The 110,944-nt window shown below is 64.0% G+C and carries 113 protein-coding genes, 1 tRNA gene and 6 pseudogenes (1 of these 120 cut by a window edge); 28 read left to right on the top strand and 92 right to left on the bottom strand.

Annotated features, from left to right (window positions below; genetic code table 11):
- Positions 1-73: 73 nt before the first annotated feature.
- Positions 74-529: a hypothetical protein gene (locus tag AC5V87_RS24645; protein WP_456837952.1), complete on the bottom strand. Its 456-nt coding sequence runs from the start codon at positions 527-529 to the stop codon at positions 74-76.
- A 283-nt stretch (positions 530-812) separates the two neighbouring features.
- On the opposite strand from AC5V87_RS24645, the gene AC5V87_RS24650 reads away from it, so the two are divergent.
- The gene (locus tag AC5V87_RS24650) at positions 813-1,088 is read left to right on the top strand and encodes a hypothetical protein (protein WP_456837951.1); all 276 of its coding nucleotides are present in this window, start codon (positions 813-815) and stop codon (positions 1,086-1,088) included.
- A 55-nt stretch (positions 1,089-1,143) separates the two neighbouring features.
- Here AC5V87_RS24650 and AC5V87_RS24655 read toward each other — a convergent pair whose 3' ends face one another.
- The 6 genes from AC5V87_RS24655 to AC5V87_RS24680 form a co-directional block, all read right to left on the bottom strand.
- Positions 1,144-1,425, bottom strand: coding sequence for a hypothetical protein (locus tag AC5V87_RS24655; protein WP_456837950.1), 282 nt, complete (start codon positions 1,423-1,425; stop codon positions 1,144-1,146).
- A gap of 11 nt (positions 1,426-1,436) precedes the next feature.
- Positions 1,437-1,778: a curlin gene (locus tag AC5V87_RS24660; protein WP_456837949.1), complete on the bottom strand. Its 342-nt coding sequence runs from the start codon at positions 1,776-1,778 to the stop codon at positions 1,437-1,439.
- A 162-nt stretch (positions 1,779-1,940) separates the two neighbouring features.
- On the bottom strand, positions 1,941-2,351 hold the full coding sequence (locus AC5V87_RS24665) for a curlin (RefSeq protein WP_495368014.1): 411 nt from the start codon (positions 2,349-2,351) through the stop codon (positions 1,941-1,943).
- Positions 2,352-2,397: 46 nt separating this feature from the next.
- On the bottom strand, positions 2,398-2,787 hold the full coding sequence (locus AC5V87_RS24670) for a curlin (protein ID WP_456837947.1): 390 nt from the start codon (positions 2,785-2,787) through the stop codon (positions 2,398-2,400).
- Between the two features lie 142 nt (positions 2,788-2,929).
- The gene (locus tag AC5V87_RS24675; RefSeq protein ID WP_495368015.1) at positions 2,930-3,385 is read right to left on the bottom strand and encodes a curlin subunit CsgB; all 456 of its coding nucleotides are present in this window, start codon (positions 3,383-3,385) and stop codon (positions 2,930-2,932) included.
- Between the two features lie 118 nt (positions 3,386-3,503).
- Positions 3,504-4,136, bottom strand: a complete 633-nt coding sequence (locus AC5V87_RS24680; protein ID WP_456837945.1) for a response regulator transcription factor — start codon at positions 4,134-4,136, stop codon at positions 3,504-3,506.
- Positions 4,137-4,711: 575 nt separating this feature from the next.
- On the opposite strand from AC5V87_RS24680, the gene AC5V87_RS24685 reads away from it, so the two are divergent.
- The 5 genes and pseudogenes from AC5V87_RS24685 to AC5V87_RS24705 form a co-directional block, all read left to right on the top strand.
- A complete protein-coding gene (locus AC5V87_RS24685; RefSeq protein WP_495368016.1) occupies positions 4,712-6,136 on the top strand; it encodes an efflux RND transporter periplasmic adaptor subunit in 1,425 nt (474 codons plus the stop codon).
- Positions 6,133-6,858, top strand: coding sequence for an ABC transporter ATP-binding protein (locus tag AC5V87_RS24690; protein ID WP_495368017.1), 726 nt, complete (start codon positions 6,133-6,135; stop codon positions 6,856-6,858). Before AC5V87_RS24685 ends, AC5V87_RS24690 begins: the two co-directional genes overlap by 4 nt.
- Positions 6,855-8,135 carry an ABC transporter permease gene (locus AC5V87_RS24695; protein ID WP_495368018.1) on the top strand — a complete coding sequence of 427 codons (1,281 nt, stop codon included), beginning with the start codon at positions 6,855-6,857 and terminating at the stop codon, positions 8,133-8,135. The genes AC5V87_RS24690 and AC5V87_RS24695 overlap by 4 nt, the downstream gene beginning before the upstream one ends.
- On the top strand, positions 8,132-8,446 hold the full coding sequence (locus AC5V87_RS24700) for a response regulator transcription factor (RefSeq protein WP_495368019.1): 315 nt from the start codon (positions 8,132-8,134) through the stop codon (positions 8,444-8,446). Before AC5V87_RS24695 ends, AC5V87_RS24700 begins: the two co-directional genes overlap by 4 nt.
- Positions 8,447-9,422: 976 nt before the next feature.
- A pseudogene (locus AC5V87_RS24705) lies at positions 9,423-11,261 on the top strand (alkaline phosphatase family protein); the annotation flags it as partial.
- A 74-nt stretch (positions 11,262-11,335) separates the two neighbouring features.
- Here the strand turns inward: AC5V87_RS24705 and ltrA are convergent.
- A complete protein-coding gene (gene ltrA, locus AC5V87_RS24710; protein ID WP_456837647.1) occupies positions 11,336-12,715 on the bottom strand; it encodes a group II intron reverse transcriptase/maturase in 1,380 nt (459 codons plus the stop codon).
- Between the two features lie 480 nt (positions 12,716-13,195).
- Positions 13,196-13,777: a hypothetical protein gene (locus AC5V87_RS24715; RefSeq protein WP_495368020.1), complete on the bottom strand. Its 582-nt coding sequence runs from the start codon at positions 13,775-13,777 to the stop codon at positions 13,196-13,198.
- Positions 13,778-14,157: 380 nt separating this feature from the next.
- On the opposite strand from AC5V87_RS24715, the gene AC5V87_RS24720 reads away from it, so the two are divergent.
- Entirely contained in the window at positions 14,158-14,817 is a 660-nt protein-coding gene (locus AC5V87_RS24720) for a peroxiredoxin (protein ID WP_495368021.1), read from the top strand.
- Between the two features lie 143 nt (positions 14,818-14,960).
- On the opposite strand, the gene AC5V87_RS24725 is transcribed toward AC5V87_RS24720, so the two are convergent.
- Entirely contained in the window at positions 14,961-16,691 is a 1,731-nt protein-coding gene (locus tag AC5V87_RS24725; protein WP_495368022.1) for a methyl-accepting chemotaxis protein, read from the bottom strand.
- A gap of 212 nt (positions 16,692-16,903) precedes the next feature.
- Between AC5V87_RS24725 and AC5V87_RS24730 the strand changes: the two genes are divergently transcribed.
- A complete protein-coding gene (locus AC5V87_RS24730) occupies positions 16,904-17,155 on the top strand; it encodes a histone (protein WP_495368023.1) in 252 nt (83 codons plus the stop codon).
- A gap of 55 nt (positions 17,156-17,210) precedes the next feature.
- On the opposite strand, the gene AC5V87_RS24735 is transcribed toward AC5V87_RS24730, so the two are convergent.
- The 3 genes from AC5V87_RS24735 to AC5V87_RS24745 all read right to left on the bottom strand — a co-directional run bounded on the left by AC5V87_RS24735 (position 17,211) and on the right by AC5V87_RS24745 (position 19,452).
- Complete coding sequence (locus AC5V87_RS24735) at positions 17,211-17,954, bottom strand: hypothetical protein (protein ID WP_495368024.1); 744 nt, start codon at positions 17,952-17,954, stop codon at positions 17,211-17,213.
- 101 nt (positions 17,955-18,055) lie between these two features.
- The gene (locus AC5V87_RS24740) at positions 18,056-18,928 is read right to left on the bottom strand and encodes a DMT family transporter (protein ID WP_456837935.1); all 873 of its coding nucleotides are present in this window, start codon (positions 18,926-18,928) and stop codon (positions 18,056-18,058) included.
- Between the two features lie 77 nt (positions 18,929-19,005).
- Positions 19,006-19,452: a hypothetical protein gene (locus AC5V87_RS24745; protein WP_495368025.1), complete on the bottom strand. Its 447-nt coding sequence runs from the start codon at positions 19,450-19,452 to the stop codon at positions 19,006-19,008.
- Between the two features lie 281 nt (positions 19,453-19,733).
- Between AC5V87_RS24745 and AC5V87_RS24750 the strand changes: the two genes are divergently transcribed.
- A complete protein-coding gene (locus AC5V87_RS24750) occupies positions 19,734-19,997 on the top strand; it encodes a hypothetical protein (protein ID WP_495368026.1) in 264 nt (87 codons plus the stop codon).
- A gap of 22 nt (positions 19,998-20,019) precedes the next feature.
- Here the strand turns inward: AC5V87_RS24750 and AC5V87_RS24755 are convergent.
- A pseudogene (locus AC5V87_RS24755) lies at positions 20,020-20,480 on the bottom strand (host attachment protein).
- A 324-nt stretch (positions 20,481-20,804) separates the two neighbouring features.
- On the opposite strand from AC5V87_RS24755, the gene AC5V87_RS24760 reads away from it, so the two are divergent.
- From AC5V87_RS24760 to AC5V87_RS24775, 4 genes are all read left to right on the top strand, one after another.
- A complete protein-coding gene (locus AC5V87_RS24760) occupies positions 20,805-21,074 on the top strand; it encodes a hypothetical protein (protein ID WP_456837931.1) in 270 nt (89 codons plus the stop codon).
- A gap of 116 nt (positions 21,075-21,190) precedes the next feature.
- Positions 21,191-21,364, top strand: a complete 174-nt coding sequence (locus AC5V87_RS24765; protein WP_495368027.1) for a hypothetical protein — start codon at positions 21,191-21,193, stop codon at positions 21,362-21,364.
- A 90-nt stretch (positions 21,365-21,454) separates the two neighbouring features.
- A complete protein-coding gene (locus AC5V87_RS24770) occupies positions 21,455-22,003 on the top strand; it encodes a hypothetical protein (protein ID WP_456837930.1) in 549 nt (182 codons plus the stop codon).
- A gap of 128 nt (positions 22,004-22,131) precedes the next feature.
- Positions 22,132-22,695, top strand: coding sequence for a tyrosine-type recombinase/integrase (locus tag AC5V87_RS24775; RefSeq protein WP_495371938.1), 564 nt, complete (start codon positions 22,132-22,134; stop codon positions 22,693-22,695).
- Here the strand turns inward: AC5V87_RS24775 and AC5V87_RS24780 are convergent.
- From AC5V87_RS24780 to AC5V87_RS24790, 3 genes are read right to left on the bottom strand one after another with little or no spacing between them, the layout of a single operon-like run.
- The gene (locus AC5V87_RS24780; protein WP_456837929.1) at positions 22,631-22,837 is read right to left on the bottom strand and encodes a cold-shock protein; all 207 of its coding nucleotides are present in this window, start codon (positions 22,835-22,837) and stop codon (positions 22,631-22,633) included. The two genes, AC5V87_RS24775 and AC5V87_RS24780, sit on opposite strands and share 65 nt — an antisense overlap.
- Positions 22,838-22,856: 19 nt before the next feature.
- Positions 22,857-23,135: a DUF2934 domain-containing protein gene (locus AC5V87_RS24785; RefSeq protein WP_456837928.1), complete on the bottom strand. Its 279-nt coding sequence runs from the start codon at positions 23,133-23,135 to the stop codon at positions 22,857-22,859.
- Positions 23,136-23,153: 18 nt separating this feature from the next.
- Positions 23,154-23,315, bottom strand: coding sequence for a DUF2934 domain-containing protein (locus AC5V87_RS24790; RefSeq protein WP_495368028.1), 162 nt, complete (start codon positions 23,313-23,315; stop codon positions 23,154-23,156).
- A 173-nt stretch (positions 23,316-23,488) separates the two neighbouring features.
- Here AC5V87_RS24790 and AC5V87_RS24795 point away from each other — a divergent pair, with 173 nt between their 5' ends.
- Positions 23,489-23,671: a hypothetical protein gene (locus tag AC5V87_RS24795; RefSeq protein ID WP_456837926.1), complete on the top strand. Its 183-nt coding sequence runs from the start codon at positions 23,489-23,491 to the stop codon at positions 23,669-23,671.
- Positions 23,672-25,258: 1,587 nt separating this feature from the next.
- Here the strand turns inward: AC5V87_RS24795 and AC5V87_RS24800 are convergent.
- A complete protein-coding gene (locus AC5V87_RS24800; protein WP_495368029.1) occupies positions 25,259-25,558 on the bottom strand; it encodes a hypothetical protein in 300 nt (99 codons plus the stop codon).
- A 203-nt stretch (positions 25,559-25,761) separates the two neighbouring features.
- Here AC5V87_RS24800 and AC5V87_RS24805 point away from each other — a divergent pair, with 203 nt between their 5' ends.
- Entirely contained in the window at positions 25,762-26,094 is a 333-nt protein-coding gene (locus AC5V87_RS24805; protein ID WP_456837924.1) for a PilZ domain-containing protein, read from the top strand.
- 1,323 nt (positions 26,095-27,417) lie between these two features.
- On the opposite strand, the gene AC5V87_RS24810 is transcribed toward AC5V87_RS24805, so the two are convergent.
- The 9 genes and pseudogenes from AC5V87_RS24810 to AC5V87_RS24850 form a co-directional block, all read right to left on the bottom strand.
- Positions 27,418-27,660 carry an ATP-binding protein gene (locus AC5V87_RS24810; RefSeq protein ID WP_456837922.1) on the bottom strand — a complete coding sequence of 81 codons (243 nt, stop codon included), beginning with the start codon at positions 27,658-27,660 and terminating at the stop codon, positions 27,418-27,420.
- Positions 27,661-27,971: 311 nt separating this feature from the next.
- Positions 27,972-28,715 (bottom strand): IS21-like element helper ATPase IstB, encoded by a 744-nt coding sequence (gene istB, locus AC5V87_RS24815; protein WP_456837182.1) that lies wholly within the window; start codon positions 28,713-28,715, stop codon positions 27,972-27,974.
- 11 nt (positions 28,716-28,726) lie between these two features.
- A pseudogene (istA, locus tag AC5V87_RS24820) lies at positions 28,727-30,264 on the bottom strand (IS21 family transposase).
- A 117-nt stretch (positions 30,265-30,381) separates the two neighbouring features.
- Positions 30,382-31,029 (bottom strand): ATP-binding protein, encoded by a 648-nt coding sequence (locus AC5V87_RS24825; RefSeq protein ID WP_495368030.1) that lies wholly within the window; start codon positions 31,027-31,029, stop codon positions 30,382-30,384.
- Positions 31,026-32,577, bottom strand: a pseudogene (gene istA, locus AC5V87_RS24830) (IS21 family transposase). Before istA (AC5V87_RS24830) ends, AC5V87_RS24825 begins: the two are co-directional and overlap by 4 nt.
- Positions 32,578-32,704: 127 nt before the next feature.
- Positions 32,705-33,139, bottom strand: coding sequence for an AAA family ATPase (locus tag AC5V87_RS24835; RefSeq protein ID WP_456837921.1), 435 nt, complete (start codon positions 33,137-33,139; stop codon positions 32,705-32,707).
- Positions 33,140-34,612: 1,473 nt separating this feature from the next.
- Positions 34,613-34,689, bottom strand: a tRNA-Arg gene (locus tag AC5V87_RS24840).
- Between the two features lie 153 nt (positions 34,690-34,842).
- Positions 34,843-35,340 carry a hypothetical protein gene (locus tag AC5V87_RS24845; protein WP_456837920.1) on the bottom strand — a complete coding sequence of 166 codons (498 nt, stop codon included), beginning with the start codon at positions 35,338-35,340 and terminating at the stop codon, positions 34,843-34,845.
- A 161-nt stretch (positions 35,341-35,501) separates the two neighbouring features.
- A complete protein-coding gene (locus AC5V87_RS24850) occupies positions 35,502-36,074 on the bottom strand; it encodes a hypothetical protein (protein WP_495368031.1) in 573 nt (190 codons plus the stop codon).
- Between the two features lie 178 nt (positions 36,075-36,252).
- On the opposite strand from AC5V87_RS24850, the gene AC5V87_RS24855 reads away from it, so the two are divergent.
- Positions 36,253-36,639, top strand: coding sequence for a VOC family protein (locus AC5V87_RS24855; RefSeq protein ID WP_456837918.1), 387 nt, complete (start codon positions 36,253-36,255; stop codon positions 36,637-36,639).
- A gap of 49 nt (positions 36,640-36,688) precedes the next feature.
- Here the strand turns inward: AC5V87_RS24855 and AC5V87_RS24860 are convergent, their stop codons facing one another.
- Entirely contained in the window at positions 36,689-37,189 is a 501-nt protein-coding gene (locus AC5V87_RS24860; RefSeq protein WP_456837917.1) for a hypothetical protein, read from the bottom strand.
- Positions 37,190-37,448: 259 nt separating this feature from the next.
- On the opposite strand from AC5V87_RS24860, the gene AC5V87_RS24865 reads away from it, so the two are divergent.
- Positions 37,449-37,799, top strand: coding sequence for a GrlR family regulatory protein (locus tag AC5V87_RS24865; RefSeq protein WP_495368032.1), 351 nt, complete (start codon positions 37,449-37,451; stop codon positions 37,797-37,799).
- On the opposite strand, the gene AC5V87_RS24870 is transcribed toward AC5V87_RS24865, so the two are convergent.
- The 9 genes from AC5V87_RS24870 to AC5V87_RS24910 all read right to left on the bottom strand — a co-directional run bounded on the left by AC5V87_RS24870 (position 37,800) and on the right by AC5V87_RS24910 (position 51,641).
- Positions 37,800-40,487: a PAS domain S-box protein gene (locus AC5V87_RS24870; RefSeq protein WP_456837915.1), complete on the bottom strand. Its 2,688-nt coding sequence runs from the start codon at positions 40,485-40,487 to the stop codon at positions 37,800-37,802. It abuts the gene before it with no gap.
- Between the two features lie 125 nt (positions 40,488-40,612).
- Positions 40,613-41,524, bottom strand: coding sequence for a DMT family transporter (locus AC5V87_RS24875; RefSeq protein ID WP_495368033.1), 912 nt, complete (start codon positions 41,522-41,524; stop codon positions 40,613-40,615).
- A gap of 79 nt (positions 41,525-41,603) precedes the next feature.
- The gene (locus AC5V87_RS24880; RefSeq protein ID WP_495368034.1) at positions 41,604-42,419 is read right to left on the bottom strand and encodes an NUDIX hydrolase; all 816 of its coding nucleotides are present in this window, start codon (positions 42,417-42,419) and stop codon (positions 41,604-41,606) included.
- 4 nt (positions 42,420-42,423) lie between these two features.
- On the bottom strand, positions 42,424-43,377 hold the full coding sequence (locus AC5V87_RS24885) for a dihydrodipicolinate synthase family protein (protein WP_456837912.1): 954 nt from the start codon (positions 43,375-43,377) through the stop codon (positions 42,424-42,426).
- A gap of 105 nt (positions 43,378-43,482) precedes the next feature.
- Positions 43,483-44,364 (bottom strand): SDR family oxidoreductase, encoded by an 882-nt coding sequence (locus tag AC5V87_RS24890; RefSeq protein WP_495368035.1) that lies wholly within the window; start codon positions 44,362-44,364, stop codon positions 43,483-43,485.
- A 123-nt stretch (positions 44,365-44,487) separates the two neighbouring features.
- The gene (locus tag AC5V87_RS24895; protein WP_456837910.1) at positions 44,488-45,348 is read right to left on the bottom strand and encodes a MaoC family dehydratase; all 861 of its coding nucleotides are present in this window, start codon (positions 45,346-45,348) and stop codon (positions 44,488-44,490) included.
- A gap of 195 nt (positions 45,349-45,543) precedes the next feature.
- The gene (locus AC5V87_RS24900) at positions 45,544-45,933 is read right to left on the bottom strand and encodes a Zn-ribbon domain-containing OB-fold protein (protein ID WP_456837909.1); all 390 of its coding nucleotides are present in this window, start codon (positions 45,931-45,933) and stop codon (positions 45,544-45,546) included.
- Complete coding sequence (locus tag AC5V87_RS24905; protein WP_495368036.1) at positions 45,933-47,090, bottom strand: thiolase family protein; 1,158 nt, start codon at positions 47,088-47,090, stop codon at positions 45,933-45,935. The genes AC5V87_RS24900 and AC5V87_RS24905 overlap by 1 nt, the downstream gene beginning before the upstream one ends.
- Positions 47,091-48,149: 1,059 nt before the next feature.
- On the bottom strand, positions 48,150-51,641 hold the full coding sequence (locus AC5V87_RS24910) for an indolepyruvate ferredoxin oxidoreductase family protein (protein ID WP_456837907.1): 3,492 nt from the start codon (positions 51,639-51,641) through the stop codon (positions 48,150-48,152).
- A gap of 295 nt (positions 51,642-51,936) precedes the next feature.
- Here AC5V87_RS24910 and AC5V87_RS24915 point away from each other — a divergent pair, with 295 nt between their 5' ends.
- Positions 51,937-53,148 (top strand): c-type cytochrome, encoded by a 1,212-nt coding sequence (locus AC5V87_RS24915; protein ID WP_456837906.1) that lies wholly within the window; start codon positions 51,937-51,939, stop codon positions 53,146-53,148.
- Positions 53,149-53,235: 87 nt separating this feature from the next.
- Here the strand turns inward: AC5V87_RS24915 and AC5V87_RS24920 are convergent, their stop codons facing one another.
- Positions 53,236-53,880: a trimeric intracellular cation channel family protein gene (locus tag AC5V87_RS24920; RefSeq protein WP_027564362.1), complete on the bottom strand. Its 645-nt coding sequence runs from the start codon at positions 53,878-53,880 to the stop codon at positions 53,236-53,238.
- A 162-nt stretch (positions 53,881-54,042) separates the two neighbouring features.
- On the opposite strand from AC5V87_RS24920, the pseudogene AC5V87_RS24925 reads away from it, so the two are divergent.
- Positions 54,043-54,434: pseudogene (locus AC5V87_RS24925) on the top strand (hypothetical protein).
- Positions 54,435-54,711: 277 nt separating this feature from the next.
- On the opposite strand, the gene AC5V87_RS24930 reads toward AC5V87_RS24925, so the two are convergent.
- From AC5V87_RS24930 to AC5V87_RS24940, 3 genes are all read right to left on the bottom strand, one after another.
- Entirely contained in the window at positions 54,712-55,521 is an 810-nt protein-coding gene (locus AC5V87_RS24930; RefSeq protein WP_495368037.1) for an isocitrate lyase/PEP mutase family protein, read from the bottom strand.
- A 51-nt stretch (positions 55,522-55,572) separates the two neighbouring features.
- Positions 55,573-55,923 (bottom strand): antibiotic biosynthesis monooxygenase family protein, encoded by a 351-nt coding sequence (locus tag AC5V87_RS24935; RefSeq protein ID WP_456837903.1) that lies wholly within the window; start codon positions 55,921-55,923, stop codon positions 55,573-55,575.
- Between the two features lie 75 nt (positions 55,924-55,998).
- Positions 55,999-56,307: an NIPSNAP family protein gene (locus AC5V87_RS24940; protein ID WP_456837902.1), complete on the bottom strand. Its 309-nt coding sequence runs from the start codon at positions 56,305-56,307 to the stop codon at positions 55,999-56,001.
- A gap of 117 nt (positions 56,308-56,424) precedes the next feature.
- On the opposite strand from AC5V87_RS24940, the gene AC5V87_RS24945 reads away from it, so the two are divergent.
- From AC5V87_RS24945 to AC5V87_RS24955, 3 genes are all read left to right on the top strand, one after another.
- A complete protein-coding gene (locus AC5V87_RS24945) occupies positions 56,425-57,123 on the top strand; it encodes a metalloregulator ArsR/SmtB family transcription factor (protein WP_456837901.1) in 699 nt (232 codons plus the stop codon).
- Between the two features lie 195 nt (positions 57,124-57,318).
- Positions 57,319-58,332 carry an alpha/beta fold hydrolase gene (locus tag AC5V87_RS24950; protein WP_495368038.1) on the top strand — a complete coding sequence of 338 codons (1,014 nt, stop codon included), beginning with the start codon at positions 57,319-57,321 and terminating at the stop codon, positions 58,330-58,332.
- Positions 58,333-58,534: 202 nt separating this feature from the next.
- Positions 58,535-58,774, top strand: coding sequence for a GCG_CRPN prefix-to-repeats domain-containing protein (locus AC5V87_RS24955; protein WP_456837899.1), 240 nt, complete (start codon positions 58,535-58,537; stop codon positions 58,772-58,774).
- 151 nt (positions 58,775-58,925) lie between these two features.
- Here the strand turns inward: AC5V87_RS24955 and AC5V87_RS24960 are convergent, their stop codons facing one another.
- Complete coding sequence (locus AC5V87_RS24960) at positions 58,926-59,240, bottom strand: twin-arginine translocation signal domain-containing protein (RefSeq protein WP_456837898.1); 315 nt, start codon at positions 59,238-59,240, stop codon at positions 58,926-58,928.
- A 383-nt stretch (positions 59,241-59,623) separates the two neighbouring features.
- On the opposite strand from AC5V87_RS24960, the gene AC5V87_RS24965 reads away from it, so the two are divergent.
- Entirely contained in the window at positions 59,624-60,295 is a 672-nt protein-coding gene (locus AC5V87_RS24965; RefSeq protein ID WP_495368039.1) for a glutathione S-transferase family protein, read from the top strand.
- Positions 60,296-60,370: 75 nt separating this feature from the next.
- A complete protein-coding gene (locus tag AC5V87_RS24970; RefSeq protein ID WP_456837896.1) occupies positions 60,371-60,523 on the top strand; it encodes a hypothetical protein in 153 nt (50 codons plus the stop codon).
- Positions 60,524-60,532: 9 nt separating this feature from the next.
- Here the strand turns inward: AC5V87_RS24970 and AC5V87_RS24975 are convergent, their stop codons facing one another.
- Positions 60,533-60,880: a hypothetical protein gene (locus AC5V87_RS24975; protein WP_495368040.1), complete on the bottom strand. Its 348-nt coding sequence runs from the start codon at positions 60,878-60,880 to the stop codon at positions 60,533-60,535.
- Between the two features lie 112 nt (positions 60,881-60,992).
- Positions 60,993-62,525 (bottom strand): acyl-CoA carboxylase subunit beta, encoded by a 1,533-nt coding sequence (locus AC5V87_RS24980; RefSeq protein WP_456837894.1) that lies wholly within the window; start codon positions 62,523-62,525, stop codon positions 60,993-60,995.
- Between the two features lie 150 nt (positions 62,526-62,675).
- Here AC5V87_RS24980 and AC5V87_RS24985 point away from each other — a divergent pair, with 150 nt between their 5' ends.
- On the top strand, positions 62,676-63,080 hold the full coding sequence (locus AC5V87_RS24985) for a DUF4260 domain-containing protein (RefSeq protein ID WP_456837893.1): 405 nt from the start codon (positions 62,676-62,678) through the stop codon (positions 63,078-63,080).
- Positions 63,081-63,107: 27 nt separating this feature from the next.
- Here AC5V87_RS24985 and AC5V87_RS24990 read toward each other — a convergent pair whose 3' ends face one another.
- From AC5V87_RS24990 to AC5V87_RS25025, 8 genes are all read right to left on the bottom strand, one after another.
- Positions 63,108-63,266 carry a hypothetical protein gene (locus AC5V87_RS24990; RefSeq protein WP_456837892.1) on the bottom strand — a complete coding sequence of 53 codons (159 nt, stop codon included), beginning with the start codon at positions 63,264-63,266 and terminating at the stop codon, positions 63,108-63,110.
- A 51-nt stretch (positions 63,267-63,317) separates the two neighbouring features.
- Entirely contained in the window at positions 63,318-64,175 is an 858-nt protein-coding gene (blaOXA, locus tag AC5V87_RS24995) for a class D beta-lactamase (RefSeq protein WP_495371939.1), read from the bottom strand.
- An 87-nt stretch (positions 64,176-64,262) separates the two neighbouring features.
- Entirely contained in the window at positions 64,263-64,523 is a 261-nt protein-coding gene (locus AC5V87_RS25000) for an EscU/YscU/HrcU family type III secretion system export apparatus switch protein (protein WP_495368041.1), read from the bottom strand.
- The gene (fliK, locus tag AC5V87_RS25005; RefSeq protein ID WP_495368042.1) at positions 64,520-66,142 is read right to left on the bottom strand and encodes a flagellar hook-length control protein FliK; all 1,623 of its coding nucleotides are present in this window, start codon (positions 66,140-66,142) and stop codon (positions 64,520-64,522) included. The genes AC5V87_RS25000 and fliK overlap by 4 nt, the downstream gene beginning before the upstream one ends.
- Positions 66,143-66,199: 57 nt before the next feature.
- Complete coding sequence (locus AC5V87_RS25010) at positions 66,200-66,994, bottom strand: ATP12 family chaperone protein (RefSeq protein WP_495368043.1); 795 nt, start codon at positions 66,992-66,994, stop codon at positions 66,200-66,202.
- 161 nt (positions 66,995-67,155) lie between these two features.
- Complete coding sequence (locus AC5V87_RS25015; RefSeq protein WP_495368044.1) at positions 67,156-68,370, bottom strand: RluA family pseudouridine synthase; 1,215 nt, start codon at positions 68,368-68,370, stop codon at positions 67,156-67,158.
- Between the two features lie 52 nt (positions 68,371-68,422).
- Positions 68,423-69,760, bottom strand: a complete 1,338-nt coding sequence (locus AC5V87_RS25020) for a replication-associated recombination protein A (protein WP_456837887.1) — start codon at positions 69,758-69,760, stop codon at positions 68,423-68,425.
- The gene (locus tag AC5V87_RS25025; RefSeq protein ID WP_495368045.1) at positions 69,757-71,166 is read right to left on the bottom strand and encodes a DegQ family serine endoprotease; all 1,410 of its coding nucleotides are present in this window, start codon (positions 71,164-71,166) and stop codon (positions 69,757-69,759) included. The genes AC5V87_RS25020 and AC5V87_RS25025 overlap by 4 nt, the downstream gene beginning before the upstream one ends.
- Before the next feature lie 311 nt (positions 71,167-71,477).
- Between AC5V87_RS25025 and AC5V87_RS25030 the strand changes: the two genes are divergently transcribed.
- A complete protein-coding gene (locus AC5V87_RS25030; protein WP_456837885.1) occupies positions 71,478-73,088 on the top strand; it encodes an OprO/OprP family phosphate-selective porin in 1,611 nt (536 codons plus the stop codon).
- A gap of 173 nt (positions 73,089-73,261) precedes the next feature.
- Here the strand turns inward: AC5V87_RS25030 and AC5V87_RS25035 are convergent, their stop codons facing one another.
- Positions 73,262-73,639 carry a winged helix-turn-helix transcriptional regulator gene (locus tag AC5V87_RS25035; protein ID WP_456837884.1) on the bottom strand — a complete coding sequence of 126 codons (378 nt, stop codon included), beginning with the start codon at positions 73,637-73,639 and terminating at the stop codon, positions 73,262-73,264.
- A gap of 133 nt (positions 73,640-73,772) precedes the next feature.
- On the opposite strand from AC5V87_RS25035, the gene AC5V87_RS25040 reads away from it, so the two are divergent.
- Positions 73,773-74,786 carry a zinc-binding alcohol dehydrogenase family protein gene (locus AC5V87_RS25040; RefSeq protein ID WP_456837883.1) on the top strand — a complete coding sequence of 338 codons (1,014 nt, stop codon included), beginning with the start codon at positions 73,773-73,775 and terminating at the stop codon, positions 74,784-74,786.
- 179 nt (positions 74,787-74,965) lie between these two features.
- Here the strand turns inward: AC5V87_RS25040 and AC5V87_RS25045 are convergent, their stop codons facing one another.
- The 33 genes from AC5V87_RS25045 to rpsL all read right to left on the bottom strand — a co-directional run bounded on the left by AC5V87_RS25045 (position 74,966) and on the right by rpsL (position 95,734).
- Entirely contained in the window at positions 74,966-75,259 is a 294-nt protein-coding gene (locus AC5V87_RS25045) for a DUF1330 domain-containing protein (RefSeq protein WP_456837882.1), read from the bottom strand.
- Positions 75,260-75,327: 68 nt separating this feature from the next.
- Complete coding sequence (locus AC5V87_RS25050; RefSeq protein WP_456837881.1) at positions 75,328-76,116, bottom strand: SDR family NAD(P)-dependent oxidoreductase; 789 nt, start codon at positions 76,114-76,116, stop codon at positions 75,328-75,330.
- A 136-nt stretch (positions 76,117-76,252) separates the two neighbouring features.
- Positions 76,253-76,669 (bottom strand): 50S ribosomal protein L17, encoded by a 417-nt coding sequence (rplQ, locus tag AC5V87_RS25055; protein ID WP_025036979.1) that lies wholly within the window; start codon positions 76,667-76,669, stop codon positions 76,253-76,255.
- Between the two features lie 250 nt (positions 76,670-76,919).
- A complete protein-coding gene (locus tag AC5V87_RS25060; protein ID WP_035729592.1) occupies positions 76,920-77,951 on the bottom strand; it encodes a DNA-directed RNA polymerase subunit alpha in 1,032 nt (343 codons plus the stop codon).
- A gap of 110 nt (positions 77,952-78,061) precedes the next feature.
- A complete protein-coding gene (rpsK, locus tag AC5V87_RS25065) occupies positions 78,062-78,451 on the bottom strand; it encodes a 30S ribosomal protein S11 (protein WP_007603045.1) in 390 nt (129 codons plus the stop codon).
- Between the two features lie 121 nt (positions 78,452-78,572).
- The gene (gene rpsM / locus AC5V87_RS25070; RefSeq protein WP_456837879.1) at positions 78,573-78,941 is read right to left on the bottom strand and encodes a 30S ribosomal protein S13; all 369 of its coding nucleotides are present in this window, start codon (positions 78,939-78,941) and stop codon (positions 78,573-78,575) included.
- Positions 78,942-79,128: 187 nt separating this feature from the next.
- On the bottom strand, positions 79,129-79,971 hold the full coding sequence (locus AC5V87_RS25075) for an adenylate kinase (RefSeq protein ID WP_456837878.1): 843 nt from the start codon (positions 79,969-79,971) through the stop codon (positions 79,129-79,131).
- Between the two features lie 277 nt (positions 79,972-80,248).
- Positions 80,249-81,580 carry a preprotein translocase subunit SecY gene (gene secY, locus AC5V87_RS25080; protein ID WP_027564397.1) on the bottom strand — a complete coding sequence of 444 codons (1,332 nt, stop codon included), beginning with the start codon at positions 81,578-81,580 and terminating at the stop codon, positions 80,249-80,251.
- 248 nt (positions 81,581-81,828) lie between these two features.
- Complete coding sequence (rplO, locus tag AC5V87_RS25085; RefSeq protein WP_018322273.1) at positions 81,829-82,314, bottom strand: 50S ribosomal protein L15; 486 nt, start codon at positions 82,312-82,314, stop codon at positions 81,829-81,831.
- 74 nt (positions 82,315-82,388) lie between these two features.
- Positions 82,389-82,595 carry a 50S ribosomal protein L30 gene (gene rpmD / locus AC5V87_RS25090; RefSeq protein ID WP_456837877.1) on the bottom strand — a complete coding sequence of 69 codons (207 nt, stop codon included), beginning with the start codon at positions 82,593-82,595 and terminating at the stop codon, positions 82,389-82,391.
- 24 nt (positions 82,596-82,619) lie between these two features.
- Entirely contained in the window at positions 82,620-83,216 is a 597-nt protein-coding gene (gene rpsE, locus AC5V87_RS25095) for a 30S ribosomal protein S5 (RefSeq protein WP_495368046.1), read from the bottom strand.
- 47 nt (positions 83,217-83,263) lie between these two features.
- Positions 83,264-83,626 (bottom strand): 50S ribosomal protein L18, encoded by a 363-nt coding sequence (gene rplR, locus AC5V87_RS25100; RefSeq protein ID WP_080137236.1) that lies wholly within the window; start codon positions 83,624-83,626, stop codon positions 83,264-83,266.
- Positions 83,627-83,637: 11 nt separating this feature from the next.
- A complete protein-coding gene (gene rplF / locus AC5V87_RS25105) occupies positions 83,638-84,171 on the bottom strand; it encodes a 50S ribosomal protein L6 (protein ID WP_456837875.1) in 534 nt (177 codons plus the stop codon).
- Between the two features lie 16 nt (positions 84,172-84,187).
- Positions 84,188-84,586 carry a 30S ribosomal protein S8 gene (gene rpsH / locus AC5V87_RS25110; RefSeq protein ID WP_018647252.1) on the bottom strand — a complete coding sequence of 133 codons (399 nt, stop codon included), beginning with the start codon at positions 84,584-84,586 and terminating at the stop codon, positions 84,188-84,190.
- A gap of 14 nt (positions 84,587-84,600) precedes the next feature.
- A complete protein-coding gene (rpsN, locus tag AC5V87_RS25115) occupies positions 84,601-84,906 on the bottom strand; it encodes a 30S ribosomal protein S14 (RefSeq protein ID WP_018322268.1) in 306 nt (101 codons plus the stop codon).
- Positions 84,907-84,952: 46 nt separating this feature from the next.
- On the bottom strand, positions 84,953-85,510 hold the full coding sequence (gene rplE / locus AC5V87_RS25120; protein WP_370985639.1) for a 50S ribosomal protein L5: 558 nt from the start codon (positions 85,508-85,510) through the stop codon (positions 84,953-84,955).
- Positions 85,503-85,817, bottom strand: coding sequence for a 50S ribosomal protein L24 (rplX, locus tag AC5V87_RS25125; RefSeq protein WP_495368047.1), 315 nt, complete (start codon positions 85,815-85,817; stop codon positions 85,503-85,505). Before rplX ends, rplE begins: the two co-directional genes overlap by 8 nt.
- Positions 85,817-86,185, bottom strand: a complete 369-nt coding sequence (rplN, locus tag AC5V87_RS25130) for a 50S ribosomal protein L14 (RefSeq protein ID WP_007603030.1) — start codon at positions 86,183-86,185, stop codon at positions 85,817-85,819. The genes rplX and rplN overlap by 1 nt, the downstream gene beginning before the upstream one ends.
- Before the next feature lie 83 nt (positions 86,186-86,268).
- Positions 86,269-86,517 (bottom strand): 30S ribosomal protein S17, encoded by a 249-nt coding sequence (rpsQ, locus tag AC5V87_RS25135; RefSeq protein ID WP_007603028.1) that lies wholly within the window; start codon positions 86,515-86,517, stop codon positions 86,269-86,271.
- Positions 86,518-86,530: 13 nt separating this feature from the next.
- Positions 86,531-86,737 carry a 50S ribosomal protein L29 gene (gene rpmC / locus AC5V87_RS25140; protein WP_011088144.1) on the bottom strand — a complete coding sequence of 69 codons (207 nt, stop codon included), beginning with the start codon at positions 86,735-86,737 and terminating at the stop codon, positions 86,531-86,533.
- 5 nt (positions 86,738-86,742) lie between these two features.
- Entirely contained in the window at positions 86,743-87,156 is a 414-nt protein-coding gene (gene rplP, locus AC5V87_RS25145; protein WP_008136349.1) for a 50S ribosomal protein L16, read from the bottom strand.
- A gap of 30 nt (positions 87,157-87,186) precedes the next feature.
- The gene (rpsC, locus tag AC5V87_RS25150; protein ID WP_027564403.1) at positions 87,187-87,912 is read right to left on the bottom strand and encodes a 30S ribosomal protein S3; all 726 of its coding nucleotides are present in this window, start codon (positions 87,910-87,912) and stop codon (positions 87,187-87,189) included.
- Positions 87,913-87,929: 17 nt separating this feature from the next.
- Positions 87,930-88,316, bottom strand: a complete 387-nt coding sequence (rplV, locus tag AC5V87_RS25155; protein WP_008549264.1) for a 50S ribosomal protein L22 — start codon at positions 88,314-88,316, stop codon at positions 87,930-87,932.
- A 10-nt stretch (positions 88,317-88,326) separates the two neighbouring features.
- Entirely contained in the window at positions 88,327-88,605 is a 279-nt protein-coding gene (gene rpsS, locus AC5V87_RS25160) for a 30S ribosomal protein S19 (protein WP_008136357.1), read from the bottom strand.
- 12 nt (positions 88,606-88,617) lie between these two features.
- Entirely contained in the window at positions 88,618-89,451 is an 834-nt protein-coding gene (gene rplB, locus AC5V87_RS25165) for a 50S ribosomal protein L2 (RefSeq protein ID WP_060736369.1), read from the bottom strand.
- 12 nt (positions 89,452-89,463) lie between these two features.
- Positions 89,464-89,766, bottom strand: a complete 303-nt coding sequence (locus AC5V87_RS25170; protein WP_456837874.1) for a 50S ribosomal protein L23 — start codon at positions 89,764-89,766, stop codon at positions 89,464-89,466.
- A complete protein-coding gene (gene rplD, locus AC5V87_RS25175) occupies positions 89,763-90,383 on the bottom strand; it encodes a 50S ribosomal protein L4 (RefSeq protein WP_018647243.1) in 621 nt (206 codons plus the stop codon). The genes AC5V87_RS25170 and rplD overlap by 4 nt, the downstream gene beginning before the upstream one ends.
- Position 90,384: 1 nt before the next feature.
- The gene (gene rplC / locus AC5V87_RS25180) at positions 90,385-91,098 is read right to left on the bottom strand and encodes a 50S ribosomal protein L3 (RefSeq protein ID WP_008549275.1); all 714 of its coding nucleotides are present in this window, start codon (positions 91,096-91,098) and stop codon (positions 90,385-90,387) included.
- A gap of 51 nt (positions 91,099-91,149) precedes the next feature.
- Positions 91,150-91,458, bottom strand: coding sequence for a 30S ribosomal protein S10 (gene rpsJ / locus AC5V87_RS25185; protein WP_002712302.1), 309 nt, complete (start codon positions 91,456-91,458; stop codon positions 91,150-91,152).
- 81 nt (positions 91,459-91,539) lie between these two features.
- Positions 91,540-92,730, bottom strand: coding sequence for an elongation factor Tu (gene tuf, locus AC5V87_RS25190; RefSeq protein ID WP_235545631.1), 1,191 nt, complete (start codon positions 92,728-92,730; stop codon positions 91,540-91,542).
- A 40-nt stretch (positions 92,731-92,770) separates the two neighbouring features.
- Complete coding sequence (fusA, locus tag AC5V87_RS25195; protein WP_456837872.1) at positions 92,771-94,843, bottom strand: elongation factor G; 2,073 nt, start codon at positions 94,841-94,843, stop codon at positions 92,771-92,773.
- Between the two features lie 33 nt (positions 94,844-94,876).
- The gene (gene rpsG / locus AC5V87_RS25200; RefSeq protein WP_018647239.1) at positions 94,877-95,347 is read right to left on the bottom strand and encodes a 30S ribosomal protein S7; all 471 of its coding nucleotides are present in this window, start codon (positions 95,345-95,347) and stop codon (positions 94,877-94,879) included.
- Positions 95,348-95,362: 15 nt separating this feature from the next.
- A complete protein-coding gene (gene rpsL, locus AC5V87_RS25205) occupies positions 95,363-95,734 on the bottom strand; it encodes a 30S ribosomal protein S12 (RefSeq protein WP_007603006.1) in 372 nt (123 codons plus the stop codon).
- Positions 95,735-96,410: 676 nt separating this feature from the next.
- On the opposite strand from rpsL, the pseudogene AC5V87_RS25210 reads away from it, so the two are divergent.
- Positions 96,411-96,932: pseudogene (locus tag AC5V87_RS25210) on the top strand (FAD-dependent monooxygenase); the annotation flags it as partial.
- 68 nt (positions 96,933-97,000) lie between these two features.
- Here the strand turns inward: AC5V87_RS25210 and AC5V87_RS25215 are convergent.
- The 6 genes from AC5V87_RS25215 to rplJ all read right to left on the bottom strand — a co-directional run.
- On the bottom strand, positions 97,001-99,025 hold the full coding sequence (locus AC5V87_RS25215) for an ABC transporter ATP-binding protein (RefSeq protein ID WP_495368048.1): 2,025 nt from the start codon (positions 99,023-99,025) through the stop codon (positions 97,001-97,003).
- Positions 99,026-99,159: 134 nt separating this feature from the next.
- Positions 99,160-101,220 (bottom strand): FAD-dependent oxidoreductase, encoded by a 2,061-nt coding sequence (locus AC5V87_RS25220; RefSeq protein ID WP_456837870.1) that lies wholly within the window; start codon positions 101,218-101,220, stop codon positions 99,160-99,162.
- 193 nt (positions 101,221-101,413) lie between these two features.
- On the bottom strand, positions 101,414-105,610 hold the full coding sequence (gene rpoC / locus AC5V87_RS25225) for a DNA-directed RNA polymerase subunit beta' (RefSeq protein WP_456837869.1): 4,197 nt from the start codon (positions 105,608-105,610) through the stop codon (positions 101,414-101,416).
- Positions 105,611-105,740: 130 nt separating this feature from the next.
- Positions 105,741-109,859 carry a DNA-directed RNA polymerase subunit beta gene (gene rpoB, locus AC5V87_RS25230; RefSeq protein ID WP_456837868.1) on the bottom strand — a complete coding sequence of 1,373 codons (4,119 nt, stop codon included), beginning with the start codon at positions 109,857-109,859 and terminating at the stop codon, positions 105,741-105,743.
- A gap of 515 nt (positions 109,860-110,374) precedes the next feature.
- Complete coding sequence (gene rplL, locus AC5V87_RS25235) at positions 110,375-110,755, bottom strand: 50S ribosomal protein L7/L12 (protein WP_235545606.1); 381 nt, start codon at positions 110,753-110,755, stop codon at positions 110,375-110,377.
- 54 nt (positions 110,756-110,809) lie between these two features.
- Positions 110,810-110,944: the 3' end of a 50S ribosomal protein L10 gene (rplJ, locus tag AC5V87_RS25240; RefSeq protein ID WP_456837867.1), read on the bottom strand. Its footprint extends 384 nt past the window's final position; 135 of the gene's 519 nt are visible here — the last part of the coding sequence; the start codon falls outside the window, past its right edge; it ends in the stop codon at positions 110,810-110,812.

The raw sequence follows: 110,944 nt of genomic DNA on the forward strand, positions 1-110,944 counted from the left end.
ATGATCCGGACCCGAAGGCCCGCGTTAGCGCAAAGTGTGAAACGGTCTTCCGAAAAGATCATGCTCAAGATGCTCAGTAGCAGCGCATGATGTTGACGGTGTGCTCGCTGCCGCCGCGGCCTGGCACCGTCACCTGCTCGGTCGGGCAGCTCGGCACATAGGGCCGGTCCGACGGCACGACGTTCGGCGGGAAGCGATGCGTCCAGTCCCAGGGAACGTCATAAGTGTAGGTGTAGCGCACGTCCGTGGAGACCGGCTGCCCGAGGTCGGCAAAGGGCTGGCTGCTGTAGCCCGCACCGTCGTAGAAGAAGCCACCGCCGCCCGGCCAGTAGACCCAGGGCGTGTTGCGGCCGCGGAACCTGGCACCGGGTGCGATCGGCGGACGCGCCACCGCGGCCGGCCGCGCGGCAGCGCTCACCACGCCATGCGGCGCGGCGCCGCCGGGTCGTGCAAAAGTCTCGCTGGGGCTAAGGAGCAGCGCGGCTGCGCTGAGCGAGGCGAATAACGCCCCATATGATCTGGACATCATGATACGCACCAACTCGTTTGGCTTCGCGAAAAGCGGCTCCCCGCCGCACGCTAGGCCGGGCCGTCACCTGCCCGCAAACGTATAATTAATTGTTGGTTAAGGCGCGGAATGAACGGGGAACAGGGTGCGGCCAAACGCCCGAATTCCCCACGCGTTTCAGGCGCTTCGTTCCACGAGCGGCACTTCATAACCAGTTGATCGGAGTTGATCGGCCCCCTCAAAATACGTCCGGAACGCTCCCCCATCGCTGTCGTTGGCCCCGACAAGAAAAGGAGCATCCTCAATGCAGAACACGTCAAAACTCGTCTGCCTGATCACGGCATCGCTCATCGCGGGCACCACGGCCGCATCGGCCCAGGGCTATGGCTGGAACGGACCGCGCGCCGGCTGGGACGCTCCCGCCTATGAGACGGTTCAGCCGCGCGCGTACTATCCTGGGGTCACCGGGCCATACGGCGCGCTCAACGGCAGCAACCATCCGGCGCCGAGCTCGACACAGGGCGATGTCGGCCCCGACGGCAACAACAATGGCACGCTGACCGGCGTCTATCGCTGGTAGTGTGCGCTCACGGCCAAGGCCCATCGTTCCTTCGCGGACGGTGGGCCTTCGCGCGTCAGCGGCCCCGCTGCTTGCGCAGCCAGTCGAGCATGTCCTGCGCGTTGCCGGTACCCTGGGAGACAATGGCCGTGTTTCCGCCGCTGCGGCGGTAGACCGTGGTACGCCCGGGCTCCTTCTCGATCTTCACCTCGGCCTGCGCCGGATCGCCGCTCTGCGTGATCACGGAGGTGCCGTTCTCGTCCTGGACCACCGTGGTGTGACCGTCGGCAGCCCCGGCCGGCGCCGCCGCGATCACGCTCATGATCCCTATGCCGGATGCGAGCAGGAATAATCTCATGTCACACTCCTTCATCGGCTGAACTGGAAGATCGCCATCCAGTTGAAACGTCCGAACTGCCGTACCGCTCCCGTGTTCATGTCGCCGATCTGGAGCAGGAGCGCATTGGTGGAATTGCCGATCTGGGTGATGTCGGCAGTGTTGCTGAGGCCGGACTGGCCGACCGCCGCATTGGTGGTACCGCCTACCTGGATCACGTTGGCATAGTTGCGCTCCCCGTTCTGGATGATCGTCGCGTCCACCGTGCCGGTCCCGCCGATCTGGATCACCCGCGCGATGTTGATGCGGCTGTTCTCCTCGATCGTGACAGGCTCGACATTGTCGCCGAACTGCACGATCGTTTCGACGCTCACGTTCCGGTTCGTGAAGCTCCGCTGGACGGATCCCGCCGGCGCCTGCGTCGCCGTGCCGACGGCGACAAGCAACGCCGCCGCGGCCAACACGTGCCTCAACACAGCCCTGCCCCATTGCATCACGCGTCTCCGCTTCGTTGTCGATTCCCGCGAGCTCGCGTGCTACGGGCTGTGTTGAACAACCATCGACGAGTTGATCCTGCCGAACTGCGCGATCGCTCCCGTATTCATGCTGCCGAGTTGCGACACGACGCTCGTCGCCGACTGACCGGTCTGGCCGACGAAGGCGAAATTAGTCATGCCGGTCTGCCCGACCGAAGCCGATGTCGCCCCACCGAATTGCAGGATCCCGACAGCATTATTCGAGCCGTTCTGGGTGACAGTCGCGCTGGTGTTACCGCCGATCATGAACACGCCGGCCAGGTTGGTCGAACTGCTCTGGTTCAAGACGACCGGCGGCCCGTTGACCGAGACGATCGTCTTGATGTCAGCGCTTTGCGCCCGCGCAGGGCCGTTCGCGGCAAAACAGGAGAGGAGGATCGCCGTCGCAACGACCAGAAGATGCCTATTCATCATATGCCTCCACACTATCTGTGCCGAGCCAAAACACGATCTCGGGTTAAGGAGCCTGCTGCAAAATCGTGGAGCCGTTCAGAATGCCAAGCTGGGACACCCCGGCAGCGTTGTTCAGGCCAATCTGGCCGATCAAGCTCGTGTTGGCGCCGCCGACCTGACCGACCGCGGCGTTATTGGTCGCGGTGGGGGTCGTGCCGCCCTGTCCTATCGTCGCCGAATTGGCCGAAGCCAGCGATCCCAACTGCAAGCTCGATGCGGTGTTGGTCGCACCGAATTGCAGCGTCGTCGCGGTGTTGTTCACCGGGCCGGTCTGCACTGTGGACGAGAGATTTGTCGTGCCGAACTGCAACACGCTAATCGAGTTGGCGGCTTGGGCATCGACAGCACTCAGCGCGCTCAGCATGACGACCGTCGTGACGAAAAATTTGCGCATGTCATAATCCTCCGCGAAATGTCAGCCGCCGACCCGCCGCCCCGTTCAGGCAACCTGATCGCGGTGATTTCGAGTATGGCCTGTCGAGTATCACCCGGACGCGCCGCTCGGTGGACGCGCCCGGGGCCGATACGGGGCTGGCTTAGTGCTGCGTAATGGTGCTGGAGTTGATGCCGAAGCCGAACTGCCCAACGGCGGCAGCGTTGTTCGGCGGGAGGCCGAAGAGCGTGGACTGGCTGATCGAGCTGGTGTTGTTGCCCGTGGCAACCTGCCCAGTGGTGGCCGAGTTGCCAAAGACGCCAACCTGAGTCACCGAGCTCGCATTGTTGAGCGACGGAGTGGTCGTGCCCTGCAGGGTGATCGCGGTATTCACGAAACCGAACTGGGCGGTGGTCGAGGAGTCGTTCACGTGGCCCTGCTGGTTCACGCTGGAGCCGTTTACGATCCCGACTTGCACCGTAGTTGCGGTGTTGGCAGCCTGCGCCGCGGAAGACAGAGCGAGCACGGCAACGGAAGCAAAAACAATTTGCGCATGGAAATCCCTTTCTAGCCGAGTTGTCTGACTGGGTTTGGATGCGGTCTTGAGGAAGGCCGACATCGTAGGGATGACTCTGAACCGATCGCGCTTCGTGCGACAGACTGCAGTTCATGCTAGTCGGTACGGACTAGACGTTATCCGGGATCTCGCCGTCCGCAGGCTCGGAGCTCGCGAGAGCTCACGTCGCCTCCGCTTCGCGGCCGATGCTGTCGATCAATCTCACCACCTCGATCGGAGAGCGCAGCTCCAGCTTTCGCATCATCCTGGCGCGATGAACCTTCACCGTCACTTCGCTCACCCCGAGCCGTGCCGCGATTTGCTTGGCGACGAGCCCTTCGGCCATCAGCAGCATGATGTCGCGCTCCCGCGCCGTCAGCGTCTCGACGCGCTGACGCGCCTCGCGCATGGTGTCTTCGCGCGCCAGCCGCCTGCGGTCGCGCTCGATGCCATGCCGGATCGCGTCGAGGATCTCCTGCTCGCGAAAGGGTTTTGGAAGAAACTCGACCGCGCCGCGCTTCATGGCCTCGACCGAGACGCGGACGTCGGAATGACCGCTGATGAAGACGATCGGGATGGGCACGCCAGTCTCCGCGAGCCGGCGCTGAAGCTCGAGACCGGTCGGCGCAGTGCCCGGGAAGCGCACATCGAGCACGAGGCACGACGGTCCCTCGGACATGCTCTCGGCAAGGAACTCGTCCGTCGACGCAAACAACCTCACCTTGTGTCCGGTCTCCTCGCAAAGACTCCCAATCGCGGTTCGAATCTGAATCTCGTCGTCAACGACATAAACTGTGGCTTGATCTGAACTCATGACAACAAACTCCCCAGCCTGGGGCCCGATGACCAGGTAACGAGCCGTCCATTCTTTTGTGACCGCAAACAAGGTGCTTGGATGAGTTGCAGCGGATCGAGCGAAGAGCGTCGGTCCACCGACGGGATGTCTTAGAGCCAATACTCGCCCATCACATCTCGAACTTCGTGATTACAGGGAATAGAGCCAGCCACAGGCATCACGGCGGGGCATGTATCGCGGATGCCACCATCCGGCCGCGAGCGCGGTATCGCCAACTGCGTCATGGTGTCGCCATCCATGTGCCGACGTCAACGCCGGCTGGTCGCCGCTTTCGGCAGACCAGACGCGACGTGCAGTCAGCTTATCGAATTCGGTACCGCGCGCGTCGTATGGAATACTCCCGGTATATGATCCCAGCAAATCACGAAACGTCGCAACCTCAGGCTTTACTTCTGGATCATGAAACGTGCCCGACCGTCAGCCCGGGATCGGCGACATACTGCCGAGACGATCAGGATCGCTTGGAAGATTTACAACCATAGCGCGATTTCTCGCCATACCCCCGCAACCATTTCAAACAGGCGGGTTTTGATATGCGATTTGTGCCAGTTATTGCCTTGTTCGGAACTGCATGCGGCCTCGCCGCCCTCTCCGCCGCCGGGTCGGCCGCCATCAGCGGCGCAGCCGGCAGTGCCGCCGAGAAAGCCGCCCGCGCCTACGAATCGACCAAACGCCTGCTCGTGCCTGTTGGGCGCGAGGCCCCGACCTTCGGGGTGGATGCGCCTCTGTTCCGCTACGCCTCGATCCAACGCGGCAGCATCGAGCAGACGGTCACCGTCACCGGCGCGCTGCAGCCGGTCAAGACGATCGAGGTGGGATCTCAGCTGTCCGGACAGCTCGCGCGGGTCTACGTCGATTTTAACGACAGTGTCGTCAAGGATCAGCCGCTCGCCCTGATCGATCCACGCAGCTTCGCGGCCAAGGTGGACGAGGCCAAGGCCTCGCTGGCGGTCGCCAACTCGCTGGTCGACGTCGCGCGCGCCAAGCTCGATCGCGCCAGGATCGATCTGCAGAACGCCAAGGGCAGCCGCGACGTGCTCGCCGCCAAGCTCGAGAGCGCGCAAGCGGTCAAGAGCTCGGCGCAGAAGACCTTGCAGCGGAAGCTGGCGCTGCAGTCGCAAAACGTGGTGGCGACGACGACGGTCGATGATGCGCAGACCGAGTTCACCGCCCGCCTCGCCCAGGAGCGCGAGGCGGAGGTGATGATGTCCCTCAACTCCTATTCGGTGGATGGAGCCCAGGCCGACGTCCGCCGGATCGAGGCGGAACTGCAGCAAATGCGCATGGCCGTGCCCGAGAAGGCGGCCGTTCTCGCCGCGGCGCAGGCCGATCTCGACCGCACCGTGATCCGTTCGCCGATCGACGGCGTCGTCGTCGGCAGGTTCGTCAACGAGGGCCAGACGCTCGCGGTCGGGCTGGAATCGCGCACCACTTTCGTGGTCGCGCACCGTCTCGAGGACATGGAGATTCACGCCCAGGTCGACGAAGCCGATATCGGGCGCATTGCCTCCGGACAGCACGCCTATTTCACGGTGGATTCCTACCCGGACCGGCGCTTCGAGGCCGTGGTGCGGCAGGTGCGCAAGGCGCCGCAGAACCAGCAGCACGTCGTCACCTACACGGTCGTGCTGGCGACCTCCAACCTGGATGGCGCGCTGTTGCCCGGAATGACCGCGCTGGTGAAGATCGTGATCGAGCGGCATGACGATGTGCTGAAAGTGCCGCTCGCCGCGCTACGCTTCCAGCCCTCCGGCACTCGGCCGGACGCCGCGCACAGTGGAGTATGGGTACGCACCGCGAGCGGCTCGCTGCAGCGCGTCGCCGTGACGGTCGGGGCGGCCGGCACCGAACAGGTCGCGCTCAAGAGCGGAGACCTGGTCGAGGGCAGCCAGGTTGCCGTCGGCCAGGCGATCCGTCCGACAGGCATGGAATTTTTCGGCATCAGGTTCGGATCATGACCGCCTCTCCGCCCCTCATCAGCCTCCAGTCGGTCTCCAGGACCTATCGCACCGACGGCATCGCGGTGGCTGCCGTGCGCAATGTCAGCTTCGATATCGAGCAAGGCGAGATCGTCGCCGTGATGGGACCGTCCGGTTCCGGCAAGTCGACGCTGATGAACATGATCGGGCTGCTCGATCTGCCGAGCGCAGGCGCGGTCTTCCTCGAAGGCGCCAACGTCGCCGGTCTCTCGGAAGACCGCCGGTCGTCCTTGCGCGCCCGCAGCATCGGCTTCGTGTTCCAGTCCTACAATCTGCTCGCCCGCCACAATGCGATCGAAAATGTCGCGCTGCCGCTGATCTATTGCGGCGTCGGCCGGAAGGAGCGCCTGGCGCGCGCCGAGCAAAGCCTGGAGGCTGTCGGCATGCTGCACCGGGCCCATCACTTCCCCCGGCAGCTCTCGGGCGGCGAACAGCAGCGTGTCGCGATCGCCCGCGCCCTGATCGCCTCTCCATTGATCGTGCTCGCCGACGAGCCGACCGGCGCGCTCGACAGCCGCACCGGCGCCGAGATTCTGGCGCTGTTCGCCGCGCTCAACCGGACCGGCCAGACCATCGCGATGATCACGCACGATCCCGGCATCGCGACCCAGTGCCGGCGAACGATCCGCCTGCATGACGGCGAGGTCGTCGCCGACGAAATGATGGCTCCAGCCTTGCCGAAACGGAGCGCCGCATCATGACGATGCTCCAGGGCTTTCAGATCGCCCTTCACGCCTTGCGCCTCAATCCGCTGCGCAGCTTCCTCACCATGCTCGGCATCGTGATCGGCGTCGCCTCCATCGTGACCGTGTTTGCGATCGGGTCGGGCGCGCAGCTCCGCCTTCAGGAGCAGATCCGGTCGATCGGCGCCAACGTGCTGATGATCACCCCCGGGGCGGTCTACCAGGGCGGCGTGCGCCTCAAGGACGGCAGCAAGCTGACCATGACCGAGAGCGACGTGCAGGCCATCCTCGAGCAGATTCCGGAAGTCCAGGCCGCGGCCGGCTCGATTGCCGGAACCGCGCAAGTGATCCACGAGGGCAAGAACTGGAATACGACGATCAACGGCACCACGACCGGACACTTCATGGTGCGCGACTGGCAGCTTGCGACCGGGCGCTATTTTTCCGGCGCTGAAGAGGCCGGCGCCGGCAAGGTCGTGATCCTCGGAAGCACGGTCGCGCGCGAGCTGTTCGCGCCGGGCGACGATCCCATCGGCGCGCAGGTCAGGATCATGAAGGTCCCGCTCGAAGTGGTCGGCGTGCTCGATCGCAAGGGACCCGCGCAGGACGATGTCGCTTTCGTGCCGCTCACCACGGCCAAGCTGCGCTTCCTTGGCAGCGCGAGCAACATCAACAGGGATTCGGTGGCCTACATCATCGCCAAGGTCGCTGCGGATGGACAGATGGCAGGAGCGCGATCGGAGATCGAAGGCCTGCTGCGGCAGCGCCACAGGATCCCCGCGGGCCAGGAGGACGACTTCAAGGTCCAGGATCCGGCCGCCGCGATGGAAGCGCAGCAGGGGGCGATCCGCACCGTCGCGCTCCTGCTCGTCGCCATCGCCTCGGTCTCGCTGCTCGTCGGCGGCATCAGCATCATGAACGTCATGATCGTGTCGGTCACCGAGCGCACCCGGGAGATCGGCATCCGCCGCGCCCTTGGCGGGCGGATGCGGGACATCCGTCTCCAGTTCCTCTGCGAGGCGCTCGTGCTCTGCCTGCTCGGCGGCGCCATCGGCGTCGGCGGCGGGGTCACGCTCTCGATGACGGTCGCCCGCATGGCCGGGTGGATCACCTCGATCGACGGCCAGGCGATCGGCCTCTCCCTCGTCTTCTCGATCGCGGACCGGTCTCGTCTTTGGTTTTTACCCCGCCCACAAGGCATCAAAGCTCAGCCCAATCGAGGCGGCTCAAGACGGAGTGAGAAGATGCTGGGGGGCCAAGATCCATTCACAGGCCAAGGGAGGAGCAAGCCATGAGCCGGGATCCGAAGCATTTGATTGTGCCGACACCGCGCGAGCGCGAGCTGATGATGCTGATCGCGCGGGGACTGCAGAACAAGAACATCGCCTACGAGCTCAAGATCTCCGAGAACACCGTCCGGGCGCATATCGGCAACATCATGCGAAAATACCGCCTCCAGAACCGGACCCAGGTCGCAATCATTTACGCCCTGCATACGGCACCCCCATCGCTCCGCCGCGATCTCGCCAAAGGCGGCGACTATGCGACGGCAACAGGCTCGGCGCAGGTGCTCGCACAGACGCGGGTGCCGACCGCGCCGGATTGACCGTCCTGACCGCAATTTCTTGCGCCACGTCGGGGCGAAACAGATCCAGGTCAACGGCATGGCCACAATATAATTCTCTTTATTCGAATTCGGATTTTTGTTAGATATTGCGCACTCCGGCCCGAGGAAGAGGGCATATAGCGATCGTCACGAACGTGGGCCGGGCGGCGGTGGGCGTGGACCACATCGGCGCGACAAGCTTCGCAGGGCGGGCAGCCGTGAGCGGGAGCGTCGCGCCAACGACAGGTGTGGTCCGCGTACGGCCAAATCGTGTGGTCCTGGCGCCCGGGGTCTGTGCGCCAAGTCTTGCGGTGATGTGTGCTGTCCAACCGGACACGCGCATCAGCCATCCGCAAGGCGACGGGGGCAATAGTGCAACGCTCCCCGGGGAGAGCACGACATAAGCCGTCAACCCATTGCGCAGGGAAGGCCGGATGTCTGGCTCCACCTGTATGCCGCTGTGCAGATTCTTGTTGCCACCTTTCGCACAGTGGACCGTGGGTGCCCGGCCGGCACCCGGTCTTCCCGCGGCCTTCCCTGCGCCCTCTTCTCAATTGAGGGTGGCGTGACGAGGCAAAGCTCGGGCGAAACGCGCCGCGGGGATGCGAAAGTGTGTCTGTCGTTGGAGATCGAACTGCCGGTGCTGCGACGAGCACCAATTTCTGACCGTCACCCTGAGGCGCGAGCCCGTGGTGCGCAGCAGCGCGAGCGAGCCTCGAGGGGCGACGGCCCGGCTGCACCTCGGCCGTTCATCCTTCGAGGCTCGGCTTGCGATGCGTTTGCATCACAAGTCTCGCACCTCAGGATGACGGGATAGATATCTTCCCCCGCAATGACGTGTCCGTGAGGTTGAGGCCCCCTCCCCAGCCCGCCTGCATCCGCAAAAGGCCTTGTAACAAAACTGACATACAGCAAAACTAAACGAAGGCGGGGGCCGCGGTCGGCGGCCATGCCGCCTCACCGCTAGGAGACTTCGATGCGCCGTTCACTGGTGTTGCTGTCCGCCGGACTGACAGTGCTGTCCACCGGATTTGCCTCAGCCCAGAACAACACGCCCCACAACCTGATCCTGTTCATTCCGGATGGCCTGCGCGCGCTGAAGGTGACGCCCGAGACGGCCCCGGCAATGGCCGAGGTCCGCGACAAGGGCGTCAACTTCAAGAACTCGCACTCGCTGTTCCCGACCTTCACCATGGCCAACGGTTCGGCGATGTCGACCGGCCATTATCTCGGCGATACCGGCGTGTTCTCCAACACGATCTGGACCAACTACACCTCCGGTCCAGCCGGCGACACGGTCGTCCCCTTCATCGAGAACGACGCCGTGCTCGGCGACATCGACGAGCATTTCAAGGGCGACTATCTCAACGAGGAAACCATCCTGAAGATGGCCCGCGACAAGGGCCTCAGCACCGCCGCGATCGGCAAGGTCGGCCCGACCTATCAGTTCGACCACACCGACCATCCGGAGAAGCCGGGCCAGCACTCGATCGTCATCGACGATTCCACCGGCGGCAAGAACGGTGTCCCGCTGTCGGACGAGATGAAGGACGCGCTCACCAAGGCGAACCTGCCCCTCACCCCCCCGAGCCGTGGCGACAATGGCAAGGCCGGCGATGCCAAGACGCCGGGCACCACGGTCGCCAACATCGCCCAGCAGGCCTATTTCGCCGACGTCGCCACCAAGGTCGTGCTGCCGATGTTCAAGGCGCGCAACAAGCCGTTCGTCCTGGTGTTCTGGTCGCGCGACCCTGACGGCACCCAGCACAATCAGGGCGACAGCCTCAACCAGATCATGCCGGGCATCAACGGGCCGAGCACGATGGCGAGCATCAAGAACGCCGACAACAACCTCGCCCAGCTCCGCAAGGCGCTGGACGAGCTTGGGCTCGCCGCCAACACCAACATCATGATCCAGGCCGACCACGGCTTCTCGACCATCTCCAAGGAGAGCAAGACGAGCCCCTCGGCCAAGCTCAGCTATGACGATACGCCGAAGGACTTCTTGCCGATGGGCTTCGTTGCGATCGACCTTGCGAAAGCGCTCGACCTGCCGCTGTTCGACCCCAACGACAAGAATGCGAAGATAGAAGGCAACAAGCATCCCAAGGCCGGCAACGGCGTGCTCGGGACCAATCCGGAGAAGCCCGACCTCGTCATCGCCACCAATGGCGGCTCCGACCTGATTTATCTGCCCAGCAAGGACAAGAAGCTCGCCGCGAAGACGATCAAGGCGCTGCTCGAGCAGGACTACGTCTCGGGCCTATTCGTCGACGACTCCCTCGGCCGCTTCCCCGGCACCCTGCCGCTGTCGAGCATCAACCTGCGCGGCAAGTCGGCGACGCCGACGCCGGCGATCGTCGTCAACTTCCGCTCCTATGCCAGTGATTGCGGCGAGGCGCCGACCAACTGCTCGGTGCAGGTCGCCGACACCGTGCTGCGCCAGGGCCAGGGCATGCATGGCAGCTTCAGCCGCGGCGACACCATGAACTTCATGGCCGCCATCGGTCCGGACTTCAAAACCGGCTATGTCAGCGAGATCCCGGTCAGCAACGCCGACGTCGGCATGACCGCGGCCCAGCTCCTCGGTCTGCGCAGCTCGGGCAACGGGGGCCTCGTCGGCCGCGTGATGTCGGAGGCGCTGCCGAACGGCGTCGTGCCGAAGGCCTATAAGACCGTTGAGCGCTCGAAGAAGAAGTCCGAGAACGGTCTTGAGACCGTGCTCAACGTCCAGCGCGTCGGCAGCCAGCGTTATTTCGACGCCGCAGGCTTCCCGGGCCGCACGCTCGGCCTCGAGCCGGATCCAGGCAATCGGGATAGGGGGAGTCTCGCGACTCCTCCCCTCCCACACCACCGTACATACGGGTCCGTATACGGCGGTTCGGCGGATTATGCAGGCCACTGTCCCGTGACGGAAGCCAAGCCGAGCGAAGCGAAGAAGCTGTTTGGCAGAGCAATGGCAAGCGCGGGGCTGTTCGCGAGCCGCCAAGGGCCATGCGGGGCGCCGGCAGTTTGCGCTGCCAGATCCCGGCCGACGCCACGGCGTCGCAGCTCGGCGAAGCGAGCGGGTCCATACTTCCATTGCTTCCAGACGACGGCGCGCAGCCGCCGCCTGATCCACCGGTCAAGCACGCGCAACACCGACGGGGTTTGGCAGAAGCCGAAGTAGCCGCGCCACCCGATCAGGTAGGCTGACAGCTCCTTGGTAATCTGCACGAGGCTTCGACCGCACGTGCGTCGCGTCAGCTCCAGAACTTTTACCTTGAAGCGGGCGAGCGCCTGCGGCGCGATGCGCCGTCGCGGTGGTTCACTTCCGCCGGTAAAGCTGAAGCCCAGGAACTTGCGAACGCTCGGTTTGGCGACCGCACTCTTGGCCTTGTTGATCTTGAGCTTGAGGTGCTTTTCGAGGAACCGTTCGAGGCCGGCCAACACCCGCTCGCCCGCCTTCTGACTGCGTACATAGATATTGCAGTCGTCGGCGTAGCGCACGAAGCGATGGCCGCGTTTCTCCAGTTCCTTGTCCAGCACATCCAGCATCAGGTTCGACAACAGCGGCGAGAGCGGTCCGCCTTGCGGCGTACCCTCCTCCGTCGGGCTGACCAGCCCTGCCTCCATCACACCCGCAGTCAAGAAGCCACGGATGAGCTTGAGGAGGCGCTTGTCAGCGACCCGTTTGGCAATGAGCCCCATCAGGATGTCGTGGTTGACCCGGTCGAAGAACTTTTCCAGATCGATGTCGACGACGACGGCGTAACCGGATGCGATGTAGGTCTGCGCCCGTTCCACCGCCTGATGCGCCGAGCGGGTCGGCCGGAAGCCGAAGCTCGCCTCGGAGAACGTTCCGTCCCAATCTGCCTGCAACACCTGCATCACCGCCTGCTGGATGAAGCGGTCGAGCACCGTCGGGATGCCGAGCGGCCGCAGGCCGCCCGACGCCTTCGGTATCTCCACCCGCCGCACCGGCTGTGGCTTATAGGTGCCGTCAAGCAACTGGGCGCGGATCGTGAGCCAGTGCTCCTTCAGATAGGCCGATAGCTCGCCGACGGTCATCCCATCGACGCCTGCCGCACCCTTGTTGCGCTTCACTTGCGCCAATGCTGCTTGCAGATTCTCACGCTCGACGACTACTTCCATCGACGGTCCTGCGACCGCCGGGCGTTCGAGGCTGGCTCTCACCGCGCTTGCTTCGGTCTCTCCGGCGGCGGAGCTTGCGGCTTCACCGCCTGCTCCGGTGCCCAAGTTCAGTTCGACCTGATTCTTCTGCCGCATGGCTCGCGCGAGATCGTTGCTCTACTAACCACTTCCACCGTTCGGGCCTTCGGCGGCACACGCCACCTACTATGCCCTCAGCTGACTTCTGCGCTGCGGTCGGGCCGCCTTACGACGACCTCAGTCCCGTTGCCGGGACACAACGCAGACCTCCCGAGGTAAGACCGACCGCCTTCACCGCGCGCCCGCCGAATTTACCACCCCGACCCTTGATGACCCTGGACTTCGCGATCAGTTGCTCGCTCGTCCGGCCGGGTAGGCCTCGTTATCCGGTGTTTGTCCATCGGGCCGCGGCTTTGCTCCACGCTTTCTTCAGACCCCACCTCGCGGTGACGCCCTTGCGCTTCGCTAATCCTTCGCCGCCATCAGGCTGGATAGAGGACTTCCACCTCCAAGCTGTCGTTCATACTCGGCACACAACAAAAAACGGCGGGGAAGTAACCCCGCCGTTCGCTCGCCCTCATCAAGAGCGGAGAAGACTTACATGCCGATGTCGAACACGTTCGGCAGCTGGCCCGCCAGAGGCAGCGCGGTGGCGCCGAGGAACGTCGCCACCATCGCCATTAGGCGACGATTGTTGTGGCGCCTGCCGCGCATCTGGCCGGCGATCCACTCCAGCATCTCACTGTTGACCTTGGAGGCGTAGGCCGGCGCCCAGCTCTCGATGTCGCTATGGGCCGAGAGCGCGACGCTGCGCGGCGGCACTTTCAGGCCCGAGGCGCTGGCCGCGTAATGGGCGACAGCTTTGGCCAGGAGGTCGTCGAAGCGGCCGCCATCCGTCCGCTCGGTCGCGGCCTCGTTGATCTCGAACAGGACTTCGGCTTCGGCGCGGCTGACCGGCTGGTCGTTGACGGCGGCGGCGGTCAGGATACGGACGCACCAGGCTGTGTCGTCGGCGTCGAGCGAGCGGGAGAAATGCACCCGGCCCTTGGTGGTCGGGCCTTCGCCCGTGATCACGCCGTCGCGCACGATGGTCAGTGCATGGGCCGAAGTATCGCGGCAGGACGGTTCGAGGGACGGCGACTGAGACTTTTCAGCGGACTTGGGCGCAGCGGCAGACATAGTTCACTTCCAGATTTCTTCTGACCGACCAGCATTTTCATGCGGACGTAAAGGGGTGGTTAATGATTGACTACGGGGATCGCGACTTTTCTCAATGGTTGCCGATTGGTCGCTATGAGGACCATTTCGGTTCCGGAGAGCGTCGGGCGAGGGTGATGCGGGTCATAAAAGGCTTTATCGGGGCAATCGAGACCGTGTGGTTCCGTGGAGATGTTTCGCCGCAGGGGACCCTGTAACAGAAAAGTGCTAAGAGATCGGCCCTTCAGAGAAGGAATTCACATTTTACTTGAGCCCCGTTCACTTGAGATTGGTCAAAGCCTATACTGATGCTGACGGCCAGGACGAATTTACAAATAAATTCAATGAGATGAGGTAGAACCATGGCACTTCCGATCGGCGCCACCGCCCCCGACTTCGAAGCCGAGACCACCGAAGGGAAGATCAAGTTCCACGACTGGATCGGCAACAGCTGGGCGCTCCTGTTCTCGCACCCCAAGGACTTCACGCCGGTTTGTACGACCGAGCTCGGCGCACTCGCCAAGCTGAAGCCCGAATTCGACAAGCGCGGCGTCAAGCTGATGGGCCTCTCGGTCGATCCGGTCGATCGCCACGCCAAATGGTCCGAGGACATCAAGGAGACGCAAGGCGCCGCTCCGAACTATCCAATGATCGGCGACACCGACTTCAACGTCTCGAAGCTCTACGAGATGCTGCCCGCCTCGACCTCGGGCGATCCCCTCACCCGCACGCCGGCCGACAACCAGACCGTCCGCAACGTCTTCATCATCGGGCCGGACAAGAAGATCAAGCTCGTGCTGGTCTATCCGATGACCACGGGCCGGAACTTCCAGGAGATCCTGCGCGTCATCGACTCGCTCCAGATGACTGCCAAGCACCGCGTTGCCACCCCGGCCGACTGGAAGCAGGGCGAGGACGTCATCATCGCCGGCTCGGTGTCGAACGACGAGGCCAAGACGATCTACCCGCAGGGCTGGAAGGAGCCGAAGCCCTACATCCGGATCGTGCCGCAGCCGAAGTGACTTTTTGAGGTCGCCGATAGCGACCGCAAAACGTCATCCCGGGGCGATGCGTCAGCATCGAACCCGGGATCTCGAGATCCCCGGTGCGCAATTGCGCACCTGGGGTCTGGTCCTGCGGACCATCCCGGAATGACGGCGTTAGACTAAGCCGCGTGCACGCGGTCCAGAAAACCGTCGACCTCGGCCTTCAGATGCACGCTCTCGCTCGATAGCGCCTGGGCCGATGCGAACATCCGGCTCGAGGTCTCGCCGGTCTCGCTCGCGCCCTTGGCGGCGTGCCGGACATTGACCGCAACCTCCGCCGTGCCCGAAGCCGCGGCGCGCACGCTGGCCGCGATGTTCTGGGTCGCGCTGCGCTGTTGCTCGACCGCAGCCGAGATCGAGCTCGCGATGCCGCTGATGCGCTCGATGGTCTGTCCGATCCCCTTGACCGCAGCGACAGATTCCTCGGTCGCAAGCTGCATGCTCGCGATCTGGTTCGAGATCTCGTCGGTCGCTTTCGCGGTCTGGCCGGCGAGCGTCTTGACCTCCTGGGCCACCACTGCAAAGCCGCGGCCGGCATCGCCGGCGCGCGCGGCCTCGATGGTGGCGTTGAGCGCCAGCAGGTTGGTCTGCTCGGCGATCGAGGTGATCAGTTTGACGACGTCGCCGATCCGCGCGCCTGCCTCGGAGAGCTGCGCAATCCGCTGATCGGTCGCTTCGGCCTGGCGCACCGCCTCGGCGGAGATCTCGTTGGATTCCTGCACCCTCCGGGTGATCTCGGAGATCGACTGGGACAGCTCGTCTGAGGCCGATGCGGCCGAGCGCACGTGCTCGGAGGCGCTTTCGGATGCCCCGGCTGACTGCGCCGACAGCTCTGCCGTCGAACGTGCGGTGTCGGTGAGCTGCCGCGCCACCCGTTCGAATTCGCCTGACGATGTCAGCACCTTGTCGAGAATGCCGCCGACGCTGCCGCGGAACTGCTCGACGAAATTGCGCAGCTCCGCCTTGCGCTGCTCGGCCGCGGCAGCCGTGGCCGCGGCCTGCTCGCTGCGCAGGCGGGCCCGCTCCAGCGAATTGCTCTTGAACACCGCGACCGTGCGGGCGATTTCGCCGATCTCGTCGGCGCGATCCTCGCACTCGATCGTGACGTCGCTCGCCCCCTCGGCCAGCGCCGTGAGCGAGCGCGCGACCAAGGTGAGCGGCCGGGTGACGCGGCGGACGATCACGAGGGTCAGGACCAGCACCAGCAGCGCGGCAAGCCCGGCGGCGGCCGCCATGCTCTCGATCGCCCGGGCCAGCATGCTCTCGAACTGGGCCATGGGGATGCCGACATAGAGAATGCCGGCGACCTTGCCGGCGGTATCCACGACCGGGAAATAGGCGGTCATGAAGGACTTGCCGAACAGCGTGGCCGGCCCCTTATAGGCTTCGCCCCGGCGCAACAGCGCCTGGCCCGGATGGTCGGCGGCGAGCTGGGTGCCGACGGCGCGGTCACCATTCTCCTTCTTCACATTGGTCGAGCGGCGCACGAACTGCCCGCTCGCATCGTCGAACACGAAGAGCGTCGCATTGCCGCCGACATAGGACACCGCGCGATCGACGATGGCGTGATCGCTGAATTCGGGCATTTTGGGGATCTCGGCGCGCACCACCGCGCCGTCCCTCACCGTGATCTTGGCGTCGGGAACGATCTCGGCGAAAGCCAGCGCGAGCGTGCGCAGATTGACCTCGATGTCGCGGAGCGCGCGATCATTGAAGGCGGAGGTGAGCGACCAATAGCCGGCTCCGACCACCAGCGCCGTGTTCACGGCGATCAGCAGCACCGCGCAGAGGACGGCCTTGGTGCCGAGCTTGAACCGCGGCAAGAACTTCGCCGTTGAAAGTCTGGACATGATTGGAATGCCCCCGTAATTGCTGCATATTCGTGCAACCCGCTTACGGCCGCATTAACGACGGTTCACCGCCGCTGCCCGCAGCATGCTTGCCGGAGCGTTAACGAGGAGCACGCCGAGCGCTGCGCAAGGATCGCAAAGGTTGAGCGGTGCTTTGACACAATCATGGAAAACGCTATCGTCATCGCTCCATACAAGCCGTGGGGGACGATATGGACGACGAGAAGCCGATCACCGAACAAGCGATGGAGACGATCACCACCGCCGTGGAAACGACCAGGGATGCCGCAGTCACTGCCGTCAAGAAGGTCAGGAAAGCCGCCAAGAAGGTCGCGAAGGTAGCGCCGAAGAAGGCGAAGAAGGCGTCGAAGAAGGCAGCCAAGAAGACCGCGAAGAAGGCGGTGAAGAAATCCGGCAAGAAGGCCGCAAAAAAGAAAAAGAAGGCCAAGAAGTCCAAGCGCTGATCGCAAGCCGAGCATCTCTCCGGGTGCGCGCGCCCGGAGAGGGCTCCGGCAATGCCTAGCCTCTATGTTTGATCGCCCGCCGGCCCGGGTGATGCTTTCCTTGCGGATCGCGGAATTCGCTGCGATGGCCGCGCCGGTCCTCGGCGTTGAAGCGCCGCCGCTTTCCCGGTGAGCCGAACGCCTTGATCACCTTCCTGCCGTTGACCTTCTTGATGACGTAGCCGCCCTCGGTCATGGAGAACGGCTCCGTCAGCGTTCCCTTGTGGTCGAACTTGGTGCCGCGGGGATGCTTGAACGGCTCGAACCAGGACGGGTAGACGAAGTTCGACATCTCAAAGCCGTTGACGCGGAAAGAATCCTCCTCCACTGCGTCGCAGACCTCATAGGCATACTGGGTATTCGGATTCTTGTCGGCCCAGAGATTGGCCATGGGGTCGAGCACCATCTCGAACAACTCGTGTGAGGCGGCGACGCTGACCGGCTCCTCGCCCAGCGCCTTGACGAAGATTTTCGAGATCGGCTGGCCGCGATGGGTCAGCTCGTGGCGCCCGAGCATGTTCTTGTGCGAGGCATCGTCGAAATAGACCAGCTGCCAGTCGGCGGCCTTCGGCTGCTGGGTGACATAGAGATCGACCGGATAGCCCCATACGGGGAGGAAGTGCTTGTCGTAACATTTTTGCAGTGCTGCGGTGAGCCTGCTCATCATCCGGCCGCTGATCGACTCCTCCGCGTAGTTGATGCAGGCAATCCGGACCGGCTTCAGGGACCGGCCGAGCAGCGCACGTCTCGCCTTCTTCATGGAAATCACCGTTGCGAAAGGGAAGCTGAAATGTGCTCACCCTAACACGGATGCGGGGCGCACGTCAGGGATGTATTCCGCCGCACCTCACCACCATCCGCCTAGAACCGGCGGTTGACCACGAACACCGCGGCTGCGCACATCACCATGCCGGCAATCGCCAGCGCATCGAGCTTCTCGCCGAACAACAGATAGGCCATCAGCGCGGTCACCGCAGGCACCAGATAGAACAAGCTCGCAACCGAGGTCGCGGCGGCGCGGCGGATCAGCCAATACAGCAATCCGATCGATCCGATCGAGAGCGCCACCGCGAGCCAAGCCAGCGCGAGCACGAACTCCTGCGTCCAGTGCACCACGCGGTCCTCGAACAGGAAGGCGCCGACCGCGAAGAAGACGGTGACGGAGACGTATTGCACGAGATTGCCGGCACGCCAGTCGATGTGGTTGCAGTAGCGGCGCTGGTAGAGCGTGCCCAGCGTGATGCTGATCAGCGATACCACCGAGGCGAGCCAGCCGAGCCCGGCTTCGCCGGTCATCGGCCGGTTGTGCAGGATCATCACCACTCCGCCGAGACCCAGCACGAGCCCGCCCCATTGCACCGGCGTCACCTTCTCGCCGAGCCAGCGGTTGGCGATGGTCGAGGTCAGGATCGGCTGCAGGCCCGGAATCAGCGCCGAGAGTCCGGCCGGTATCGAATGCGCGATCGCGATCGCTGTGCCGCCGAGATAGAAGCCATGGACGAGGATGCCGGCGACTGCGCTATGGGCAATGCCGGCACGGTCCGGCCATTTCGGCCGCGCGATGCCGGCGATGATCGCCATCAGGCCGACCACGATCGCCATGCGGATGGCGAGATAGGTCAAGGGATCGGCGTTGTTGACGACGTATTTGGTGCCGATGAATCCGGTGCTCCAGAGCACTACGAACAGGATCGGCGCTGCGCGGGCGGTCAGGGCTTCTTGATTATGATTCATTGCCGCCCTCATGCCCCATGGGGCCCCGTGCGGCAATGCGAATTTGTACCAGAGCAGTGCGGCCGCGGCTCAGCCGCTCACCATTCTTCCGGACAGGGGTCGATGATCTTCCAGAGCTCGACGCCGTTCTTGATTTTCTTCATGTCGGTGGTGAGCCCGCCATTGCGGCGGATCCAGTCCTTCACCGTATCGGGGTAGTAGGACATCAGGTCGGACGTCCCCTCGGCGCTGGTGACCTTGATGCCGAAGGTGAAGGCCTTGTCGTAATAGGCCTGGTGGAAGCCAAGGCTCGCCTTCGGCGTCACGCAGATCTTGTTCATTGGCACGATGCCGAGCACCAGGGTGCAGGCCGAGTTGCAGATGCCATCGATGATGACGCGCTCGCCCTTGTCGCGGACGCGCTTGTACTTGGCCTTATATTCCTCGACATAGCCGCCGTGATCGCGGGTGATGTGCAGCTCCGCCCGCGCCGGCGTGGCGGCGGCGACGAAGAGCAACAGCAGACTCAGAAGCGTGATGCGCATGGCGGCGTGACGACGACAGCCTTTAGGGATGGACCGGCCTCAAAGGAGCCCCATAAGGCCGGCGGCAGGATTCATTATCGAATTCTCTTTGGTCATACTTGTGTGGGGAATTCGTTAAGCATCCCGAAAAGGCCAAAAATGGGCAGCCTTGGAAGCCATTTCCGGCAATTCTGTCACACTCTCCCCGGAATCTGCGGGATCGGGTCTCCGGACGGGTGCCCCGGCGGCCCGAAATCGCTATAGATGAGCGACCTATTCGCGCCGGTTCCGGGAGAATCGAGATGAGCAAGTTGACGCTTGTAGCCGCAGTTGCTGCCCTGTCGGCCGCAATCCTGGTCCCTGGCCTTGCAGAGGCGCGGGGACATCACCGGTACCACTACTATGATGCCAACCCGCTGCCCTACTCGATCAGCTATCTGCACAATTACGGCCCCGGCATCACCCCCGGCACTTTCGCCTTTTACGACGGCCCGTCCACCAACCACTGCTACCGGGGCGCCGCCGCCTATGTCGGCCAGGACCGCCGCCGGCACCCCTGCTTCTGAGGGATGCCAGCGCGGGCTTTCGCTATCGGCCGGCGCCCGACCGCAGCAACTGCTTCTCGATCTCGTAGACCGGCAGCTTGACGAGGTCTTTGCCGACTCGCCTTGCAGCGCCTTGCGCAAGACGTCCGAATAGTCGGCGCGGATCATCCCGAGCGCGCGGGGCGAGGCCACCATGGTCAGGGCCGAAGTCTCGCCCGCACTGACGGCAGCATCGAGCCGGCCGGCGAGGCTCCGCAGGAAGGCGCGCTCGGCCTCATCGTGCCAATCGGTCTGCTCGACCGAACTGCGGGCACTGCCGGCCGCACCATGCAATCGACCGGGCGCATCGCTCCCTTGCGCGCTGGTCGCTGGATTGGGCTGCTCGTGCACCTCCCTGGTGTGAAGGTTCGGAAACATCCCGTCGCCGCGATTTTCCAGAATGAGCGCCTTGCGCCCGTCGCACACGACCAGCCAATCACCCTTGCCCAATCTCATCTTGTCCATTGCACAGCTCCAAGGCACGGCTCTAAGGATCTTGTGCGCCTGTCCTCGCGTTTTTCGAAAGACTGGCCACGGCGACAAGACTAGGGATGAAGCCGCGTCAATGAATTGCGCAAGATCAAGCATGACCGCGAGGTCTTGCGGGCCAACAGCAGCAGATGCAGCATTGGTCATGCGTGCGAGCCTGGGATAGTCTGGCAAGACAAAAGAAGGTTAGGCTTAGGCGGGCTGGCTGAAGATTTGTTCATCAGCATTACATTTCGGTTCCGCCACAATTTGATCAGAACGACTTCGATATCCTGCATCGCGTAAGCGGAGGAAGACATCATGAATCTCAAGACTGGCCTCGTCGCCGCGTCCCTGTTCGGTGCTCTCGCGGCATCGCCGGCGGCGTTCGCCATGCCCGTTGCGCCCACGCCTGCGACACCGCAGGTCTCCGGCGTCGAGCAGGTCCGCATGGTCTGCAACGCCTGGGGACGGTGCTGGTGGCGCCCGAACTACTATGGATATTACGGGCCGCGGCCCAATTACGGGTATTATGCGCCTCGCTATTACGGCCCGCGCTACTATGGTTATTACGGCTATCGCCGCTGGTGACATTTCGAAGGGGCCCTCGGGGCCCCTTCGCTTTTGCGGGCGGCGCGGTCGCCTGGAGCGTTTACAAAACTGATCTAGATCAAAGTGGAAATCCACCAGGCCGTCATGCTGCGACGATGGCCGATTTGATCGTTTTTCGTTGCCCGCAGACGGGCATGAATGTCCAGACGCACCTGGAGAGGCAGCAGAAGCAGGAGGGGCGCAGCTTTGCGTCCTTCGCCTGTCCCGCCTGCACGCGGCTGCATTTCATCGACCTCGCCTCCGGCCAGCCGATGAGCCGGGAACGTTGACGGCGACATTGACCCAACCGGCCTCTTAGCATGATGTCCGCAATACTACGGCTCGGAATCGGGTTTACTGAGACCGATGTTTCGCCATTTATGGCAAGTACCGACGTTCATTTGATTGTCACTTTGCAGCAGCCGGCAGACGTATGTTGTTCGACACCCTCGCCCCGTCCTCCGCGCTTCACCTTGGGGGAATATCCTCTCATGACACTCGCGCAGGCCGTGATCGCGGCAAACCGCCGATATGCGGACCTGCACGAAGGCCGCAATCCCGTCGCTGAGGCCCAGCGCGAGGCCGCTGAAGCCTCGGTGGGGGCTGACGAGCTGACCTTCAATCGGCTGGCTGACCGTTACGTCAACGAATATGCGAAGCCTCGCAAGAAATCGTGGAAGGATGACGAGTGGGTCTTGAAGCGGGCGAAGGCCGAATTCGGTCCCCGCATCGTATCGACGATCACCCGCAAAGAACTGGTCGTGTTCCTGCGCGGCCTCGCCGCCACCTCGGTGCGCAATGCCAATAAGACCCAGGCGTCCATCTGCACCATGTACAATGGGTCAACCTCGAAGATGAAACGATCATCAACGCCCTCGCCCGCATCCCCAAGGTTGGCGGAAAAGAGCGTGAGGAAGATCGCGTTTTGAGCGATGACGAGCTGAGAGCCGTTTGGCCCGCCTTCATCACTCCGCCCGATGCCGTGTTCTCGGTCGCGGTGGGGATTGCCGTTCGCCTGATTTTCCTGACCGCACAGCGGCCCTTGCAGGTCTCGGGGATGCGCCTTGACGAGCTAGCCGATCTCGACGGCCCCTCGCCGCGCTGGGACCTTCCTGCCTCCCGAATGAAGCGCCCCAAGCCTCACTCGGTCCCGCTGAGCGCAGAGGCCGTGAAACTCGTTAAGCAGGCGCTCGCTGAGAGACTGTACGACGATAGCCCCTACGTCTTCCCGTCCACTCGGGGCAAAGGGGACAAGCCGATTGACCGGCACGCTCTGTCTCAGGCGGTCCGCCGACTACGGCTAAAGCTGAAAATGGGCGAATGGTCCCCGCACGATGCGCGACGGTCAGCCAGGACGTGGGCGCGGGCAATGGGTATCGCACGCGACACCACGGAGGCCCTCACCCATCACGCCATTGTTGGCAGCGGGAAGACCTATGACCGTTACGATATGCAGGCAGAGAAGCGGCAGGCAGTAGAGGCGATTGCGGAGTACATAATTCGCGCCTTGCGGCACAAAGATGCGCAAAGGCCGCATAGCTCGGCTGCGGTGGCCTTCAGCCTATCCGCAAATTTTCGGCAGACATTTTGCCGCTACGTCCCGCGCGCGGCTCGTAGCTGATGCGAGCACCCTCAAGCAGTTGAGTATATCCCGCCTTCTCCACCGCCCTGATATGCACGAACACGTCCGGTCCGCCGTCCTCCGGCTTGATAAAGCCGTATCCCTTGGTTGGGTTAAACCACTTCACGATACCAATCGCCACGTTAGGTGCTCTCCTGATCTTAGGACTTCGTTTCGCGGTCTTTAACCTCGCGTTCCGCGCGAAGCCAGAACTCCAGATCGCGGCCGACAGGTTGCCCCGCTCCCTGCCAAAGCTCGTGCGCCCGCCTCCTGATCGCCTCTTCTACGCTTTCGGCTTTCAGTCTGCGAAGTCTGTCGCCTATCTCCTCGGCGAAATCTTCAAGCCGAGCCACGATCACCCGATCCGCAATGAGCGCGACGGCCCGATTGGCCAATTCGAGCTGATGCTCAAGTCGCCGGAGTTCGGGCAAGTATTCCATTGCGTACTCGCACGCTGGTCAGAGAGTGTCCGGTGTCTTCAGCTCGCGGCGGATTCTTTCTTCCTTCAGTTGCTGCTCGGCCTGAAACCAAAACTCATCAATCCGGCCATCAGGCTTCCCGGCTTCCTCCCAAAGCTTGTAGGCGCGGGCGCGTATCTCGTCTAATTCTGCTTGACCCATGGCGGCACCCATACGCGGCGGGCGCTTGTCCTTCGGGCTAGTAGCAGGCCCGCCTAGGCTATAATGGTTAACCCGACTCATGATGAGCGGTTCCCGAAGGTGAGCCCGCATATTTACAAGACTGTTTGACGCCTTGCGCCCGCTCTCCACAATGTGGCGGGGAGCCAAGCCAAATGGACTGGGAAAAAGAACTGGACGCGCCAGTTCGCGAGACTGCCGAGCTTGTCGCGCGCACAGCGTCGGCGAGCGTTCAACCGCAGGCCAACGTTCAGAGGGCGGTCACAGCGCTGACGATAATCGAGCGACGAATAATATTCGTGCATGATCGGATCGCAGGTCTTCAGCCGCTGGCATGATTAACTAAGCTTGCGGGAGGACGCCTTCGAAGCCTCTTCAAAGGCCCGTCCGACATCACCTAGGCTCGCGTCAAACTCGACCTCAAGCCGACCGCTCGCAAGAGTCCGCACTGACACAAAGTGCTTCCGGCCAGCATCGAGAACGGACGCCAGCTTTTCCCGCATTGCCTCCGCTGAAAGCCCTTTTTCCCCATACGTGGCGGGTTACCACCAACTGCCTCAGACGTGCGAGATCAGGAGGCACCTCGTTGTCGGTCATGCGCTCGCTGATAGCTGACCAGGGTGCGAGTGATTTGCCAGGGCTCAATCCGATACCAATCAAACACGTCGTCGAGACTGAGCGGCCGAGAGACTTCCCGTCCGCTCGCGCTGTCCGGCTCTTCGATCAGATAGAACTTGTTGCGCCCTGCCCGCACGAGCCGATCTCGACAGATCAAGCCCGTCGACTCGTCCATATAAACCCGAGTAGCTACGGTGAACCTCATCTTCATTCCCCAGCCCCTTTGATTGCGGCATAAGGTGCGCCGCTATCAATACAGCGTGGCAAATCTCTCAACGTGCAGGAAGTCCGGTATACTGCTAGCTTGACCGCGCAAGCGATGGATGGCATTGTTTCACCCACAGATTGTTATACTTGTAAGCTTACATATATAACTGCCGCGCCCGCTCAAACTATATTTTATCGGGTCCACGGCAGCCAACCGCCAAGCCGCCGAAGCAGCGGTCATTCAAGAAATCGACAAGGCTTTGGCTCTTGAAAAAGCGGCAGCCCCGCGACAGCACTGGTCAGGCGTTATACCTGACCAGTCCTGAGAGCGCTGCACGCTTTGGATACCGCCTGAGAAGCTCGCGGCTTCGTTTCTTTCCCAAACAATGCTCCAAGAACAATGGGCCGCAGTACGTCACGACGGCCTGCACCGCCGCGTGCGGAATGTACTGTCGGCGCGACGCCGCGTAGGCCAAGCCGGGCAAGATCATCTCAGGCAAGCTATCAAGAAGAATGAGCGCGCTCAAAGAGTCCTCGCACTCGCGGAGCTTCGCGAGCGCGGGGACTAAGATGTCCAGGGACGGCTCATAGGTCGCGCCTTGGCGCGGGGCGTATTGGACACGTTCCATTATTGTGCTCCCATCGTTGCGCCTTGGCTCGGTTTCGTACCGTTGTCGCCGGGACCTTGCATGCTTGTGCCGAGCCTGGCGGACAGCGCCCTTTATGCGCGCTTTCGATACCCCTATGTCTTCCGCGATCTTGGTGAGAGCCAGTCTCCGCGCAGCCGTCGCGGATTTGTCGACAGCGCGCCGTATGGCGTTACAAAAACCTCGAGTCGATAACTCGCGCGCCCAGGCTTCGAGCTTGGACGCGTCAATCTTTACTTCGATGCCCGACATACGGGGGCTGCCACTTTGTGGGCTCGCCGGACCGCGGCGTGATCTTGGCGAACCGCTCGCCCTGCTCGACCATGCGGGCCACGGGCGAACCGGGGACAAGTCCACTAGTGAAAGCGCTTCGGCTAATCGAGTCCAGCTTTGCAGCGGCTTCGTTCAGGGTATCCGCAAGCACGTTGAGCGCCTCAATGGTGGCGCGATCACTCACCGCCAATCCCCGGACGGTCCGCGTCGCACGCAAAGGGCATCGCACCATTGCCGCTGCGCAGATAATTCAGCGGTACGTTCCGGCTTCCCTGCTCCGACATAGCAGCGGGCTGAGCCCACGCCGATGCAGCTTGCGAGCAACGCGGTTAGCGTCTCGACGGCATCGGCGAGGCGTTCGAGCTGAGGCGCGGCGGCCGCGATCTTTTCGAGCGCGTCGGCGGCACGTCCGAGGCGGGCGTCTTCGGATAGCGCGAGTAGATCGGTCAGTCCGATGGCTTGGTCAGTTTGATTTGTCATGCTGTCCTTCTTTGAGTTGCCGGTTCCGGGTTAATTACTAGCTTCGATCCAGTTTTAAATGGACAGCGACACTGCTTGTTGCGTACGCGCAAGCGGCTCAACATGCGCGTATTGCCGTTTTCCGGGGTGTCGGCGGAGCCCCCGAAACTGACTTCGTAAAGTGCGATTGATTGAAGTTACCTCTCCATTTGGAGCATCTCGCCATGATCGAACGTCGTGCAATGGAGCGCATGCCGATCAACCGGGCTGCGCGGCTGTCATTTGGTGAAATTCAGGGAACGCATCCGTGCATGGTGCGCGACATCAACGCTCTCGGAGCCTGTATCTCCACGCCCTACTACGTGTTTGCGAACGAATTTGTGCTATCGTTCAGCGGCCATTCCGTAATCTTCATCTGCCGCGTCGTATGGAGAAAGGAAACACGTTGTGGCGTTACCTTCCTTCTGCGCCGCAGCCCGCCGAAAGTGGCGAATGATTCCTGCGACAGTTTCAGCGGGCCATGGCGGCCGCTTTGTACATTTAGCAAGTTCACTTAGAGCGAGGCGGATAGCACGCCGCGCCGTTCCCACCCGAAGCGATAAAGGACCGGCACGGCGGCTGCGCCCACCAGGCGGACTGCCGCGCGGCAGATGGACCGCGCGGCATACCTGATAGGACCGAGAGCCGGACGCCCGCTACGCACGGCCCTCACCTATTAGGCCTCTCGATTTGCGTAACTTCGGGCCTCCAGCGGTAAGCCTTTGAGCTTCTGAGTTAAATTCATCCTCTCCTAATTCATTTTGGGAATGTCGGGTTTAGGCGTAGGGTCCAAGCATGGACCCTCGAATGATCCGCGAGCACCTAGCTCAAGCTGAGCGCCACGTTGCGCTCAGCGATAAGCATATTGCCCGTCAAATCGAGATCATTGACGCGCTGGAACATGCGGGCCGCTTGACCGACCTAGCTCTAGATATTCTCGCCACGTATCGGCTGCTTCGGGCCTCTCATGTGGAGCACCGCGACATAATCCGCAGGGAGCTGGGGGGGGCGGGTGAGGCCGGGCAAGGAAGCTACGCCCTCCTGTGGGTTCGCTTCGCCGTGCGCAAACTTCTCGGTACTCGGTCGTTTATCCCCGCTCGCTCCGTTCGCAGTCCACCTATGGCACCCCGGCCCTTATAGGGCCGGGGGAAGTGCCATAAGTCGGGATGGACCAACTCTATGGCAGGTGCCATAGACTGCCATGGCACCGCTCATCCTGTTGTACCTGCGCGACTTTTAGGCGGGGCGCCTCATGGCACGTCCATGGCACTGAGCCCTGAAAAACCCATGGCAGAAGCCATGGCAGTGCCCAAAGTGCCATGGCAACTGCCATGCCCGCTTTAGATAACCAGAAAGTACTTCGAGGCCTTGGCGGTAAGGCGCTCCGCCTTCACGGTTGCCTGTGCCACACACCAGACGCCTCTCAGGTCGAGCGCTGCGAGAGGCTTCCGTTCGAGGTCGCATAGATTTCCGCGCTCCGCGTTGATGGCTCTGCGCAGCGTAGGTAGGTCCAGAGCGATCTCATCGAGCGGCTCGCCCTCCGCGGCCCCGCGTTCGGCCTCGGGTACGGGCGGTCTCTAGGAACATGTCCAATCGATCCTCACGGCGGTCGGAAACCTTGATAGGCGGGACCTCCCCACCTTCCCCATCTGCGACCGCGAGACTCGGGTCGTGATCCTCCATCGCGAGCACCACATCCATAATGTCACCGTCCTCATCGCGGCCGATCTCGACGCCTCTGAGCCGCTACCCAAAGCGAACTTTGGAAGGATCTCCGATTCTGAATGCGTATTTCGCAAAAACGCGACAGTGGTTTCGCTAACTGACGGACAGCAGTTTCGCTAAATCGCGGACAGCGTGGCGGCGCTGGCTTTTGGTTGCCTGGTTGTTGAAGTCAGTTGGTATTCGTTTCGCTGTTTTCGACGTCGGTCAAGGGGGCGCGCGGCTTTTTTCCTTCGCATGCTGTCGCCTTCGAGAGCGATGCGGTGGGAGTTGTGGATGATCCGGTCGAGGATAGCGTCTGCGATGGTCGGCTCGCCGACCATGTCGTGCCATTGCGCAACGGGCAGCTGGGCGGTAATCAAGGTCGATTTGCGCCTATAGCGCTCTTCGAAGATTTCGAGGAGATCAAGGCGCTGCGGATTCCGATGATCTCGCCCGGGTGTACCGATTTGATCTCGCCCAGGATTCCGAGATGATCTCGCCCACCATTCCGATTTGATGTCGCCCGGGGCGCGAGGCGTTCTGGCTGTCTGGTTTCTGGCATCGACGAAGCCGCGTGGTCAATCTTGAATCGCGGCTCGAAGGACTTGTTTTTTGCTGCTCCTGCTGTGGGCATGTGGGCAACGCCCTTCGCGTTGTCCAAGCGCAGCGGCATGTCCACAGCGCCACGGGCTCAGGTCTTTCGGCCGGGCTTACGGGTTCGCCGCAGGCTCTCGCCGTTGAGATCGATCCGGTGAGCATTGTGGACCAGGCGGTCGAGGACGGCGTCGGCGTAGGTGGGATCGCCGATCAGCGCGTGCCATTGGTCGACGGGGAGCTGACTGGTGACGATGGTGGAGCGGTGGCCGTAGCGGTCCTCGAGGATCTCCAGCAGGTCGTGGCGGGCTGCGGCGTCGAGTGGCTCGAGGCCCCAGTCGTCGAGGATGAGGAGATCGACACGGCCGAGCGCGCGCAGCAAACGGGGATGGCGGCCGTCGCCGCGCGCCAAAGCGAGATCGCTAAACAGCCGCGGGACGCGCTGATAAAGCACGGAGCGATTGTCGCGGCAGGCCTTGTTGCCGAGCGCCGAGGCGAGCCAGCTCTTGCCAACGCCGGAGGGTCCGCAGATCAAAAGGTTGGCGTGGTCGTCGATCCATTGCCCTTCAACCAGCATCGTCAGTAGGCTGCGGTCGAGGCCACGCGGGGTGCGATAGTCGATGTCCTCGACGCAGGCCTGCTGACGCAGCTTGGCGTATTGCAGCCGCTTCGAGAGCCGCTTGTCGCGTCGCAGCGACGCTTCGCGTTCGAGCAGCAGCGCGAGCCATTCGGCGTGGCCGAGGCTTGCGGCATCGCCGCCGGCTTCGATGTCGGCAAAGGCCTTGGCCATGCCATGAAGGCCGAGCGCGTGGAGTTGATCGAGGGTCGGATGCGTGAGCAAGGCGTGATCTCCTAGTTGTAGTAGCGCGGCCCGCGGATGTTGGGATGAAGGATCGGCGCATCGTCCGCGGAGCGCTTGGGGGAAGGACGCCGATCGAGATTGTTGGCGAGGATCGATTTGACCGAGCCGTAGGTGCGGGCGCCGATGTCGATCGCCCGCAGGGCGGCGGCATCGAGCCGCTCTTGCCCGTAGGATCTGGCGAGCCAGATGATGCCGAGGCAGGCGCGGAAGCCCTGCTCGGGGTGCGTGCGTTCATCGAGGATCAGGTTGCACAGCGCCGCGGTGGCCGATCCGATCGAGGCGGCATCCTTGCGGATGCGCTCGATGGTCCAGCCGGCGTAGCGCCGATGACTGGACGCCATGTGTTCCGGCAGGGTGGTGTGCTTGTGGTTGCCGCTCATGCGCTGATGCGCGGCGATCCGCTCACCCTTGTGGAATATCTCGACGGTGCGGGCGGTGAAGCGCACCTCGACCTCGGCGCGGACGAAGCGATGCGGGACGCTGTACTAATGCGCCTCGACCTCGACGTGGTAATCGATGCTGACCCGGCAGATCCGCCACTCGGCGAACACGTAAGGGCTCTCCGGCAAGACCCTGAGTGCCGGCCGGTCGATCTCCTCCAGCAGCTTGCGGCGGGTCACGCCGAGCCGCCGGATCGGTCGCTCCTCGTTGAGCCGGGTCATTAACTCGGCGATCGCCGCGTTGACCTCGGCGAGGCTGTGGAAGGTCCGATGGCGCAGCCGTCCGAGCAGCCAGCGCTCGACCATGAGGACCGCCTGCTCGACCTTCGCCTTGTCCCGGGGCCGCCGTGGCCTGGCCGGCAGAATGGCGGTGCCGTAATGCGCCGCCATGTCGGCGTAGCTGCGGTTGATCTGCGGATCGTACAGGCAGGCCTTGATCACGGCGACCTTGGTGTTGTCCGGCACCAGCAGTGCCGGCACGCCGCCGATCGCCTCGAAGGCGCCGACATGGCCATCGATCCAGTCGGCGAGCCCCTGCGTCCAGGTCGCCTGCGCGTAGGTGAAGCTCGATGCGCCGAGCACCGCGACGAAGATCTGCGCAACTCGCCGCTCGCCGGTGAACCGGTCGATCACCACCGGCACGCCGTCGCCCGCATAATCGACGAACAGCTTGTCGCCGGCTGCATGCGACTGGCGCATCGTCACCGACAGCCGGCCTTCCCAGGCCCGGTAGAGCTCGCAGAACCGCGAATAGCGATACCCGCCGGGTTCGCCGGCGATGTACTCCTCCCACAGGATCGCCAGCGTCACGTGCTTGCGCCGGAGCTCGCGGTGCACCGCCGCCCAGTCCGGCTCGGGCTGCCGGCGATGGCCACGCCGGGTGCCGAGACCGGCTCCGTGCTGGCGAACAACCGGGCTTCCAGCACAGCGTCGGTGATGTCGTCGGGCAATGGCCAGGTCAGCCCAGCCGCCTCGAACCGGCGGATCGTCAACCGCACCGTCGAAGGCGCTGTCCCCACCCGCCGCGCAATCTCGCGGGTCGGCATCCCGGCCGACTTCAATCTGATCACATCGCGCACATGGCGCATCGCAAACCTCTCCGTCGGCATCCAGGTCCCCCTTCGCAAAGCCGAAAGGCGGGACCGTAGCGGAGCCAGAAGAGGCCTCGTCACCCGGGCGACATCATCCCGGAATGGTGGGCGAGATCATCTCGGAATGGTGGGCGAGATCAAATCGGAACGGTGGGCGAGATCATTCCGGAATGGTGGGCGACATCGAGCGGAATCAGCAAGGCGCTGCTGATCATTGAGGGTGTGGGTGCCCCAGTCGTCGAGGATGAGCAACTGGACCCGTGCGAGCTTGTCGATGAGGCGCGGGAAGCGACCATCGAGACGGGCCATGGCGAGGTCTTCGAACAGGCGCGGCATACGCAAATAAAGGACGGAATGATCGAGCCTGGCCGCCTGGCGTCCGAAGGCGCACGCCAGCCAGGTTTTACCAGTCCCGGTCAGGCCGGTGATGATGAAGTTCTCATGGGCTTTCAGCCAAGCGCCTTGCGCCAGCTGCAGGGTGTTGCGCCGGTCAAGGCCGCGGCGGGATGCGAAGTCGACGTCTTCGATACAGGCGTCGACGAAGCGCAGCTTGGCTGCGGCGAGGCGATTGGTCAGGCGCCGGTCGGCACGCATGGCGGCTTCACGATCGAGCATCAGGCCGAGCCACTCATCCCGGCTGAGATCGGCGGCATTGTCCTGTTCGGCTAGTTGCCTGTAAGCGGCCGCCATTCCGGCAAGGCCGAGGGCCTGCATCTGCTCGAGGGTCGGGTGGGTCAGCATCGCGATGTTCCTTTCCTTCATTGATAATAGGCGCCGCCACGGATGGTTGGCGTGGGAGGGCGTGGCTTTGATGGGCTCGGCGGCAGGGCTCGCGCGGTCCAGCCCGGATTTGAGGATGGCGCTCACGGAGGAGTAATTGATCGCGTTGATGGCGAGCGCCCTCTCACAGGCCGCTTCCAGCCGATTGCGCTCGTAGCGCCGCGCCAGGGCGATGATCCCCATGGCGGAGCGATAACCCTGCTCGGGATGCGGGCGCTCACGCATCATCCGCTCGACCAGGGTGGCGGCGTTGACGCCGACCCGCGCCGCCATCTTGATCAAACTCGCCGGTGTCATATTGGCGTAACGCTGATGGGCCTTGGGCATGTGCTCGTTCACGGTGACATGGCCGCTGCGCTGAGAGCGGCGCACATGGCTGGCGACACGCGTGTGATCCTGGAAGATCTCGACGGCTCGATACGTGAGCCGGACGTCCACCCGACGGCCGATCAGTCGGTGCGGCACCGAGTAAAAGGTCTTGTCGACTTCGACGTGATAATCGGGATGGACCTTCGCGGTTTTCCACTCGGCGTATTCGAATAGTTCGCTCGGCAGCGGCGCCAGCGCCTCGCGCTCGATCTCCTCGAACAGCTGCCGGCGGGATTTGCCGATATGGCGCATCGGCCGATTGTTCAGCTCCTCCAGCAAACCGCCGATCGCGGCATTGAGATCGGTCAGGTTGAAGAACCGCCGATGGCGCAGCCGTGCCAGAATCCAGCGCTCAACAATTAGCACCGCGCCTTCAACCTTGCCCTTGTCGCGGGGCTTGCGGCTGCGGGTCGGCAAAATCGTCGTGTCGTAGTGCTCGGCCATGGCGGCAAAGGTTTGGTTGAGCGTCGGCTCGAACCATAACGCCTTGACGACCCCGGCCTTCAGATTGTCGCAGACGATCGCCTTGGGGACTCCGCCGAAGTACGACAGGGCCCGGGTCTGGCCTTCGATCCAATCTGGCAGTCGCTGACCGAAGCTCGCCATAGCGAAGGTCAGCGACGAGGCCCCGAGCACCGCGACAAATATCTGCGCCTGACGGATCTCGCCGGTTTGCGGATCGGTCACCTCCACCGTCGGGCCGGCATAGTCGGTCTGCATCACTGCACCCGCCGCGTGGCGGTGGCGGAAGGTTGGGTTCGCCCGCCGCCGATAGGCGTCAAACTTCTCGCAGAACCAAGTGTAACCGTAGCCGTCGGGATGAGCCGTCCCGTATTCCTGCCAAAGCAGCGTCAGCGTCACGCCCTTGCGCTTGAGTTCCTGCGCCACCCGTGGCCACTCAGGCTCGCTCAAGTCCTGCGGAGGCCGCCCGACCCGCCGGAACAAGGCCCGCTGTAACGTCGCCTCGCTCTCGCAAATCGGCGGCAGCGGCCAGCTCAAGCCCGCTTCGCGCGCCCGCAGCAGGTAGGTGGCAACCGAGGTCTTGCTGATCTGCAGCCGTTCCGAGACTGCCCGCACCGACAGGCCCTGCTCGTACGTCAGCCTCAGGATCGATCGTAGGTCCTTCACAGTGGTTCGTTTCGCTTGCTTCCGTCTCGGCATTGCCCCTCTCAAACTCAGCTTGAGAGAGAACATTGCCTGAACGGCGCTCCCGAAAACCAACCTCCCGCAACTGTCCGCGATTTAGCGGAATCCCTGTCCCGGAATTACTGAAATCGCTGTCCGCGAATTACCGAAATCGGTGTCCGGAAATTGCCGAAACACGCATTCTGAACTTCGAGCCCGCCTCGATAGTGCCGCGTCCCGTCTTCGCGTTGCGCGAAACTTCAATCACAGTGTCGACGTTGCCCTGCAATTGCCCGTCTCCACGCACGTGCTCTCCTGCTTTGGTGGGGTGCTGCAGGCTTGCGACGTTCGCGCCGGTTGCCAATGAAATGCGCTGCATGGCGACAACGAAAATGCCGCCATGCTCGCGGTCATTTCCAGGAGCGATGCTTTGGCTGAGCGTATCGATGATAATCATCGCCACCGGCATGCCGTAGTGCTCGCCCGTTTCTTTGGCGATCCTGATCAGCTCCTTCTCGTCGGCGGTCGCTTTTCCGTCCGCACCATAGAGCCCGCACGGCCCCCCACTGAAGACAGCCGTCTTACCGGCTCTCCACAAGCCCGAGACAATCGAAGTCGTGCCTCTAGCGATAAAGAACTTCCCGCACCAATCGAGGTGGCGAGGCTCCGCGCTGCGAATGTCTTCGATGTACGCGATCTTAGATTGCTTACCGATAGACTGATTGTCCCGGCGCTCTTCGCTCTCTTGAGTCGTCTCGCCAGCGTCAAGCGACCGCTGGCGTTCAGCTTTGGAAATCCGCTGCTCGCGCTCCCGCTCAGCTTATCTTGCCATTCGGCCCACCGCTCTTCAGTGCCGCCGTTCGCCAGGAATGCAGTCTTCTCGTCGACATCCTGCTGGTGCTTCTTGAGTCCTTGATTCTTGAGACTCTCACTGGCAGCGGCAACGAAGATCGCTTTATCGATCTTGCCGCGCGTTCGCCCGATAGTGCGAAGGTAACGGCTCGCGCGCTCCAAAGCATCAGGCGTCGATACTATGGGGCGGCAAAGCTCGGCTAGCAGCTTGCGCCGGTCCTCGAGTTGGCGTCGCATCCTGTCCAGAGCACGCTCAGCCGAACGCTCCAGCTCGTTAAGTTCGCTCCCATCGGATGCGCACTCCTGCCGTCTGTCGGCAATCGCCCGGATCGTCGTCTCGCTTTCGTCTTCAATAGGACTGAAGGTCTGCTCGATAGGCTTGAAACCCCTCCCCGTCCGGCGCAAGGGGGATGACGTAGTCGAACGTCACCCCAAGGATGCCGTTTGCCTGACGGGTCGCCTCGGCGCGCTCAGCCGGTGACAGAGCTAACAGCCGCGGTCGCGAAGCCGCGGCCGGTTGGTTGGAACATGATTGCATTCGGGTTCTCGCGGAAGTTCGTTAGGCAGCCAGGACGGAAGCGATGACGCTGGCGCGGTAGCGGCGGGAGCCTCCGAGCTTGAAGCCGTCACCAGCAACGGAGCGGCCAGCCTTGGAGTAAAGCCAAGGCCGGGTAACTCGAAGCGCCGTGCAGACTTCCTCGACGGTTAAGGCAGCTTCGCCCGATAGAGCCGCTAGGCTGCATTTGGGGGCCTGGCGCTCTGAGAACGATAAGAGCGGGTTGGGCGGCAGTGCGGTAGTCATGGCGCAGGACTCCTCCTTCCCCGGCGAGCTGGTTGCTCCGGAGGCGTGTCAGTGATGACGCCCGGCAGGCGGGCGATGGTGCTTGGTCTGGAACGGTCTCGCGAAGTGCGCCGGTTTAGGGTATCCGCGCGCGAGCTATCGTTTAGGACCGTTAGGCAGAAGGTCTCACGGCTCGGTTCTGGGGGTCAACTTAAGGGGCAAGACAGTCTAAGGCAGACCCGAGCGGCTCTGGCCGTCTCCGGCCTTCGCACGACGCATGTAGACGGCGCGCCGTTGTTCTTGAACAAAAAATATCGCGCCGGGGGCCCCCTTCCCCGAAGCGCGCTGCCGTGGCTCGCCCGACAAGTGGAGGTATCCCGCCGGTTTCCCGAACGCAAAATCCACCGATTGAAAATGACGTTAAGCTGTTGATTTTGCTGGCGCGCTCGGAAGGATTCGAACCTCCGACCCTCGGAATCGAAATCCGATGCTCTATCCAGCTGAGCTACGAGCGCCCTGGCCCATTGGAGGGCCGCAACCGAGAAGCGCCGGGACCGCGGCTGGCGAACCAGCGCAGCAGGCGGCGTTCGGACGGCTTCGAATTAGCAGAGAGATTGACCAATAAAAAGCCCTTCCCGCCTCCCCGGAGGCGGGTCACAGCGGGGTTGTCACCAGGTCGTGTTGAAGAGGCCGAAATGCGGCTGCTGTGCCACCATCATCGGCCGGCCATACTGCGGCCCACCATATTGTGGCCCACCATAATACGGCGGGGCCGGATGCACTCTGGCGACCTTGCGCTTGGGCTGAGCCTGGGCCTGCGACTTCTTGGCGGCGTCGGGCTTCGAACCAGGGGTGAACTGGGCAAATGTCTCGCGCACCCGCGCCTTGGCCGACATCTCCGCCAGGGCGGCTGCCGACGCGGCGTCCGGCGGCTGAGGCGCGGCCGCGGCCGTCTTCACCACGGGCGCCGCAATCGTCGGCTGGGTGGTGTCGAGCACGACACGCTCAGGCAGGTGGCGATCCGACCTGATCCGGATCAGGGGTTGATCATTGCTCGCGGTGGCAACAGCCTGCGCCACAGGTGCCACCGGCACCATGTAGCTCACCGCGAACAACAGTGCGAGCAAAGCTCCACCGACATAAACGAAGTACCGAAAGATGGGCATTGGCCACGCTCCGCCCCCCGCATCCCCGCGTGGGCTCTCCGCCTCAACGGGCGATCCTTTAATTGGTTCCTAGCTCAGCCCTTTGGTTCAAATGGCATCGCCAAGATTTTTGACCAAGGGCTGCGGACGGTAACTTTTCCGCTATCGGAGAGCGCTGTCTTTCAGGCGCGCCGTGCTGCGAGGAGCGAACATTTCGCCTGATCCGCGTTCACGTTGACGAAGCCGATCGGGACGCGCGCAAACGTCTTGCGGCTCTTCATGCTGACCGGCTCGGTCAGCACGCGGATGCGGTCGGTGAGATGGCTGCCGTCGCGTCGTGCGAATGCGCAAACGATCTCGACATCCTTTACGGCATAGTCATTGTCATTTCGCAGCGTGAACGTCACCAGCGCCTTCGAGCCGAGGCCACCGCGGCGCCAAGTCTGTGATGAAATCCTGAGATGATCGAGGTCGGCCATTGCCGGCGCCTGGGCTTCAGAAGCCGGCGTGACCGCCGCTGATGCATCGCCCGAGGACCCCGGCTCGACGGATGCGAGCTCAGGCTTCGCCGGCTCGGCGCTGTTGCCCTTGGAAAGAGGCAGCAGCATCCAGACACCGCAGCCGACGATGATGGCCGCCAGCAGCCATAAAAGGCTGCGGCCGAATGAGACACTCGCGATCGTCACGCTCCGCGCCACCCGCTCGCCGGTCCCGGCGAAGCGTCCCAGTCCGATACGATCAAGCCTGGCGTTCATGGTGAACCGATAGCGACCACAGCGCGTCCGACCACAGATCTGGCTGCTATTTACCCTAATCCGGCAGACGAACTAAGGTTCCCGCGCTTCATGCGAGTCGGCAGGGGCGGTGGCGATCACTCCCCGAGCGCGTTAACATGCGCTGCAACATCGAAAGACCCTGTCGGGAGAACAAGGAATGCCAGTCGTCGTTACCTGGGATCACGTCCATCTGCGCAGCCCCGATCCGGAGGCCACGGCGGCCTGGCTGCGCGACATCCTCGGTGGCGAAATCGTACGCGCGCCCGGACGGATCGACGTGAACCTCGGCGGCGCAAAAATCTTCATTGCACCGCTTGAGGGCGATAACGCCGTCAATCCGCCGCCCCCGCACCCGCACCAGGGCCTCGACCATTTCGGTCTGACGGTGAAGGACATCGACGCCGTTGCGGCCGAGATCAAGGCCAAGGGAGTGACCTTTACGCGCGAGCCGACCACGATCCGCCCCGGCGTGCGCATCTGCTTCATCAGCGGTCCCGAGGGCATCTCCATCGAGCTGCTCGAGCGCGACAAGAAATACGCCTGACGCAAGCCGCATCAGGCAACAGCCGCCGGGCGAGAACCGCTCGGTGCGGTTACGTCATGCTACCGGGCATGAAACAGCGGATGGTCACGCCCATGTAGCCGTAGATCGGCCACACCATGGTGCGCCCCACCCGGTTCGGCTCCGAGATCACGGCCTCCTCGGGCACGTCGACCCAGACCATCTCCTGCTGCTGCTGACGATCGAGCATGGAGCCCGAACGCGGGATGCGGACACGATAGTGTCCGTCCTTGCTCTCCCAATCGGTATCCGAGAGCGCCGAGCCGTCGGCATCGGAGCAGCACGGCCCCTTACCGCTGCGCAGGCCGTCGAACCAGGCCTTCAGATCGGCATTGGTGTTGACGAACTGGCCGCGGTCGCGCGCGTGCCCGAAAGGGGCTGCGAGCGCAATCAGAGCCGCGGCGCAAGCCAGCTTCGTCACGCTTTGCCAGCGTGCCGCGCTGCCAATCCGCCATCGTTCGTCTTTGCAAATCGTGGGACGCGCACTGTGCAGACGCGGCTCATCGCCGCCGGAATCGATCCAGTTGCTCACGTTTGTCTTGCTCCAGCACCCCGCGGCCAGTGCAACAATGGTTATGCATTTCGCGGGCCAACTTGATTCGCAATGACTGGCCTCGCCTCATAATGAGACCGTCATATCAGTGTCACAGACAAGCCGGGACAATTACGGTCTGCAGGACGGGAACAGCATGGCGGCTGGCAAACTGCCGCGTTGCGCGCGGGATTGTGCTTTGGCATAAAAGCTCTACCGGTTGCGCCATTGGGCGATGGCGGCCGGCTTGCGGGGCTTTATGAAGAACGGCCTCTATTCGATTCACGTGTGTCTGCTCGATGGTCGAGTCGGCAAGGGCAGCGGGGTGATTCTTTTTCGCGACGGCAGGATTCTGGGCGGCGACGCGTACCTGTTTTACACTGGCAGCTACACCGTGAAGGACAACACCTTCAAGGGCGAGGTGCTGGTCCAGCGCCACACCTCTCCGCGGGGCGACGACAATCCCCTGTTCGGCGGCCCTGCCCCGGTCGGCATCGGCGTCAGCGGCACGTTCACGGACACCCGCGCTGAGATGACCGGCACGGCTCTCGTCGGCAAGGCCAGCCAGATCTTCGGCGCCACCTTGCACCGGCTCGCTGACGCCGACTAGCTATTCCGCTGCCTGCTCAAGTGGCGCGGTGCGCGGCAGAATCATCTGGATGCGTGTGCCGCCGCCCGGCTCGGAATCAAGGTCGAGGCGCCCGCCGAGGCGGTTGGTCACGATGCTGTAGACGATGTGCAGCCCGAGACCGGTGCCTCCCTGGTCACGCCGCGTCGTGAAAAACGGATCGAACGCGCGGCGGCGGACGTCGAGCGACATGCCGCAGCCGTTGTCCGAGAAGATGACCTCGACATTGTCCTTGCCGGACTCGCGCACCTGGATGTCGATCGTCCCCGGCCGGCCGTCCGGGAAGGCGTGTGCCACCGAATTGAGAAACAGGTTGGTCAGCACCTGGCCGTAGGGACCGGGATAGCTGTTCATGGTGAGATCGGGCTGGCACTCGACGTTGAGCGTCAGATTGTGCTTGCGCAGGCCCGGCCGCAGACTCATCACCACCTGCTCGGTGAGGTCGCCGAGATCGAACGTGCGCTGGTCAGAATAGTTGCGGTCGGCCGCGACCTGCTTGAACGACTGGATCAGCTCGGCGGCGCGATTGAGGTTGGAGACGAGCTGCGAGGACGCATCGCGGCTGGTGTTGAGGAAGTCGTTGAGCGTGGAGCGGCGAAGCTCGCCGCGCTCGACCTCGGAGGTAAACGTCGCAGTCTTGCGCTCCAGCGCGGAGGCGACCGTGAGGCTGATGCCGACGGGGTTGTTGACCTCATGCGCGACGCCGGCGACGAGTCGTCCGAGCGCCGCGAGCTTCTCCGCCTCGATCAGCGAGGCCTGGGTCTCGCGCAGATTGCGCAGCGCGGTCTCAGCGGCTTCCTTGGCCTTGCGCATCTCCTGCTCGCCGCGCTTGCGCTCGCCGATGTCGAGCGCCACGGTGACGATCCGCTCGATCTCGCCCTCGGCGTCAAGCAGCGGCAGCTTGTTGACGAGCCATTGCCGCATGTTGCCGGAGGCGTCCTTGTACTCCTCCTCGTAGAAACCCAGACCCTTGCGCAGCCTGAGCACGCGCTTGTCGTTCTCGTCGGTCTTGGCCGCGCCGTAGCGCGACATCAGGTCCGCGGTGGTGCGGCCTAGCGCATCGCCGGGCTCGATGCCGAAGATGCCGGCCATGTAGCGGTTCATCAGCACGTAGCGCAGGTCGCGGTCCTTGACATTGATGACCGCCGGCACGGTGTCGATGACCTGCTGGAGCAGGCGCCGGCCTTCGGCGATGGCGTCTTCCGCCCGCTTCTGGTCGGTGATGTCGCGCAGCGTGCCCTCGTAGCGGACGATGTTGCCGGCTTCGTCCCGCACGCCGGTGGCGCTGTCGGAGAGCCACAGGATGTCGCCGCTGCGCTGGCGCACCTGGTACTCGAACTCGCGCACCATGCCGTCACGCGCCATCAGCCGCTGATACTCGTCGCGCGCCTCGGGATGGACGTAGATGGTATGGGCGATATCGCTGATGCTGTCGATGAGGTGCTGCGGGCTGTCATAGCCCATCATCCGCGCCAGCGCCGGATTGGCATTGAGGAGGTCTCCGCCCGGCGTCGTCACGTAGATGCCGTCGACGGAGCCCTCGAACAGCTTTCGGTAGCTCTCCTCCGCAAGGCGCTGCTCAGTGAGCGCGCGCACCGCCGCCTCGCGTGCGGTGTCGGCCTCCTCCAGCGCGCGGCGGAACACTTCGGCTGCGCGCGCGATGTCGCCGATCTCGTTGTCGAGGTCGGCAGACGGAATAGAGGTGTTCTTCTCGCCTGCCGCGAGCGCGCGAATGGATCGCGCGATCTTGGCCAGCGGCCGCACGGTCCGCCGCACCACGAAGGCGGCAGCGACCATGCCGATCAGCACGCCGACGCTGCCGAGCACGATGCTCTGCCACCGCGCCTCGGCAAGCGTCCGGGCGAAGTCGCGTGACAGCACGTGGCCGCGGCGGTCGCTGACATCGCGCAGCAGTTCGGTGACGCGGCCGATCAGCCGGCCCTCGGTACCCAGCACCTCGCGGTCGATGTCGACGATCTGCCGCTCCCGGACCGCGACCGCGATGATGGCGTCGGCGTAGTCATTGACGGCCGCCTTCAACCCGCTATCGGCGATGTCCATCGTCCGCATGCCCTGCGCCGCCTGCTCGGCCGCGGACGGATTGCGTGCGAGCAGACCGAGCGCGATCCGGCTCTGCGCCTCGGACAGGCGGGACGCCAGCTCGCGGTCCGCGGTGGCGGAGACCGCGGCGTCGAACCGGTCGCGCAGCGGCGGCAATCCGGCGAGCAGCTGCGCGCGGCGGTCGATCAGGGTCGAGATGCGCTCGAGGCCGCTGCGATAGGTCGCCAGGCGTTCGGTGACGCCGTCGATCATGTCCTGCTGCTCGGGCGCGAGCTCGATGCGGGTCTTCTTCAGGATGTCGCTGAGGGTCGAGGCCGCCTCGCCGACCTGCTTGAACTGGATGCCGGCACCGGGATCGGTGACGAAGTCGCGCGCGGCGAGCCGCAGCTCGTTCATGCGGCGGTCGATGTCCTCGGCGAGGTCGCCGACGCTCTGGAGCCGCTGCAGCTCGGCGAAAGTCGTGTCGATGTGCCGGATCGCGATCACGCTGGCCGTCGAGGTGACGATGATCACCGCCAGCACCAGGAGGAAGCTGCCGAAGGTGAGCTGGCCGATGGAGAGCGAGAATGTACGCTTTTTCTCGGGGGTCGGCGTCAATTCGGCGGACATTGGTGTTTTGAGGACCGGGCTACTGGTAGCCCAATATACGACGTATTGCAGGCGCGGGGGAACATGCCTGGGGCCGCCGGATATCCTTAATATTTCGCCTGCCGCCCTGCTCCGCCTCGCGTTGATCAGGCCTTGGCGCTGGCCGGCCGGCGGGCCGGGATCGTCATGGCGGCCACGCCGAGGACGACGCAGGCGAGGCCGATCCAGGCGGTCCGACTCAAGGTCTCGCCAAGGAAGGCGACGCTGAGGGTGACCCCGATGGGGACACGCAGATAAGCCTGCGCGGTGGTTCCGACCGAGCCCAGGGTCTGGATCAGGCGGAAGTAGATCGCGAACGCCGCCGCGGTCGAGAACACGGCGAGCGCAAGCAGCGCCAGCACGGAGCTCAGCGAGGGCGTTACCGTCCAAGGCTGCTCGACGAGCAGCGAGGCCGGGATCAGCACAGCCGCGCCCGCCAGCAGCGAGCCCGCGGCAGGGGCCATGGGATCGAGGCCCTTGAAGCTGCGGCCGAAGATCGCGGCACAGGCATAGCAGATCGTGGCGGCGACGATCGCCGCGTCTGCAATGATCCCGCTCCCGATGTCATGGACGGCATCGACGCCGACGATCAGCAGGATGCCGGCCATCCCCGCAATAACGCCGAACAGCTTTCGCGGGGTCGTCGCCTCATGACGGGTGACGATTGCGGTGAGCAGGAAGGTGAAGATTGGCCCCGCCGAGTTGAGGATGGTGGCGAGCGCGGCATCGACATGGCGCTCGCCCCAGGCGATCAGCGTCCAGGGAATGACGCTGTTGAGCACGGCCTGAAACGCGAAGCGCTGCCAGGTCGCGGCATCGATCGGCATGCGGATGCCCCGCCCCCACATCACGAGGAGCAGCAGCAGGCCCGCGATCGCGGTGCGCGCCGCAATCAGCGTGATCGGCGGGATGGTGGCAACACCGAGCTTGATGAAGGTGTAGGAGCCGCCCCAGAGCGTTGCCAGCATGACCAGCAGTGCCAGCTCGACGGCGATGTTGGTATCTTGCCTGATGTTCATTGTGCGTCCCGTCCATTCCGCAATGGACGGAACCTAGCGCGTCCGCGCTCGCCGATACTTCGCTGCGTGTCGAAGTGTATTAGCCGACCGCGCCAACCTCGAAGACCTCGCCATCATAGCCGGCCTCACGGGGAATTCGGAGCTGGCGGCCGGTTTCGGTCTTGGTCATCACAGGCATCACCGTGACGATGGACAGGCCGCGGGCGTGCGCCATCGCGGCGCTCACGTTTGGCTGCTTGGCAAGCCGGATCAGATTGCGCGTGGTCGGGAACGGGAGCTTGAAACGGCCGGTCTCGCCGCCGTCGACCGCCTCGCGCGGCGACACCCAGATCGAATCGGTGGACTCGCGGCCGTCGTGGGCGCCGAGCTGGTCGGGCGGCGCGGCGGCGAGGAAAAACCAGGTATCGAACCGCTTCGGCATGCCCTCCGGCGTGATCCAGTGCGCGTAAGGCACGAGCGTGTCGAGCGCGAGCTGGAGGCCGTTGTCGGCGAGAATGCTGAGGAAGCTGATCTTGTGCTCGTTCAGCGCAACGCGATGCTTGTCCGCGATCTCGCCGGCGCGTTTGGCATCGACCGCGGCGCCCGTGTCCTTCGACCGCGCCAACAGGATCCCGCTCTCCTCGAAAGTCTCGCGGATAGCGGCGATCCGGAAACCGCGGTCCGCCTCGCTCAAGCCCTCGCCGCCTGAATAGAGGTCGGCGCGGGCGACGATCTCCTGATCGCCGGCATCGACGCTGCCCCCGGGAAACACCAGCGCGCCCGAGTTGAACTCGATCTGATGATGGCGGACCATCATGAAGACCTCGATTTCGCCGGGGCCCTTGCCGTCGGCCTTTGCGCCATCGCGGAGCAAAAGGATCGTCGAGGCTGGGCGTGACGCTGATGTCTCGGGCATTCGATTAACCTGCGGCGCTGGATTGCGGGCCGAGATTGGCGCGCTTGTCGAAACGGGCGACGCGCGACAAGAGGTAATCGACCTCGGCTTTCGCCGTCGCCGTCATCGTCGCGCCCGGCTTGCGCTGCGCGCTGGAGGCGATGATGCCGCGCTTCTGGAGCACGTATTTGCGTACGGTGAGGCCGACGCCGGGCTGCTGTTCGTAGCGGATCAGCGGCAGATGGGCGTCGAAGATGTCATGCGCGGCATCGCGCTTGCCGGCCTTGGAGAGGTTGACGACGTCGATCAAAAGCTCGGGGAAGGCGTAGCCAGTCATCGCGCCGTCGGCACCGCGCTCCATCTCGAAGTCCAGGAACGTGCCGCCATTGCCGCAGAGGATCGAGAGCGGGCGGAGCGAGCCGTCCTTCTGGAAGCCGCGCAGGGTCGAGATCTTCTCCAGGCCCGGCCAATCCTCGTGCTTGAGCATCACGCAGTTCGGATTGTCCATGACGATCTTGCGGATCACGGCCGGCGTGAACACCACCGACAGCGTCAGCGGATAGTCCTGCAGCACCCAGGGAATGTCGGGGCCGATCGCCTCGGCCGCCTGCTTGAAATAGCCGACAATTTGGTCGTCGGTGCGAAGCGAGGGTGGCGGCGCGATCATCACGCCGGCGGCGCCTGCGCCCATCGAGGCCTTCGCCAGCGAGCGCATGGTAGCAAAGCCAGGCGCGGAGACGCCGACGATCACCTGCATCTTCTTGGCGCGCTTGACGTAGCGCACCGCCACCTGCTCGGCTTCAGTGGCATCCAGCTTCGGCGCCTCACCGAGGATGCCGAGCACCGTGACGCCATCGCAGCCGACCTCCTCGTAGAAATCGGTCAGGCGGTCGATCGAGCGCTCGTCGATCCGGCCGTCATCGTGGAACGGCGTCGGCGCGATTGCGAAGGTGCCCTTGGCGTCGGCGGTGAGTTTCATCAAGCTCTCTCTTTCTCCGTCATTCCGGGGCGCGCGCAGGCGCGAACCCGGAATCTCGAGGTTCCGGGTTCGGCTCTTCGAGCCGCCCCGGAACGACAACAACAGCTAAAACCGCCTCGCCGACCAACGCTTCACATCCTCCTCGGAGAAGAAGATCTCCTTGGCATGATCGACGATGTCCTGGGCGTTCCAGCCCGAATGCGGCGGCTTCCAGCCTTCCATCTCCATCATCCGCATTTCGCGCACGCCGCGGGGCCCGGACACGCCCAGCACCTTGCCGGTCTGGTCGCCCGACAAATCGCTGACCATGTATAGCACGGCCGGCGCGATGCCGTCCGGCCCCAGCGCCGCACCGGGGTTCTCCTTATAGCGGGGCAGGTCTGCGGTCATGCGGGTCAGGGCGCCCGGGGCGAGCGTCCAGATCCGGATGTTGTACTTGCGGCCCTCGATCGCCAGCACGTTGGACAGCCCCCAGATGCCGCCCTTGGCCGCGCCGTAATTGGTCTGGCCGAAATTGCCGATCAGGCCTGAGGTCGAGGAGGTGTTGACGATGACACCGCCGCCGTTTTCCCGCATCCAGCGAAACACCGGCATGGTGCAACAAAAGGTGCCCTTCAGATGCACCTTGATGACCTTGTCCCAGTCGGCCTCGCTGGCCTTATGAAAGGTCTGGTCGCGCAAAATGCCGGCATTGTTGACGAGGATGTCGGCGCGGCCGAAGTGCTTGATGGCGTCGTCGAACACCGACTGGCCGCCTTCCATCGTGGAGATGTTGGCGCCGTTGGCGACGGCCTTGCCGCCCTCGGCCTTGATCGCGTCCACCACCTTCTGGGCCATCGAGGTGTCGGCGCCGGAGCCGTCGCGAGGCCCGCCGAGATCGTTGACGACGACCGAGGCCCCTTCCCGCGCGAACAGTTTTGCGTAGGCCTCACCCAGCCCCCCGCCCGCGCCGGTGATCAGCGCAACCTTGCCGTCGAGTAGTCCCATGGTGGCTTCTCCCTGTTCGTTATCGTCATTCCGGGGCGCGCGAAGCGCGAACCCGGAATTTCGTGCCACAACATCTGGATTCCGGGTTCAGCCCTGCGGGCTGCCCCGGAATGACGGAGGGTGCTAACCAAGCACCGTCTTGCCGTTCTTGATCACGGTGACGCCGCGCGACTTCACCTTGGCTTCGAACGAGATCACGTTGCCGTCCTTCCAGAGGTCCATGGTCACGGTCTCACCGGGATAGACCGGGGAAGAGAACCGCGCGACGTGCTGGCGGAACGCGCTGGCGTCGTAGTCGGCATAGGTCTGGAGCACGCCGCGGCAGGTGATGCCGTAGGTGCACATGCCGTGCAGGATCGGACGCGGGAAGCCGGCTTTCCTGGCGAACTCGGGATCCGAGTGCAGCGGGTTGCGGTCGCCGCAGAGGCGATAGACCAGCGCCTGGTCCGGACGCGTTGGGATATCGATGGTTCTGTCGGGGCTGCGCGAGGGGATCTTGTGCGGATCGGGCTGGGTCAGGTTCGGCCCGCCGAAGCCGCCGTCGCCGCGGGCAAAGCGCGAGGCGACCAGCGTTGCGAGCTTCTCGCCCTTCTCGTTCTTGAGCACGGTCTGGTGGCTGATGACGACGCCCTTGTCCTTGCCTTTGTCGTAGACCTCGAGCACCGAGGAGTCTGCGGTGATGTTGGCAGCCACCGGCAGCGGCTGATGGAAGGTGATGTCGCGCTCGCCGTCCACCACCATGACGCGGTTGAGGTTCATCTCGCCCGGCCCCGAGCCCCAGGCTGCGACGGACGCAAACGTCGGCACCACCTTCAGCGGCCGCGGCGTGAACGTGCCCTCGTTGACGAAGGCGAGCTCGTTCTCGTCCATCGGGTCTGAGCCGAGGCCGATGCCGTAGGCGTAGAGCATCACCTCGCGATCGGTGTAGGCGTATTGCTGGCCGAGGTTTTTCAGGCCTTTGAGCTCGTCGTATCTGGCGGACATTCTCTGGTTGCCTCCCGGAATTTCACCGGCGCTCATTTACGTGCCCTCTCCCCTTGTGGGAGAGTGCTACGATGTGCCGGCCACATACGCGTTTGGGTGAGGGGTTGCTTCCGCATCGAAAGTTGTCTCTGCGGAGGGATACCCCTCATCCGGCGCTTCGCGCCACCTTCTCCCACAAGGGGGAGAAGGAAGAAATCAGGCCACCGTGAAGAACGGCAGTGGCGCGCCGTCGGTCGGCTTGAACACCACCTTCACCTTCAGGCCGATCTTCAGCTTCTCCAGATCGCAGTCGACGAAATTGGTCTGCACCGACGGTCCTTCCTTCAGCGTGACGTAGCCGATGGCGTAGGGACCCGTCGGCGACTTCCGCATCAGGCTGTAGGTGTAGATCGTGCCCTCGCCCGACGCCTCCTCCCACACTGTCCTGTCGGAGTAGCAGAACGGGCAGATCGAGCGCGGGAAGTAATGCGCTTCACCGCAGGCGGTGCAGCGCTTGATCATGAACTTGCCTTGCTTGGCCGCATCCCAGAACGCTGCGGTCTCGGGGTTCGTCACCGGGGCCGGATATTTCTTCACTTCACTCATCACACGCGCTCCAGAATAGCCGTCGAGGCGGCGTGGCGAACACCCAGGAGACCGCCGGTGCCGTGGGCGATGGCGAGATCGCAATTCTTGACCTGCACCTTCGGATGCGCCTCGCCGCGCAGCTGCCGCACGGCCTCGATGATCTTGGTCATGCCGCCGCGGTTGACGGGATGGTTGCTGCACAGGCCGCCGCCATCGGTGTTGAACGGCAGCTTGCCGACGCCCGAGATCAGGTTGCCGTCGGCGACGAACTTGCCGCCCTCGCCCTTCTTGCAGAAGCCGAGGTCTTCGAGCTGCATCAGCACCGTGATGGTGAAGCTGTCATAGATCGAGGCGTACTTGATGTCCTTCGGCGTGATGCCGGCTTCCTCGAACGCGCGCGGGCCGGACCAGACGCCGGCGGAGTAAGTGAGATCGAGATCCTTGCCGCCGCGCGGCCCCTTCATCGCCTCGCTATGGCCGATCAGGCGCACAAGCGGCTTCTTCAGGCTCTTGGCGATCTCCGGCGTCGTCACGATCAGCGCGCCGCCGCCGTCGGAGACGACGCAGCAATCCATGCGATGCAGGGGATCTGAGATCATCGGCGAGTTCAGGACGTCCTCGACGGTGACGACGTCCTTGAGCATCGCATGCGGATTGTATTGCGCATGATGCGAAGCTGCGACCTTGATCCAGGCGAGCTGCTCGGAGGTGGTGCCGTAGTCGTGCATATGGCGCATGGCACACATGCCATAGGCATTGTGCGTGGTCCCGCCATACGCGGTTTCGAAATCGACCTCGGCGCCGGCCGCGCGCGGCGGCATCACGCCGGTGCGCGGCTTGCCCGCGAGCGTGATCAGCGCGATCGAGCACTTGCCCGCTGCGATCGCTTCGGCGGCATGGCCGAGATGGATGATGTAGGAGCAGCCGCCGGTCTCGGTGGAATCGACATGGCGGAGCTTTTTGATATTGAGGCCGAGATAGTCGACCATCGGCCAGGCGCCGCCGGGCGCATCGCCCGCGCAGAAATAGCCGTCGACATCGTCCTTGCTGATCCCGGCATCCTCGATCGCACCCTTGGCGACCTCGGCATGGAGCTGGGCGGTGGATTTGTCCGGCGCATGCCGGGTCGGGTGTTCGTAGATCCCGGCAATGTAGGCCTTGCCCTTGATGGTCAAAACAGAGGTCTCCGCTTGCGTTTCTTCTTGCCCTGTTTTTCTGAACCGCAGTAGGCGGATTGGCAAGCGCGGAAATATTCCGCCCCGCGAGAGGGCAGCGGGTTGGCGCAACTCTCTGGCCCCGTCATCCTGAGGCGCGAGCGGCGCGATGCAAGGCATTGCGCCGGGAGCCTCGAAGGATGCACGGCTGAGCTATCTCGACGCCCGCGCCGCAACAGCCGGGCCGTCGTCCTTCGAGGCTCGCCGAAGAGGCTCGCACCTCAGGATGACGGTTATGCAGGGCTGGCTGTCTCGACATCGTCGTTGCGAGCGCAGCGAGGCAATCCAGGAATTTTTCCGCGGATGCATTTCTGCATTGCTTCGCTGCGCTCGCGATGACCGCCAGGCACGCCTCCGCATCCTCGCGGCACATCTCGCCCGAGCTTTGCCTCGTCACGCCACCCTCAATTGAGAAGAGGGCGCAGGGGAAGACCGGGGAGAAGACCGGGTGCCGGCCGGGCACCCACGGTCCACTGTGCGAAGATTGCGCTACGAAGAGCTGCACAGCGGCATACAGGTGGAGCCAGACATCCGGCCTTCCCTGCGCAATGGGTTGACGGCTTATGTCGTGCTCTCCCCGGGGAGCGTTGCACTATTGCCCCCGTCGCCTTGCAGATAGCTGATGCGCGAACCCGGTCGGGCCGCCACATCACCACAAGACTTGGCGCACAGACCCCGGGCGTCAGGACCACACGATTTTGCCGTACGCGAGACCGCGCCCGTCGTGCGCGCGAGAGACTCGCGCGACGCAGCCCGCGTCCACCGCCGCTCACCCCGCGTTTTGTGACGATCGCGATACGCCCCTCTGAGAGGGATGAGGTGGCGGAGAGATACGACAATTCCGAATTTCGGTAAAGGGGAATGTTTTTGGAGATGTGGGTTGACCCATGTGCGGGTGTTTTGCGCAACGGGTAGCACAAGGCATGGTGTGGGCAAAGCGTAGCGTGCCCACGTCTTTTGTGCCATCCGGCGAGATGGTGGGCACGGCCTTTGCGCCTTTACCCACCCTACGAGAGCGCCCTACTCCGCCGCGATCTGCCGAGGCGCGGGCGGCGGGTTGGCGAGATCCGCGGCGAGCTGGGCGTAGCGGCTCTTGGCGTCCTGCACCGCCTTCTCCTTCACCGGGCCGTAGCCGCGGATGCGGTCGGGCAGTGACAGGAGCTCGACCGCTGTGTCGATCGTGACGGGCGACAAGAGGCCGAGCACGGTGGCGACATCCTTCTCGTAGCCGGCGATCAGGTCGCGTTCGAGCTTGCGGTCGGCACTGCGGCCGAAGATGTCGAACGGGGTGCCGCGCAGGAACTTGAATTTTGCCAGCACGCGGAACGCCTTCAGCATCCACGGGCCGAAGGCGCGCTTCTTCGGACGACCGAGCGCATCGACGCCGCGGCTGAGGATCGGCGGGGCGAGATTGAAGCTGAACTTGAAGTCGCCTTCGAACTGGTCGCGCAGCTGCTGCTCGAAGGCGCCGTCGGTGAACAGGCGCGCGACTTCGTATTCGTCCTTGTAGGCCAGGAGCTTGGCGTAATTCACCGCGACGGCGCGCGGCAGCGCTTCGCCATAGCCGCCCTGCTTGGCGGCATCGCGGACCTGATCGACCAGCTTGCGATAGCGCTTGGCGAGACGGTTGTTCTGGTAGGCGGTCAGATGCTTGGCGCGGTGCTCGATGACCTCGTCGAGCGTCATGGCATCGAGCGTCTTCGGCGCGACCACCTCATCGCTGCCCTTCAGCATCTCCGTAAGGCGCGCGGGATCGGCGACCGCGAGGCGGCCGAGGCGGAAGGCTTCCTTGTTCATCTTGATCGAGACGCCGTTGACCTCTATAGCCTGCTCGATCGCCTCGGCCGAGAGCGGCAGCAGGCCCTTCTGATAGGCGTAGCCCATCATCATCATGTTGGTGGCGATGGCATCGCCGAGCAGCTGCTCGGCGGGCTTGGTGAAGTCGAAGAACACGGAATCCTTGTGCAGCGCCGTCTCCAACAGCCCGTTCAACTTGCGGGTCTGGAAGTTGAAGTCGCGGTTGAGGATGAAGTCGGCGGTGGGAATGAGGTGGCTGTTGATGATGCCGCGGGTGCGGCTGGTATCACACAGCGAGATGGTGTCCTTGGCGACCGCGACCACCTCGTCGGCGGCAAGCACGAGATCGGCCGTGCCGGTGACGATGCGTGAGCACGTCACCTCGGCCGGGTGGTCCGAGAGGCGGACATGGCTGAGCACCGCCCCGCCCTTTTGCGCCAGGCCCGACATGTCGAGGATCATCGAGGCCTTGCCTTCGATGTGCGCCGCCATGCCGAGCAGCGCACCGATCGTGAGCACGCCGGTGCCGCCGACACCGCCGACCGCGATGTTGTAGGGCTTGTCGAGTGTCGGGCGCGAGGCGGGCTCGGGCAGCTCGCCGATGTCGGCGAGCTCGGCCGGCGCGCGGTGGCGCGGCGCGCCGCCGTCGATGGTGACGAAGGATGGGCAGAAGCCCTTCAGGCATGAATAGTCCTTGTTGCAGGACGACTGGTTGATGGCGCGCTTGCGGCCGAACTCGGTCTCCAGCGGCTCGACCGAGATGCAGTTCGACTGCACCGAGCAATCGCCGCAGCCTTCGCAGACGGCCGGATTGATCATGACACGCCGCGCCGGATCCTCCATCAGGCCGCGCTTGCGGCGGCGGCGCTTCTCGGCGGCGCAGGTCTGCACGAAGACGATCGCCGAAGTGCCCTTGAACTCGCGGCACATCTTCATGACGTTCTCGAGCTCGTCGCGGTGATATTTCTTCACGCCGGGCGCGATGGTGTCGGCGGGATAGGCATCGGGCGCCTCCGAGACCAGGTAGATCTCGCGGATGCCTTCGGCGTGGAGCTGATGAGTGATCTGCTGCGGCGAGAGATCGCCGTCGTGGCGCTGGCCGCCGGTCATGGCGACGGCGTCATTGTAGAGGATCTTGTAGGTGATGTTGGCCTTGGAGGCCACCGCCTGGCGGATGGCGAGAATGCCGGAGTGGAAATAGGTGCCGTCGCCGAGATTGGCGAAGATATGGTTCTCGTTGGTGAAGGGCGCGATGCCGACCCACGGCACGCCCTCGCCGCCCATATGCGTGAAGGTCTCGGTCGAGCGATCCATCCACAGCGCCATGAAGTGACATCCGATGCCGGCCATGGCGCGGCTGCCTTCGGGGACTTTTGTGGAGGTGTTGTGGGGACAGCCGGAGCAGAAATACGGAGTGCGGGAGACAGGCGCGACCGCCTGCATCTGCGTGGCCTGGCGGCCGTTGAACCAGTCGGCCTTGGCGCGGAGCATCTCCGCGATCTCGGGGTTGAGATTAAGTCGAAGCAGGCGTTCGGTGAGCGAGGTCGCAAGCGAGGCGACGCTGAGCTCGGCGGCGAAGGTCAAAAAGCGCTTGTCGTGCTCATCCATCTTGCCGACGATGCGCGGGCGAACGTCGTCGCGCCAGTTGAACAGCTCCTGCTTGACCTGGTTCTCGACGATCTCGCGACGTTCCTCGACGATAAAGATCTCTTCGAGACCGACGGCGAAGCTGCGCACGCCCTCCGGCTCCAGCGGCCAGGGCATGCCGATCTTGTAGAGGCGAAGGCCGATTTTCGCGGCGATCTCCTCGGTGATGCCGAGCTCGCGCAGCGCCTGGCGCACGTCCTCATAGCTCTTGCCCGAGGCCATGATGCCGAAGCGGGCGTTCGGCGAGTCCATGGTGATGCGGTTGACCTTGTTGGCGCGGGCAAAGGCGATCGCGGCAAAGCCCTTGTAGTCCTGCAGGCGACGGTCCTGCTCGAAGCGGTCGTCGGGCCAGCGCAGGTTGAGGCCGCTGGGCGGCAGCTCGAAATCGGTCGGGATGATGAAGGGCTTCATCTCGTCGGTGAGGTCGATCTCGGCGGTGGTCTCTACCGTCTCGGTGATCACCTTCATGCCGACCCAGCAGCCGGAATAGCGCGACATCGCGATGCCGAGCAGGCCCATCTCGATCATCTCGTGGATGCTGGACGGATAAAGATACGGCATCAGCGCCGAGATGAAGGCATGGTCGGACTGATGCGGGACGGTGGAGGACTTTGCGCCGTGGTCGTCGCCGGCCAGGCACAGCACACCGCCGTTCTTGGCGGAGCCCGCGGCATTGCCGTGGCGGAACACGTCGCCGCAGCGGTCGACGCCGGGGCCCTTGCCGTACCAGATGCCGACCACGCCGTCATATTTGGCGCCGGGCGAGAGGTTGAGCTGCTGCGAGCCCCAGACGGCCGTGGCCGCCAGGTCCTCGTTCACGCCGGGCTGGAACTTGATGTTGTACTGTTCGAGATGCTTGCGGGCGGCGAAGAGCTGCTGGTCGTAGCCGCCGAGCGGCGAGCCGCGATAGCCGGAGATGAAGCCCGCGGTGTTGAGGCCGTTGGCGCGGTCGCGCCGGATCTGGGCCATGGGAAGGCGGACCAGAGCCTGGATGCCCGTGGTGAAGACATGTCCGGTCTGCTGGGTGTATTTTTGGTCGAGACTGATCGGACCCTGGTTGATGCCCATGCTGTCCTCGTTTTGCCGCCCTGTTCAGGCCCTTGTTGCTTTAGGTCGCTTAAGCCGTTGCCTGCCCGTTGTTTTTAGCTAGGGCGCGCCGACCACCTTCGCCACTCTATGTCGGATATTTCACGCTCCGCATCACAAATCTGGACCAAAGGGAGCGCCGGGTAAAAATCGCAATTTCGTGGCCGGAAGCACACTGGGGATTTTCAATTTGTGTCACCATACCCCCGTCGTCGCGAAATGAATCGATGCCCCATCCTGCGGGGATGCGGGCCATTGGTCGCAGGAGAGACCGAGCATGCGGACGATTCTGGCAGTGATCGCGTTGTGCAGTGCAGTTGGAAGCGCGGCTTTCGCCGCCGAGCCGTCGCCGGAGCTGATCGCCTATGGCAAGGCGCTGGTCGAGGCCGGCGGCTGCGCGGGCTGCCACACCGCCGATCCGGCGCGGCCGTTCGCGGGCGGCAAGCGCATCGACACGGCCTTCGGAGCGGTCTATGCGCCGAACCTGACGCCCGACCGCGATAGCGGGATCGGCGCCTGGGCGGATGCCGATTTCACCCGCGCGCTCCGCTACGGCATCGCACCCGATGGCTCGAACTATTATCCGGCATTCCCCTATTCCTACTTCACGAGGATGACGAAGGACGACACGCTGGCGATCCGCGCCTATCTCGGCACGCTGGCACCGGTGGCGAACCGCAACAAGCCGCCGGAGATGCGCTGGCCATTCGGTTATCGCCGCCTGATGCGGGTCTGGAACGCCTTCTATTTCAAGCCCGGCCTGTTCGAGCCGGACCAGAGCCAGAGCGCGGCATGGAACAGGGGCGGCTATCTCGTCAGCGGCCTTGCGCATTGCGGCGCCTGCCATACGCCGAAGAACTATTTCGGCGCAGACAAGGCCGCGCAGGCGCTCTCCGGCAACGAGGTCGGCGGCTGGTACGCGCCACGACTCGACGGCGCCGCGCGCACCGGGCTGAAATCGTGGAGCGTCGAGGAGATCACCGAATATCTCCAGAGCGGCCGCAATACCAGGAGTCATGCCGGTGGGCTCATGGCCGAGGTGGTCGTCAACTCGACCTCGAAGATGAGCGATGCCGACGTGAAGGCGATCGCGCTCTACTTGAAGAGCCTGCCGCCCTCGCGGCGCGAGACCATCGTGACGCCACCCGGGGAGGCCGAGATGACAGCCGGCAAGGCTGTCTACGCAAGGCTCTGCATCGCCTGTCATGAGGCCGACGGCTCGGGCGCGCCGCGGATTTATCCGCCGCTGCCGGGCAATGCGCTGCTGCAATCGGTCAATCCGTCCTCGACCTTGCGCATCATCCTCGACGGTGCCCATACCGTGACGACACCGCGCGCACCCAATACTGGCGAGATGCCTGCCTATGCCAAGCAGCTGTCGGACCACGAGATCGCGGCGGTGACGAACTATATTCGCAATTCCTGGGGCAATGCGGCGCCGCTGGTGACGCCGTCGCAGGTGGCGAAGGCGCGCAGGCAAGAGCCGTAGTTGGCACTCTCCGAATTCATGAGATCGTCATGGCCGGGACAACAAGCCTGGCCATGACGTAGCGGACAGAATGAGGCGACGGAGCAATTATCTCCCCTCGTCCTCGGTGAAGACGAATTTCGGCATCTCCCATTTGTAGCGCACGGCAAGCAGGCGGAAGCTGATGCCGAGGACGAATGTCAGAATGGTCCAGAGCTCGGCGTTGAGTTTCAAGCCGAACGCGGTGGCATAGAACAGGCCAGTCACCACCGAGACGCTGGCATAGAGCTCGGAGCGGAACAGCAGCGGCACGTCGTTGCAGAGCACGTCGCGCAGGATGCCGCCGGCGCAGCCCGTCACCATGCCGGAGACGATGACGATTGGCAGCGAAGCATCCATCTGCCAGGCGACGTCGCAACCGGCCATCGTGAAGACGACGAGGCCGATGGCATCGAGCACGATGAAGGCGACCTTGAGCCGGTGCACGAGGCGTGCGGTCAGGATGGTGAGGAAGGCGGCGCCGCCGGCGAGCGCGAGATAGATCGGGTGCTGCACCCATACCAGCGGATAGTGCCCGAGGAAGAGATCGCGCAGCGTGCCGCCGCCGAGCGCGGTGATGCAGCCGAGGAAGCAGACCCCGAGCCAGTCCATGCTGCGGCGGCCGGCGGCGAGCGCGGCGGTCATGCCTTGCGCTGCGACCGCGACCAGCGACAGGAAATGCAGCACGCTATCGCTCGGCGGCAGGCTCCACATGATCTTATTCCTTCCTCCGCGGGTGGAACTCACGCTCGATGTTCCCGGTGAACAGGTTCCCGATTCCGGCAGCCGGAGCAACATGCGACGAAAGCATAGAGGGCCCGGAACTGAATCTCGCATCCATGGGTTGTCCGGGGTCATAACCGAGGAGACCAATCGATGGCTGACGACCGTTTTCCCAACGATCCGTACCGCCCGAACCTCGCCGACGATGAGTATCTTCGCGCGGCGCGCCGGGATACGACCTTCAGGCCGATCCCGAGCTTGGCGAAGGCCCCGCCTCCAGCGGCAAGATTGCGCTGTTCGCGGTGGCGGTCGCCCTGGTGTTGGGCGCCGTGTTCTACGGCTTGAACAACACGACCACCGGCAACCAGGCGAGCAACACGCCGTCGACGCAGACCGCACAGCAGTCGCAGCCCGCCAATCCGGCCGCGCCTCCCGGCATGCGCGACGTGACGCCGCGCAACAACGCCGCGCCGGGCGTGACGACGGGCGCCGCGCCGAGCAAGCCGGCCCCGGATACGCAGACGCCGTCTGACGGCGCGAAGTAACGACGTCATTGCGTAACACGCAACTGTCAGCGCTCGGCTTGACTGGGCGATCCAGTACTCCGAGACGGCAGTGATTCAATCGATAAGCCGCCGCGTACTGGATGCTCCGCTTTCGCGGAGCATGACACCGGGAGGATAAGAGAGCGGTGGGACAAAAATCCCGCTGCTCTTCTTTCGTCTAAAGCGCGATGAGATTGGGATGAATCGTCATCGACTTTAGGTTGTTGTCTGAGCATGATCTTTACGGAAACAGCGTCGCACGTTTCCGGATCATGCGTTAGCTGAACATCTTGTTGAGCTCGGCGCCGGAATAGCCGCCGCCGAGCTCCGCAAACGTCCCCTTCTCCGCCATTTCCTTGGCTGCGCGCATGAAGCCGGCCCAGGCGGCACGGGCGAGCGAGCCGCCGACGCTGATGCGGCGCACGCCGAGATCCTCGGCTTCCTTCAGCGACAGGCCGGAGCCGCCGATCAGCAGGTTGAACGGCTTTGGTGCGACAGCCTTCACTACCGCGGCGATGTCCTCGCGAGTCTTCAGGCCCGGCGCATAGAGGCAGTCCGCGCCGGCGTCCGCATAGGCGGTGAGCCGGTCGATGACGAGCTTGAGGTCGGTCACGCCCCACAAGTAAGCCTCGCAGCGGCCGACCAGCAGCGTGCCACTGTCGCCGATCGCCTTGCGCGAAGCCTTGATGCGCTCGACGGCGAGCGTGCGCTCATAGATCGGCTTGTCCTTGTCGCCGGTGGAATCCTCAATCGAGAGGCCCGCGACACCGGTGCGCACACCGCGCTCGACATTGTCGGCGACCTTGTCCGGCTCGACCGCAAAGCCGCCCTCGAAATCCGCATTTACGGAAATGTCGACCGCCGAGCTCAATGCTGCCAGATGCTGACAGACGTCCTCGACGGTGACGTGATTGTCGGCCTTGCCGATGGTCCAGGCAAAGCCGGCGCTCGAGGATGCGATCGCCTTGAAACCGAGTTGCTGCAAGGCTTTCGCGCTGCCGATATCGACCGGATTGGGCAGGATGAAGCAGCCGCTCTCGTGCAGCTTCCTGAACGTCGCGCGCTTGTCGGCGGTCGTCACATGCATGTCTCTCTCCCTTGTTGGCCGCGCAGAGATGGGGATGCGCCGCGGCCGGCGCTAGTGCACGTCGTGCACCGCGCGGCTGTCCTTCGGCGCCTGCTCGCGATCATTCATGCCGTAGTCGCGGATGACGCTGGCGATGCGCAGGTGATAGTCGGCGAAGATCTGCGCCCTGCCCTTGGCCTGGGTGCGGCGATGCTCCATGGTGTTGCGCCAGGCCTGGACTGCGGCCTCGTCCCGCCAGAACGAGATCGACAGGATCTTGCCCTTTTCGGTCAGGCTCTCGAAGCGCTCGACCGAGATGAAGCCATCGATGGTTTGCAGGAGCGGCTTCAGATCGGCAGCGAGATCGAAATAGTCCTGGCGGTGTTCCGGCTTGGGCCAGACCTCGAAAATCACGGCGATCATGGGCGTCTCCTCTTATGTGAGCATGATCTCCTGCGGAAAACCGCGTTGCACTTTTGCGGATCATGCTGGCGTAGCCTACACTACCACCTTGCGCAGGAAGGTGCGCTCTTCCACCAGGATGAATTTGTTCTCCTCGGCGAAATGGAAATTCGCCATCCCTTCCGCATCCTGTCGCAGCCGCGCGCGGTAGACCTCATAAGCGGCGAGACTCTCGAAGGTGATCAGCGCGAAGGCGATGTTGTTGGTGCCCTCATGTGGCATGAAATAGCCGATGAGGTCGCCGCCGCATTTCGGGATGATGGTGAGCCAGCTCTTGGAATATTCCTCGAACTGCGTGCGCTTGAACGGATCGAGCTGGTAGCGGATGAAGACGGTGACGGACATGGTCGGCTCCTGTGTCTTCCGTCGTTGCGAGCACGGGTTTCGTAGAGTGGGCGCAATGACGGCGTCGTGAGAGGCTAAGCCCTTGCCCGACCGTAATGCTTCGGCTACCATCGAAGCATGAAATCAGGTCCCGACATCGCCATGGTCGCCTCGCTGGTCGGCGACCCCGCCCGCGCCAACATGCTCACGGCGCTGATGAACGGCCGCGCGCTCACTGCGAGCGAGCTTGCGCAGGAGGCCGGCATCACGCCGCAGACCGCGAGCTCGCATCTGGCAAAGCTCGAGGCCGGCGGTCTCGTCGAGCCGGAGAAGCAGGGCCGCCACCGCTATTACCGCCTCACCGACGACGACGTCGCCGGCGTGCTCGAAGGCCTTGCCGGCCTTGCCGCACGCACCGGCCACATGCGCGTGCGCACCGGGCCGAAGGACCCCGCGCTGCGTCGCGCGCGGATCTGCTACGACCACCTCGCCGGCGATCTCGGCGTGCAGATGCTCGACACCATGCGCGAGCGGCAGCTGGTCAGGCAGAAGAAGCAGGAGATCGAGCTGACAGCCGAAGGCGAGCGCTTCCTCGCCAAGAATTTGCAGATCTCACCCGACATGCTCAGCCATCCGCGCCGCCCGGTCTGCAAGGCCTGCCTCGACTGGAGCGAGCGGCGCCACCATCTCGCCGGCACGCTCGGCGCGGCAATGATGCAGCGGTTCGCGGAATTGAAATGGGCCGCGCGCGATCCCACGCCCGGCAGCCGCGTTGTGATTTTCACCCGCAGCGGCGAGAAGCAGTTCGCGGCGCTGTTCGGAAACGGGAAGGATTAGTCACGCAAGGTGCGTGACGGCACACAATTGCGTGTGAACTCCCACTGTTGTCGTGGCCGGGCTTGACCCGGCCATCCATCGCTTTAAGCGCAGTGTCGTTCCGGGGCGATGCGAAGCATCGCACCCGGAACCTCGAGATTCCGGGCTCGCGTCTTCGACGCGCCCCGGAATGACGGCTCCAAATACGAGACGCCAATGACCCGCCTCCTCATCCCCGCCGCGCTCGCCGCTGCCCTTCTCGCTTCCCCGCTCACCTCCGCACACGCCGCCGACACGCCTCAACGCGAACCCTACGGCATCGCACTCGAGGGCTTTGCGTATCCCTATCCCGTGCAACTGCTCCCCGTGGTCAATGACGGCGAGCAGCTCAGCATGGCCTATATGGACGTGGCGCCAGTGCAAGCAAACGGCCGCACCGTCGTTCTGCTGCACGGGCGCAATTTCCCGTCGAGCTATTGGGCACCTGTCATCAAGATGTTGAGCGAGGCCGGGTATCGTGTCGTGGTGCCGGACCAGGTCGGCTTCGGCAAATCCTCCAAGCCGGCAGGCGAGCTGCATTTCGACAATCTGGCCCGCAACACCATCGCGCTGCTCGATCACTTAGAGATCAGCAAAGCGGATATCATCGCTCATTCACTCGGCGGCATGCTGGGCGTGCGCATCGCCCGCGCCTATCCGGAACGCGTCAGCCATCTCGTGCTGACCGCACCGATCGGGCTCGAGGACTACCGCCTCTACGTGCCGCCGACGCCGACCGAGAAGATCATCGAGACCGAGGACAAGCTCACCGCCGACGGCTACCGCAAGCAGCTCCAGACCAATTACGCGATCAAGTTGCCATCGGATGCGATCACGCCATTCATCGACGCCCGCTTCAACATCAAGGGCAGCCCGGATTATCCGCGCTGGCTGCGCGCCTTCGTCTCGTCCGGCCAGATGATCTATCGCGAGCCGGTTGCGCATGAGATTCCGCTCATTACCGAGCCGACGCTGTTCATCATGGGCGCCGACGACCACAACGCACCGGGCCGGCCGCTCGCGCCCGAGGCGTTGCGCGCCAAGATGGGGCAGAATGCGGAGCTCGCCACGCAACTCGCCGCGAAGATGCCGAATGCGCGGGCCGAGATGATCCCGGACACCGGCCATCTCGTCTTCCTGGAGGCGCCGGAGAAATACAGGGATCTGGTGCTGGGGTTTCTCGGCCGCTAACGGCAGATGCGTATTGCCTGAGCCGTACGCGGGGAACGTTCATGCCGTATTCAGGTCATGATGGGCAGGTTGGCATCGCGATGCACGTTGCCTTCCCATTTGACGTGTCGAATTGTGTCTTTTGATTCATTGTGCGCCGCAAGCGCAAAGCCCTGAAGCTTCGCCCCCAAAGCCCTGCCCCAAGGACGAGAAGGAAGACCAAATGAAATATCTCTTCGCCGCCGTCATGCTCGCCAGCGCGGTCGTCGGTTTCAGCGAAGGGGCCAGCGCCGCTGGCGGCTGCGGCCCCGGCTGGTATCGCGGCCCCTATGGCGGCTGCCGTCCGATGGCCGGACGCCCGCCGGTCGTCGTCGCGCCGGCGCCCGCACCCGTCGTCGTGGTGCGACCGCGCGTTTGCCCCTACGGCTTCCGCTGGTGGGCCGGCCGCTGCCGCCCGATCTGATCTTGTCTTTTCGCACTGCGACGTGGCCGCGCAAGACCAGCCTGCGCGGCCATGTTGTTCTTGAAGGCCCTCCCATCATCTCGCCACGGCCTCGAATCAAAACGGGGACCGCGAACCGCGATCCCCCTCCAAGGCCTGGCTTGCGCGAAGCTTACCAATGATGACGACGCCAGTGCCGGCGGCGCCAGCCCCAATGGCGGTGACGCCAGCCCCAATGGCGGTGGCGCCAACCCCAATGGCGGCGGTGCCAATGGCCGTGACCGTAGCCCCAACGAACCTGCTCGGGCCTGAGCTGCGCGGCCTCATCGCTGCTGGTCAGGGCAGGATGGGCCTCGGGATTGCCTTCCGGCCTGCGGGCCGGGCCGAGCGGCTGCGGTGACAATGGCGCGGCCTGCGCGGTCGCTGCGAAGGCGGCGGCGCCCGCCGTCACACCCAACGCAAGTTTCAAAAAGTTCCGACGCTCCATGACGTGTCCTCTGATCTTTCGCGCCAGTGATGCAGAGGGAGTGTCGCGGTCATGACATGAACCAGAGCTGAATCGCACATTCAGATTCGTTGCGAAGGTGATGGCTGCCGCAGGCCTATGTCACGAACTCCTGCGCCAGCACCAGCGTCTCGCGCGTGCGCTTCACGTCAGGCGAGTTGCAGTTGAAATCGGCAGCGGGCATCGCGGCTCCTCCCGTTGTTTGGCCTCAGCACAGATGGATATAGTGGCGGCAACAAAATGCCCGCGCGGCCCCACGCGCACCGCCCAATCTGCGGTCTCTCTGCCCGCGGGAAAAAACATGTGCCCATTGTCGGAACTCCCTCCCCTCATACGTCCTCTGCTCGGACAACACGGAGCCCCACATGCCCAATCTCATCCTCACCACGTTCGACTGGGTTCCCGAAATGCCGCGCGGCTTCGTGCGCGACCTTCGTGTGCGCTGGGCGCTGGAGGAAGCCGCCTTGCCCTACCGCGTCGCGAGCGTGCCGTTCAGTCCGCGCGATGCGGCGCACTTCGCGCACCAGCCATTCGGACAGGTGCCGTGGCTGACCGACGGCGACCTCTCGATCTTCGAGAGCGGCGCGATCCTGCTGCATCTGGGTCAGCGCAACCCCGAACTGATGCCGACCGATCCCCGTGGCCGTAACGAAGCGATGGAGTGGGTGTTCGCCGCGCTCAATTCGGTGGAGATGCCGGCCCTGCCCTGGACGATGTTCAAGTTCACCGGCAGTTTCGACGCCTCACCCGCCGTGAAGTTTGTCGACGAGTTCCTCAAACTCCGCCTCAAGCACATGGAGACGGTGCTGGCGGCCCGCGAATGGCTGGCGGGGTCCTTCTCAGTCGCGGATATCGTCATGTCGGACGTGCTGCGCGTGGTCGACAAGTTCGGCGGCCTGTCGGAGCACCCGGCCTGCCGCGACTACGTCGCGCGCGCAACGGGCCGTCCGGCCTTCGTCAAAGCCCATGCCGACCAGATGGCGCATTTTGCCGCGGCGGATAAGGCGCACGGGGCGTCACTCGCGGCACACAATTAACCCGCTGTTATCCATGTCCCCACCACCCCCGGAACGAAGCAATTTGCTTCAAATTATTCCGGCCAGAGGTGACACATGGCCCGCATCGACTATCTCAAAGAGCAGGTTGCCCGTGCCGAACGTCTGGCGAAGACCATCCTCGACCAGGAAACCGTGGAGCGGCTGCAAGCCTTCGCGGCCGAATGCCGCGCGGAGCTGATGGTGCTGACGCTGCGGGCTGCAGCGTGACGCGGCGCGTCAGACCAGCTTCAGCGGCGCATCGGCGACCACGCGCAGGTCGATGGTCCCAATCAGCGCCGCGCGCCGCGCCTCCGCAGCGCTGATCGCCTCATTTGTCTGCCGCAGCGTGCTGATGTTCGAGCCGAGCGAGACGATGCCGCCGAGCACCAGGGCAATCGATCCGAGCGCTGCGGTCTGGCCGGTCCCGAACAGGCCGAGGATGGTGATCAGCAGCAGCGCGGCACCGCCGCCGATGGCGATCTTGGACGCGAGGATGTACTTCCGGCATCGCTCGGCGATCTCGGCGAGCCGCTCGATCCGGTCTTCGATGTCGGAGATTTCGTCGGTCCGGTCGGATACGGTCATTGGATCGATGATGCCAAATCAGAAGAAACTAGCAGCCCGCATGATCGAAGCGACATGCGGGACCTGGACAAAGATCCAGATATTCGCTTTCGCTGATCCGGGCTAAGCCGTCTCACAACGGCAAATTGTCGTGCTTCTTCGCCGGCATTTCCGTCTTCTTGTCCTTCAGCATCGCCAGCGCTCGTGCGATCCGCTTCCGTGTCGAATGCGGCATGATGACGTCGTCGATGTAGCCGCGCTCCGCCGCTATGAACGGCGACAGGAAGCGGTCTTCGTACTCCTTGGTTCGGGCGGCGATCTTGTCGGGATCGCCGAGGTCTGAGCGGAAGATGATCTCGACCGCGCCCTTGGCGCCCATCACCGCGATCTGGGCGGTCGGCCAGGCGTAGTTCATGTCGGCGCCGATTTCCTTGGAGGCCATGACGTCGAAGGCGCCGCCATAGGCCTTGCGGGTGATGATGGTGACGAGCGGCACGGTGCACTGCGAATACGCGAACAAGAGCTTGGCGCCGTGCTTGATCAGGCCGCCATATTCCTGCGCCGTGCCCGGCAGGAAGCCCGGGACGTCGACGAAGGTGACGATCGGGATGTTGAAAGCGTCGCAGAAGCGGACGAAGCGCGCCGCCTTACGCGATGCGTCCGAATCAAGCACGCCGGCCAGCACCATCGGCTGATTGGCGACGAAGCCGACGGTGCGCCCCGCAATGCGGCCGAAGCCGGTGACGATGTTCTTGGCGAAGGCTTCCGCGATCTCGAAGAAGTCGCCCTCGTCCACGACCTTCAGGATCAGCTCCTTCATGTCGTAGGGCTTGTTCGGATTGTCGGGGATCAGCGTGTCCAACGACATGTCGATGCGGGCGGTGTCGTCGAAGCTCGGCCATTCCGGCACGCCGTCGGTGTTGTTGGACGGCAGGAAGTCGATCAGGCGCCGCATCTGCAGCAGCGCTTCGACATCGTTCTCGAAGGCACCGTCCGCGATCGAGGAGCGCGTCGCGTGCACCGAGGCGCCGCCGAGCTCCTCCGCCGTGACGACCTCGTTGGTAACGGTCTTCACCACGTCGGGGCCGGTGACGAACATGTAGCTGGTGTTCTTCACCATGAAGATGAAGTCCGTCATCGCGGGCGAATAGACGTCACCGCCGGCGCAGGGGCCCATGATGACGGAGATCTGCGGGATCACGCCCGAGGCGAGCACGTTGCGGCGGAACACGTAGGAATAGCCGGCCAGCGCGGCGACGCCTTCCTGGATGCGCGCGCCGCCCGCGTCGTAGAGGCCGATGATGGGCGCCCGCGCCTTCATCGCCATGTCCTGGAGCTTCGTGATCTTCAGCGCGTGCGTTTCCGAGAGCGAGCCGCCGAACACCGTGAAGTCCTTGGCGAACACGAAGGTCTTGCGGCCATTGACGGTGCCCCAGCCGGTGACGACGCCGTCGCCGGGGATCTTGCTCTTCTCCATGCCAAACTCGATCGAGCGGTGCTCGACGAACATGTCGAATTCCTCGAACGATCCCTTGTCGAGCAGAAGCTCGATACGTTCGCGCGCGGTCAGCTTGCCGCGGGCGTGCTGCGCCTCGATGCGCTTCTCCCCGCCGCCGAGCTTTGCGCCGGCACGACGTTCTTCAAGGGCGTCCAGGATGTGTTTCATTTGCTCCCGCCAGTTCTTAACTAAGCCACGTTTGCCGGGGGTTCTAACACGCCATTTTGCGGACCGGAAAGCGGCTTTCGGCGCCGCAGGGCTGCCCTGAAGCAGCGCGAAAGCGCAAGGAATTGCAAAGTTTTTGCCTGGAGGGCGACGATGGACGAACAAGCTGCCGAGACCGGCTCCGTGACGGGCGGCGTCAACATCCTGCTGCGGCTGGAGGGCCTGACCCTGTTCGCAGGCATGGTGATGCTCTACGCGGCCTGGGACGGCTCGTGGCTGGTCTTTGCCGTGCTGTTCTTCGTGCCCGACCTGAGCTTCCTCGCCTACCTCTCCGACGCCAAATTCGGCGCGATGGTCTACAACGCCGCCCACAGCTACATGGCGCCGGTGGCGCTGCTGACGCTGGGCTTCGGCCTCGCCTCGCCCCTCACCCTCTCCATCGCCTTGATCTGGCTCGCCCATATCGGCATCGACCGGGCGCTCGGCTATGGCTTGAAATATTCGGCCGGGTTCGGCTTCACCCATCTCGGCCGGATCGGCCGGCAAAGGGGCGTCTGACCTCAAAAGTCGGTACGGCGGCGGTCATCACGCCCTGGCATCACCCATGTCCGCGACGGTCGTCCCACTGCCGCCGAAGTCATCGTCCGAAACCGTCGATTTCCTGCGGCGCATGGCCCGCATGGTGTCGGGGGGAACGGCGAGACGCTGCTGCGCGCCGCCGCGCTGATCGGGACGGATCGTCATGCCCGGGCTGGTCCCGTCTGCGGGGCCGGCTCGCCCGACCTCCGCCGCGAGTCAGATCGCGCCGATCTCGGCAAGGCAGGCTTGCGTCAGGCTCATGCGCGCCTCGATGTGGCGCGGCTCCTTGCAATCGATGTTGAGCGCGAACACCGTGTGCGCTTCGCCCTTTTCGGCCCAGCCGACCATCCAACCCAGCGACGGCTCGCCGCGCTCGGCGCCGAGCAAGCCTGATTTGGCGCGGATGACGCTGTCGCCGACCTTCGTCACCGGCAGGATGTCGGCGACGAGATCCTGGCTGCGCTTTGAGATTGGCAGCGCGCGGCGGCGCAGCCGGTCGACGAAATCAATCTGCTCGACCGGGTCGATGCGCAGATTGCCGGTCAGCCAGAACTGGTCGATGCCGCCGCCGATGTCGCGATTACCGTAGTCGAACTCGTCGACATATTTCTGCATGCGCACCTCGCCGATCCGGCGCGCGATCTCCTGATAGACCGGCACCGCACTGACCGCGATCGCACTGCGCAGCGTGTGATCCTTGTTCCAGGCTTCGATCGGCCGCTTCACGCCGTCCCAAGGGAAGACGTCCTTGTCAGGGTCGGCGACAACGCCAGTCTCGAGCGCAATCAGCGAGTTCGGAATGTTGAAGGTCGAGGCCGGCAGCTTGGCCTCGCCCGAGCGCTCCTTGTCGCTGGCGACGATCAGATAGTCCTCGACCTTGTAGCCAACGAAAGTGCCTGACGTGGCGAGATCGGTGAAACGTTTTGCCAGGCTGTCGCGGATCTCGTTGCGCGGCGGCGCGACATGGGCGAGCGCGCGCTGCGGCAGGATCGCGGTGGCGGCGAGAAGGCCGAGGGTGGAACGGCGGGTGAGCAAGGGTGATGTCCGCAAAATGATGAAAGTGACCGCGACCATGCAGCCGCTACGTGGTGAAACCATGACAGGTAACTACTTGAGCATGATCTTTCCGGAAAACCGCTACACACTTTTCCGGATCATGCCCTACTGCCCCCGGCCCGACAGCCGCAGCACGAACACCAGCACCTCGGCGACGGCCTTGTAGAGGTCGGGCGGGATCTCCTCGCCGAGCTCGACCTTGGAGAGCGCGCCGGCCAAGATCTCGTTCTCCTCGATCGGGATGTCGTTGGCTTTCGCGATCTCGACGATCTTTTCGCCGATCGTGCCCTTGCCCTTGGCGACGACGACCGGCGCGCCCGAGCCCTTCTCGTAATGCAGCGCGATCGCGAGCTTGGGGTCGCTCATGTCGCACGATCCAGGAAATGGCCGGCGCGGGCTGGTGCCGGCTGCGGCGGCGTGCCGTCGCGGACCAGGATGTCGCCGGGCTTGAGCTCGGCCCGCACCAAAGCCTGGTTGAGCTCACTGACACCGGCGCGGAGCTGCTGCGCGGTCGCCGGCCGCTCCGCCCACATCCGCACGAAAGTCTTGTCGCCGTTCAGCGTGATCAGCGCGTGTACGGGTCCCGCCGGCTCGACATTGAGCGTGAAGCGCGCGCGCCAGGCGCGCTTGGCGGGATCGGCGGACCCATCGCCGCCGTCGCGCGAGATCTCGAACTGAGCCATCGCGGTGCCCTGTGGGGTCGCAAACGGAATCTCGAAATTCCATTGCGGCACGGTTGGCTCGATGTGATGGCCGGATGCATCGGTGCGGTCGGGAAGCGAAGCGACTTGCAGCAATGTCTGCCGCGCGATCGCGGCATCGGTGTCGTCGAGCAGGCGATGCACTGTTGCGGAGAGCGGCGTATCCGGCGCCAGCGACGGCGAGGCGATGGCCTGCGCTGCCGGCAGCGCACCGCGGAACGGCGGCGGCGTCATGCGCGCGGCGGCCTCGAAGATACGGCCGTCGGGCGCGGTCTTGTTCGAGCCCGGCACGTTACCGGTCAGGCGCGGCAGGTTCTGCGCGGCCTCTTGCAGCAGGCTCGCGGCGAGGCCGGCCGACAGGGTGCGCGGCAGCGCGGCCTGCGACACGTCGGGGGCGATATCAGCCAGGACTGCCGCAGCGAGACTGGCGGCACGTGGCATCTGCTGCGGCTGCGCGATGTCAGGCGCGGTCGAAGGCAATGCGGCCTGCGGGGTCTCGCCTGCCGTCGGCGCCGACGGCGCAGCGGCGACCTGCGGTGCCGCCGCGGCGTTCGCCGGGATCGTTCCACCCTGCGCCCGCGGCGCAGCGGTCTCGAGCGTCGCCAGCGTCTGGCGCAGCACCAGCAGCGCGGCCTTCAGGTCCGGCACGTTGCCCGCGGACGGCGTTGCGCCGGCGGCGAGTGAAGCCTCGAGGAACAGGCCGGACTTCTGGAAAGCGGATTCGATATCGCCGCCGTCGAGAGCGGTGTTGAGCGGCGTCTGTTGCGCCAGCACGTCCAGCACCGCCTGCTTCAGTCCAACAGGCAGATCGCTGCCGGTGACGACGGAGGCGAGGTTGGCGAACAGCGGCGCCTGGCTGCCCTGCATTGTGACCGCCTCGGCCGAGGCGGCGGTAACGGCGACCTGCTCCAACGGCGTCAGCGAATTGCGTGCCGCGGTTGCGGACGGCGCCAGCGACGGGCTGTCCACGAGCGAGGCCGCAGCCGGCGTCAGCGTGATCTGATCGGCAGCCGTCTCGCCTGCCCCGTTCATGACGGCGAGCCGGATGGTGCCCTCGTTCTGCGACACCGCGAGCTGGAGATTCTGCCCCGGGGTCAACGACACCTCCGACATCACGTCCATCGAGAGGTTGGCGATCGCGATCCGCACCAGATTGTCGGCGAGCACGCTGACGACTTTGGCGTCGACGACGCTGCCGGCCTGAAGCACGAGATCGGGCGTCGCCGCATCAGCGATGGTGCTGGCGGCACTGACCGGAAGGATCGAGCTGATCGGCGTCGGCATCTCGGCGGGCCCAGGGAATGCTCGCGCCACCCTAAGGCCGCCGTCGTAAACCTGTCGTTAAGGACCTTTGGCCGCGGGCGCCTTAACAGCCTCCAGAACCGCGACGGCGGCCTCGAAATCCCTGAGGCGCGTGGCCCTGCGGGCGGCCGCCTCCTCGTCCACGCCCCACTGGTCAATATTCCAGTCCTCGTCGACATGGGCAGCGGCCCAGACCTGGCCGGCATCGCGCACACCATGGGCCAGCGCCAGCGCCAGCAGCGCCGAGCCGGTCAGAGTCGTCACCATATGGAGCGCCGCGACCGACCAGGGATCGCCCGGCAGTGCGGCGCGCGCGGCCCGCAGTGCTTCGTCCGGCTGCTTCACGTGCATGACGCCTTCGGAGAGGATGAAATGCGCGCCCAGCGTCTCCGCGGCCCAGAACAGCACGGGGTCCCAATGCGCGGCCTCGCGGGCGACCAGCCCCTCGGGGTGGCCGGCGCGATAGAACAGCAAATCGGACTCGAAGTATTTTGCGAGGTCGTCGCTGACGAGCTCGACGCGGTCGACGACGCCCTCGACCACGCTGTTGGCGATCCGCGTCAGCGGCATGGTTACGGGATCGATCGCCTCGCCTTGCGCCGCCCACTCGCCGGCCACGGCATCGGCCAGCGGTCGCGAGGGGATCACCACCTGGCGGCCGGACGGCGTGCGGATCGGCTTGCCGTCGAGGGCGATGGCAAAACCGCCCTCGGCTTCGGTGACGTCGGCCTCCTTGTAGAAGCGCTTGCGCAGCGGCGTGCGCGCAGAGGCACGCGCCGAGTCCCGCGGATCCGGCGCGGACTGGCTTGCTGCTTCTTCGAACAATTCGCGCATGTGAGTGCTCGGTCGCGGTCGCTGAGTGCTACGCTTTTACGACAAGACCTGTGGCCGATAAAGCGAGTGGCGGCATGAGGGAACCTGCGAGCGCCCGCCCCAGTGCGCAATTGAGCACAGGGCGTGCGATGACATTGAGGTGGTGCTTAGCAGTGCGCCTCCTACTCCTCCGGCGCGTTCTCGATCGGATCGAACCGGCTGGCATCCAGCCCCAGCAGATTCCACGACTGCTGCATGTGCGGCGGCAGCGGCGCGGTAGCGTCGATCACGCCGCCGCGCGGATGGGGGATGACGATGCGGCGTGCCAGGAGGTGCAGCCGGTTTTGCAGGCCGCCCGGCAGCTGCCAGTTCTCGATGTTGAAATATTTGGGATCGCCGACGATGGGGTGGCCGATATGCTCCATATGGGCGCGTAGCTGGTGGGTGCGGCCCGTCACCGGCTTCAGCGACACCCAGGTCAGCTTGTTGCCGGCGGTCTCGACCACCGCATAGTACGTCACTGCGTGGCTCGCGCCCTCGTCGCCATGCTGGGCGATGCGCATGATGGTGTCGTCCTCGCCTTCCTCCTTGGCGAGGAAGGTCGAGATGCGGCCCTGCTTCGGCTTCGGCAGGCCCGGCACCAGCGCCCAGTAGACCTTTCGCGCCGACCGCGAGCGGAACGCACCGGTCAGATGCGAGGCGGCAAAGCGCGTCTTGGCGATCAGGAGACAACCCGACGTCTCGCGATCGATGCGGTGCACGAGGCGCGGCTTCTGGCCCTTGGCATCGCGCATCACCTCCAGCATCTGATCGATGTGGCGCGTCATGCCCGAGCCGCCCTGCACGGCAAGGCCGGCGGGCTTGTTGAGCACGAGGACGTCGTCGTCCTCCCAGATCGTCATCTCTTTCAGCGCCTTGAGCGTCTTCTGCGCGGCCTCGGAGAGCTCTCCGACCACCTTCGGTGCATCGAGCTTCAGCGGCGGAATGCGGACGCTCTGGCCTTCCTCCAGGCGATCCTTGCTGTCCACGCGCTTGCCGTCGACGCGCAGCTCGCCTTTGCGGACGACGCGCTGGATGTGGGAGAACGACAGACCCGGAAAGCGCGCTTCGAGAAAACGATCGACGCGCATATTGTTCTCGTCGGCCGTGACGATGACGGTCTGCACTTTGGTCGGCAGCAGCGCCTCGACGGGCTTCGCCGGCGCGGCTTTCTCCAGCGCGGCCTTGGGCGGACGCCGCTCGGCACGCTCACCCGCAAAGCGCGGCGGCTTGCTGCCGGGCTTGCCGCCTGGACGCGCTCCGGCTTTCTGCGCGCTCCGTGCCTGATGCAGGCGCGCTTCCTTGCGCTCGGCGCGTGAACGGGGCTCTTGATTGGTTCTCTTGATACGGCGGCTCATGGTTGCCTGCGTACCCTAAAAGCCGGCTGCCGTCACGACGAAATGGCCGTTTCTAGCGCGAGCCGCCCCGCTCCTTGCGCAGCTTCGCCCAGTAATCCAGCCGCTTGCGGATCTCCCGTTCGAAGCCACGCTCGGGCGGGTCGTAGAAGGTTTGCCGGCCGAGCGCCTCCGGGAAGTAGTCCTGGCCGGAGAAGGCGTCGGGGGCGTCGTGGTCGTATTCGTAGCCTGAGCCGTAGCCCTCCGACTTCATCAGCTTGGTTGGCGAATTGAGGATGTGTTTTGGCGGCAGCAGCGAGCCGGCCTGTTTTGCGACCTGCATCGCCGTGCCGAAGGCGGTGTAGACCGCGTTGGATTTCGGCGCGGTGGCGAGATAGACGACGGCCTGCGCGATCGCGAGCTCGCCCTCGGGATGGCCGAGGAAGTCGAAGGCGTCCTTGGCGGCATTGGCGATGACGAGTGCCTGCGGATCGGCAAGGCCGATGTCCTCCACCGCCATCCGCACCACGCGGCGGGCCAGGAACAGCGGGTCCTCGCCGGCATCCAGCATGCGCGCGAGATAATACAGCGCGGCGTCGGGATCGGAGCCGCGCACCGACTTATGCAGAGCCGAGATCAGATTGTAATGGCCGTCGGCCGACTTGTCGTAGATCGGCGCACGGCGCTGCAGGATGTCCTGCAGCTGCGCGGCATTGAATATCTCGTCCGCCCGTGCCGAACGCCAGACCTCTTCGGCAAGCGTCAGCGAGGCGCGGCCGTCGCCGTCGGCCATGCGCACCAGCACGGCGCGCGCCTCGGCATCGAGCGGCAGCTTCCTGCCCTCAACCGCCTCGGCATGCGCAAACAGCTTCTCGATCGCGGCGGCATCGAGCGAGCGAAACACCAGCACGCGCGCGCGGGAGAGCAACGCCGCATTGAGCTCGAACGACGGGTTTTCGGTGGTGGCGCCGACCATCACCACCGTGCCGTCTTCCATGACCGGCAGAAACGAATCCTGCTGGGCGCGATTGAACCTGTGCACCTCGTCGACGAACAGCAGGGTGCCCTTGCCCATCTCGCGGCGGGCCCGCGCGGCGTCGAACGCCTTCTTGAGATCGGCGACGCCGGAGAACACCGCGGAGATCTGCTCGAAATGCAGATCGGTGGCGTCCGCCAAGAGCCGCGCCACCGTGGTCTTGCCGGTGCCGGGCGGTCCCCAGAACACCAGCGAGCCCAGCGTGCGCGTCTCCAGCATGCGCGTCAGCGCGCCGTCGGGCCCGAGGATGTGATCCTGACCGACGACCTCCGACAGCGCACGCGGGCGCAGCCGGTCCGGCAGCGGATGCGGAGCCTCGTGGTCGAGCCCCGCCGCGGCAAAGAGAGTCGGCGTCTCCTGTGGTCGTTTCGGACTCATCCGCCCAGCGTGACGTTGATCTGCTGGCCGCCGCGCACCAGCGTGATGCGCCAGATCCGCGGCCGCTCGCCCGCGGCCTTTTCGAGGTCGCCGGTCTTGCTGATCTTCTGGTTGTTGACCGCCAGGATGATGTCGCCCTTCTGGAAGCCGACACTCGCGGCCGCGCTGTCGCTGCCGAGGTCGGTGACCACGACGCCTTCGGTGTCGGCGTCCAGATGCAGTTCGTCGGCCACCGCCGGTGTGATGGTCGAGACCTTCGCGCCCTGGAACGGCGAACGCGCGGTAATGACGAGCTCGTTGCGCCCCGAGTCAGGCGCGGTCTCCAGCGCCACCGTCAGCTTGAATGGCTTGCCGCCGCGCTGCACGTCGATCTGCGCGGCGCCACCGAGCGGACGGGTGGCGAAACGGTAGTCGAAGGCGTTGGGATCATCCACGGCCTGGCCGTCGATGCCGGTGATGAGGTCCGAGGATCTCAAACCGGCCTTCGCCGCCGGGCTATTCGAGACCACGCTCGCGACCAGCGCGCCTGTCGGCGAGCGCAGGCCGAGGCTCTCGGCGATCTCGGGCGTCACCGCCTGCAGCTTGGCGCCCAGCCACGGCCGCTTCACCGCCTTGCCGCCGCTCTTGGCTGAGGCGACGACGACGCGCACCATGTTGGACGGAATCGCAAAGCCGATGCCTTGCGAGCCGCCGGAGCGCGAATAGATCGCGGTGTTGATGCCGGCGAGCTTGCCGCTCATCTCGACCAGCGCGCCGCCGGAATTGCCGGGATTGATCGCCGCATCGGTCTGGATGAAGAACTGGTAGTCGGTGATGCCGACCTGCGTGCGCGCCAGCGCCGAGATGATGCCATGCGTCACCGTCTGGCCGACGCCGAAGGGATTGCCGATCGCGAGCACGACGTCGCCGACCAAGAGCTCGTCGGAATTGGTGAAGTCGAGCGTCGGAAACTTCTCCTTGGTGTCCTTCAACCGCAGCACCGCGAGATCGGTGCGCGGGTCCTTCAGCAGGATCTCGGCCTCGAACTCGCGCTTGTCCGACAGAGATACCCTCACCTGGTCCGCCCCCTCGATGACATGGACGTTGGTGACGACGAGGCCGGAGGCATCGACGATGACGCCGGAGCCGAGCGAGCGCTGCATCTGCTCGGGCTGCTGGCCCGGCACGCCGAAGAAGCGGCGGAAAATCGGGTCATCGAGCAGCGGATTGCGGTTCTGCACCACCTTGGCGGCATAGACGTTGACGACCGCCGGCTGCACCCGCTGCACGATCGGCGCATAGGACAGCCGCAGCTCCGCCTGCGAGGATGGAACACGGCGGTCCTGCGCGGCGGCCGGATTGAAATGGGCTGAAAACGCTATGCACAATGCCGTGACGACAGTTGCGGGACGGATCGATCGAAACATTCCTACCTCTCGGAAAAGACGTCGGAATATAGGCGCGTTCGCCGGCCAATAGAAGGGCACGCTGGGGGCAAATATGCCCTCTCCGGTGTGTCCGGCCTGCAAGCACGGCGGGCGAAATGACGATCCGCCTGAGGTAGTGTATTGGCATGATGCGCGTCATCCAGCATGCTACTTGGTGGCGGATTCGGTTGCGACGAAATTGCATCAGTGGGAACCCGCGCAACCGGGGCGCCGACGCGGGGCAGTCATCGATCATACCTAGGCTCTCCCGTTACGACTTGGGGAAGTTCGTCAAACGATGGAGGCGTGACGTGAGCAGAACAAGAATTGCAGCCACGGCTATTGGTCTCGCCGGCGCGCTGGCGGCTTCGCAGGCAAAGGCTCAATCGGCAAGCAACAGCGAGCAGGAAATTGCGCTGCTGAAGCAACAGTTGAAGATGCTTGAGCAGAAGCTCGACAAGCTCCAGAGCCAGACCGCGGCGAACACCGCGGCCACGGCGAAGGCCAGGGCCGAAGCGAAGGCCGAGGCCAAAGCCGAAGCGCGGTCGGAGGCGAAGGCGGTCGTCAATGCCAATGCCGCGATCCCCGTCAAGGGCCCGGCACCCGCACCCGGCGTGGTCGTGACCATGCCGAACAACCGGCCGACCATCTGCACCGCAGACCAGGCCAATTGCGTCGCCCTCACCAGCCGCCTGCACTGGGATGTCGGCGGCTATGACTATCGCCCGAACACGGCGGGCACCGTGCCGCAGAAGCTCGACAGCGGCGAGAACGTCCGCCGAGCGCGCATCGGCGTTACCGGGAAATTCTTCAACGACTGGAACTTCGCGCTGATCTACGACTTCGGCGGCTCCTCCGACGGATTTGGCGGCGCGGCGCCGGGATCGCTCCCGGGCGGCGGCGTGTCCGGCGTCGAGAACGCCTATCTCAGCTACACCGGCCTGAGGCCGTTCGGAGGCCGAATGGCGATCGAGGCCGGCATCATGGACCTGCCCTACACACTGGATGAAGCCACGAGCTCCAACGACATCTTGTTCCTGGAGCGCGCCTCGCCCGGCGTGATCGCGACCAACATCGCCGCCGGAGATTTCCGTTCAGCAGCCGGCACGCGCTGGTTCAACGACCAGCTCTGGATCGGCGGCTATGTCACGGGACCGTCCACGGGTGCGATCCACTCCGCCTCGAGCGCTACGCCGGCGGGCACCATCGAGCAATACGGCGCCGTTGCGCGTGTTGCAGGCAATCCGATCAGCGGCAAAGACTACTCGGTGCATATCGGCGTCGATGCGGAATGGCTGATTCAGCCGCCGCGCAATCTGATCGCGAATACACAGACGCTGACGCTCAGCGATCGTCCGGAGCTTCGCATCGATCCGACCACGCTGATCTCGACCGGCGCGATGGCCAATGTCTCGGGCGCGCAGGTCTACAGCGTCGAAGCGGCGGCGACCTACGGTCCGCTCATCGTTCAGGGCGAGTACTTCTGGTATAATATCGACCGCAGTGCGAATACATCGGTGCTACCGACCGGCTTGCCGAGCCTGAAATTCCAGGGCGGCTATGCGCAGGCCGGCTACGTGCTGACGGGCGAAGGTCGGACTTACAACGCGGCGAACGCGGCCTACAACGGCGTAAAGCCGGCGCATCCGTTCTCACTCGACGGCGGCGGCTGGGGCGCGTGGGAAGTCGCGGGGCGCTTCTCGACCATCGACCTCAACGATCAACTCGCGACCGCCAACGGCGTCGCCGGCGGGCGGCAGACCGTCTACACGCTGGCGCTCAACTGGTACGTCAACGGCAATGTGCGCTTCATGCTCGACTATCTGCATGGCACGGTGTCGAAGCAAGCCTCAGCGGTGTCGGCGGCGGACACTGGCTCGAAGTTCGACGCGGTCGCGTTGCGCACGCAATTTGCGTTCTGATCCTCGCTGTCGTCCCGGGGCGCGAACCCGGGACCCATAGCCACAAGCTGGAGTTCTGGCGAGGACTCGGAGTTGCCGGCTCGCGCCAAACTTCTTCCCGGGGTTGTGGGTCCCCACCCGCTCCGCCTTCGCAGGGATGACACTGAGATTGCCGCAACAACTTCGCGGCAGAATCATGCCGCCCGTTTCGGCTTCTTCGCGACCGCCGGCGGCGGCGCGCAGGACAGCCGCTGCTGATGGCTCTCGCCCCAGGCCTTTAGGATGTCGATGACCGGCCGAAGGCTCTCGCCGAGCTCGGAAAGGCAATATTCCACCCGCGGCGGCACCTCGGCATAGACCTTGCGGATGACGAGCTTATCCTCCTCCAGCGCGCGGAGTTGCTTGGTCAGCATGCGCTGGGTGATACCGGGCATCCGGCGGCGCAATTCGCCGAAGCGCTGGGTGCCGCTTTGCAGGTGGTAGAGGATCACGCCCTTCCATTTGCCGTCGATCAGGTCCAGCGTCGCCTCGACCGAGCAGCCCGGCCGGCGGGCAAAATCGCGCCGTTTCATGCGTGTTTTCCCAATAGTATCCAAACAGGGACTATATCCCCGAATTTACAGTACTTGCCAAATGGAGGCCAGCGGGACAGTTAGCAGGCCAGGCGCATGTCGCAAGCTGCGCGCCAACTGATGGAGACAAGCCATGAAGGCCGTCGGCTACAAAAAGTCGCTTCCGATCGAGGACGCGGATTCACTGATCGATTTCGAGACCGCAAAGCCGGATCCCAAGGGACGCGACATCCGCGTCGCCGTGAAGGCGATCTCAGCCAATCCAGTCGATTACAAGGTGCGCAAGCGCGCCGCTCCGCCCGAAGGCGAGACGAAGATTCTGGGTTACGACGCAGCCGGCGTGGTCGATGCTGTCGGCCCCGATGTCTCCCTGTTCAAGCCGGGCGACGAAGTGTTCTACGCGGGCTCGATCCTGCGCCAGGGCACCAATGCCGAATTCCATCTGGTCGACGAGCGCATCGTCGGCAACAAGCCGAAGAGCCTGTCGTTCGCTCAGGCCGCCGCCCTTCCCCTCACCTCCATCACCGCCTGGGAATTGCTGTTCGATCGTCTCGGCGTAGTGCCCGGCAAGAGCGTCGATCCGCGCACGCTCTTGATCACCGGCGGCGCCGGCGGCGTCGGCTCGATCCTGATCCAACTGGCGCGCCGGCTCACCGGCCTCACGGTGCTCGCCACCGCGACGCGGCCGGAGTCGCAGAAGTGGTGCCTCGATCTCGGCGCGCATGCCGTGATCGACCACGGCAAGCCGATGAGGGAGCAGATCGAGAGCTTGAAGCTGCCCCCAGTCGCGCTGGTGGCAAGCCTCACCTATACCGACCAGCACTACAAGAGCATCGCCGAGCTCATGGCGCCGCAGGGCCGGTTCGGCCTTATCGATGATCCCCCGGAGTTCACCATGAGCACCTTCAAGGGCAAGGCGATCTCGGTCCACTGGGAATCAATGTTCACGCGCTCCTCGTTCCAGACACCCGACATGATCGCGCAGCATCATTTGCTGGGCGATGTCGCCGATCTCATCGACAAGGGCGTGTTGCGCACCACGCTCGACCAGACCTTTGGCACGATCAATGCGACCAATCTCAAGCGCGCTCACGCGCTGCTCGAAAGCGGCAAGTCGCGCGGCAAGATCGTGCTGGAAGGATGGTAGGCGCTACATACTCCGTCATGCCCGGGCTTGTCCCGGGCATTCACGTCTTGTTTTGCAGGAGTGAAGACGTGGATGGCCGGGACAAGCCCGGCCATGACGATGTGGAAACGGTAGCGCCAAAAATCACGCCTTTTTCATAGGCGATAGCCCTCGGACAAGCCCGGCCATGACGAGCGCCGTTACGGCGCCACACCCTCGACGAACAGCAGCCGACGCTCCAGCGCACCGGCGCGGATCTTCAGCGCTTCGGCATATTCCGGCGAGGCGTACCATTCCTTCAGCCGCGCCATCGAGGCAAATTCGACGATGACGATGGTCTTCGGCGGAAGCTTGCCTTCCGCAAGCTCGGCCTTGCCGCCGCGAACGAGATAACGCCCGCCGTACTGCGCGATAGTCTTCGCGGCCAGCGTGCGATAGGCTTCGAAGCCCTCGAGATCGCGCATCTCGACTTCGGAGATCACATAGGCCGGCATGGACGCGGCCCTACTGTTTTGAGCGTGACCTTGTCGGAAAACCGCATCACACTTTTCCGGATCATGCTCTACGCGATGGTGTTGACGATGCCGCCCTCCGCGCGTAGCGCGGCGCCATTGGTCGCGGATGCCTCCTTCGAGGCGACGTAGACCACCATGTTAGCGATCTCGTCGACGCTGGCAAAGCGCTGGATCAGCGAGCTCGGGCGATGCTGCTTGACGAAGTTGGCGGCGGCTTCGTCAACCGATTGACCGTTCTGTTTCGCGAGATCCTTCACGAAGGTCTCGACGCCTTCCGACAAGGTGGGGCCTGGCAGCACGGAATTGACGGTGACGCCGGTGCCGCGGGTGAGCTGCGCAAGGCCGCGCGCGACCGAGAGCTGGGCCGTCTTGGTCATGCCGTAGTGGATCATCTCGACGGGAATGTTGAGCCCGGACTCCGAAGAGATGAAGACGATACGGCCCCAATTGCGTTTGAGCATGCCCTTCATGTAAGCGCGCGACAGCCGCACGCCGCTCATGACGTTGACCTCGAAGAAGCGGTTCCAGTCCTCGTCCGGGATCTCGAAAAAGTCCTTCGGCTCGAAGATGCCGGCATTGTTGATGAGGATGTCGACCTCGGGAAGCGCCGCGACGAGGGCCTTGCAGCCAGCAGCAGTCGAGACGTCGGCGGCGATGCCGCGCACCTTGGCACCCGTCCCTTCCAGCTTGCGCACGGCGGCATCGACCTTGGCCTGGCCGCGGCCGTTGATGACGACGCTGGCGCCAGACGCGGCCAGGCCCTTGGCAATGGCGTGGCCGATGCCGGCGGTCGAGCCGGTCACGAGGGCGGTCTTTCCGGACAGATCGATCTTCATGCGTCGTCTCCATTGAGGCTGATGGAGATATCGTGCACAGCACGGATCGGCGCAATCAGCCCTCACCGACGCGTGAGCACCATAAAAAAAGCGGCGCCTAAGGGCGCCGCTTTCCGGAATCTTTCTGCGGGTCGACTTACGCCGCCTCGGCTTCCTTCTCCTGCACCGGACCGGAGTCCTGGCCCTTGGCATCGACGTCGCGATCGACGAACTCGATCACGGCCATCGCGGCGTTGTCGCCGTAGCGGAAGCCGGCCTTGATGATGCGGGTGTAGCCGCCCTGGCGGTCCTTGTAGCGGGTCGCGAGCGTATCGAAGAGCTTCTTGACCATGTCGACGTCGCGCAGCTCGGAGATGGCCTGGCGACGCAGCGACAGACCGCCCTTCTTGCCGAGGGTGACGAGCTTCTCGACGATCGGGCGGAGCTCCTTGGCCTTGGGCAGCGTGGTGACGATCTGCTCGTGCTTGATCAGCGCGGCCGCCATGTTGGCGAACATCGCCTTGCGGTGCTCGGCCGTGCGGTTGAGCTTCCGATGAACCTTGCCGTGACGCATGTGAGTAGTCCTTACGTTAAAACTGCCGCGACGGTTCGTCGGACATGTTGCTCAGGTGGGCTGCCTGCGTTCGCCCGCGAAAGCGCCAGGCGCTTTTCGCTCTTCTTGTTTGAGCATGATCCTTATCGCAAAACGGCCTCGCACTTTTGCGGGATCATGCTCTCAGTCATTCCGGACGGCGCGAAGCGACGATCCGGAATCGCGAGATTCCGGGTTCGATGCTGACGCATCGCCCCGGAACGACGAATTCTCAGTAGTGATCCTCGAAGCGCTTGGCGAGCTCGTCGATGTTCTCCGGCGGCCAGCCCGGCACTTCCATGCCGAGGTGCAGACCCATCTGGGCCAGCACTTCCTTGATCTCGTTCAGCGACTTGCGGCCGAAGTTCGGAGTGCGGAGCATTTCCGCCTCGCTCTTCTGCACGAGGTCGCCGATGTAGACGATGTTGTCGTTCTTCAGGCAGTTGGCCGAACGCACCGACAGCTCGAGCTCGTCCACCTTCTTGAGGAAGGCCGGGTTGAAGGCGAGGTCCGGGATGATCTCCTGGGCGACTTCCTTGCGCGGCTCTTCGAAGTTGACGAACACGTTGAGCTGATCCTGCAGGATGCGGGCGGCGTAAGCCACCGAGTCATCCGGCGAGATCGCGCCGTTGGTCTCGATCGTCATGGTCAGCTTGTCGTAGTCGAGGATCTGGCCCTCGCGGGTGTTCTCGACCTTGTAGGAGACCTTGCGGACCGGCGAGTACAGGCTGTCGACCGGGATCAGGCCGATCGGCGCGTCCTCGGGACGATTGCGCTCGGCGGGCACGTAGCCCTTGCCGGTCGAGACCGTGAACTCCATGCGGATCTCGGCGCCCTCGTCGAGGGTGCAGATCTGCAGGTCGGGGTTCAGAACGGTGACGTCGCCGACGGTCTGGATGTCGCCGGCGGTGACGACGCCCGGGCCCTGCTTCTTCACGACCATGCGCTTGGGGCCTTCGCCCTGCATCTTGATCGAGATGTCCTTGATGTTCAGCACGATGTCGGTGACGTCCTCACGGACGCCCGCGATCGAGGAGAATTCGTGCAGCACGCCATCGATGTGCACCGACTGCACCGCCGCGCCCTGGAGCGAGGACAGCAGGATGCGGCGCAGCGCGTTGCCGAGGGTCTGGCCGAAGCCGCGCTCGAGCGGCTCGGCGACGATGGTCGCGAAACGCGTGGGGTCACTGCCGGGCGTGACCTGGAGCTTGTTCGGCCGAATCAGTTCTTGCCAATTTTTCTGGATCGTCACTGTTTCACCCATACAGGCCAGTCGAACTGCCGTTGCAGACACTGGCGTTGGAGGAAAGGCCGCAGGTCGCGCCCGCGGCTTGGTACAAAGTCATTGCGGGCCGATGTACCCGCAACTTGGTATCAAACGCGCCGACGCTTGCGGGGACGGCAACCGTTGTGCGGGATGGTGGTCACGTCACGGATCGAGGTGACGGTGAAGCCCGCGGCCTGGAGCGCGCGGAGCGCCGACTCGCGGCCCGAACCGGGACCAGCGACTTCGACTTCCAGCGTGCGCATGCCGTGCTCCTGCGCCTTCTTGGACACGTCCTCGGCGGCCACCTGCGCCGCATAGGGGGTCGACTTGCGCGAGCCCTTGAAGCCCATCGTGCCGGCGGAGGACCAGGCAATCGTGTTGCCCTGCGCGTCGGTGATGGTGATGGTCGTGTTGTTGAACGACGAGTTCACGTGCGCAACGCCGGAGGCGATGTTCTTGCGCTCACGACGGCGAACGCGGGTGGCTTCCTTGCCCATTGATGACCTTTCCTGGAGATCTCAAACGCCGCCGTAATGCCAGCGGCTACACCTGTGGAACGAAAAGCGCGTGGCGAACGGGTGCCCCCTTTCGCCACACGCCGCGATTGGATTCGAAAACTTACTTCTTCTTGCCGGCGATGGCCTTGGCCGGACCCTTGCGCGTACGCGCATTGGTGTGGGTCCGCTGACCGCGCACCGGCAGACCGCGACGATGACGCAGGCCGCGATAGCAGCCGAGGTCCATCAGGCGCTTGATGTTGATGCCGACTTCGCGACGCAGATCGCCCTCGACGAGATAGTCGCGGTCGATCACTTCGCGGATCTGGAGCACTTCGGCGTCGCTGAGTTGATTGACGCGACGATCCGCGGGGATCTTCACCTTCTCGATGATGTCACCGGCGATCTTCGGGCCGATGCCATGGATGTACTGAAGCGCGATCAGCACGCGCTTGTTGGTGGGAATGTTCACGCCGGCAATACGGGCCACGGCCTTCTCTCCTGTTGCCGATCCCTCGTCAGGGACCGGGCTTTAAGTGCTTGCTTTCTCGGGCAGGTGTTCACAAACGCGAACACGACGCCCACCCCCGGTCTTCCTGGGGCCCGGCATCGTCTGAAACTATCCGACTTGGATGCGAGGCTTATTAGGGGATTCCAGGGGCTTTCGTCAACCGCTGCTAGCGCTTGGCTCGCTTTTTCGTGACCTTTTTTGGTCCCTTCATCGAACCTTTTTTGACCGTCTTTTTGGCGGTCTTCCTAGCTGTCTTCTTCGCGCTCTTCACAGCCTTTTTGGCCGCTTTTTTGGCGGTCTTGGCTGATTTTGCCGCCTTTTTAGCCGCTTTCGCCGATTTTGGGGCCATCTTCTCGGGTGCCTTGGCCTTCTTGGCCGGGCCTGCCTTGGCCGCGCTGCGGGCATGGGTCTTGGGTTCCACCGCCCCGAGCGCCAGCAGCTGGCGGTGGATGGCGCGGGTGACCTCGTCGATGGCCATCATGCCGTCGATGGTCGAGAGCTTCCGCCGCTCGGAATAGTAGTGAATCAGCGGCTCGGTCTGGCTGCGGTAGCTGGCCAGGCGCTTGGTCAGGACCTCCGGGGTGTCGTCGACCCGGACCTCCTCCCCGCGCTCGCGCATCTGGGCAACGCGGGTCTCGACGCGACTCAGCAGCGCGCTCTCGTTGACGCGGAGCTCGATCACAGCGTCGAGCTTGAGATGCTTCTGCCTCAAGAGCTCGTCCAGCGCCTCGGCCTGCGGCACGGTGCGCGGGAAGCCGTCCAGGATGAATCCGGCCTTGGCGTCCGGCTGATCGATGCGATCGGAGATGATTCCGACCACGACGTCGTCGGGGACGAGGCCGCCGCTGGCCATGATCTCCTTGGCTTTCAGCCCGACCGGCGTTCCAGCCGCCACGGCCGCGCGCAGCATCTCGCCGGTCGAGAGCTGGACGATGCCATAGCGCTGCACCAAGCGCTGCGCCTGGGTCCCCTTGCCCGACCCCGGCGGTCCCAGAAGTATAATTCTCATCGGCGTACGCCCCCCGGATTGGTGAGCGATACGTCGCGCACCTGTGTTTGAAAGTTCGGCAACAGTGCAAACCATAATCGGCGCCGCACCGCTACCCATATCATAGGGGAGGGCATGCCCGGACGCCAAGAAGGCCTTTGAAATCAGTGATTGTGTGGCGGTGAGAGCAGCTCTGCCGATGCGACCGAACGTCCGGCCGGTCGCTCCCGCGGGCGCTGCGCGTTGCGCGCGCGCCGAATCGGCGGCGCCGTAGCGCCGTCTTCGGAGGACTCTGTGCTTAGCGGCGGCGGCCGCGCAGCTTCGACTTGCGGATCAGGCCTTCGTACTGATGGGCCAGCAGATAACCCTGCACCTGCGCCACCGTATCCATGGTCACGCTGACGACGATCAGCAGCGAGGTGCCGCCGAAATAGAACGGCACCGAGGCGTAGGAGATCAGGATCTCCGGGATCAAGCAGACGATCGCGAGATAGATCGCGCCCAGCACGGTGATGCGCGACAGCACGTAGTCGATATATTCCGCCGTGCGCTCGCCCGGGCGGATGCCCGGGATGAAACCGCCATGCTTCTTCAGATTGTCCGCGGTCTCGGTCGGGTTGAACACGATTGCGGTATAGAAGAAGGCGAAGAACACGATCAGCGCGAGATAGAGCACCAGGAACAGCGGGCGGCCGTGGCCGAGCTGGGTGGTGATCCACTGGAACCATTCCGGCCCGCTGCCGGCATTGAAGTTCGCGACCGTGGTCGGCAGCAGCAGCAGCGAGGACGCGAAGATCGGCGGGATCACGCCCGAGGTGTTCAGCTTCAGCGGCAGATGTGAGGACTGACCCTCGAACATCTTGTTGCCGACCTGGCGCTTCGGATACTGGATCAGCAGCCGGCGCTGGGCGCGCTCCATGAACACGATGAAGGCGATCACGGCGACGGCCATGATGATGACGACCAGGATCAGGCCGGTCGACATCGCGCCCTGACGGCCGAGCTCGAGCATGTTGGCGAGCGCCGCCGGCAGCTCGGCGACGATGCCGGAGAGAATGATCAGCGAGATGCCGTTGCCGATGCCGCGCGAGGTGATCTGCTCGCCCAGCCACATCAGGAACATGGTGCCGCCGGTCAGCGTGATCGCGGTCGACAGGCGGAAGAACATGCCGGGGTCGCTGACGACATTGCCGGCGCCTTCGAGGCCCACCGCGATGCCGTAGGACTGGAACGCGGCCAGGATCACCGTCAGATAGCGGGTGTACTGGTTCAGCGTCTTGCGGCCGGCCTCACCCTCCTTCTTCAACGCCTCGAGCTGCGGCGAGACGGTGGTGAGGAGCTGGATGATGATCGAGGCCGAAATGTACGGCATGATGTTCAGCGCGAAGATCGCCATGCGGTGGATGCCGCCGCCGGCGAACATGTTGAACATGCCGAGGATGCCGCCCGCCTGGGACCTGAACACCTGCTCCCATATGTTGGGATCGATGCCCGGCAGCGGGATGTAGGTTCCGAGCCGATAAACGAGCAGCGCACCCAGGGTGAACCAGATGCGCTTCTTCAGTTCGTCGGCCTTGGCGAACGCGCCGAAATTGAGATTGGCTGCCAGTTGTTCCGCTGCAGAGACCATCTTGGACTTTCTCCCGCCGCCTGTTGCGCCGTCATGCCCGCGGCCGGGCTACTAAAGCGCGATGGATCAGGATGCCCCATCATCGCGCTTCAGGTTGTCGTTTTAAGCATGATCCTATCGGAAAAGCGCTTCACACTTTTCCGGATCATGCTTTAGCGGACGCCGGACATTATCTGGGGCTCGGCTTCGATAAGTCCATCGTCCCGCATGCGTAAAGGCCCGCGAGGCGCGGGCCAATGACGCAGTTGTTACGCCGCCTCGCCTTCTTCCTTGGCAGGGGCGAGGATCTTCACCGAGCCGCCGGCCTTCTCGACCGCCGCGATCGCGGTCTTGGTGGCGCCATGCACTTCGATGTTGAGCTTGGACTTGAGCTCGCCGCGGCCGAGCAGCCGCAGGCCGGCCTTGGCGCGGCGCAGCACGCCGCCCTTCACCAGGGCCTCGACGTTGACGACGCTTCCGGCGTCGATCTTCTTGGCATCGACCGCTTCCTGGAGCCGGTCGAGATTGATCTCGGCGAACTCGACGCGGAAGATGTTGTTGAAGCCGCGCTTGGGCAGACGGCGATGCATCGGCATCTGGCCGCCTTCGAAACCCTTGATGCGCACGCCCGAACGCGCGGTCTGGCCCTTGCCGCCGCGGCCGGACTGCTTGCCCTTGCCCGAACCGATGCCGCGGCCGACGCGCATGCGCTTCTTGCGCGAGCCGGCGTTGTCGGCGATATCGCTGAGCTTCATCGCCCTTCTCCTTGTGTCTTGCGCGTGATCGTCAGCGAAAACCGGGCACCCGGTTTCGGGATCATGCGCCCTGCTTACTTCTCGTCGACGATACGAACGAGATGGTGAACCTTGTTGATCATGCCGCGCACGGCCGGGGTATCCGGCAGTTCGCTGGTGCGGCCGATCTTGTTGAGCTTGAGCCCGATCAGGGTCGACCGCTGCGAGTGATGGCGGCGGATCGCGCTGCCGGTCTGCTCGAGCTTGATCGTCTTGCTGGACTTAGCGGCGTCCTTGGCCATGGGAGTCTACTCCGAAAGCTTCCGTTAGTCGGCAGCCGCCTCGGCATCGCCGCCGACGCGGCGGGACTGCAGAGTGGACACCTTGATGTTGCGGCGGGCTGCGACCGAACGCGGCGAATCCTGATGCTTCAGGGCGTCGAACGTCGCGCGAACCATGTTGTACGGGTTCGACGAGCCGATCGACTTGGCCACCACGTCCTGGACGCCGAGCGTCTCGAACACGGCGCGCATCGGACCGCCGGCGATGATGCCAGTACCGGCCGGAGCGGCACGTAGGTAGACACGGCCTGCGCCATGACGGCCGGCGATGTCGTGATGGAGCGTGCGTCCTTCGCGCAGCGAGACCCGGGTCAGATTGCGCTTGGCGGATTCAGTCGCCTTGCGGATCGCCTCGGGCACTTCGCGTGCCTTGCCGTGACCGAAGCCGGCGCGGCCCTTCTGGTCGCCGATCACGACCAGCGCTGCGAAACCGAAGCGCTTGCCGCCCTTGACGACCTTGGCCACGCGGTTGATGTGGACGAGCTTGTCGACGAACTCGCTGTCGCGCTCCTCGCGCTCCTTGCGTTCACGTCCGCCGCCGCGTTGATCGCGTCCACCACGTTGTTCGCGTTCAGCTGCCATTGTTTTTCCAATCCTTCAGAGGCTTACGCCTCAATCCTCGAATTCCGTTAGAAGCTCAGGCCGCTCTCACGCGCCGCGTCGGCCAAAGCCTTGACGCGCCCGTGGTAGAGGTAGCCGCCGCGATCGAACACGACTTCCTTGACGCCCTTCTCGACCGCGCGCTCGGCCAGCAGCTTGCCGACCGCCTTCGCCGCATCGATGTCGGCGCCGGTCTTGCCGCCGTCCCGCATCGACTTCTCGAGCGAGGAGGCAGAGGCCAGCGTCTCGCCCTTGAGGTCGTCGATGACCTGGGCGTAGATGTGCTTGGACGAGCGGAACACCGACAGACGCGGGCGGCCGCCACCGGAGCGGCGCAGCTTCAGCCGCACACTCCGCTTGCGCCGGGCATTGGTAACCTTGGCTTTGGACATGACCGGCTCCGTTACTTCTTCTTGCCTTCCTTGCGGAAGATGAATTCGCCAACATACTTCACGCCCTTGCCCTTGTAGGGCTCCGGCGGGCGGTAGGCGCGGATCTCGGCGGCGACCTGGCCGACGCGCTGGGCGTCGCTGCCCGCCACCGTGATCTCGGTCGGCTTCGGCACCGTGATCGTGATCCCTTCCGGGATGGGATAGATCACGTCGTGGCTGTAACCGAGCGCGAGCTGCAGGTTCTTGCCCTGCATCGCGGCGCGGTAACCGACGCCGGTGATCTCGAGCTTCTTCTCGAAGCCCTTGGTGACGCCCTCGACCAGGTTCGCGACCTGGGCGCGCGCGGTGCCGTACAGGGCGCGGGCGCGGTTGGTCTCGCCGCGCGGCTTGACCTTGACCTGGCCGTTCTCGAGCTTCACCTCGACGTCGTCATGGACGACGAACTGAAGCTGGCCCTTCGGCCCCTTCATCTTGACGGTCTGCCCATCGACGGTCGCGGTGACACCCGACGGAACCGTCACAGGCTTTTTGCCAACTCGTGACATGGATCAAAAATCCTTCTCAGAACACCGTGAAGAGGACTTCACCGCCCACATTCGCGTCGCGCGCGCTGTGGTCGGCCATGATCCCCTTCGGGGTCGACAACACCGAAATGCCGAGCCCGTTGTTGACCCGCGGCAGGTTCTTCACCGAGGCGTAGACGCGACGCCCGGGCTTGGAAACGCGCTCAATCTCGCGGATGACGGGCTCGCCGTCGAAATATTTCAGCTCGATCTCGATCTCGCTGCGGCCCGAGGGGTGCTCGAGCGTGGCGTAACCGCGAATGTAGCCCTCGGACTTGAGCACCTCGAGCACGTTCTCGCGCATCTTCGAGCCGGGCGTCGAGACTTTGGTCTTGGAGCGCATCTGCGCGTTGCGGATGCGGGTGATCAGATCGCTGATTGGATCGTGCGTAGACATCTAAACGACCCTCCTTACCAGCTCGACTTGACGAGGCCCGGGACCATGCCCTTGGAGCCAAGTTCGCGCAGCGCGATACGGGACAGCTTGTTCTTGCGATAGTTCGAGCGCGGGCGGCCCGACAGCTCGCAGCGCAGGCGAATGCGGGTCGCCGACGAGTTGCGCGGCATTTCCGCCAGCTTCAACGTCGCCGCGAAACGCTCTTCCATCGGCAGTTTCTTGTCGGCGATGATCGCCTTCAACCGCTCGCGCTTGGCGGCGGCGTTCTTCACCATCCGCTTGCGTCGGTTGTTCTTCTCGACTGAACTCTTCTTTGCCATGCTTGGCTCCTGGGTATCCGCGTTTGAGAGGCTTTAGGTCAGCGTCTCACTGCCGGAACGGGAAATTGAAAGCGGTCAACAAGGCCCTCGCCTCTTCGTCGGTCTTGGCCGTGGTGCAGACGGTGATGTCCATACCGCGGGCTTCCGCGACCTTGTCGAAGTCGATCTCGGGGAAAATGATGTGCTCCTTGATGCCGAGCGAGTAGTTGCCGCGGCCGTCAAAGCTCTTCGGGTTCAGGCCGCGGAAGTCGCGGACGCGCGGCAGCGCGACCGTCACCAGGCGATCGATGAACTCGTACATGCGGGCCTTGCGCAGCGTGACCTTGCAGCCGATTGGCTGGTTCTCACGCAGCTTGAAGGTCGCGATCGCGATACGCGAATAGGTCACGATCGCCTTCTGGCCGGCGATCTGGGTCAGCTCGGCGGCGGCGGTCTCGGCCTTCTTGCGGTCGTTGACGGAATCGCCAACGCCCATGTTCAGCACGACCTTGTCCAGGCGCGGAACCTGCATCACGTTCTCATAACCGAACTTCTCGGTCAGGGCGGTGCGGATCTTCGCGTCGTATTCCGCGCGCAGGCGCGGGGTGTAAGCGGCCTCAGCCATCGATCTCAGCTCCCGAGCTCTTGGCGATGCGGACCTTCTTGCCGTCCGCCAGAATCTTGAATCCGATGCGGGTCGGCTTTCCGTCCTTGCCGACATACGCAATGTTGGACAGTTGGATCGGCGCCTCTTTCGAGATGATGCCGCCCTCCTGGGACTGCGTCTGCTTCTGGTGACGCTTGACCATGTTGATGCCGCGCACGAGCGCGGTGCCGGCGTCGGGACGAACCTCGAACACTTCGCCGGTGCGGCCCTTGTCGCGGCCGGTCAGCACGACGACCTTGTCGCCCTTGCGGATCTTCGCAGCCATTACAGCACCTCCGGCGCGAGCGAGATGATCTTCATGTGGTTCTTGGCGCGCAGTTCGCGCGGCACGGGCCCGAAGATACGGGTGCCGACCGGCTCGGACTGGTTGTTGATCAGCACGGCGGCGTTGCGGTCGAAGCGGATGACCGAACCGTCGGCGCGGCGGATGTCCTTGCGGACGCGCACCACGACGGCCTTCATCACGTCGCCCTTCTTGACCTTGCCACGCGGAATCGCTTCCTTGATCGAGACGACGATGATGTCGCCGATCGTGGCGTAGCGGCGCTTGGAGCCTCCGAGCACCTTGATACACATGACACGGCGTGCGCCAGAATTGTCGGCCACGTCGAGGTTGGTCTGCATCTGGATCATTGATGCACCTCGTCCTCTTTCTATTGCGCCAGCCCAGCCGGCGCTCAACATTTCCCTGAAGTCAGTCGGCTAAAGCCAACAGATCAGGCGCTTTTCTTGTGCTCGCCCCGGATCACGACCCAGCGCTTCAGCTTCGAAATCGGCTTCGATTCCTCGATCCACACCATGTCGCCCGGCTTGAACTCGTTGCTCTCGTCGTGCGCGTGGTAGTTCTTCGAACGGCGGATCGTCTTCTTGTAGATCGGGTGCGTGAAGCGGCGATCGACGCGCACCACGATGGTCTTGGCCTGCTTGTCGCTGACGACCACGCCCTGCAAAGTACGTTTCGGCATCTTCGTAAGCCTCTTACTTCTTCTTCGCGCGCGTCTGCGCGGCGACGGTCTTGATCCGGGCGATGTCACGGCGGGCCTCGCGCAGGCGCGAGGTGTTCTCGAGCTGCCCGGTGGCGCGCTGGAAGCGCAGGTTGAAGCGCTCCTTCTTCAGGTTCAGGATGGCGTCATCCTGCTGGTCGGGGCTCATCGCGCGGATGTCTTCGATCTTCATCTGGGCCATGGGCATTACTCCGCAATGCGCTCGACGAAGCGCGTCTTGATCGGCAGCTTGGCGGCCGCCAGGGTCAGCGCCTCACGCGCCGTCTGGGTGTTGACGCCGTCGATCTCGAACAGCACCCGGCCCGGCTTGACGCGCGCCACCCACAATTCCGGCGAACCCTTGCCGGAGCCCATGCGGACTTCGGCCGGCTTCTTCGACACCGGAACGTCGGGGAACACACGGATCCAGACGCGGCCGGCGCGCTTCATGTGGCGGGTCAGCGCGCGGCGAGCGGCTTCGATCTGGCGCGCCGTGACGCGCTCAGGCTCGGTCGCCTTCAGGCCGAACTGGCCGAACGCCAACGTCGCGCCCGAAGATGCGACGCCGTGGATGCGGCCCTTATGCGCCTTCCGGAACTTCGTTTTCTTAGGTTGCATCATGGCTTTAAGCCCTCAAATTCCTGTCTGGCTTTAGGCTGCTGCCGTCTCGCGGCGCTGACGGCCACCGCGATCGCTGCTGCCGCCGGTCTCGCCTTCGGCCATTCTCTTGTCCTGGGCCATTGGATCGTGCTCGAGGATCTCGCCCTTGAAGATCCAGACCTTGACGCCGCAGGTGCCGAAGGTCGTGAACGCGGTCGCAACGCCGTAGTCGATGTCGGCGCGCAGCGTGTGCAGCGGCACGCGGCCTTCGCGGTACCACTCCATGCGCGCGATTTCCGCACCGCCAAGGCGACCCGAGCAGTTGATGCGGATGCCTTCCGCGCCGAGACGCATCGCCGACTGCACGGCGCGCTTCATGGCACGGCGGAACGCCACGCGGCGCTCCAGCTGCTGCGCGATCGATTCCGCCACCAGCGTCGCATCGAGCTCCGGCTTGCGGATCTCGACGATGTTGATGACGACGTCGGACGAGGTGATGTCCGCGACCTTCTTGCGCAGCTTGTCGATATCGGCGCCCTTCTTGCCGATCACCACGCCCGGACGGGCCGAGTGGATGGTGACGCGGCACTTCTTGTGCGGACGCTCGATCACGATGCGGGCGACGGCCGCCTGCTTGAGCTCCTTGTGCAGGATCTCGCGGATCTTGACGTCCTCGTGCAGCAGCTTGCCGTATTCCTGCTTGCCGGCGAACCAGCGGGAATCCCAGGTCCGGTTGATGCCGAGGCGCAGACCGATCGGATTGATCTTTTGACCCATCGTGTTCTCCTGCGCCCTTAAGCGGCGGCTTCAGCTTCGACCTGACGAACGATGATCGTCAGCTGCGAAAACGGTTTGTAGACACGGCCCGAACGGCCACGGCCGCGGGCGGCGAAGCGCTTCATCACCAGGCCGTTGCCGACGAAGGCCTGCGCCACGACGAGATCGTCGACGTCGAGGTCGTGGTTGTTCTCGGCGTTGGCGATCGCCGATTCCAGGCACTTCTTCACGTCGACCGCGATCCGCTTGCGCGAGAACTGCAGGTCGGCGAGCGCAGCAGACGCCTTCCGGCCGCGAATGAGCTGGGCGACCAGGTTGAGCTTCTGCGGGCTCACCCGCAGCATCCGGGCGACCGCCTTGGCCTCGTTGTCGGCGAGGCTCCGTTCGCGCTTAGGTTTGCTCATCGTTTAATCCTCAAGCCTTCTTGGCTTTCTTGTCGCCGGAGTGGCCATGGAAGGTCCGGGTCGGCGAGAACTCGCCGAACTTGTGACCGACCATTTCCTCGTTGACCGCCACCGGCACGTGCTTCTGACCGTTGTAGACGCCGAAGGTCAGGCCGACGAACTGCGGCAGGATCGTCGAGCGACGGCTCCAGATTTTGATGACGTCGTGACGGCCGGACGCGCGCGCGGCATCTGCCTTCTTGAGCAGAGAACCCTCGACGAACGGGCCTTTCCAGACTGAACGAACCATGTCCGGCGTTCCTTACTTCTTCCGCTTGTGGCGGCTTAGGAGAATGAATTTGTTGGTCGACTTGTTGGTGCGGGTCTTCTTGCCCTTGGTCGGCTTGCCCCACGGGGTGACCGGGTGACGACCGCCCGAAGTGCGACCTTCACCACCGCCGTGCGGATGGTCGATCGGGTTCATCGCGACACCGCGGTTGTGCGGCCTGCGGCCCATCCAACGCTTGCGACCGGCCTTGCCGATCGAGGTGTTCATGTGGTCCGGGTTCGACACCGCGCCGATCGTGCCGCGGCAACGGCCGTGCACCAGGCGCTGCTCGCCCGAGTTCAGGCGGATGATGACGTAATCCTGGTCGCGGCCGACGAGCTGGGCGTAGGTGCCCGCCGAACGGGCGAGCTGACCGCCCTTCCCGATCTTGACCTCGATGTTGTGGATGATCGTGCCGACCGGCATGTTGCCGAGCGGCATGACGTTGCCCGGCTTCACGTCGACGTAGTTGCCGGCGATGATGGTGTCGCCCACGGCCAGGCGCTGCGGCGCTAGGATGTAGGCCTGCTCGCCGTCCTGGTACTTGATCAGCGCGATGAAGCCGGTGCGGTTCGGATCGTACTCGAGCCGCTCGACGGTCGCGGGAACGTCGACCTTCTCACGCTTGAAGTCGACGGTGCGCAGCGTCTGCTTGTGACCGCCGCCACGGAAACGCACGGTGATGCGGCCGGTGTTGTTGCGGCCGCCCGAGGACTTCTTGCCCTCGGTGAGCGCCTTCAGCGGCTTGCCCTTGTACAGGGCCGAACGATCGACCATCACCAGCTGGCGCTGGCCCGGCGTCGTGGGATTGAATGTCTTCAGTGCCATCGTCGTACGACCTTACAGACCGGTGGTGACGTCGATCCGGTGGCCCTCTTCGAGGGTCACGATCGCGCGCTTGCTGTTCGACTGCGAACCGAGATTGCCGCGGAAGACCTTGATCTTGCCCTTGCGGACCAGCGTGTTGACGCTCTTGACCTTGACGTCGAACAGCTTCTCGACCGCTTCCTTGATCTGCGGCTTGGTCGCCTTCGCGGCCACCTTGAACAGCACCTTGTTGTGCTCCGAGGCGATCGTCGCCTTTTCGGTCACGACCGGCGACAGGATCACGTCGTAGTGCCGAGGCTCGATGTTCTTGCTCATTTGAAGCGCGCCTCCAGCGCATCGATGGCGGCCTTGGTCAGAACCAGCTTCTGACGGCGCAGGATGTCATAGACGTTGATGCCCTGGATCGGCAGCACGTCCATGTTCGGGATGTTGCGGGCCGCGGCGGCAAAGCCGTTGTTGAGCTCGGCGCCGTCGATGATCAGCGCGTTGGTGAGCCCGAGACCCGAGAAGTGACCGAGCAGCGCCTTGGTCTTGGCAGCCTCCAGCGCGGCCTTCTCGATCACGACGAGATCGCCGTCCTTGGCCTTGGCCGAAAGCGCATGCTTGAGCGCGAGCGCGCGGACCTTCTTCGGCAGGTCGGTGGCGTGCGAACGCACCACCGGACCGAAGGCACGGCCACCGCCGCGGAACTGCGGCACGCGGGCCGAGCCGTGACGAGCACCGCCGGTGCCCTTCTGCTTGTACATCTTCTTGCCGGTGCGCCAGATCTCGGCGCGGCCCTTGGCCTTGTGCGTGCCGGCCTGGCGCTTGTTGAGCTGCCACTGCACGCAGCGCGCGATGATGTCCTCGCGCGGCTCAAGACCGAAGATGGCGTCGGACAGCTGGACGGAGCCCGCTTCCTTACCTTCGAGGGTGGTGACCTTCAGTTCCATCTCACGCCTCCTGCGCAGCCGGAGCGGCGTCCGCGTCGCCAGCGACCTTGAACTTGCCGGGCTTCGGAGCTTCCTTCGGCAGCGGCTTCTTGACGGCGTCGCGCACGCGGATCCAGCCGCCCTTGGAGCCGGGAACGGCGCCTTCGACGAGGATCAGGCCGCGCTCAACATCGGTCTGGACGACGCGAAGGTTGAGCGTGGTGATGCGATCGACACCCATGTGGCCGGGCATCTTCTTGTTCTTCCAGGTCTTGCCCGGATCCTGACGACCACCGGTCGAACCGATCGAGCGGTGCGAGATCGACACACCGTGCGTGGCGCGCAGGCCGCCGAAGTTCCAGCGCTTCATACCGCCGGCAAAGCCCTTACCGACCGAGGTGCCGGTGACGTCGACGAACTGGCCGACGACGAAGTGATCGGCCTGGATCTCGGCGCCGACCGGGATCATGGCATCCGCGGTGACGCGGAATTCCTCGACCCGGCGCTTCGGCTCGACCTTGGCGACCGCGAACTGGCCGCGCTCGGCCTTGGGCATGTAAACGGTCTTGCGGCTGCCAGAACCAAGCTGGAGCGCGACGTAACCGTTCTTCTCTTCAGTGCGGTGGCCTACGACCTGGCAATTGCCGAGCTTCAGCACGGTCACGGGGATATGTTCGCCGGCCTCCGTGAAGACCCGCGTCATCCCGACCTTTTGTGCGATCACTCCGGAGCGCATCGGCTTGCTTCCTGTTCTCTTTGTCCGCTTGCGCGAACGGGATCCAAAATCTTAGAGCTTGATCTCGACGTCGACACCGGCGGCCAGGTCGAGCTTCATCAAAGCATCGACGGTCTGCGGGGTCGGATCGACGATGTCGAGCAGGCGCTTGTGCGTGCGCATCTCGAACTGCTCGCGGCTCTTCTTGTCGACATGGGGCGAACGGTTGACGGTGAACTTCTCGATGCGGGTGGGCAGCGGAATGGGTCCGCGGACCTGCGCGCCGGTGCGCTTCGCCGTGTTCACGATCTCGCGGGTCGACGTATCGAGGATACGATGGTCGAACGCCTTGAGACGGATACGAATGTTTTGGCCGTTCATTGCCGTGGTCTCTCTTCAGTGGGTGGCGAATAGCGAATAGCGAATGTCACCACTCGCTACTCGCCGTCCCTATTCTCGTAATTACTCGATGATCGAGGCGACGACGCCGGCGCCGACGGTGCGGCCACCTTCGCGGATCGCGAAGCGGAGCTTCTCTTCCATCGCGATCGGCACGATCAGGTGCACTTCCATCGCGATGTTGTCGCCCGGCATCACCATCTCGGTGCCTTCCGGCAGGTGCACGACACCGGTCACATCGGTGGTGCGGAAGTAGAACTGCGGACGGTAGTTGGTGAAGAACGGGGTGTGGCGACCGCCCTCTTCCTTGGTGAGGATGTAGGCCTCAGCCTTGAACTTGGTGTGCGGCTTGACCGAACCCGGCTTGGCCAGAACCTGGCCGCGCTCGACGTCCTCGCGCTTGGTGCCGCGGAGCAGAGCGCCGATGTTGTCGCCGGCCTGGCCCTGATCGAGCAGCTTGCGGAACATTTCGACGCCGGTGACGGTGGTCTTCTGGGTGGCGCGAAGACCGACGATCTCGATTTCCTCGCCGACCTTGACGACGCCGCGCTCGACACGGCCGGTCACGACGGTGCCGCGGCCCGAGATCGAGAACACGTCTTCAACCGGCATCAGGAACGGCTGGTCGATCGGACGCTCCGGCTGCGGGATGTACTCGTCGACGTTGCGCATCAGCTCGAGGATGGCGTCGTGGCCGAGCTTCTTGTCCGAATCTTCGAGAGCGGCGAGCGCCGAACCCTTGATGATCGGGATCTTGTCACCGGGGAATTCGTACTTCGAGAGCAGCTCGCGGACTTCCAGCTCGACGAGCTCGAGCAGCTCCGGATCGTCGACCATGTCGCACTTGTTGAGGAACACGACGAGCGCGGGCACGCCGACCTGGCGGGCGAGCAGGATGTGCTCGCGGGTCTGCGGCATCGGGCCGTCAGCGGCCGACACGACCAGGATCGCACCGTCCATCTGGGCGGCGCCGGTGATCATATTCTTCACGTAGTCGGCGTGGCCGGGGCAGTCGACGTGGGCGTAGTGGCGGTTCGTGGTCTCGTACTCGACGTGCGCGGTCGAGATGGTGATGCCGCGAGCCTTCTCTTCCGGCGCCTTGTCGATCTGGTCGTACGCGGTGAACGTCGCGCCGCCGGTCTCGGCGAGGATCTTGGTGATCGCCGCGGTCAGCGACGTCTTGCCATGGTCGACGTGACCGATGGTGCCGATGTTGCAGTGCGGCTTGTTACGTTCAAACTTTGCTTTGGCCATTTGACTCTCCGTTCAATCGTCAGCTTGAGACCGACGACAATCAGGCAAACTTCTTCTGGACTTCTGCCGACACGTTCGCCGGCGCTTCTGCGTAGTGGTCGAACTGCATGGTGAAGGTCGCGCGACCCTGGCTCATCGAGCGCAGGTTATTCACGTAACCGAACATGTTCATGAGCGGCACCATCGCGTTGATGACGTTGGCGTTGCCGCGCATGTCCTGCCCCTGGATCTGACCGCGCCGGGAATTCAGGTCGCCGATGACCGAGCCGGTGTAGTCTTCCGGGGTCACCACTTCGACCTTCATGATCGGCTCGAGCAGCACGGACTTGCCCATCTGCAGCGCTTCGCGGAAGCAGGCGCGCGAGGCGATTTCGAAGGCGAGCGCCGACGAGTCGACGTCGTGATACTTGCCGTCCACGAGCTGCACCTTGACATCGACCACGGGGAAGCCCGCGACCACGCCGGACGAGAGCACGCTCTCCAGGCCCTTTTCGACGCCGGGGATGTATTCCTTCGGCACCGCGCCGCCGACGATCTTCGATTCGAACTCGAAGCCCTTGCCGGGTTCGTTCGGCTCGACGATGAACGACACGGCCGCGAACTGGCCGGTACCGCCGGTCTGCTTCTTGTGGGTGTAGCTGTGCTCGACCCGCTTGGTGATGCGCTCACGGAACGCAACCTGCGGCGCGCCGATATTGGCGTCGACCTTGTAGGTGCGCTTGAGGATGTCGACCTTGATGTCGAGGTGGAGTTCGCCCATGCCCTTGAGGATGGTCTGGCCGGATTCGTGGTCGGTCGACACGCGGAAGGACGGATCCTCCGCGGCGAGCTTGGCCAGCGCCACGCCCAGCTTCTCCTGGTCGGCCTTGGACTTCGGCTCGATCGCGATCTCGATGACCGGCTCGGGGAATTCCATCTTCTCGAGGATCACCGGCTTATCGGGATCGCACAGCGTGTCACCGGTGCGCGCTTCCTTCAGGCCGGCCAGCGCGACGATGTCGCCGGCATAGGCTTCCTTGATGTCCTCGCGGTTGTTCGCATGCATCAAGAGCATGCGCCCGATACGCTCCTTCTTCTCGCGGGTCGAGTTCACGACGCCGGTGCCGCTCTGCAGGATACCGGAGTAGATGCGGCAGAAGGTGATGGTGCCGACGAACGGGTCGTCCATGATCTTGAATGCGAGCAGCGCCAGGGGCTCCTTGTCGTCCGCCTTGCGAACGACTTCGTTGCCCTTGTCGTCGGTGCCCTTGATCGCGGGCACGTCGAGCGGCGACGGCAGGTAGTCGACGACGGCGTCGAGCAGCGGCTGCACGCCCTTGTTCTTGAAGGCCGAGCCGCACAGCACGGGATAGAACGCGCCGGTCAGCACCGCCTTGCGGATCAGCTTCTTCAGCGTCGCCTCGTCCGGCTCCTTGCCGTCGAGATAGGCGGCCATGGCGTCGTCATCGAGCTCGACGGCGGCTTCCACCATCTTCTCGCGGTATTCCTTGGCCTGGTCAACGAGGTCTTCCGGAATGTCGACATAATCGAACTTCGCGCCGAGCGATTCATCGTTCCAGATGACGCCCTTCATCTTCACGAGGTCGACGAGACCCTTGAAATTGTTCTCGGCGCCGATCGGGAGCTGGATCGCGACGGGCTTGGCGCCCAGACGGTCGACGATGTCCGACAGGCACTTGAAGAAGTCGGCACCGATTTTGTCCATCTTGTTGGCGAAGACGATGCGCGGAACCTTGTACTTGTCGCCCTGGCGCCAGACGGTCTCGGTCTGGGGCTCGACACCCTGGTTGGAGTCGAGCACGCAGACGGCGCCGTCGAGCACGCGCAGCGAGCGCTCGACCTCGATGGTGAAGTCGACGTGGCCGGGCGTGTCGATGATGTTCAGGCGCTTGCCGTTCCAGAACGCGGTGGTCGCAGCCGAGGTGATCGTGATGCCACGCTCCTGCTCCTGCTCCATCCAGTCCATCGTCGCGGCACCTTCGTGCACTTCGCCGATCTTGTGGCTCTTGCCGGTGTAGTACAGGATGCGCTCGGTCGTCGTGGTCTTGCCGGCGTCGATATGCGCCATGATACCGAAGTTACGGTAGTCCTCGATGGCATGTTGGCGGGGCATAGGGTGTTCCTTGCGAGTCCGTTTGTTTCGCCGTTACCAGCGATAGTGCGAGAAGGCGCGGTTGGCTTCCGCCATCCGGTGCACGTCTTCACGCTTCTTGACGGCGTTCCCCCGGTTATTCGATGCGTCCAAGAGCTCCGCCGAGAGCCGCTCGGTCATCGTCTTCTCGTTGCGCTCGCGCGCAGCCGCGATCAGCCAGCGAATGCCAAGCGCCTGCCGGCGGGTCGAACGAACCTCGACCGGAACCTGGTAGGTCGCGCCGCCGACGCGGCGGGAGCGAACCTCGATCGTCGGCATGACGTTCTCGAGCGCCTGCTCGAACACGCCGAGCGGGTTCTGCTTGGTCTTGCTCTCGATGATGCCAAACGCACCATAAACGATGCCTTCGGCAACCGACTTCTTGCCGGCATACATCACCGAGTTCATGAACTTCGTGACGATGATGTTCCCGAACTTCGGATCCGGGAGAACTTCGCGCTTTTCCGCTGAGTGGCGACGAGACATTGAGCTGGTTCCCGCTTACTTCGGACGCTTGGCGCCGTACTTCGAACGACGCTGCTTACGGTTCTTGACGCCCTGGGTATCCAGAACGCCGCGGAGGATGTGATAGCGCACGCCGGGCAAGTCCTTGACGCGGCCGCCGCGGATCATGACCACCGAGTGCTCCTGGAGGTTATGGCCCTCGCCGGGGATGTAGCCGATCACCTCGAAGCCGTTGGTCAGGCGCACCTTGGCAACCTTACGAAGCGCCGAGTTCGGCTTCTTCGGGGTCGTGGTGTAGACGCGCGTGCAAACGCCACGCTTCTGCGGCGACTGCTGCAGCGCCGGCACCTTCTTGCGCGACTTCTGCACTTCACGCGGTTGAGCGATCAGCTGGTTGATCGTCGGCATCCTGGCCTTACCCTTTGTTCTGTCGCGACCCCTTCCGGACCCGCTGTCTTGACGCGGCCCGTCGCCGGGACCGCAAATTCTTCTCGAGCTACCCACCCGACGAGGCCGCCTTTGCGGAACAATTCGCGCAAAGCGAAATTGCGCCAACCGCTCCATCAACGAGCGGAAAGCGCTTCGACGCCACAGAGGACCGCGATATTGAGGCCGATCAGCGTCAAGCTGCGGCCCGCGCACCGAGGTCATGCATCCGAATTCGATCTCAAGAGAACAAGCTCAAGAGAACTAAAATCGCACTGGCATTGCCTAGCTATGATCGACAGCGTTTGAGCGGCATTCGTCGAGGTTGGTGCCCGCCTTAAACGACCCTTGGGGAGCTAGTCCGTGGGGATCAACGGGTGGCCCGTTCCGACGCTGGCGATGCTCACCGCCTGTCGTTAAGTGAGGCGCTTTCTATAAGTGAGAATCGGTCAAGTCAAGGTGAAACGACAGTCAGAAAACGCTTCTCACGACTGTCGAAATCGCTGTTTGCCGCACTCACCGCGCCGTCCGGATATGGGCATGAGGCCCCTGCTCCGCTACCCCAGCGACCTATTTACATCCGGATGAAATATACTTTTATGTCCCGTGCTCAGGCTTTTCTTCCTGTTGATGCGGCAGTCTGCCGTCTTCGGGAGAGATTTGCGCCAAGCGGTACACCGAGATTTCCATCATCAGCGGGCGATTGTCCGGCTCGACCGCCGCCGCGGTGCTCGGCCGGGCCGGCATTTCGACCGCGCTGATCGATCCGCATCAGAGCTATCCGGCGGATTTTCGCGTCGAGAAACTCAGCGGTCACGTCCAGGTCGAGCGATTCCTAAAGACCGGAATTGGAGAATCGGTCCTGCGCCGCGCCACCTTTGCTGGCGAGAACAGGATCGCGCGCTTCGGCCGTCTGCCCGATAAGGCGCCAAGCCGACAGTTCAACATCATCTACGATTCCCTGGTCAACGCCGTCCGCGGCGATATCCCTGGGAACGTCGAGCGCATCTGCGCCAAGGCGACTACGGTCGAGACCAGCCCGGAGCGGCAGAGGGTTTCGCTCTCCAATGGCGAGACGATCTCGGCCCGTCTTGTCGTGCTCGCCAACGGTCTCAATGTCGGCCTGCGCCACCAGCTCGGCATTGCGCGGAAAGTCGTCAGCGCCCGCCATTCGATCTCGGCCTGGTCGGTGCAGGGGCTATTGCGGCCGCTCGGAGGCGCCTTCGCCCTGGAACCGAACTTCCTCGGTCACTCCTCCTCGTCGCCCTCGTCCTCATCATCCGCGAGGTCGTCGTCTTCCTCGTCGTCATCCTCGCTGTCGTCATCGGCCTGAGCCGCAGCGCTGTGCGGCTGGTGCATCTGGTCGTTCCACAGCTTGCGATAGGTGCCGTTCTTGGCAAGCAGCTCGGCATGCGAGCCGCGCTCGATCGCCCTGCCCCCTGAGATCACGATGATCTCGTCCATCTCGACCACCGAGGTCAGGCGATGGGTCGACCAGATCATGGTGCGGCCCTTGGCGACCTTCAGCAGCGTGCGGTTGATCGCCGCTTCCGTGGTCTGGTCCAGCGCCGAGGTGGCCTCGTCCAGCAGCAGCACCGAGGGATTGCGGATGATCGCGCGCGCGATCGCGATGCGCTGGCGCTGGCCGCCCGAGAGCGTGTCGCCGCGCTCTCCGACCTGCGTGTCGTAGCGCTGCGGCAGGCTCATGATGTAGCGGTGGATCTCGGCCTTCTTCGCCGCCTCCTCCACCTCCTCGTCGGTCGCGCCCTCCTTGCCGAGGCGGATGTTCTCGCGGATCGACATGTTGAACAGCATGTTCTCCTGGAACACGACCGCCATGCTCCGGCGCAGCGAATCCAGCGTCACCTTGCGGACGTCGACGCCATCGATGGTGACGCGGCCCTCGTCGGGCACGTAGAGCCGCAGGATCAGGTTGAGCAGCGTGCTCTTGCCGGAGCCCGAGGGACCGACGATGGCGATGCTCCTGCCGACCTTGAGCTTGAGGCTGAGATTGTCCAGCACCGGCGTCTGGCTGCCTTCGTACTGGAAAGTGACGTGATCGAAGGTGATGTCGTTGGTGATGCGCGGCAGGTCGGGCGCGCCGGGACGATCGGCGCCGCGAGTCGGCTCGTCAAGCAGCTCCTGGATGTGGCGGACCGCGGCGGCCGAGGAGATCGACACCGGGATGAAGTGCATCACATGGGCGATGTTGTAGGAGACCTCCCAGAACGCGCTCTCGAAGGTCACGAAGGTGCCGATGGTAATCTGGCCCTTGGTCGCGAGATAGGCGCCGATCGCGAGCACCACGAGGTGCAGCAAAAGCACGGAGATGGTGACCGTCCGCTCCACCATGGTCGACAGAAACGCGGCGGAGGCGATCCTGTTGCGGGTCTCGTCGTTGCGGAAGCGGAAGAAGCCGAACATCTTGCGCTGCAGGCTGAACGCCTTGATCACGGCCTGCGCCGCCACGTTCTCCTGCACCATGCCGAGCAGCGCGCTCTCGTTGAGCTTCTGCTCGTAATTGGCCTGCACCGCCTTCGGGGTGAGGATGCGCGGGCCAATCAGGGTGATCGGGAACACCAGCAGCGCGACCACGGCGAGCTGCCAGTTCAAAAACAACATCAGGATGATGCCGGCGACCAGTTCCAGGAACGGCAGCGCCGCACTGTTGGCGAAGGTCTTCACCGAGCCTTCGAACGCCGAGAGGTCGACGGAAAAGCGCGACAGGATCTCGCCGCGTTTGGTGCGGCCGAAATAAGCCGCCGGCAGCTCCTGGACGTGCTCGAACAGGCGCTTGCGGACGTCGGAGATGATGCAGGCGGCCAGCCGCGCGTCCCAGCGCTCGTACCAGACCGCGATGATGGAGGTGAGGATGCCGGCGACCGCGAGCACGCCGAGGATCTTGTACAGCGCCTGGAAATCCTCCTCACCGAGCGCGTCGTCGATCAGGTACTTCAGGCTGAGCGGCATGATGACGTTGAACAGCGTCTCGACAACGACGCCGAACGCCACGAACGACAGCATCCGCTTGTAGTTGGTGAGGAAGGGCTTGACGAAGCCCAGGATGGTGGCGAGCGCGCCGGCGGCCTCGCGCGCGGTAAAGACGACGAGGTCCTCGTCCTCATCGTCGTCATCGAGCTCCAGCTCGTCATCCTCCTCGTCTTCGTCGTCCTCGAGGTCCGGCTTGGCGGCGATGGCGAGCTTGTCGTCGAGCTCGGTCGCATCTTCGGCGGTGAGCTTCTGTTTGTCGGGCGAGAGAGGCTTGGACGCCATGATACCAACCGATGCTGACGGCCGGCATGACCGCAGAGAAAGCAGGAGATAGCGGAGAGCCGCTATCGCACCGATTCTATGCGATCAAAATGAATTCGGCAAAACAATTGGCGAATTCACCCGATCCTTGAACGCTAGTCGTCGTCCTCGTCCTCGACCTTGTCGAAGAACGAATAACGCAAGCTGTCGGCGTCGGCGTACCATTGACCCGGGCCCTTGCCCGCGGCAAGCGTCGCCTCCCACAGCGCGTCGGTGCAGTCCTTGCGGTGCATCGACAGCTCGAAGCCGTTGCCGAAGAACAGCTCGGACCATTCCCACCAGGTGCCGAGCTTCTTGACCCCGCGCAGGAGATCGTAGCGGTCGATCACTGCCGAGGCCATGTCCGAGGTAACAGAGCCGAACACGAGGCCGGTCTTGACCACGCGGTTGAACTCGCGGATCGCGCGGACCACCTGCTTCGGGGAAACGTGGCAGAGGCTGGTCTCAAACACGAAGTCGAAGCTGCCGCCCTTGAACGGCATGTCGGTGATCGAGCCGAGCTTGTTGTACTTCTTGAGCGCCTTCGGCGTCTTGGCGTGGATGGCGCGGTTGTTCTCGATGCCCCAGGCATCGATGCCGCGATCGCGCAGCGCGCCGACCAGCTCGCCGCTCGCCGAGCCCGCGACCAGCAGTTTGGCGCCTTTCGCATTGCCCCAGACGATGCCGATCAGCTTTGTCAGATAATCGGGATCGGTGAAGTGCTTCCACGCCTCGTGATAGGGACCGAGGCCGCGATAATTCTCGAAATAATCGCGGTCGATCTTGTCCGAGACCGGCCGGCCGTCCTGCGCGCGCTCGCGGCGCAGGCGCATCATCTCGGTCAGGATGATGTCGGTCGCCGCATCCGAGGAGTCGAGCAGGCCGTTCAGCGTGGAGTCGAACAGGTAGTCGCCGACCACCACGATGCCCGGATGTTCCTTCGGCTCCGGCCGATGATTGGTCATGATGTCGCGCACGGGCAGGCCGCCCGGCAGCGCGTTCACCGATGACAGCCAGCGATGGATCTTGCCTTCCATGAAATGGGCGCGGGCATCGCCGAGCGAGGCCGGCAGCGATTTCAGCGCGGCGTCGATCAGCTCCTGGTCCGAGAGGTTGGCGAAGGCCAGCGCGTCGGAGCCGGGAATGAGCCAGTTCAACACGCCGTGCTTGCCGACGTCGTGACGCGCGCCCTCGTTGTAGACGCAGCAGCCGCCGAAGGCCTCCGACATGAACCAGGCACCCGGAATCTTCTCGCCCCAAAACGGGGTGTCGAACAGGATCGAGACGCGCAAATAGTGCGCCGGACGGTCGAAATAGGAGATGTGCTTGACCATCGACTTGCGCAGCTGCTCGCCTTCCCACCCCATCGTGGCGAGCCAGGAATGCGGCAGGCACATCAGCACGAGATCGAAGTCGCGCGTCTCCGGCCCCTTGCCGTTCATCATCTTGAGCTGGTAGCGGCCGGTCGGCGCCTTGCCGACGGTGAGCACGCGGTGATTGAGCTGAATGTCGGCATTGACCTCCGACTGCAGGCACTCGATCAGCTGCTCGTTGCCGTTCTGGATGGAGTAGAGGCCGATATAGCCGTCCACATCCATCAGGTAGTTCTTGAGCGCGTTGAGGCCGTTGGTGTTGTGGCTCTCGGTGGCGATATCCGAGCGCGCCATCACCTTGAAGAAACGCTTCGCGGTCTCGTCCTCGACCTCCTCGTCGAGCACCTGCTCGGCGGTCTTGTAGGCCCAGGGGTTCTCGTTGTCGTGCGCGCCGACGCCCTCGTAATATTCGATCGGCGACATCACCTCGGTGCAGCGCTTGCGGAACGTCTCGATCGCCGCCGCGGTCTTGGCGCCGTATCTGCGGCGCATGCCCGCGACGTCGTCGAGCAGCTCGCCGCCGAATTGCACCTGCTCGGCGTCCATCGGAATGGTCTGAAGTCCGAAATGCTGAATCAGCTCGCGCAGCGGGTCCGGGCCCGTCATCGAGTAGTCGTAGATCTCGGCAACGCCGGCCTCGTACATCGCCGGCGCCGAATCGAATTTGCGCGTGACGATCTTGCCGCCGAGCCGATCGGACGCCTCGAAGATGGTGACGCGGCAGAGGTCGCCAAGCTTACGCTTCAGATACCAGGCGCTCATCAGCCCGCCGGGGCCGCCGCCTACGATTGCGAGATCAAGCATGTCAGTTCCGTGGTCTCCGGCCCTGCCCCCGTCACGGGATCCACCGGTCTAAGCTGCACTAGCAGAAGCGCTTTTGCGCCTGAAGGAAAGATGAACAAAGGTTGATCTCGCACCGCAACAGGCAATCAAAGCAGCAAAAAGGCCGGCTCGCGCCGGCCTTTTCATTGTCCTCGGTATTCTTACGGGTGAACGATCATTCCGCAGGCGGCAGCGCAGGAAGCTCGGCCTCCGGCGCGGGCGACACCACAGCTGCCTGCTTCTCGCGCTCGTCCAGGATCAGCTTGTCGCGCTTCATCGCGACCTCGCGGATCTTGGCCATGGACGCGCCGGTGCCCGCCGGGATCAGCCGGCCGACGATGACGTTCTCCTTGAGGCCCTCGAGCGGATCGATCTTGCCGTTGACCGCCGCCTCGGTGAGGACGCGGGTGGTCTCCTGGAACGAGGCCGCCGAGAAGAAGGAGCGGGTCTGCAGGCTCGCCTTGGTGATGCCGAGCAGAACCGGCGTACCCGTGGCGGGCTTCTTGCCCTCTTCCTTGGCCTTCTCGTTGAGCGCGTCGAACTCGATCTTGTCGACCTGCTCGCCGGAGATCATGTCCGTATCGCCCTGGTCGGTGACTTCCACCTTCTGGAGCATCTGACGGACAATCACCTCGATGTGCTTGTCGTTGATGAGCACGCCCTGGAGCCGGTAGACCTCCTGGATCTCGTTGACCAGATAGGCCGCAAGCTCCTCGATGCCCTTGACCGCAAGGATGTCGTGCGGCGCCGGGTTGCCTTCCACGATGAAGTCGCCCTTTTCGACGACGTCGCCGTCCTGAAGGTGGATGTGCTTGCCCTTCGGGATCAGGTACTCGCGCGGTTCCTCGGTCTTGTCCATCGGCTCGATCGAGATGCGACGCTTGTTCTTGTAGTCGCGTCCGAACCGGATGGTGCCCGCGATTTCGGCGATGATCGCCGCATCCTTCGGACGCCGTGCCTCGAACAGCTCCGCCACCCGCGGCAGACCGCCGGTGATGTCACGCGTCTTGGCGCTTTCGGTCGAGACACGCGCGAGGATGTCGCCCGGATTGACCTTGGCGCCGACGTCGACCGAGAGAATGGCGTCGACCGACAGCATGTAGCGGGCATCGCCGCCACGGGGGAGCTTGAGCACCTTGCCGTCCTTGCCCTTGACCACGATGGCCGGACGCAGGTCCGAGCCGCCGCGGGTCGAGCGCCAGTCGATGACCACGCGCTTGGCGATGCCGGTGGCCTCGTCGAGCGTTTCCGAGATCGACTGCCCCTCGACCAGGTCCTCGAAGCCGATCGTACCTTCGACTTCGGTGAGGAGCGGACGGGTGTAGGGATCCCACTCGACGATACGCTGGCCGCGCTTGACGTTGTCGCCCTCGTCGACGTGCAGGCGCGAGCCGTACTGGACGCGGTGCGTCGCACGCTCGGTGCCGTCGGCATCGACGATCGCCACCACCATGTTGCGTACCATCGCGATCAGGTGACCTTCGCTGTTGCGGGCGATGGACTTGTTCCGGATCACGATCTTGCCGTCGAAATTGGCTTCGACGAACGACTGCTCGTTGAGCTGCGCCGCACCACCGATGTGGAAGGTGCGCATGGTCAGCTGGGTGCCCGGCTCGCCGATCGACTGCGCCGCGATGACGCCGACGGCTTCACCGTGATTGACCGGCGTGCCGCGGGCGAGGTCGCGGCCGTAGCACTTGCCGCAGATGCCGTTGACGAGTTCGCAGGTCAGAGCCGAACGGATCTTCACCTCCTGCACGCCACCCTGCTGGATGGCTTCCAGATGGCTCTCTTCCATCAGCGTGTCGCGCTTGATGATCACCTTGCCCGAGCTGTCACGGATATCCTCGCAGGCCGTGCGTCCGAGGATGCGCGAGCCGAGCGAGGCGACCACGGTGCCCGCATCGACGATGGCGCGCATCTTGATGCCGAGCTTGGTACCGCAGTCGCTCTGCGTGATGATGCAGTCCTGCGCGACGTCGACGAGACGGCGGGTCAGGTAGCCCGAGTTCGCGGTCTTCAACGCGGTGTCCGCGAGGCCCTTGCGGGCGCCGTGGGTCGAGTTGAAGTACTCGAGCACCGAGAGGCCTTCCTTGAAGTTCGAGATGATCGGCGTCTCGATGATCTCACCCGACGGCTTGGCCATCAGGCCGCGCATGCCGGCGAGCTGGCGCATCTGGGCCGGCGAACCGCGGGCACCGGAGTGGGCCATCATGTAGATCGAGTTGATGTCGGCATCGGCTCCGCTCGCCGTCTTCTTGGTGGCGGAGATTTCCTTCATCATCGCCTTGGCGATTTCTTCCGTGGCCTTCGACCAGGCGTCGACAACCTTGTTGTACTTCTCGCCATGGGTGATCAGGCCGTCGTTGTACTGCTGCTCGAAATCCTTCGCCAGCGTACGGGTGGTGTCGACGATCTTCCACTTGCCGTGCGGCACGACCATGTCGTCCTTGCCGAACGAGATGCCGGCCTTGAACGCGTTGTAGAAGCCGAGCGCCATGATGCGGTCGCAGAAGATCACCGTCTCCTTCTGGCCGCAATGGCGGTAGACCTGGTCGATGACGCCCGAGATCTCGCGCTTGGTCATCAGCTTGTTGATGATCTCGTACGTGACGCGCGGGTTCTTCGGCAGCAGGTTGCCGAGCATGACGCGGCCGGCGGTGGTCTCGATCCAGCGCTTGGAGACCTTGCCGGACTCGTCCATGCCTTCCCACCGGTACTTGATCTTGGTGTGGAGGTGGATGACCTTCGCGTGCAGCGCGTGCTCGAGCTCGGCCATGTCGCCGAACGCCTTGCCCTCGCCGGGGAGGCCTTCACGCATGATCGAGACGTAGTAGAGACCGAGCACGATGTCCTGCGACGGCACGATGATCGGCTGACCGTTCGCCGGATGCAGGATGTTGTTGGTCGACATCATCAGGACGCGCGCTTCCAGCTGCGCCTCGAGCGACAGCGGGACGTGCACGGCCATCTGGTCACCGTCGAAGTCGGCGTTGAACGCCGAGCAGACCAGCGGGTGAAGCTGGATCGCCTTGCCTTCGATCAGCACGGGCTCGAACGCCTGGATGCCGAGGCGATGCAGCGTCGGGGCACGGTTCAGCAGCACCGGATGCTCGCGGATCACCTCGTCCAGGATGTCCCAGACCTCGGGCCGCTCCTTCTCGACCAGCTTCTTGGCCTGCTTCACGGTGGTGGACAGGCCCTTGGCGTCGAGCCGCGAATAGATGAACGGCTTGAACAGCTCAAGCGCCATCTTCTTCGGCAGGCCGCACTGATGCAGGCGCAGCTCGGGACCGACCACGATCACCGAACGGCCCGAATAGTCGACGCGCTTGCCGAGCAGGTTCTGACGGAAGCGGCCCTGCTTGCCCTTGAGCATGTCGGCGAGTGACTTCAGCGGACGCTTGTTGGCGCCGGTGATGACGCGGCCGCGGCGGCCGTTGTCGAACAGCGCATCGACCGCTTCCTGAAGCATGCGCTTCTCGTTGCGGATGATGATGTCGGGCGCACGCAGCTCCATCAGCCGCTTCAGGCGGTTGTTGCGGTTGATGACGCGGCGGTAGAGGTCGTTGAGATCAGAGGTCGCGAAGCGGCCGCCGTCGAGCGGCACCAGCGGACGCAGATCCGGCGGAATCACCGGAACCACGGTCATGATCATCCATTCCGGCTTGTTGCCGGAGTGGCGGAACGCTTCGACGATCTTCAGGCGCTTGGCGAGCTTCTTGTGCTTGATGTCGGAGTCGGTCTCCTGCATCTCGACGCGCAGCGAAGCCTCGAGCTTCTCGAGGTCCATGCCCTTGAGCAGCTCGCGGATCGCTTCTGCGCCGATCATGGCGGTGAAGCTGTCCTGGCCGTACTCGTCCTGCGCCTTCAGATACTCGTCTTCCGACAGCAGCTGACGGTCCTTGAGCGCGGTGAGACCCGGCTCGAGCACCACGTAGTATTCGAAGTAGAGGATCCGCTCGAGATCCTTCAGCGTCATGTCCAGCAGCAGGCCGATGCGCGAGGGCAGCGACTTCAGGAACCAGATGTGGGCGACGGGCGCGGCGAGCTCGATATGGCCCATGCGCTCGCGCCGGACGCGCGACAGCGTGACCTCGACCGAGCACTTCTCGCAGATGATGCCCTTGTACTTCATGCGCTTGTACTTGCCGCACAAGCACTCGTAGTCCTTGATCGGCCCGAAGATGCGGGCGCAGAACAGGCCGTCGCGCTCGGGCTTGAAGGTACGGTAGTTGATGGTCTCCGGCTTCTTGATCTCGCCGTAGGACCAGGACAGAATCTTCTCTGGAGACGCGATCGAGATCCGGATCTGGTCGAAGACCTGAGCCGGCGTCGTCGGGTTGAAGAGATTCATAATTTCTTGGTTCATCGTCTTCTCCTCGCGTGCCGGTCGCCTCCGGCCGCAAATTCGAAAATCACTCGTGCAGGGCGCCCTGCCCTCAAGGCCTCAGGCCGGGCGCCGATGCCCGGCCGTCGAAGGCCGGGCATGAAAGGTCGAATTACTCGGCCGCTTCCGACGTCGGCGCCGGTCCCATCTTGGAGTTGTGCAGGTCGACGTTGAGGCCGAGCGAGCGCATTTCCTTGACCAGCACGTTGAACGATTCCGGAATACCGGCCTCGAACGTGTCGTCGCCGCGCACGATCGCCTCGTACACCTTGGTGCGGCCGGCGACGTCGTCCGACTTCACCGTCAGCATCTCCTGGAGCGTGTAGGCCGCGCCGTAAGCCTCGAGCGCCCACACCTCCATTTCGCCGAAGCGCTGGCCACCGAACTGCGCCTTGCCGCCCAGCGGCTGCTGGGTGACGAGCGAGTACGGACCGATCGAACGCGCATGGATCTTGTCGTCGACCAGATGGTGCAGCTTGAGCATGTAGATGTAGCCGACCGTCACCTTGCGATCGAAAGCATCCCCGGTGCGGCCGTCATAGACGGTCGACTGACCCGAAGCGTCGAGACCGGCCAGCTTCAGCATCTCCTCGATGTCGGCTTCCTTGGCGCCATCGAACACCGGGGTTGCGATCGGCACGCCGCGGCTGAGGTTATGGCCGAGTTCAAGCAGCTCGTTGTCGTTGAGCGTCTTGATGGTCTCGTCCTCGCCGTAGACCTTCTTCAAGGTTTCCTTCAGCGGCTTGATGTCCTGCTTCGACAGGTAGGCATCGACCGTCTGGCCGATACGCTTGCCGAGGCCGGCGCAGGCCCAGCCGAGATGGGTCTCGAGGATCTGTCCGACGTTCATGCGCGAGGGCACGCCCAGCGGGTTGAGCACGATGTCGGCGTGCGTGCCGTCTTCGAGGAACGGCATGTCCTCGATCGGCACGATCTTCGACACCACGCCCTTGTTGCCGTGGCGGCCGGCCATCTTGTCGCCGGGCTGGATCTTGCGCTTCACCGCGACGAAGACCTTGACCATCTTCATCACGCCGGGCGGCAATTCGTCACCGCGCTGGAGCTTCTCGACCTTGTCGAGGAAGCGCTGTTCAAGCCCCTTCTTCGACTCGTCGTACTGCTTCCGCATGGCCTCGATCTCGGCCATCAGCTTGTCGTTCGGCGAAGCGAACAGCCACCACTGCGACTTCGGGTACTCCTCGAGCACCGCACGGGTGATCTTGGTGTCCTTCTTGAAGCCCTTCGGGCCCGCAATGCCCTGCCGTCCCTCGAGCAACTCGGCAAGACGGTTGTAGACGTTGCGGTCCAGGATCGCCTGCTCGTCGTCGCGGTCCTTGGCCAGACGCTCGATCTCTTCCCGTTCGATCGCCAGCGCACGCTCGTCCTTGTCGACGCCATGACGGTTGAACACGCGCACTTCCACGATCGTGCCCTGCACGCCCGGAGGCACGCGCAGTGAGGTGTCGCGGACGTCGGAGGCCTTTTCGCCGAAGATGGCGCGCAGCAGCTTCTCTTCCGGCGTCATCGGGCTTTCGCCCTTCGGCGTGATCTTGCCGACCAGGATGTCGCCGGCGCGCACTTCCGCGCCGATGTAGACGATACCGGCTTCGTCGAGGTTCTTCAGCGCTTCTTCCGAGACGTTCGGAATGTCGCGGGTGATTTCCTCAGGTCCGAGCTTGGTGTCGCGGGCCATCACCTCGAACTCCTCGATATGGATCGAGGTGAAGACGTCTTCCTTCACAATCCGCTCGGAGAGCAGGATCGAGTCTTCGAAGTTGTAGCCGTTCCACGGCATGAACGCGACCAGCACGTTGCGCCCCAGAGCGAGCTCGCCGAGATCGGTCGACGGACCGTCGGCGATGATGTCGCCCTTCTTGACGACGTCGCCGACCTTCACCAGCGGACGCTGGTTGATGCAGGTCGACTGGTTCGAGCGCTGGTACTTCATCAGACGGTAGATATCGACGCCCGACTTGGTCGGATCGAGGTCTTCCGTGGCGCGGATGACGACGCGAGTGGCGTCGATCTGGTCGATCACGCCCGAACGGCGCGCCGCGATCGCGGCACCCGAGTCTCGCGCAACTACGCCTTCCATGCCGGTTCCGACGAACGGCGCCTCGGCGCGAACCAGCGGCACCGCCTGGCGCTGCATGTTCGAGCCCATCAGCGCGCGGTTGGCGTCGTCGTTCTCGAGGAACGGGATCAGCGCCGCGGCGACCGAAACGAGCTGCTTCGGCGACACGTCCATGTAGTCGACCTTGTCCGGGGTCACCGGCAAGACTTCGCCGGCGTGACGGCAGACCACGAGGTCTTCGGTGAAGCGGCCCTTCGGGTCGAGCGGCACGTTGGCCTGCGCGACCGTGTAGCGGCCCTCTTCCATCGCCGAGAGGTACACGACCTCGTCGGTGACGCGACCGTCCTTGACCTTGCGGTACGGCGTCTCGACGAAGCCGTACTTGTTCACGCGCGCGAAGGTCGCAAGCGAGTTGATGAGGCCGATGTTCGGACCTTCCGGCGTCTCGATCGGGCAGATACGGCCGTAATGGGTCGGATGCACGTCGCGGACTTCGAAGCCGGCGCGCTCGCGGGTCAGACCGCCCGGTCCAAGCGCCGAGAGACGACGCTTGTGGGTGATCTCCGAGAGCGGGTTGGTCTGGTCCATGAACTGCGAGAGCTGCGAGGAGCCGAAGAACTCGCGCACGGCGGCAGCCGCGGGCTTCGCGTTGATCAGGTCCTGCGGCATGACCGTGTCGATGTCGACCGAGGACATGCGCTCCTTGATCGCGCGCTCCATGCGCAGCAGGCCGATGCGGTACTGGTTCTCCATGAGCTCGCCGACCGAGCGCACACGGCGGTTGCCGAGATGGTCGATGTCGTCGATCTCGCCCTTGCCATCGCGCAGGTCCACCAGGGTCTTGATGACCGCGAGGATGTCTTCCTTGCGCAGCGTGCGCTGGGTATCGGGCGCATCGAGGTCGAGGCGCATGTTCATCTTGACGCGGCCGACCGCGGAGAGATCATAGCGCTCGGCGTCGAAGAACAGCGACTGGAACATGGCCTGCGCCGATTCCAGCGTCGGCGGCTCGCCCGGACGCATCACGCGGTAGATGTCGAACAGCGCGTCCTCGCGCGTCATGTTCTTGTCGGCCGAGAGGGTGTTGCGGATGTAGGGGCCGACATTGACGTGGTCGATGTCGAGCAGCGGCAGCTCCTTGTAGCCCTGCTCGTTGAGCGCCTTCATCAGCTTGTCGGTGATCTCCTCACCGGCTTCCGCATGGATCTCACCCGTCTTCGGGTTGACGAGGTCCTCGGCGACGTAGTTGCCGACCAGCTCCTCATCGGCCATGCGCAGCGCCTTCAGCCCCTTCTCCTGGAGCTGGCGGGCGGCACGGACGGTGAGCTTCTTGCCGGCCTCGAGCACGACCTTGCCGGTGTCGGCGTCGATCAGGTCGTTGACGGTCGAGTAGCCGCGGAAACGGTTGGCGTCGAACGGAACGCGCCAGCCGTCCTTGGTCCGCTTGTAGAGGATCTTCTTGTAGAACGTGGACAGGATCGCTTCGCCGTCGAGGCCGAGGGCGAACATCAGCGACGTCACCGGAATCTTGCGGCGACGGTCGATACGCGCATAGACGATGTCCTTGGCGTCGAACTCGATGTCGAGCCAGGAGCCGCGATACGGGATCACGCGGGCGGCGAACAGCAGCTTGCCCGACGAATGGGTCTTGCCCTTGTCGTGGTCGAAGAACACGCCGGGCGAACGGTGCATCTGCGAGACGATGACGCGCTCGGTGCCGTTGACGATGAAGGTGCCGTTCATCGTCATGAGCGGGATGTCGCCCATGTAGACGTCCTGCTCCTTGATGTCCTTGACCGACTTCGCACCGGTTTCCTCGTCGATATCGAACACGATGAGGCGCAGCGTCACCTTGAGGGGAGCCGCGAAGGTCATGCCGCGCTGGCGGCACTCGTCGACGTCATATTTCGGCTGCTCGAACTCGTAGCGGACGAACTCCAGCATCGAGGTGCCCGAGAAATCCGAGATCGGGAACACCGAGCGGAACACTGCCTGCAGACCCTCGTCGAGACGGCCGCCAGTGGGTTCATCGACCATCAGGAATTGGTCATAGGACGCCTTCTGAACCTCGATGAGGTTCGGCATCTCGGCGACTTCCTTGATGTGTCCGAAGAACTTGCGAACGCGTTTGCGACCGGTGAATGTCTGCTGCGCCATCGTGGCCTCTCATTTCGTCGCCCGCTCTGGGCGCGCCGTCCGGAACGCGGCTGCCACCGCTTTCCGGGTTGAATTTTTCGAACCCGTTTTGGGGGCCGGAAACTCAGTTTCAGGCGGGAATGTCCTGAATCTGTTCTTCAGACCTTCAAAACGCAAAACGACGCGCGGGGCGCTGCTGCGCGCCCGCCCGTCACAACGATCGTCTTCACGGACTGCAAAAGCCCGAAATAGCCTGCTCTCCCAACGGCTTACAGGGAAATCCGGCCTCCCTGCCCACCGCGCTTTCGTGCTGCCGACCCGATATGGGGCGACAATAGTGCAGATTCGAGGGTTAAACCCGTAAATCCCCACACTTTTTCGTGTTCGGCCTGCGTCGGATCGTTCCGTCGCACGCCTTTTGCATCCGCCTCGTCTTTCCGATCGTCATGGCCGGGCTTGGCCCGGCCATCCACGATCTTGGGACGAGGTCCCGGGCCTCGCTTCGCGAGCCCGGGATTTCGCTGAAGTAAATTGCGTTACTTGAGCTCGACCTTGGCGCCAGCCTTCTCGATCTGGGCCTTGATCTTCTCGGCTTCTTCCTTGTTCACGCCTTCCTTCAGCGGCTTCGGAGCACCCTCGACGAGGTCCTTTGCTTCCTTGAGGCCGAGACCGGTGATGGCGCGGACTTCCTTGATGACCTCGATCTTCTTCTCGCCGGCAGAGGCGAGAACGACCGTGAACTCGGTCTTCTCTTCCGCCGGAGCGGCAGCGCCGCCGCCAGCACCGGCCGGGCCGGCCACGGCGACAGCCGCGGCAGCCGAAACGCCCCACTTCTCTTCGAGGAGCTTCGCCAGCTCAGCGGCTTCGAGCACGGTGAGGCTCGAGAGGTCGTCAACGATCTTCTGCAAGTCAGCCATTGTTCAGTTTCCTTACGTATGTGTCTGGTTCGGGTTTGAGTTTTGCGAAGGGCGTCAGGCCGCTTCGCCCTTTGAGGCATGAGCCTGGATGACGCGCGCGAGCTTGCCCGCGGGCGCGTTGGCGAGCTGGGCCAGCTTGGTCGCCGGGGCCACGATGAGGCCGACGATCTTGCCGCGCAGTTCGTCAAG

Source organism: Bradyrhizobium sp. SOJA106, from assembly GCF_059448745.1.

Bases quoted from the DNA above. Each gene is read 5' to 3' on its own strand.
- AC5V87_RS24645 (WP_456837952.1), bottom strand. From the start codon at position 529: ATGATGTCCAGATCATATGGGGCGTTATTCGCCTCGCTCAGCGCAGCC.
- AC5V87_RS24650 (WP_456837951.1), top strand. From the start codon at position 813: ATGCAGAACACGTCAAAACTCGTCTGCCTGATCACGGCATCGCTCATC.
- AC5V87_RS24655 (WP_456837950.1), bottom strand. From the start codon at position 1,425: ATGAGATTATTCCTGCTCGCATCCGGCATAGGGATCATGAGCGTGATC.
- AC5V87_RS24665 (WP_495368014.1), bottom strand. From the start codon at position 2,351: ATGAATAGGCATCTTCTGGTCGTTGCGACGGCGATCCTCCTCTCCTGT.
- AC5V87_RS24670 (WP_456837947.1), bottom strand. From the start codon at position 2,787: ATGCGCAAATTTTTCGTCACGACGGTCGTCATGCTGAGCGCGCTGAGT.
- AC5V87_RS24675 (WP_495368015.1), bottom strand. From the start codon at position 3,385: ATGTCGGCCTTCCTCAAGACCGCATCCAAACCCAGTCAGACAACTCGG.
- AC5V87_RS24680 (WP_456837945.1), bottom strand. From the start codon at position 4,136: ATGAGTTCAGATCAAGCCACAGTTTATGTCGTTGACGACGAGATTCAG.
- AC5V87_RS24685 (WP_495368016.1), top strand. From the start codon at position 4,712: ATGCGATTTGTGCCAGTTATTGCCTTGTTCGGAACTGCATGCGGCCTC.
- AC5V87_RS24690 (WP_495368017.1), top strand. From the start codon at position 6,133: ATGACCGCCTCTCCGCCCCTCATCAGCCTCCAGTCGGTCTCCAGGACC.
- AC5V87_RS24695 (WP_495368018.1), top strand. From the start codon at position 6,855: ATGACGATGCTCCAGGGCTTTCAGATCGCCCTTCACGCCTTGCGCCTC.
- AC5V87_RS24700 (WP_495368019.1), top strand. From the start codon at position 8,132: ATGAGCCGGGATCCGAAGCATTTGATTGTGCCGACACCGCGCGAGCGC.
- ltrA (WP_456837647.1), bottom strand. From the start codon at position 12,715: ATGCGGCAGAAGAATCAGGTCGAACTGAACTTGGGCACCGGAGCAGGC.
- AC5V87_RS24715 (WP_495368020.1), bottom strand. From the start codon at position 13,777: ATGTCTGCCGCTGCGCCCAAGTCCGCTGAAAAGTCTCAGTCGCCGTCC.
- AC5V87_RS24720 (WP_495368021.1), top strand. From the start codon at position 14,158: ATGGCACTTCCGATCGGCGCCACCGCCCCCGACTTCGAAGCCGAGACC.
- AC5V87_RS24725 (WP_495368022.1), bottom strand. From the start codon at position 16,691: ATGTCCAGACTTTCAACGGCGAAGTTCTTGCCGCGGTTCAAGCTCGGC.
- AC5V87_RS24730 (WP_495368023.1), top strand. From the start codon at position 16,904: ATGGACGACGAGAAGCCGATCACCGAACAAGCGATGGAGACGATCACC.
- AC5V87_RS24735 (WP_495368024.1), bottom strand. From the start codon at position 17,954: ATGAAGAAGGCGAGACGTGCGCTGCTCGGCCGGTCCCTGAAGCCGGTC.
- AC5V87_RS24740 (WP_456837935.1), bottom strand. From the start codon at position 18,928: ATGAATCATAATCAAGAAGCCCTGACCGCCCGCGCAGCGCCGATCCTG.
- AC5V87_RS24745 (WP_495368025.1), bottom strand. From the start codon at position 19,452: ATGCGCATCACGCTTCTGAGTCTGCTGTTGCTCTTCGTCGCCGCCGCC.
- AC5V87_RS24750 (WP_495368026.1), top strand. From the start codon at position 19,734: ATGAGCAAGTTGACGCTTGTAGCCGCAGTTGCTGCCCTGTCGGCCGCA.
- AC5V87_RS24760 (WP_456837931.1), top strand. From the start codon at position 20,805: ATGAATCTCAAGACTGGCCTCGTCGCCGCGTCCCTGTTCGGTGCTCTC.
- AC5V87_RS24765 (WP_495368027.1), top strand. From the start codon at position 21,191: ATGGCCGATTTGATCGTTTTTCGTTGCCCGCAGACGGGCATGAATGTC.
- AC5V87_RS24770 (WP_456837930.1), top strand. From the start codon at position 21,455: ATGGCAAGTACCGACGTTCATTTGATTGTCACTTTGCAGCAGCCGGCA.
- AC5V87_RS24775 (WP_495371938.1), top strand. From the start codon at position 22,132: ATGCGCCTTGACGAGCTAGCCGATCTCGACGGCCCCTCGCCGCGCTGG.
- AC5V87_RS24785 (WP_456837928.1), bottom strand. From the start codon at position 23,135: ATGGAATACTTGCCCGAACTCCGGCGACTTGAGCATCAGCTCGAATTG.
- AC5V87_RS24790 (WP_495368028.1), bottom strand. From the start codon at position 23,315: ATGGGTCAAGCAGAATTAGACGAGATACGCGCCCGCGCCTACAAGCTT.
- AC5V87_RS24795 (WP_456837926.1), top strand. From the start codon at position 23,489: ATGGACTGGGAAAAAGAACTGGACGCGCCAGTTCGCGAGACTGCCGAG.
- AC5V87_RS24800 (WP_495368029.1), bottom strand. From the start codon at position 25,558: ATGACAAATCAAACTGACCAAGCCATCGGACTGACCGATCTACTCGCG.
- AC5V87_RS24805 (WP_456837924.1), top strand. From the start codon at position 25,762: ATGATCGAACGTCGTGCAATGGAGCGCATGCCGATCAACCGGGCTGCG.
- AC5V87_RS24825 (WP_495368030.1), bottom strand. From the start codon at position 31,029: ATGAAGGAAAGGAACATCGCGATGCTGACCCACCCGACCCTCGAGCAG.
- AC5V87_RS24845 (WP_456837920.1), bottom strand. From the start codon at position 35,340: ATGCCCATCTTTCGGTACTTCGTTTATGTCGGTGGAGCTTTGCTCGCA.
- AC5V87_RS24850 (WP_495368031.1), bottom strand. From the start codon at position 36,074: ATGAACGCCAGGCTTGATCGTATCGGACTGGGACGCTTCGCCGGGACC.
- AC5V87_RS24855 (WP_456837918.1), top strand. From the start codon at position 36,253: ATGCCAGTCGTCGTTACCTGGGATCACGTCCATCTGCGCAGCCCCGAT.
- AC5V87_RS24865 (WP_495368032.1), top strand. From the start codon at position 37,449: ATGAAGAACGGCCTCTATTCGATTCACGTGTGTCTGCTCGATGGTCGA.
- AC5V87_RS24870 (WP_456837915.1), bottom strand. From the start codon at position 40,487: ATGTCCGCCGAATTGACGCCGACCCCCGAGAAAAAGCGTACATTCTCG.
- AC5V87_RS24875 (WP_495368033.1), bottom strand. From the start codon at position 41,524: ATGAACATCAGGCAAGATACCAACATCGCCGTCGAGCTGGCACTGCTG.
- AC5V87_RS24880 (WP_495368034.1), bottom strand. From the start codon at position 42,419: ATGCCCGAGACATCAGCGTCACGCCCAGCCTCGACGATCCTTTTGCTC.
- AC5V87_RS24885 (WP_456837912.1), bottom strand. From the start codon at position 43,377: ATGAAACTCACCGCCGACGCCAAGGGCACCTTCGCAATCGCGCCGACG.
- AC5V87_RS24890 (WP_495368035.1), bottom strand. From the start codon at position 44,364: ATGGGACTACTCGACGGCAAGGTTGCGCTGATCACCGGCGCGGGCGGG.
- AC5V87_RS24895 (WP_456837910.1), bottom strand. From the start codon at position 45,348: ATGTCCGCCAGATACGACGAGCTCAAAGGCCTGAAAAACCTCGGCCAG.
- AC5V87_RS24900 (WP_456837909.1), bottom strand. From the start codon at position 45,933: ATGAGTGAAGTGAAGAAATATCCGGCCCCGGTGACGAACCCCGAGACC.
- AC5V87_RS24910 (WP_456837907.1), bottom strand. From the start codon at position 51,641: ATGGGCATCAACCAGGGTCCGATCAGTCTCGACCAAAAATACACCCAG.
- AC5V87_RS24915 (WP_456837906.1), top strand. From the start codon at position 51,937: ATGCGGACGATTCTGGCAGTGATCGCGTTGTGCAGTGCAGTTGGAAGC.
- AC5V87_RS24920 (WP_027564362.1), bottom strand. From the start codon at position 53,880: ATGTGGAGCCTGCCGCCGAGCGATAGCGTGCTGCATTTCCTGTCGCTG.
- AC5V87_RS24930 (WP_495368037.1), bottom strand. From the start codon at position 55,521: ATGCATGTGACGACCGCCGACAAGCGCGCGACGTTCAGGAAGCTGCAC.
- AC5V87_RS24935 (WP_456837903.1), bottom strand. From the start codon at position 55,923: ATGATCGCCGTGATTTTCGAGGTCTGGCCCAAGCCGGAACACCGCCAG.
- AC5V87_RS24940 (WP_456837902.1), bottom strand. From the start codon at position 56,307: ATGTCCGTCACCGTCTTCATCCGCTACCAGCTCGATCCGTTCAAGCGC.
- AC5V87_RS24945 (WP_456837901.1), top strand. From the start codon at position 56,425: ATGAAATCAGGTCCCGACATCGCCATGGTCGCCTCGCTGGTCGGCGAC.
- AC5V87_RS24950 (WP_495368038.1), top strand. From the start codon at position 57,319: ATGACCCGCCTCCTCATCCCCGCCGCGCTCGCCGCTGCCCTTCTCGCT.
- AC5V87_RS24955 (WP_456837899.1), top strand. From the start codon at position 58,535: ATGAAATATCTCTTCGCCGCCGTCATGCTCGCCAGCGCGGTCGTCGGT.
- AC5V87_RS24960 (WP_456837898.1), bottom strand. From the start codon at position 59,240: ATGGAGCGTCGGAACTTTTTGAAACTTGCGTTGGGTGTGACGGCGGGC.
- AC5V87_RS24965 (WP_495368039.1), top strand. From the start codon at position 59,624: ATGCCCAATCTCATCCTCACCACGTTCGACTGGGTTCCCGAAATGCCG.
- AC5V87_RS24970 (WP_456837896.1), top strand. From the start codon at position 60,371: ATGGCCCGCATCGACTATCTCAAAGAGCAGGTTGCCCGTGCCGAACGT.
- AC5V87_RS24975 (WP_495368040.1), bottom strand. From the start codon at position 60,880: ATGACCGTATCCGACCGGACCGACGAAATCTCCGACATCGAAGACCGG.
- AC5V87_RS24980 (WP_456837894.1), bottom strand. From the start codon at position 62,525: ATGAAACACATCCTGGACGCCCTTGAAGAACGTCGTGCCGGCGCAAAG.
- AC5V87_RS24985 (WP_456837893.1), top strand. From the start codon at position 62,676: ATGGACGAACAAGCTGCCGAGACCGGCTCCGTGACGGGCGGCGTCAAC.
- AC5V87_RS24990 (WP_456837892.1), bottom strand. From the start codon at position 63,266: ATGACGATCCGTCCCGATCAGCGCGGCGGCGCGCAGCAGCGTCTCGCC.
- blaOXA (WP_495371939.1), bottom strand. From the start codon at position 64,175: ATGGTCGCGGTCACTTTCATCATTTTGCGGACATCACCCTTGCTCACC.
- AC5V87_RS25000 (WP_495368041.1), bottom strand. From the start codon at position 64,523: ATGAGCGACCCCAAGCTCGCGATCGCGCTGCATTACGAGAAGGGCTCG.
- fliK (WP_495368042.1), bottom strand. From the start codon at position 66,142: ATGCCGACGCCGATCAGCTCGATCCTTCCGGTCAGTGCCGCCAGCACC.
- AC5V87_RS25010 (WP_495368043.1), bottom strand. From the start codon at position 66,994: ATGCGCGAATTGTTCGAAGAAGCAGCAAGCCAGTCCGCGCCGGATCCG.
- AC5V87_RS25015 (WP_495368044.1), bottom strand. From the start codon at position 68,370: ATGAGCCGCCGTATCAAGAGAACCAATCAAGAGCCCCGTTCACGCGCC.
- AC5V87_RS25020 (WP_456837887.1), bottom strand. From the start codon at position 69,760: ATGAGTCCGAAACGACCACAGGAGACGCCGACTCTCTTTGCCGCGGCG.
- AC5V87_RS25025 (WP_495368045.1), bottom strand. From the start codon at position 71,166: ATGTTTCGATCGATCCGTCCCGCAACTGTCGTCACGGCATTGTGCATA.
- AC5V87_RS25035 (WP_456837884.1), bottom strand. From the start codon at position 73,639: ATGAAACGGCGCGATTTTGCCCGCCGGCCGGGCTGCTCGGTCGAGGCG.
- AC5V87_RS25040 (WP_456837883.1), top strand. From the start codon at position 73,773: ATGAAGGCCGTCGGCTACAAAAAGTCGCTTCCGATCGAGGACGCGGAT.
- AC5V87_RS25045 (WP_456837882.1), bottom strand. From the start codon at position 75,259: ATGCCGGCCTATGTGATCTCCGAAGTCGAGATGCGCGATCTCGAGGGC.
- AC5V87_RS25050 (WP_456837881.1), bottom strand. From the start codon at position 76,116: ATGAAGATCGATCTGTCCGGAAAGACCGCCCTCGTGACCGGCTCGACC.
- rplQ (WP_025036979.1), bottom strand. From the start codon at position 76,669: ATGCGTCACGGCAAGGTTCATCGGAAGCTCAACCGCACGGCCGAGCAC.
- AC5V87_RS25060 (WP_035729592.1), bottom strand. From the start codon at position 77,951: ATGGGTGAAACAGTGACGATCCAGAAAAATTGGCAAGAACTGATTCGG.
- rpsK (WP_007603045.1), bottom strand. From the start codon at position 78,451: ATGGGCAAGGAAGCCACCCGCGTTCGCCGTCGTGAGCGCAAGAACATC.
- AC5V87_RS25075 (WP_456837878.1), bottom strand. From the start codon at position 79,971: ATGAGAATTATACTTCTGGGACCGCCGGGGTCGGGCAAGGGGACCCAG.
- secY (WP_027564397.1), bottom strand. From the start codon at position 81,580: ATGGTCTCTGCAGCGGAACAACTGGCAGCCAATCTCAATTTCGGCGCG.
- rplO (WP_018322273.1), bottom strand. From the start codon at position 82,314: ATGAAGCTCAGCGATATCGCCGACAACGCCGGCTCGCGCAAGAAGCGC.
- rpmD (WP_456837877.1), bottom strand. From the start codon at position 82,595: ATGGCCAAGGACGCCGCTAAGTCCAGCAAGACGATCAAGCTCGAGCAG.
- rpsE (WP_495368046.1), bottom strand. From the start codon at position 83,216: ATGGCAGCTGAACGCGAACAACGTGGTGGACGCGATCAACGCGGCGGC.
- rplR (WP_080137236.1), bottom strand. From the start codon at position 83,626: ATGTCCAAAGCCAAGGTTACCAATGCCCGGCGCAAGCGGAGTGTGCGG.
- rplF (WP_456837875.1), bottom strand. From the start codon at position 84,171: ATGTCACGAGTTGGCAAAAAGCCTGTGACGGTTCCGTCGGGTGTCACC.
- rpsH (WP_018647252.1), bottom strand. From the start codon at position 84,586: ATGTCTACGCACGATCCAATCAGCGATCTGATCACCCGCATCCGCAAC.
- rpsN (WP_018322268.1), bottom strand. From the start codon at position 84,906: ATGGCAAAGAAGAGTTCAGTCGAGAAGAACAACCGACGCAAGCGGATG.
- rplE (WP_370985639.1), bottom strand. From the start codon at position 85,510: ATGGCTGAGGCCGCTTACACCCCGCGCCTGCGCGCGGAATACGACGCG.
- rplX (WP_495368047.1), bottom strand. From the start codon at position 85,817: ATGGCTGCGAAGATCCGCAAGGGCGACAAGGTCGTCGTGCTGACCGGC.
- rplN (WP_007603030.1), bottom strand. From the start codon at position 86,185: ATGATCCAGATGCAGACCAACCTCGACGTGGCCGACAATTCTGGCGCA.
- rpsQ (WP_007603028.1), bottom strand. From the start codon at position 86,517: ATGCCGAAACGTACTTTGCAGGGCGTGGTCGTCAGCGACAAGCAGGCC.
- rpmC (WP_011088144.1), bottom strand. From the start codon at position 86,737: ATGGCCCAGATGAAGATCGAAGACATCCGCGCGATGAGCCCCGACCAG.
- rplP (WP_008136349.1), bottom strand. From the start codon at position 87,156: ATGATGCAACCTAAGAAAACGAAGTTCCGGAAGGCGCATAAGGGCCGC.
- rpsC (WP_027564403.1), bottom strand. From the start codon at position 87,912: ATGGGTCAAAAGATCAATCCGATCGGTCTGCGCCTCGGCATCAACCGG.
- rplV (WP_008549264.1), bottom strand. From the start codon at position 88,316: ATGAGCAAACCTAAGCGCGAACGGAGCCTCGCCGACAACGAGGCCAAG.
- rpsS (WP_008136357.1), bottom strand. From the start codon at position 88,605: ATGGTTCGTTCAGTCTGGAAAGGCCCGTTCGTCGAGGGTTCTCTGCTC.
- rplB (WP_060736369.1), bottom strand. From the start codon at position 89,451: ATGGCACTGAAGACATTCAATCCCACGACGCCGGGCCAGCGCCAGCTG.
- AC5V87_RS25170 (WP_456837874.1), bottom strand. From the start codon at position 89,766: ATGAGCAAGAACATCGAGCCTCGGCACTACGACGTGATCCTGTCGCCG.
- rplD (WP_018647243.1), bottom strand. From the start codon at position 90,383: ATGGAACTGAAGGTCACCACCCTCGAAGGTAAGGAAGCGGGCTCCGTC.
- rplC (WP_008549275.1), bottom strand. From the start codon at position 91,098: ATGCGCTCCGGAGTGATCGCACAAAAGGTCGGGATGACGCGGGTCTTC.
- rpsJ (WP_002712302.1), bottom strand. From the start codon at position 91,458: ATGAACGGCCAAAACATTCGTATCCGTCTCAAGGCGTTCGACCATCGT.
- tuf (WP_235545631.1), bottom strand. From the start codon at position 92,730: ATGGCCAAAGCAAAGTTTGAACGTAACAAGCCGCACTGCAACATCGGC.
- fusA (WP_456837872.1), bottom strand. From the start codon at position 94,843: ATGCCCCGCCAACATGCCATCGAGGACTACCGTAACTTCGGTATCATG.
- rpsG (WP_018647239.1), bottom strand. From the start codon at position 95,347: ATGTCTCGTCGCCACTCAGCGGAAAAGCGCGAAGTTCTCCCGGATCCG.
- rpsL (WP_007603006.1), bottom strand. From the start codon at position 95,734: ATGCCGACGATCAACCAGCTGATCGCTCAACCGCGTGAAGTGCAGAAG.
- AC5V87_RS25215 (WP_495368048.1), bottom strand. From the start codon at position 99,025: ATGGCGTCCAAGCCTCTCTCGCCCGACAAACAGAAGCTCACCGCCGAA.
- AC5V87_RS25220 (WP_456837870.1), bottom strand. From the start codon at position 101,220: ATGCTTGATCTCGCAATCGTAGGCGGCGGCCCCGGCGGGCTGATGAGC.
- rpoC (WP_456837869.1), bottom strand. From the start codon at position 105,610: ATGAACCAAGAAATTATGAATCTCTTCAACCCGACGACGCCGGCTCAG.
- rpoB (WP_456837868.1), bottom strand. From the start codon at position 109,859: ATGGCGCAGCAGACATTCACCGGTCGCAAACGCGTTCGCAAGTTCTTC.
- rplL (WP_235545606.1), bottom strand. From the start codon at position 110,755: ATGGCTGACTTGCAGAAGATCGTTGACGACCTCTCGAGCCTCACCGTG.